Annotated in this window: 104 protein-coding genes, 2 tRNA genes and 1 pseudogene (2 of these 107 running past the window's edge); 69 read left to right on the plus strand and 38 right to left on the minus strand. The window is 72.6% G+C overall.

Translation table 11 applies throughout. The annotated features are described in order from the left end of the window. Window positions 1-284 carry the 5' portion of an Hsp20/alpha crystallin family protein gene (locus EV372_RS12745; protein WP_013155877.1) on the minus strand. 145 nt of this gene lie to the left of the window's left edge, so only the first 284 of its 429 coding nucleotides appear in the window; it begins with the start codon at window positions 282-284; its stop codon lies beyond the left edge, outside the window. A gap of 145 nt (window positions 285-429) precedes the next feature. Here EV372_RS12745 and EV372_RS12750 point away from each other — a divergent pair, with 145 nt between their 5' ends. Further along, window positions 430-714 (plus strand): MerR family transcriptional regulator, encoded by a 285-nt coding sequence (locus tag EV372_RS12750; RefSeq protein ID WP_130396177.1) that lies wholly within the window; start codon window positions 430-432, stop codon window positions 712-714. A 107-nt stretch (window positions 715-821) separates the two neighbouring features. Here EV372_RS12750 and mnhG read toward each other — a convergent pair whose 3' ends face one another. The 6 genes from mnhG to EV372_RS12780 are packed head-to-tail and all read right to left on the minus strand — an operon-like array spanning window position 822 to window position 7635. After that, a complete protein-coding gene (gene mnhG / locus EV372_RS12755) occupies window positions 822-1226 on the minus strand; it encodes a monovalent cation/H(+) antiporter subunit G (protein WP_130396178.1) in 405 nt (134 codons plus the stop codon). Further along, window positions 1223-1588 (minus strand): monovalent cation/H+ antiporter complex subunit F, encoded by a 366-nt coding sequence (locus tag EV372_RS12760; protein WP_130396179.1) that lies wholly within the window; start codon window positions 1586-1588, stop codon window positions 1223-1225. Before EV372_RS12760 ends, mnhG begins: the two co-directional genes overlap by 4 nt. Next, window positions 1585-2199 (minus strand): Na+/H+ antiporter subunit E, encoded by a 615-nt coding sequence (locus EV372_RS12765; protein WP_130396180.1) that lies wholly within the window; start codon window positions 2197-2199, stop codon window positions 1585-1587. The genes EV372_RS12760 and EV372_RS12765 overlap by 4 nt, the downstream gene beginning before the upstream one ends. Beyond that, window positions 2196-3854, minus strand: a complete 1659-nt coding sequence (locus tag EV372_RS12770; RefSeq protein ID WP_197044415.1) for a Na+/H+ antiporter subunit D — start codon at window positions 3852-3854, stop codon at window positions 2196-2198. The genes EV372_RS12765 and EV372_RS12770 overlap by 4 nt, the downstream gene beginning before the upstream one ends. Before the next feature lie 2 nt (window positions 3855-3856). Then, a complete protein-coding gene (locus EV372_RS12775) occupies window positions 3857-4687 on the minus strand; it encodes a Na(+)/H(+) antiporter subunit C (protein WP_130396182.1) in 831 nt (276 codons plus the stop codon). Beyond that, on the minus strand, window positions 4684-7635 hold the full coding sequence (locus EV372_RS12780) for a Na+/H+ antiporter subunit A (protein ID WP_130396183.1): 2952 nt from the start codon (window positions 7633-7635) through the stop codon (window positions 4684-4686). The genes EV372_RS12775 and EV372_RS12780 overlap by 4 nt, the downstream gene beginning before the upstream one ends. A 239-nt stretch (window positions 7636-7874) precedes the next feature. Between EV372_RS12780 and EV372_RS12785 the strand changes: the two genes are divergently transcribed. The 3 genes from EV372_RS12785 to EV372_RS12795 all read left to right on the plus strand — a co-directional run bounded on the left by EV372_RS12785 (window position 7875) and on the right by EV372_RS12795 (window position 9793). After that, window positions 7875-8351, plus strand: a complete 477-nt coding sequence (locus EV372_RS12785; protein ID WP_130396184.1) for a MarR family winged helix-turn-helix transcriptional regulator — start codon at window positions 7875-7877, stop codon at window positions 8349-8351. A gap of 162 nt (window positions 8352-8513) precedes the next feature. Then, complete coding sequence (locus tag EV372_RS12790) at window positions 8514-9173, plus strand: ClpP family protease (RefSeq protein ID WP_013155886.1); 660 nt, start codon at window positions 8514-8516, stop codon at window positions 9171-9173. Next, window positions 9170-9793: an ATP-dependent Clp protease proteolytic subunit gene (locus EV372_RS12795; RefSeq protein ID WP_130396185.1), complete on the plus strand. Its 624-nt coding sequence runs from the start codon at window positions 9170-9172 to the stop codon at window positions 9791-9793. Before EV372_RS12790 ends, EV372_RS12795 begins: the two co-directional genes overlap by 4 nt. Window positions 9794-9851: 58 nt before the next feature. Here the strand turns inward: EV372_RS12795 and EV372_RS12800 are convergent, their stop codons facing one another. Next, window positions 9852-10235, minus strand: coding sequence for a helix-turn-helix domain-containing protein (locus tag EV372_RS12800; RefSeq protein WP_013155888.1), 384 nt, complete (start codon window positions 10233-10235; stop codon window positions 9852-9854). Between the two features lie 291 nt (window positions 10236-10526). Between EV372_RS12800 and EV372_RS12805 the strand changes: the two genes are divergently transcribed. Then, window positions 10527-10796 (plus strand): GlsB/YeaQ/YmgE family stress response membrane protein, encoded by a 270-nt coding sequence (locus EV372_RS12805; protein WP_130396186.1) that lies wholly within the window; start codon window positions 10527-10529, stop codon window positions 10794-10796. Window positions 10797-10877: 81 nt separating this feature from the next. Here EV372_RS12805 and EV372_RS12810 read toward each other — a convergent pair whose 3' ends face one another. The 5 genes from EV372_RS12810 to EV372_RS12830 form a co-directional block, all read right to left on the minus strand. After that, window positions 10878-11792, minus strand: a complete 915-nt coding sequence (locus tag EV372_RS12810) for a Gfo/Idh/MocA family protein (protein WP_130396187.1) — start codon at window positions 11790-11792, stop codon at window positions 10878-10880. Window positions 11793-11895: 103 nt separating this feature from the next. Continuing rightward, window positions 11896-13035, minus strand: a complete 1140-nt coding sequence (galK, locus tag EV372_RS12815) for a galactokinase (protein WP_130396188.1) — start codon at window positions 13033-13035, stop codon at window positions 11896-11898. Between the two features lie 31 nt (window positions 13036-13066). Beyond that, entirely contained in the window at window positions 13067-14029 is a 963-nt protein-coding gene (gene galE, locus EV372_RS12820; RefSeq protein ID WP_130396189.1) for a UDP-glucose 4-epimerase GalE, read from the minus strand. After that, window positions 14026-15108 (minus strand): galactose-1-phosphate uridylyltransferase, encoded by a 1083-nt coding sequence (galT, locus tag EV372_RS12825; protein WP_130396190.1) that lies wholly within the window; start codon window positions 15106-15108, stop codon window positions 14026-14028. Before galT ends, galE begins: the two co-directional genes overlap by 4 nt. Then, complete coding sequence (locus EV372_RS12830; protein ID WP_130396191.1) at window positions 15105-15902, minus strand: DeoR/GlpR family DNA-binding transcription regulator; 798 nt, start codon at window positions 15900-15902, stop codon at window positions 15105-15107. Before EV372_RS12830 ends, galT begins: the two co-directional genes overlap by 4 nt. A gap of 208 nt (window positions 15903-16110) precedes the next feature. Between EV372_RS12830 and EV372_RS12835 the strand changes: the two genes are divergently transcribed. The 5 genes from EV372_RS12835 (at window position 16111) to EV372_RS12855 (ending at window position 24504) form a co-directional block, all read left to right on the plus strand. Continuing rightward, window positions 16111-17418 carry an ABC transporter substrate-binding protein gene (locus tag EV372_RS12835; RefSeq protein WP_130396192.1) on the plus strand — a complete coding sequence of 436 codons (1308 nt, stop codon included), beginning with the start codon at window positions 16111-16113 and terminating at the stop codon, window positions 17416-17418. Window positions 17419-17527: 109 nt separating this feature from the next. Further along, complete coding sequence (locus tag EV372_RS12840; protein ID WP_130396193.1) at window positions 17528-18412, plus strand: carbohydrate ABC transporter permease; 885 nt, start codon at window positions 17528-17530, stop codon at window positions 18410-18412. Next, the gene (locus tag EV372_RS12845; protein ID WP_130396194.1) at window positions 18409-19308 is read left to right on the plus strand and encodes a carbohydrate ABC transporter permease; all 900 of its coding nucleotides are present in this window, start codon (window positions 18409-18411) and stop codon (window positions 19306-19308) included. Before EV372_RS12840 ends, EV372_RS12845 begins: the two co-directional genes overlap by 4 nt. Then, window positions 19305-21452: an alpha-galactosidase gene (locus tag EV372_RS12850; RefSeq protein ID WP_130396195.1), complete on the plus strand. Its 2148-nt coding sequence runs from the start codon at window positions 19305-19307 to the stop codon at window positions 21450-21452. The genes EV372_RS12845 and EV372_RS12850 overlap by 4 nt, the downstream gene beginning before the upstream one ends. 1 nt (window position 21453) lies before the next feature. Then, window positions 21454-24504 (plus strand): glycoside hydrolase family 2 TIM barrel-domain containing protein, encoded by a 3051-nt coding sequence (locus EV372_RS12855; RefSeq protein ID WP_130396196.1) that lies wholly within the window; start codon window positions 21454-21456, stop codon window positions 24502-24504. Between the two features lie 179 nt (window positions 24505-24683). On the opposite strand, the gene EV372_RS12860 is transcribed toward EV372_RS12855, so the two are convergent. After that, window positions 24684-24866 carry a hypothetical protein gene (locus tag EV372_RS12860; RefSeq protein ID WP_130396197.1) on the minus strand — a complete coding sequence of 61 codons (183 nt, stop codon included), beginning with the start codon at window positions 24864-24866 and terminating at the stop codon, window positions 24684-24686. A gap of 220 nt (window positions 24867-25086) precedes the next feature. Here EV372_RS12860 and EV372_RS12865 point away from each other — a divergent pair, with 220 nt between their 5' ends. Next, a complete protein-coding gene (locus EV372_RS12865) occupies window positions 25087-26130 on the plus strand; it encodes a ferric reductase-like transmembrane domain-containing protein (protein WP_130396198.1) in 1044 nt (347 codons plus the stop codon). A 66-nt stretch (window positions 26131-26196) separates the two neighbouring features. On the opposite strand, the gene EV372_RS12870 is transcribed toward EV372_RS12865, so the two are convergent. Together EV372_RS12870 and thiD are read right to left on the minus strand one after the other, a co-directional pair. Then, window positions 26197-26388, minus strand: a complete 192-nt coding sequence (locus tag EV372_RS12870; RefSeq protein WP_013155903.1) for a CsbD family protein — start codon at window positions 26386-26388, stop codon at window positions 26197-26199. A gap of 108 nt (window positions 26389-26496) precedes the next feature. Then, window positions 26497-27297 (minus strand): bifunctional hydroxymethylpyrimidine kinase/phosphomethylpyrimidine kinase, encoded by an 801-nt coding sequence (gene thiD, locus EV372_RS12875; RefSeq protein ID WP_130396199.1) that lies wholly within the window; start codon window positions 27295-27297, stop codon window positions 26497-26499. A gap of 253 nt (window positions 27298-27550) precedes the next feature. On the opposite strand from thiD, the gene EV372_RS12880 reads away from it, so the two are divergent. Next, complete coding sequence (locus EV372_RS12880) at window positions 27551-28171, plus strand: TetR/AcrR family transcriptional regulator (RefSeq protein ID WP_130396200.1); 621 nt, start codon at window positions 27551-27553, stop codon at window positions 28169-28171. 40 nt (window positions 28172-28211) lie between these two features. After that, a complete protein-coding gene (locus EV372_RS12885; protein WP_130396201.1) occupies window positions 28212-29417 on the plus strand; it encodes a DUF418 domain-containing protein in 1206 nt (401 codons plus the stop codon). A 99-nt stretch (window positions 29418-29516) separates the two neighbouring features. Here EV372_RS12885 and EV372_RS12890 read toward each other — a convergent pair whose 3' ends face one another. Both EV372_RS12890 and EV372_RS12895 read right to left on the minus strand, forming a co-directional pair. After that, a complete protein-coding gene (locus tag EV372_RS12890; protein ID WP_130396202.1) occupies window positions 29517-30167 on the minus strand; it encodes a pyridoxamine 5'-phosphate oxidase family protein in 651 nt (216 codons plus the stop codon). A gap of 157 nt (window positions 30168-30324) precedes the next feature. Further along, window positions 30325-30945, minus strand: a complete 621-nt coding sequence (locus EV372_RS12895) for a globin domain-containing protein (protein WP_130396203.1) — start codon at window positions 30943-30945, stop codon at window positions 30325-30327. 1030 nt (window positions 30946-31975) lie between these two features. On the opposite strand from EV372_RS12895, the gene EV372_RS12900 reads away from it, so the two are divergent. Then, complete coding sequence (locus EV372_RS12900; RefSeq protein WP_130396204.1) at window positions 31976-34345, plus strand: polyprenyl synthetase family protein; 2370 nt, start codon at window positions 31976-31978, stop codon at window positions 34343-34345. A 498-nt stretch (window positions 34346-34843) separates the two neighbouring features. Further along, the gene (locus tag EV372_RS12905) at window positions 34844-35341 is read left to right on the plus strand and encodes a phage antirepressor KilAC domain-containing protein (protein ID WP_130396205.1); all 498 of its coding nucleotides are present in this window, start codon (window positions 34844-34846) and stop codon (window positions 35339-35341) included. Between the two features lie 163 nt (window positions 35342-35504). Here the strand turns inward: EV372_RS12905 and yicI are convergent, their stop codons facing one another. The 5 genes from yicI to EV372_RS12930 form a co-directional block, all read right to left on the minus strand. Beyond that, window positions 35505-37838 (minus strand): alpha-xylosidase, encoded by a 2334-nt coding sequence (yicI, locus tag EV372_RS12910; RefSeq protein ID WP_130396206.1) that lies wholly within the window; start codon window positions 37836-37838, stop codon window positions 35505-35507. Between the two features lie 55 nt (window positions 37839-37893). After that, window positions 37894-38802, minus strand: coding sequence for a carbohydrate ABC transporter permease (locus tag EV372_RS12915; RefSeq protein ID WP_130396207.1), 909 nt, complete (start codon window positions 38800-38802; stop codon window positions 37894-37896). Next, entirely contained in the window at window positions 38799-39740 is a 942-nt protein-coding gene (locus EV372_RS12920; RefSeq protein ID WP_130396208.1) for a carbohydrate ABC transporter permease, read from the minus strand. The genes EV372_RS12915 and EV372_RS12920 overlap by 4 nt, the downstream gene beginning before the upstream one ends. Continuing rightward, the gene (locus EV372_RS12925; RefSeq protein WP_130396209.1) at window positions 39737-40996 is read right to left on the minus strand and encodes an extracellular solute-binding protein; all 1260 of its coding nucleotides are present in this window, start codon (window positions 40994-40996) and stop codon (window positions 39737-39739) included. Before EV372_RS12925 ends, EV372_RS12920 begins: the two co-directional genes overlap by 4 nt. A 117-nt stretch (window positions 40997-41113) precedes the next feature. Continuing rightward, a complete protein-coding gene (locus EV372_RS12930) occupies window positions 41114-42136 on the minus strand; it encodes a LacI family DNA-binding transcriptional regulator (RefSeq protein WP_130396210.1) in 1023 nt (340 codons plus the stop codon). A gap of 257 nt (window positions 42137-42393) precedes the next feature. Between EV372_RS12930 and EV372_RS12935 the strand changes: the two genes are divergently transcribed. Further along, window positions 42394-44352, plus strand: coding sequence for an aconitate hydratase (locus EV372_RS12935; RefSeq protein WP_130396211.1), 1959 nt, complete (start codon window positions 42394-42396; stop codon window positions 44350-44352). Window positions 44353-44389: 37 nt separating this feature from the next. Here EV372_RS12935 and EV372_RS12940 read toward each other — a convergent pair whose 3' ends face one another. Then, the gene (locus tag EV372_RS12940; RefSeq protein ID WP_130396212.1) at window positions 44390-45349 is read right to left on the minus strand and encodes a sulfite exporter TauE/SafE family protein; all 960 of its coding nucleotides are present in this window, start codon (window positions 45347-45349) and stop codon (window positions 44390-44392) included. A 403-nt stretch (window positions 45350-45752) separates the two neighbouring features. Here EV372_RS12940 and EV372_RS12945 point away from each other — a divergent pair, with 403 nt between their 5' ends. The 9 genes from EV372_RS12945 to EV372_RS12990 all read left to right on the plus strand — a co-directional run bounded on the left by EV372_RS12945 (window position 45753) and on the right by EV372_RS12990 (window position 54343). Beyond that, complete coding sequence (locus EV372_RS12945) at window positions 45753-46664, plus strand: TauD/TfdA dioxygenase family protein (protein WP_130396213.1); 912 nt, start codon at window positions 45753-45755, stop codon at window positions 46662-46664. 361 nt (window positions 46665-47025) lie between these two features. Continuing rightward, the gene (locus tag EV372_RS12955; protein ID WP_130396214.1) at window positions 47026-47562 is read left to right on the plus strand and encodes a flavin reductase family protein; all 537 of its coding nucleotides are present in this window, start codon (window positions 47026-47028) and stop codon (window positions 47560-47562) included. A gap of 125 nt (window positions 47563-47687) precedes the next feature. Continuing rightward, window positions 47688-48233, plus strand: coding sequence for a histidine kinase (locus EV372_RS12960; protein WP_308210345.1), 546 nt, complete (start codon window positions 47688-47690; stop codon window positions 48231-48233). A gap of 76 nt (window positions 48234-48309) precedes the next feature. Further along, window positions 48310-49107: a DUF4097 family beta strand repeat-containing protein gene (locus EV372_RS12965; protein WP_130396215.1), complete on the plus strand. Its 798-nt coding sequence runs from the start codon at window positions 48310-48312 to the stop codon at window positions 49105-49107. Window positions 49108-49130: 23 nt separating this feature from the next. Beyond that, a complete protein-coding gene (locus EV372_RS12970) occupies window positions 49131-50096 on the plus strand; it encodes an ATP-binding cassette domain-containing protein (RefSeq protein ID WP_130396216.1) in 966 nt (321 codons plus the stop codon). After that, window positions 50093-50896 (plus strand): ABC transporter permease, encoded by an 804-nt coding sequence (locus EV372_RS12975; RefSeq protein ID WP_130396217.1) that lies wholly within the window; start codon window positions 50093-50095, stop codon window positions 50894-50896. Before EV372_RS12970 ends, EV372_RS12975 begins: the two co-directional genes overlap by 4 nt. Before the next feature lie 128 nt (window positions 50897-51024). Next, window positions 51025-52239, plus strand: coding sequence for a cytochrome P450 (locus EV372_RS12980; RefSeq protein WP_130396218.1), 1215 nt, complete (start codon window positions 51025-51027; stop codon window positions 52237-52239). 338 nt (window positions 52240-52577) lie between these two features. Then, window positions 52578-53138: a DUF4365 domain-containing protein gene (locus tag EV372_RS12985; RefSeq protein WP_130396219.1), complete on the plus strand. Its 561-nt coding sequence runs from the start codon at window positions 52578-52580 to the stop codon at window positions 53136-53138. Next, entirely contained in the window at window positions 53138-54343 is a 1206-nt protein-coding gene (locus EV372_RS12990; RefSeq protein ID WP_130396220.1) for a hypothetical protein, read from the plus strand. The genes EV372_RS12985 and EV372_RS12990 overlap by 1 nt, the downstream gene beginning before the upstream one ends. Before the next feature lie 250 nt (window positions 54344-54593). Here the strand turns inward: EV372_RS12990 and EV372_RS12995 are convergent, their stop codons facing one another. Then, window positions 54594-55730: a sensor histidine kinase gene (locus tag EV372_RS12995; RefSeq protein WP_130396221.1), complete on the minus strand. Its 1137-nt coding sequence runs from the start codon at window positions 55728-55730 to the stop codon at window positions 54594-54596. Further along, the gene (locus tag EV372_RS13000; protein ID WP_130396222.1) at window positions 55727-56401 is read right to left on the minus strand and encodes a response regulator transcription factor; all 675 of its coding nucleotides are present in this window, start codon (window positions 56399-56401) and stop codon (window positions 55727-55729) included. Before EV372_RS13000 ends, EV372_RS12995 begins: the two co-directional genes overlap by 4 nt. A gap of 284 nt (window positions 56402-56685) precedes the next feature. Between EV372_RS13000 and EV372_RS13005 the strand changes: the two genes are divergently transcribed. Continuing rightward, complete coding sequence (locus tag EV372_RS13005; protein ID WP_130396223.1) at window positions 56686-58230, plus strand: S1 family serine peptidase; 1545 nt, start codon at window positions 56686-56688, stop codon at window positions 58228-58230. 87 nt (window positions 58231-58317) lie between these two features. Here EV372_RS13005 and EV372_RS13010 read toward each other — a convergent pair whose 3' ends face one another. Next, a complete protein-coding gene (locus EV372_RS13010) occupies window positions 58318-58896 on the minus strand; it encodes a TetR/AcrR family transcriptional regulator (protein WP_130396224.1) in 579 nt (192 codons plus the stop codon). 359 nt (window positions 58897-59255) lie between these two features. Here EV372_RS13010 and EV372_RS13015 point away from each other — a divergent pair, with 359 nt between their 5' ends. Further along, window positions 59256-60125, plus strand: coding sequence for an alpha/beta hydrolase (locus EV372_RS13015; protein WP_130396225.1), 870 nt, complete (start codon window positions 59256-59258; stop codon window positions 60123-60125). Between the two features lie 347 nt (window positions 60126-60472). On the opposite strand, the gene EV372_RS13020 is transcribed toward EV372_RS13015, so the two are convergent. Next, a tRNA-Leu gene (locus tag EV372_RS13020) sits at window positions 60473-60557 on the minus strand. A 144-nt stretch (window positions 60558-60701) separates the two neighbouring features. On the opposite strand from EV372_RS13020, the gene EV372_RS13025 reads away from it, so the two are divergent. The 9 genes from EV372_RS13025 to EV372_RS13065 all read left to right on the plus strand — a co-directional run bounded on the left by EV372_RS13025 (window position 60702) and on the right by EV372_RS13065 (window position 75133). Further along, window positions 60702-62024 carry a M20/M25/M40 family metallo-hydrolase gene (locus EV372_RS13025; RefSeq protein WP_130396226.1) on the plus strand — a complete coding sequence of 441 codons (1323 nt, stop codon included), beginning with the start codon at window positions 60702-60704 and terminating at the stop codon, window positions 62022-62024. Between the two features lie 223 nt (window positions 62025-62247). Then, window positions 62248-63285, plus strand: coding sequence for a hypothetical protein (locus EV372_RS13030; protein ID WP_130396227.1), 1038 nt, complete (start codon window positions 62248-62250; stop codon window positions 63283-63285). Window positions 63286-63449: 164 nt separating this feature from the next. Then, window positions 63450-64217, plus strand: a complete 768-nt coding sequence (locus EV372_RS13035) for a chaplin (RefSeq protein ID WP_130396228.1) — start codon at window positions 63450-63452, stop codon at window positions 64215-64217. 319 nt (window positions 64218-64536) lie between these two features. Then, entirely contained in the window at window positions 64537-65868 is a 1332-nt protein-coding gene (locus EV372_RS13040; protein WP_130396229.1) for a hypothetical protein, read from the plus strand. A gap of 641 nt (window positions 65869-66509) precedes the next feature. Further along, window positions 66510-69350 (plus strand): type I DNA topoisomerase, encoded by a 2841-nt coding sequence (topA, locus tag EV372_RS13045; RefSeq protein WP_130396230.1) that lies wholly within the window; start codon window positions 66510-66512, stop codon window positions 69348-69350. Between the two features lie 288 nt (window positions 69351-69638). Further along, a complete protein-coding gene (gene tmk / locus EV372_RS13050; RefSeq protein WP_130396231.1) occupies window positions 69639-71762 on the plus strand; it encodes a dTMP kinase in 2124 nt (707 codons plus the stop codon). Window positions 71763-71974: 212 nt separating this feature from the next. Then, the gene (locus EV372_RS13055; protein WP_130396232.1) at window positions 71975-73147 is read left to right on the plus strand and encodes a DNA polymerase III subunit delta'; all 1173 of its coding nucleotides are present in this window, start codon (window positions 71975-71977) and stop codon (window positions 73145-73147) included. Between the two features lie 294 nt (window positions 73148-73441). Beyond that, window positions 73442-74965 carry an alpha/beta hydrolase gene (locus tag EV372_RS13060; protein ID WP_130396233.1) on the plus strand — a complete coding sequence of 508 codons (1524 nt, stop codon included), beginning with the start codon at window positions 73442-73444 and terminating at the stop codon, window positions 74963-74965. Window positions 74966-75060: 95 nt separating this feature from the next. Then, window positions 75061-75133: transfer RNA gene (locus tag EV372_RS13065), tRNA-Thr, on the plus strand. A gap of 237 nt (window positions 75134-75370) precedes the next feature. On the opposite strand, the gene EV372_RS29050 is transcribed toward EV372_RS13065, so the two are convergent. Then, complete coding sequence (locus EV372_RS29050) at window positions 75371-75538, minus strand: hypothetical protein (protein WP_156095244.1); 168 nt, start codon at window positions 75536-75538, stop codon at window positions 75371-75373. 170 nt (window positions 75539-75708) lie between these two features. Further along, window positions 75709-76542 (minus strand): exonuclease domain-containing protein, encoded by an 834-nt coding sequence (locus EV372_RS13070; RefSeq protein WP_130396234.1) that lies wholly within the window; start codon window positions 76540-76542, stop codon window positions 75709-75711. 169 nt (window positions 76543-76711) lie between these two features. On the opposite strand from EV372_RS13070, the gene EV372_RS13075 reads away from it, so the two are divergent. Together EV372_RS13075 and EV372_RS13080 are read left to right on the plus strand one after the other, a co-directional pair. Further along, window positions 76712-76930 (plus strand): hypothetical protein, encoded by a 219-nt coding sequence (locus tag EV372_RS13075; protein WP_013155949.1) that lies wholly within the window; start codon window positions 76712-76714, stop codon window positions 76928-76930. 37 nt (window positions 76931-76967) lie between these two features. Next, window positions 76968-77357 (plus strand): hypothetical protein, encoded by a 390-nt coding sequence (locus EV372_RS13080; RefSeq protein WP_013155950.1) that lies wholly within the window; start codon window positions 76968-76970, stop codon window positions 77355-77357. Between the two features lie 22 nt (window positions 77358-77379). On the opposite strand, the gene EV372_RS13085 is transcribed toward EV372_RS13080, so the two are convergent. Next, window positions 77380-77970 carry a cupin domain-containing protein gene (locus tag EV372_RS13085; protein ID WP_130396235.1) on the minus strand — a complete coding sequence of 197 codons (591 nt, stop codon included), beginning with the start codon at window positions 77968-77970 and terminating at the stop codon, window positions 77380-77382. A gap of 546 nt (window positions 77971-78516) precedes the next feature. Here EV372_RS13085 and EV372_RS13090 point away from each other — a divergent pair. Beyond that, window positions 78517-78723 carry a hypothetical protein gene (locus EV372_RS13090; protein WP_019610469.1) on the plus strand — a complete coding sequence of 69 codons (207 nt, stop codon included), beginning with the start codon at window positions 78517-78519 and terminating at the stop codon, window positions 78721-78723. Window positions 78724-78757: 34 nt separating this feature from the next. Next, entirely contained in the window at window positions 78758-79351 is a 594-nt protein-coding gene (locus EV372_RS13095) for an RNA polymerase sigma factor (RefSeq protein WP_130396236.1), read from the plus strand. 88 nt (window positions 79352-79439) lie between these two features. Here the strand turns inward: EV372_RS13095 and EV372_RS13100 are convergent, their stop codons facing one another. After that, on the minus strand, window positions 79440-79967 hold the full coding sequence (locus EV372_RS13100; RefSeq protein ID WP_013155954.1) for an inorganic diphosphatase: 528 nt from the start codon (window positions 79965-79967) through the stop codon (window positions 79440-79442). An 86-nt stretch (window positions 79968-80053) separates the two neighbouring features. Between EV372_RS13100 and dacB the strand changes: the two genes are divergently transcribed. From dacB to folE, 6 genes are all read left to right on the plus strand, one after another. After that, window positions 80054-81421 carry a D-alanyl-D-alanine carboxypeptidase/D-alanyl-D-alanine endopeptidase gene (gene dacB, locus EV372_RS13105; RefSeq protein ID WP_130396237.1) on the plus strand — a complete coding sequence of 456 codons (1368 nt, stop codon included), beginning with the start codon at window positions 80054-80056 and terminating at the stop codon, window positions 81419-81421. Between the two features lie 177 nt (window positions 81422-81598). After that, entirely contained in the window at window positions 81599-82681 is a 1083-nt protein-coding gene (locus tag EV372_RS13110; protein WP_130398904.1) for a zinc-dependent metalloprotease, read from the plus strand. Further along, on the plus strand, window positions 82678-83682 hold the full coding sequence (gene tilS / locus EV372_RS13115) for a tRNA lysidine(34) synthetase TilS (RefSeq protein ID WP_130396238.1): 1005 nt from the start codon (window positions 82678-82680) through the stop codon (window positions 83680-83682). The genes EV372_RS13110 and tilS overlap by 4 nt, the downstream gene beginning before the upstream one ends. 137 nt (window positions 83683-83819) lie before the next feature. Then, window positions 83820-84374, plus strand: a complete 555-nt coding sequence (gene hpt, locus EV372_RS13120; RefSeq protein ID WP_019610465.1) for a hypoxanthine phosphoribosyltransferase — start codon at window positions 83820-83822, stop codon at window positions 84372-84374. A 298-nt stretch (window positions 84375-84672) separates the two neighbouring features. Beyond that, on the plus strand, window positions 84673-86730 hold the full coding sequence (gene ftsH, locus EV372_RS13125) for an ATP-dependent zinc metalloprotease FtsH (RefSeq protein WP_130396239.1): 2058 nt from the start codon (window positions 84673-84675) through the stop codon (window positions 86728-86730). After that, entirely contained in the window at window positions 86727-87326 is a 600-nt protein-coding gene (folE, locus tag EV372_RS13130) for a GTP cyclohydrolase I FolE (protein ID WP_130396240.1), read from the plus strand. Before ftsH ends, folE begins: the two co-directional genes overlap by 4 nt. Before the next feature lie 262 nt (window positions 87327-87588). On the opposite strand, the gene EV372_RS13135 is transcribed toward folE, so the two are convergent. After that, entirely contained in the window at window positions 87589-88479 is an 891-nt protein-coding gene (locus tag EV372_RS13135; RefSeq protein WP_130396241.1) for a transposase, read from the minus strand. Between the two features lie 190 nt (window positions 88480-88669). Between EV372_RS13135 and folP the strand changes: the two genes are divergently transcribed. The 13 genes and pseudogenes from folP (at window position 88670) to EV372_RS13200 (ending at window position 100504) form a co-directional block, all read left to right on the plus strand. After that, window positions 88670-89572 carry a dihydropteroate synthase gene (gene folP, locus EV372_RS13140; RefSeq protein WP_253795995.1) on the plus strand — a complete coding sequence of 301 codons (903 nt, stop codon included), beginning with the start codon at window positions 88670-88672 and terminating at the stop codon, window positions 89570-89572. After that, the gene (locus EV372_RS13145; RefSeq protein WP_013155962.1) at window positions 89569-90018 is read left to right on the plus strand and encodes a nuclear transport factor 2 family protein; all 450 of its coding nucleotides are present in this window, start codon (window positions 89569-89571) and stop codon (window positions 90016-90018) included. Before folP ends, EV372_RS13145 begins: the two co-directional genes overlap by 4 nt. Next, window positions 90018-90374: pseudogene (gene folB / locus EV372_RS29425) on the plus strand (dihydroneopterin aldolase); the annotation flags it as partial. The gene EV372_RS13145 and the pseudogene folB, both read left to right, overlap by 1 nt. 75 nt (window positions 90375-90449) lie before the next feature. Further along, the gene (gene folK / locus EV372_RS29430) at window positions 90450-90950 is read left to right on the plus strand and encodes a 2-amino-4-hydroxy-6-hydroxymethyldihydropteridine diphosphokinase (RefSeq protein ID WP_486484130.1); all 501 of its coding nucleotides are present in this window, start codon (window positions 90450-90452) and stop codon (window positions 90948-90950) included. Continuing rightward, window positions 90950-91432 (plus strand): DUF3180 domain-containing protein, encoded by a 483-nt coding sequence (locus EV372_RS13155; protein ID WP_197044254.1) that lies wholly within the window; start codon window positions 90950-90952, stop codon window positions 91430-91432. Before folK ends, EV372_RS13155 begins: the two co-directional genes overlap by 1 nt. 171 nt (window positions 91433-91603) lie before the next feature. After that, the gene (locus tag EV372_RS13160) at window positions 91604-92050 is read left to right on the plus strand and encodes a PH domain-containing protein (RefSeq protein ID WP_130398906.1); all 447 of its coding nucleotides are present in this window, start codon (window positions 91604-91606) and stop codon (window positions 92048-92050) included. Window positions 92051-92194: 144 nt separating this feature from the next. Beyond that, complete coding sequence (locus tag EV372_RS13170; RefSeq protein ID WP_130396245.1) at window positions 92195-93811, plus strand: PH domain-containing protein; 1617 nt, start codon at window positions 92195-92197, stop codon at window positions 93809-93811. 245 nt (window positions 93812-94056) lie between these two features. Further along, a complete protein-coding gene (locus tag EV372_RS13175; protein WP_019610459.1) occupies window positions 94057-94296 on the plus strand; it encodes a chaplin family protein in 240 nt (79 codons plus the stop codon). Between the two features lie 433 nt (window positions 94297-94729). After that, the gene (locus EV372_RS13180; RefSeq protein ID WP_013155968.1) at window positions 94730-94972 is read left to right on the plus strand and encodes a hypothetical protein; all 243 of its coding nucleotides are present in this window, start codon (window positions 94730-94732) and stop codon (window positions 94970-94972) included. A 185-nt stretch (window positions 94973-95157) separates the two neighbouring features. After that, entirely contained in the window at window positions 95158-96042 is an 885-nt protein-coding gene (locus tag EV372_RS13185; protein ID WP_013155969.1) for a Rossmann-like and DUF2520 domain-containing protein, read from the plus strand. A 65-nt stretch (window positions 96043-96107) separates the two neighbouring features. Further along, window positions 96108-96977, plus strand: coding sequence for a pantoate--beta-alanine ligase (gene panC, locus EV372_RS13190; RefSeq protein WP_130396246.1), 870 nt, complete (start codon window positions 96108-96110; stop codon window positions 96975-96977). 88 nt (window positions 96978-97065) lie between these two features. Next, window positions 97066-99657, plus strand: coding sequence for an L-aspartate oxidase (locus EV372_RS13195; protein WP_130396247.1), 2592 nt, complete (start codon window positions 97066-97068; stop codon window positions 99655-99657). Window positions 99658-99721: 64 nt separating this feature from the next. Further along, entirely contained in the window at window positions 99722-100504 is a 783-nt protein-coding gene (locus EV372_RS13200) for a type III pantothenate kinase (RefSeq protein WP_130396248.1), read from the plus strand. 50 nt (window positions 100505-100554) lie between these two features. Here the strand turns inward: EV372_RS13200 and vapC are convergent, their stop codons facing one another. From vapC to EV372_RS13215, 3 genes are all read right to left on the minus strand, one after another. Continuing rightward, the gene (gene vapC / locus EV372_RS13205; RefSeq protein WP_130396249.1) at window positions 100555-100974 is read right to left on the minus strand and encodes a type II toxin-antitoxin system VapC family toxin; all 420 of its coding nucleotides are present in this window, start codon (window positions 100972-100974) and stop codon (window positions 100555-100557) included. Beyond that, on the minus strand, window positions 100971-101192 hold the full coding sequence (locus EV372_RS13210; protein ID WP_036552950.1) for a type II toxin-antitoxin system VapB family antitoxin: 222 nt from the start codon (window positions 101190-101192) through the stop codon (window positions 100971-100973). The genes vapC and EV372_RS13210 overlap by 4 nt, the downstream gene beginning before the upstream one ends. 104 nt (window positions 101193-101296) lie before the next feature. After that, the gene (locus EV372_RS13215) at window positions 101297-102253 is read right to left on the minus strand and encodes a cation diffusion facilitator family transporter (RefSeq protein WP_130396250.1); all 957 of its coding nucleotides are present in this window, start codon (window positions 102251-102253) and stop codon (window positions 101297-101299) included. A gap of 196 nt (window positions 102254-102449) precedes the next feature. On the opposite strand from EV372_RS13215, the gene lysX reads away from it, so the two are divergent. From lysX to EV372_RS13250, 7 genes are all read left to right on the plus strand, one after another. Then, a complete protein-coding gene (lysX, locus tag EV372_RS13220; protein ID WP_130396251.1) occupies window positions 102450-103952 on the plus strand; it encodes a bifunctional lysylphosphatidylglycerol synthetase/lysine--tRNA ligase LysX in 1503 nt (500 codons plus the stop codon). A 703-nt stretch (window positions 103953-104655) separates the two neighbouring features. Beyond that, a complete protein-coding gene (locus EV372_RS13225; RefSeq protein ID WP_026338554.1) occupies window positions 104656-104979 on the plus strand; it encodes a LuxR C-terminal-related transcriptional regulator in 324 nt (107 codons plus the stop codon). 177 nt (window positions 104980-105156) lie between these two features. Then, entirely contained in the window at window positions 105157-105795 is a 639-nt protein-coding gene (locus tag EV372_RS13230) for an amino-acid N-acetyltransferase (protein ID WP_130396252.1), read from the plus strand. A 449-nt stretch (window positions 105796-106244) separates the two neighbouring features. Continuing rightward, window positions 106245-106526, plus strand: a complete 282-nt coding sequence (locus tag EV372_RS13235) for a hypothetical protein (protein WP_130396253.1) — start codon at window positions 106245-106247, stop codon at window positions 106524-106526. A gap of 217 nt (window positions 106527-106743) precedes the next feature. Then, window positions 106744-107085, plus strand: coding sequence for a histone-like nucleoid-structuring protein Lsr2 (locus EV372_RS13240; RefSeq protein ID WP_013155980.1), 342 nt, complete (start codon window positions 106744-106746; stop codon window positions 107083-107085). Between the two features lie 833 nt (window positions 107086-107918). Further along, entirely contained in the window at window positions 107919-110429 is a 2511-nt protein-coding gene (locus EV372_RS13245; RefSeq protein ID WP_013155981.1) for an ATP-dependent Clp protease ATP-binding subunit, read from the plus strand. A 346-nt stretch (window positions 110430-110775) separates the two neighbouring features. Continuing rightward, complete coding sequence (locus EV372_RS13250) at window positions 110776-111486, plus strand: thioredoxin-like domain-containing protein (RefSeq protein WP_130398907.1); 711 nt, start codon at window positions 110776-110778, stop codon at window positions 111484-111486. A gap of 114 nt (window positions 111487-111600) precedes the next feature. Here the strand turns inward: EV372_RS13250 and EV372_RS13255 are convergent, their stop codons facing one another. Then, the gene (locus EV372_RS13255) at window positions 111601-112476 is read right to left on the minus strand and encodes an HhH-GPD family protein (protein ID WP_130396254.1); all 876 of its coding nucleotides are present in this window, start codon (window positions 112474-112476) and stop codon (window positions 111601-111603) included. 129 nt (window positions 112477-112605) lie between these two features. Here EV372_RS13255 and EV372_RS13260 point away from each other — a divergent pair, with 129 nt between their 5' ends. From EV372_RS13260 to EV372_RS13270, 3 genes are all read left to right on the plus strand, one after another. After that, window positions 112606-113304 carry a hypothetical protein gene (locus EV372_RS13260; protein WP_197044416.1) on the plus strand — a complete coding sequence of 233 codons (699 nt, stop codon included), beginning with the start codon at window positions 112606-112608 and terminating at the stop codon, window positions 113302-113304. 277 nt (window positions 113305-113581) lie between these two features. Continuing rightward, complete coding sequence (locus EV372_RS13265; RefSeq protein ID WP_486483976.1) at window positions 113582-114301, plus strand: histidine phosphatase family protein; 720 nt, start codon at window positions 113582-113584, stop codon at window positions 114299-114301. Between the two features lie 169 nt (window positions 114302-114470). Beyond that, window positions 114471-114848, plus strand: coding sequence for an SSI family serine proteinase inhibitor (locus EV372_RS13270; protein ID WP_130396256.1), 378 nt, complete (start codon window positions 114471-114473; stop codon window positions 114846-114848). Window positions 114849-114874: 26 nt separating this feature from the next. Here EV372_RS13270 and radA read toward each other — a convergent pair whose 3' ends face one another. Then, a protein-coding gene (radA, locus tag EV372_RS13275) for a DNA repair protein RadA (RefSeq protein ID WP_130396257.1) crosses the window boundary here: on the minus strand, window positions 114875-114925 show its final stretch. The gene runs 1332 nt beyond the window's last position; the window shows 51 of its 1383 coding nt (coding positions 1333-1383); its start codon lies off the right edge, out of view; its stop codon occupies window positions 114875-114877.

Genomic DNA, 114925 nt, shown 5'->3' on the forward strand with positions numbered 1-114925 from the left:
AGGAACAGCTGCCGGGAGAAGGTGCCGGTGGGCCGCTCGGCGACCACCACCGACTCGCGGTCGCGCACGGTGTCGGGGCGCTCGGCGGTCACCGTGAGCACGTTGCGCTCGACCTCCAGGTCGATGGAGTCGGCGCGCACGCCCGGCAGGTCGAAGCAGACGACGAAGACATCGCCGTCGCGGTAGGCGTCGATCGGCATCGCGGCCGGTCGGGACGCGTCGCCCAGGATCCGCTGTGTCAGGCGGTCGATGTCCCGGAAGGGGTCGGTACGCATCAGCATCATGGAAACCTCCCTTGGCTCTACTAGAAAACCTGATGCGAGGTGACGCAAGTTTTATACCGCAGACTGGAGAGGTAAACAACTATGTCCGACAAAGATTTTCTCAAGCCGTGGGTAAGACGGCGGTCCCGACGGGAAGGATGCGCTGATGAGGGAACCAGGGCCGGATCCTGTCCGGGGCCTGTACACGATCTCCGTGGCCGCGGAGCTGTCCGGCGTCGCGCCGCGGAGCCTGCGCGCCTACGAGGAGCGGGGCCTGGTCGCCCCGGCGCGGACCGAGGGCGGCACGCGGCTGTACAGCGACGACGACATCACCCGCCTGCGGCGGGTGGCCGAGCTGGCCGCCCAGGGGGTGAACCTCGCGGGGATCGGCCGGATCCTGGAACTGGAGGAGGAGAACACCCGACTGCGCGGCGGCCCCGGGGGCGGGTGAGACGTGCGGGGACCGGCCCGTCCCGGACCCGGCCCGGACACGGCGAGGGCCCCGGGAGCGGGCTCAGCCGCCCTCCCGGGGCCCACGCGCGGACTCTCGCCGGCCGTCTAGCGGGAAGCGCCGTCCGCTTCGGCACCGCCCTTCCCGTGTTTGGCCTCCAGGCGCTCGGCCAGCTCGTCACGGGCGATGAGCTCCTCGTCGATGCGCCCGGTCCGGTAGCCCACGCGGGCGGCGATGTGGCCCGCCACCGGGACGGTCACGACCTGGAACAGCGCCACCAGCAGCAGCGTTCCGGCGCTGAAGACGTTGGTCTCCTCGGGGATCAGCCGGATGCCGATCCCCACCAGCACCAGCAGCAGCCCCAGGATCTGCGGCTTGGCGGCGGTGTGCATGCGCGAGAGCAGGTCGGGGAAGCGCAGCAGGCCCACGCCCGCCACGAGCGAGAGCATGGCCCCGGCCAGGACGCACAGGACCGCCACCCAGTCCAGGACGGTGATCAGCTGGTCGCTCACGAGGTCTCCCCCTTCTCCGGCCGCTCCGAGCCGGGGACCGCGTCGGTGGGCGTCGCGGAGGTCGGATGGGCCTCGGTCGGCGTGGCGATGTGCTCCTGGTCCTCGTGCGCCCGCCGCGCGACGAACTTGGCGATGCTGACCGAGCTGACGAAGCCCAGCAAAGACAGGACCAGCAGCGTCGGCAGGACCGTGGGGTCGCGGGTGAAGGCCGCGTAGGCGCCCACGCCGGTCAGCACCGAGGCGAGCAGCACGTCCACGGAGATGGCCCGGTCCAGGATGCCCGGGCCGATGAGCATCCGGGTCACGCTCAGCAGCGCGGCCAGGCCGAGCATGACGCCGATGGCGATCCACAGGGCGTTCACGGCCTCCCCCTTCCGCTCAGCACGGACTCCCCGGTCCGCAGCGCGGCGATGTCCTCACGGGTGCCCAGCGCCATCACGATCCGCTCCTCCAGGTGCAGGACGTCCTCGCGCCCCTGCTCGATCGAGCTGTCGTCGTCCGCGCCCAGCACGTGCACGTACAGGGTCCGGTCGGGCTGGCCGACCTCGACGATCACCGAACCCGGGATGATCGAGCTGGCGATCGACACGCACACCTGCATCAGGTCGGAGTCGGTGCGCAGCCGCACCTCCACCACCGAGCTGTGCACCCGGCCGGGCGTGAAGGTCTGCACGGTCACCCGGAAGCTGGCCCAGACCATCCGGGCGAGCATGTACACCAGCAGCCGGATCAGGTACAGCGGCCGGAACCGGAACCCCGGGGAGATCGGCGGCAGCGGGAACACCAGCATGATCACCACCGACACCAGGAAGCCCAGGACCAGCAGGCCCAGCGACTCCGGCCGCAGCTGGAAGGCGTCGAAGAGCAGCATCCACACCAGGGTCATGCCGAGCGCCACCGGGATCTGCACCTTGCCCAGGCGCCTGCGCAGCGCGGTCAGGCCGATCCGCTTCTTCTCCTGCAGGCCGTTCACCGGTCGCCTCCCAGAACCGCCTCGATGTAGGGGCCGCGCGCCTGGAGCTCGACCGCCGCGTCCGAGGAGTACTCGATCAGCGGCCCGGCCAGCACCGTCAGGGCGATGCTGAACACCACCAGCGCCACCGTGGCGCCGACCATACTCCTGGGCAGGACGACGGACGTGACCACGGGCGTGGCCGCGGTCGAGGTGTCGCCCAGGCGGGAGGACGGACCGACCGCCTCGCCGGGGCCCAGGGCCGCGGTGGAGGGGTCGTCGGTCTCGCTGTCCTCCAGCACGGTGCCGGGCTCGGCCACCATGCCCTCGGAGGGCGTGCGCCAGAACGCGTAGTTCCACACCCGGGAGATGACGTACAGGGTCAGCAGGCTCGTCAGCACCGACGCGCCCACCAGGGCGTAGGCCAGCGGCGTGCCCGCCTCCACCCCGGCCTGGATCAGGCCGAGCTTGCCGAGGAAGCCCGACAGCGGCGGGATGCCGCCCAGGTTCATCGCCGGGACGAAGAACAGGACCGCGAGTATCGGCGCGATCCGCACCAGCCCGCCCAGCTGGTCCAGCGAGGTGGAGCCGCCCCGGCGTTCGATCAGACCCGTGATGAGGAACAGCGTGGTCTGCACCGTGATGTGGTGCGCGACGTAGAACACCGCGCCCGCCATGCCCTGCTCGCTGCCCAGGGCCACGCCGAACACCATGTACCCGATGTGGCTGATCAGCGTGAACGACAGCAGACGCTTGATGTCGGTCTGCGCGACCGCGCCGAGGATGCCCATGATCATCGTCGCCAGGGCCACGACCATCAGCAGGTCGTTGAGCTGGTCGCCCGGGAACAGCAGGGTCTGGGTGCGGATGATCGCGTACACGCCCACCTTGGTGAGCAGGCCCGCGAACACCGCCGTGACCGGCGCGGGCGCGGTCGGATAGGAGTCGGGCAGCCACGCGGCCAGCGGGAAGACCGCCGCCTTGATGCCGAAGGCGAACAGCAGCACGACCTGGAGGACCGCCCGCAGGTCCGAGGACAGCTCGGGCAGCCGCTCGCCGAGCTGGGCCATGTTCACCGTGCCGGTCGCGCCGAAGACCAGCGCGATGGCGATGAGGAACAGCACCGACGACACCAGGGACACCACGACGTAGATGGCGCCCGCCCGCATCCGGGACTGCGTGCCGCCCAGGGTCAGCAGCACGTAGCTGGCGGTCAGCAGGATCTCGAACCCGACGTACAGGTTGAACAGGTCGCCGGCCAGGAAGGCGTTGGAGACGCCCGCCACCAGGATCAGGTAGGTCGGCTGGTACACCGACAGCGGCGCCACCTCGGCCTTGCCCGCCATGCCCTGGCCGATGGAGTACACCAGCACGGCCAGCGTGATCGCCGCCGACACCGTCACCATCAGCGCGGAGAGCCGGTCGGCGACCAGGGTGATGCCGATCGGCGCCTCCCAGCCGCCCACCTGCACGACCTGCGGGCCGTAGGCGTGGGAGCCGAGCATCAGCACGAGGCCGATGACCAGTACCAGGGCCAGCGAGATGACGCTGAGCGCCTGCTGGAGCCGGGGCCAGCGGATGCCGAGCGCCAGCTTCACCCCGGCCGCGAACAGCGGGAGCACCACCGGCAGCGGGATGAAGTAGTGCAGCAGACCGACGAAGTAGTCCGTCCCCATGGTCACTCGCTCCCTTGCAGGTCGCTGTCCTCGGCGCGGGCCAGGCGCTCGCGTTCGGCCCGCATGGTCTGGCGCGCCTGCCTGCGCTGCGAGCGGATGCGGCGGCGCAGCTCGCGCCACAGCTCGCGCTCGGCGGCGCGGTCGGCCCGCCTGTGCTCGCGCAGGCGCCTGCGCCCCTGGCGGATGCGCCCGCGCAGCTCCTGGACCTGGGCGGTCATCGACTCCGCGCGGTCGCTCAGGCGGCGCATGGTCTCGCGGGACTGCTCGTCCGGATCGTTCTCCTCCGCCTCCAGCTCGTAGCGGGCCAGTTCGGCCTGCGCCCGCGCGATCTCGGCCTTGATGCGGGCCTGCTCGGCCAGCTCGCGGGCGTCGGCGGTGGCGATGGTCGCCTGGAGTTCGGCCCGCTGGCGGCGGATGTCGGCCTGGAGCCTGCGGCGCTCCTTGAGGAAGCGCTGGCGTACGGCGCGGCGGCCCTCGCCCTGGACGATGCGCAGGTCCTCCGCGTCGTCCTGGACCTCGTCGTTGCCCTCCAGCTGCCAGTTCCGGTAGGCCATGGCCAGCAGGAACGCGGTGATGCCGAGGGTGATGACGATCGCCGTCAGGATCATCGCCTGCGGCAGCGGGTCGGTCATCTCCTCCGGTTCGGTGAGCCACAGGACCGGAGGCCCGCCGGGCTCGCCCGCCATGGACAGGATCATCAGGTTGACCCCGTTGCTCATGACGATGAAGCCGAGCAGCACGCGGGTGAGGCTGCGCTCCAGCAGGAGCACGACGCCCACCGCGACCAGGACGCCGACGATGACGACCAGGAGCAGGCTGGGGGACTCGTTCACGAGATGACCTCCTCTGGGCGTTCGGGCCCCCCGGTCCTGGCCTGGGCCTCCGAGTGCGCGGCGTCCCGCTCGATCTGCTCGTCGATGCGGGCGCCGAGGCTGCGCAGGATGTCCAGGATGAGCCCGATCACCAGCAGGTACACGCCGATGTCGAAGATCAGGGACACCGTGACGTGGGCCTCGCCCAGGATCCAGAGGTCGATGTAGGTGTCGCCTCCCGCCAGGACGTCGGTGCCGAAGATGGCCCCGCCCAGCGCGGTGCCGGTGGCCACGGCCAGACCCGCGCCGATCAGCGCGCCCGGCTGCACCCACGCGGTGGCGTACAGCTCGAACCGGCCTCCGGCCAGGTAGCGGACGATGAACGCCAGGCCCGCGACGATGCCGCCCGCGAAGCCTCCGCCGATGGCGGTGTGGCCGGTGAGCAGCAGGTACACCGAGATCACCATGATCACGGGGAACAGGAAGCGCGAGACGACCTCGAAGATGACCGACCGGCGCTCGGTGGGCAGGGCGTCGGCGCCCGGCAGCCAGGTGCGCGCCCACCGGGGCTCGACGTGCATCCTGCGGGGGGCGAACCGCAGGCCGCCGAGGTCGAGTCCGCGCTGGCCGTCCGCTGGCGGCTGCGGTTCGGTGACCGACAGGGCCATCACCCCGCCCGGCGTCTTGCGCGGCTGGGCGCGGCGGCGCACGAACATCAGGCTCGCCACGCCGGCGGCCGCGGCGGCGAGCACCGAGATCTCGCCCATGGTGTCCCAGGCGCGGACGTCGACCAGCAGGACCGAGATGATGTTGTAGCCGCCCGCCTCCTCGGCCGCGGCCGGGTAGCCCGCCGAGACGGAGGGCTCCTGGCGGCCCGCGAGTGCGAACCAGGTCATCGCGGCCACCAGGACTCCGGTGGCCGCGCCCAGGGCCAGGTTCCACACCCGGCGCCCGCGCAGCGCGGGCGCCGAGAAGCGGGCCGGGAAGCGGCGCAGCACCAGCACGAAGACCACCAGGCTGACGGTCTCCACGAGGAACTGGGTGAGCGCGATGTCGGGGGCGCCCATCAGGTAGAACAGGGCGGCGACGCCGTAGCCGCCGGTGCCCACGAGGATCACCGCGAACAGGCGGCGGCGCACGAACAGCGTCAGCAGGGCGGACGCGCCGATGATCAGGACCGGGATGATCTGGACCGGGCTGTCCCACAGGCGCACCGAGGGGTAGTCCCCCTCCCAGATCCGGCCGCTGACCATCCACCACCCGGCGGCGACGACGAGGGTGACCAGGATGGTGCCGAGGTAGACCGGCAGCGAACCGCGCTGGGTACCGCCGGTGACCTGGAGGGCCAGGTTCTCCAGCGCGGCCAGCATCCGGCGGTAGACCCGGTCGGCGTCGGGCAGCGCGGTCCGCGTTCCCGCCCACACGATCTCGTGGCGGAACCGGAACAGCACCAGACCGCCCGCGACGCACACCGCCGACAGCAGCAGGGGCAGCCCCGGGCCGTGCCACAGGGCCAGGTGCTTGGCGTAGTCGCCCTCGGCGACGGGGACGGTGTCGGCGTACACGGCCAGGAAGGGGTCCACGAGGGTGGAGAGCAGGCCGCCGAGCAGGCCGAGCCCGGCCAGGACCGCGGCGGGCGCCTGGAGGAGCGGGCCGGGGGCGTGCAGCGGGGTGGCCGGGACGTTCTCCTTGTCCCAGAAGGCGCCCCACAGGAAGCGCAGGCTGTAGGCGACGGTGAAGGTGGAGCCGATCACGATGCCCGCCAGGACGGCGGTGTCGGCGCCTCCGCCGTGCTCGAAGGCGCCGAAGGCCAGTTCCTTGCCGGCGAACCCGAGGGTGGGCGGCAGACCCGCCATGGAGGCCAGCGCCACGACCGAGGTCCAGAAGGTCACGGGCATGGAGGAGCGCAGGCCGGACAGCTCGCGCAGGTCGCGGGTCCCGGTGCTGTGGTCGATGACGCCGACCACGAGGAACAGCGGCGCCTTGAACAGCGAGTGCGCGATGAGCATCGAGATCCCGGCCAGGGCGCCGGCCTGGGTTCCGGCGCCCAGCAGGGTGATGAGGAAGCCCAGCTGGCTGATGGTGCCGTAGGCCAGGACCAGCTTGAGGTCGTACTGGCGCAGCGCCTTCCAGCCCGCGAGGACCATGGTGAGCGTGCCGAAGAACAGGGCCGTGTACTTCCACACGGCGACGTCGTGGAAGGCGGGGGTGAGCCGGGCCACCAGGTAGACGCCCGCCTTGACCATCGCCGCGGCGTGCAGGTAGCCGGAGACCGGCGTGGGGGCGCGCATGGCGGCGGGCAGCCACAGGCTGAACGGCAGCAGGGCCGACTTGGACATCGCGCCGACCATGATGAGCACGAGCGCGACGTTGACCAGGGCGCCGCCCGGCGGCGAGGCGACGATCTCGGAGATCACGTAGGTCCCGGCGGTCTCGCCGAGCATGATCATGCCCACGAGCATCGCCAGCCCGCCGAAGGTGGTGACGGTCAGGGCCGTCATCGCGGCCCGGCGGCTCTCCTTCAGCTCCGTGCTGTGCCCGATGAGCAGGTAGGAGAAGACCGTGGTCAGCTCCCAGTAGACGAAGAGCTGGATGAGGTCGTCGGCCAGCACCAGGCCCAGCATGGCTCCGGCGAAGGCGACGAACACCCCGGCGAAGCGGGCCAGGCCGGGTTCGGAGTCGTCGAAGTAGCGGGCGCAGTAGACCAGGATCAGCGCGCCCACGCCCGCGGCGATGAGCGTCATCACCAGGCCCAGGGCGTCCATGTACAGGCCGAGTCGGAGGGAGAACTCCGGCGCCCAGGGGATGGAGACGGCGAGGGTCTCGCCGCGCATGATCGCGGGGATCTGGAAGAGGGCCCAGAGGGTGGACACACCCGGGACGACGGCGAGCGCGAGGAAGGCGTTACGGCCCCACTGGCGCACCAGTAACGGCGCGATCGCAGCTGCGATGAAATGCGCGATCAGCACTGTTGTCAATGCGCCCCTCCCGGACCTGTCCGGGCCCGCCCTGGTATCGGACGGACGTCCACTGCCCCGCACCGTGTCCACAACCGGTCAGTGGACGGGAGGTGTCGCTACGGTTTGTGGGGGCATGGATGTATGTGAACTTGCGTGCTTTAGCTATTTAATAGTTAGACTACACAAACGTCAAACCACCGCGCGGATTGTGGACCCGCGGTGCCCGCCCAGCATGCGAGGACCGTTTCGTGCCCGACGAGACCCACGAACCCCGTGCCGAACAGCACGGTTCCGAGCTTGAGGAGTTCCAGCGCGCCTGGACCGAACTCATCAACGCGGCTCTCCACGCCCGCTCGCGCAGCGGCCACGGCCATCGGGGTGCCGAAGATCTCACTCTGACGCAGGCTCTCCTGATGGAGGCGGTGCGCGGCATGGACAGCCCCAGCGTCGGCGCCGTCGCGCACATCGTCGGTGTCTCGTCCCCCTCCGCCACCCGCATGATCCAACAGCTGGAACGCAAGGGCATGATGGCGCGCCGCCGCTCCGAGCGGGACGAGCGCAGCACCGTGGTGACCCTCACCGAGGAGGGCGAGCGGGTGCTCGCGATCCGCCGCAAGGACATGGAGCGCAAGCAGCGCCAGGTGTTCGACGCCATCAGGCCGTCGCTGCGCCCGATGGTGCTCACCCTGCTGCGCGACCTGCGCGAGGCCCTCGACGAGACCTGAGGCGCCCGGGGCCGGTGGGGTCCCCGGTACGGGCCCGGAGCCCCCGTCCGCGGGGCCTCTGCCGTCGGCAGATCTGCCCCGGGCCGAAACGGTGGAAGTCTCCCTCCCCGACGCCGCAGGCTGGGATCACCGGCCCACGGGGGCCGGTGAAGGGAGAGTGCCATGCCGACCCATGTCGCCGCCTCGGACGAGACCTCCGGCGGTGCCTTCGACGACCAGCTGGCCACGCGCCTGCTGCGCAGCCGCATCGTGCTGCTGGGCACGCAGGTCGACGAGGCCAGCGCCAACCGCGTGTGCGCGCAGATCCTGCTGCTCGCCGACGAGGACCCGCGCAGGGACATCACGCTGGCCGTCAACAGCCCCGGGGGCTCGGTGTCGGCCGGACTGGCCATCTACGACGTGATGAACTTCGTGCCCAACGACGTGTCCACCCTGGTCATGGGGTTCGCGGCCAGCATGGGCCAGTTCCTGGCCTGCGTCGGCACGCCGGGCAAGCGCTACAGCCTGCCGCACGCGCGGATCATGATGCACCAGCCCTCCGGTGGCCTGGGCGGGACGGCCGCCGACATCGCCATCCAGGCCGAGAACCTCGCGCACACCAAGCAGACCATGGTGCGGCTCATCGCCAAGCACACCGGCCAGACCGAGGAGACCATCTCCCGGGACCAGCACCGCGACGCCTGGTTCACCGCGCAGGAGGCCAGGGAGTACGGGTTCGTCGACCACGTGGTCGCGTCGGTCGCGGAGATGGACGGCGGCGGTATCCGGCTGGGCGCGGGGGCACCCGGGTTCGCCACCTACGTGAAGGGGGAGGACCGGTGAGCGGTCGTTACACGGTGCCGATGGTGGTGGAGCGCACGCCCCACGGCGAGAGGTCCTTCGACGTGTTCAGCCGACTGCTGTCGGAGCGGATCATCTTCCTGGGCACGCCGATCGACGACGACGTCGCCAACGTGGTGATGGCGCAGATGCTCCACCTCGACTACGAGTCGAGCGAGACCGACATCCAGCTCTACATCAACTCGCCGGGCGGCTCGAACACCGCGCTGACCGCCATCTACGACACCATGCGGTTCGTGCGCGCGGACGTGGCCACGGTGTGCATGGGCCAGGCGGCCTCCGCCGCGGCAGTGCTGCTGGCGGCGGGCACGGCGGGCAAGCGCACGGCCCTGGAGCACGCGCGGGTGCTGCTGCACCAGCCCTCCGGGGAGGGCCAGGGCGTGGCCGCCGACCTGGAGATCCAGGCCGAGGAGATCCTGCGGGTCCGCTCGCAGGTGGAGGAGATCCTGGCCCGGCACACCGGGCAGACGCAGGAGCGGCTGCGCGCCGACACCGACCGGGACAAGATCTTCACCGCGCAGCAGGCGAAGGAGTACGGCCTGGTGGACGGGATCATCACCACCCGCCAGGCGCACCCGGCGGCGGGGAGGCCCGCGGCCTAGGGACCGCCCGGAGCCGGGCGCCCGAACTGGGCCCCGGCTTCGCTTCGGCCTGCCGCCCTCAGGCGGCCAGCGACAGGACCCGGGCCTGGTGGGCGGGCGCGGTGGCGGGCCGGTAGTCGCCCAGACCGGTGCCCGTCCGGGTCAGCCGGGCTGTCACGGTGCGCTCGTACAGCCCGCCCAGCACGTCGGACAGGCTCAGCCCCAGGGAGCGGTAGACGGCGGCGAGCACCTCGGAGGAGGCCTCCTTGCGCCCGCGCTCGATCTCGGACAGGTAGGGCAGCGAGACCTGGGCGTCCTCGGCCACCTCGCGCAGCGTGCGGCCCTGTTCGTTGCGGGTGCGCCGCAGCAGGTCGCCGATGAGGTCGCGCATGAGGGGTTCCGGCGGCTCCTCGGCGCGCCTGCCCGCGCGGGCCTCGTCCAGGGAACTCAGGACGTCGGTCATCGGGCCTCCACGGTTGTCGTGCGCGACGGTCTCACCCGACGAGCCTACGCCGCCGCGGACTCGCGGGGGAGTGCGTCCACAGGCGTTCTGCGAACGGCAGAACCGCCCGGGCCGCGTGCGCCTGGCGTCCGCTGTCGGGCGCCCCGGCCCCAGGCGGCGACGAGCTGGCGGCCGACCAGGCCATGCCCGGGCACGTAACGCGCAAAGCCTTGGTTCCGGGCGCGTGTCCCGCGTGTTTTCGCCCTCACCGAGCGGGCAGGGGGTGGAGGCGTCAACATTCGGGAGGAACAGATGGAGATCACCGGAATCATCAGCGCGATCATCGTCGGCCTGATCGTCGGCGCACTGGGACGCCTCATCGTCCCCGGCAAACAGCACCTGCCGATCTGGCTCACCCTGATCCTGGGCATCGTGGCCGCCTTCATCGGCGGCTGGATCGCCGCGGCGCTCTTCGGTGCCGGATGGATCATCACGCTGATCATCCAGGTGCTGGTGGCCGCAGCGATCGTCTACCTCGCCGACGGCTTCTACTCCAGGGGAGCGAAGGGCCGCACCGCCTGACCCCGCGGCCGACGGACTGAGCGCCGCCGCACCGGAGGCCGACCCGCGGGGTCCGCCTCCGGGCGGCGCCGTTCCGGGCCGCTAGCCGACGGCCTCGTCCACGCCCACGGCCCGGCCCAGGCGCACCGAGGCCTCGGCGGCCTCCAGGACCGCCACCACATCCCGGCCGAAGCGCACGTCGCAGGGGTCGCCGACCTCTCCTCCCACCTGCGCCAGCAGCCGGTCGATCGCCGTGCCGAACGCCTGCACCGGGCTCCGGTCGCCGCCGGGCACCGGCACCCAGCCCCGCTCGCCGTGCAGCACGACCTCGAAGGCCTTGGCCTCGGGCGCGGCGTCCACGGTCACCGCGAACGAGCCGACCGCGCCGCTCTCGTGCCGCGTGAGCATGTGCACGGTGTCGCGCGGCCCCGCCATCGCCGTCACCTGCGTGACCGGGCCGAGCACCGGCAGCACCAGCGACAGCACGTGCGGGCCCACGTCCCACAGGCCGCCCTTCTGCTGACGCCAGCGCGAGCCGCCGTAGGGGTTGCCGGGCTCGAAGATCGAGGCGAACAGCGTCGCCCGCACGCCGTGCCAGCCGCCCTCCGCCGCGGCCGAGTCCACGAACTCCACCACGTTGTCCGAGAAGCGGCTGGTGAAGAAGACCACCGACGCCAGCCCGCGCGCCTCGGTCTCGGCGACCACGGCGTCCGCCGCCAGGGTCGACAGCGCCAGCGGCTTGTCCAGCAGCAGGTGCTTGCCCGCCCGGGCGGCGCGCAGGGCCAGGTCGCCCTGGATGTGGGGCGGAAGCGCGATCGCCACGGCGTCCACGTCGTCCAGCAGCGCCTCGAAGTCCGCGTGGGCCCGGGTCCCGTAGCGTTCGGCGAGCGCCGCCGCCTTGGCCGCGTCGCGTCCCCACACCCCCGCCAGGGTGGCGCCGGGGTGGGCGTCCAGCGCCGCGGCGTGCGTCTCCGCCGCCCAGTAGCCGGTGCCCAGCAGACCGAACCTGAGTCCCATGCGTGCTCCCTCGTCCCTTGTGTCCACCGTCTCACCATTGTCCATGGAAGCGCTCCCACAACCCCGGGCGGGGCCGCCCGCGTGCGGTTCCCCGACCGGCGCCTCAGGGGCGCAGACGGCGCGCCCCCGCGGACGGCAGGGCCCCGAACGCGGACGGTTCCTCGAAGCCCCGTTCCCGGTAGGCCTCCAGCACCGCCTTCGCGCAGGACTCCACGCGCTCGGTCTCCACCAGGGCGACCACGCACCCGCCGAAGCCGCCGCCGGTGATCCTGGCCCCCAGCGCGCCCGCGGCCAGGAGCGCGTCCACCGCGGTGTCCACCTCGGGCACGCTCACCTCGTAGTCGTCGCGCAGCGAGGCGTGGGAGGCGGTGAGCAGCGGCCCCACCTCCCGAGTGCGCCCGGACCGGAGCAGGTCCACGGCCCGCAGCACCCGCTCGTTCTCGGTCACCACGTGGCGCACCCGGCGGCGGGACACGTCGTCGGGCAGCGCGGCCAGGGCGCCCGGCAGGTCGGTGACGTCGCGCAGGGCCGCCACCCCCAGGGCGTGCGCGGCCTCCTCGCACGAGCGGCGGCGCTCGGCGTAGGCGCCGTCCACGTGCCGGTGCGGGGCGCGGGTGTCCACCACCAGCACGGTCAGCCCCTCCACGGAGGGGGCGAAGGGCACCTGCTCGGTCTCCAGGGTGCGCGTGTCCATGAACAGGGCGTGCCCCTCGGTGGAGAGCATGGACGCGGACTGGTCCAGGATCCCGCAGGGCATGCCCACGAAGTCGTTCTCCACCCGCTGGGCCAGCCGGGCCACCTCGCCCGGCGCGGGGTCGGCCCCGTACAGGGCGGCCGCGGCCATGACGGCCGCGCACGACAGCGCGGCCGACGAGGACAGGCCCGCCCCGCTCGGGATCGTGCTGTCCACCAGCAGGTCCAGCCCGTCCACCGGGTGGCCCTCGTCCCGCAGCACCCACAGCGCCCCGGCGGGGTAGGCGGCCCACCCCTCCACCGCGCCGGGGACCAGGTCGCCCACCGGGGCCGCGTACTCCTGCGGCGACTGCCGAGAGAGCAGCCGCACCCGCCCGTCCGTCCGCCGGGCGGCCGAGGCCGTCAGCGCGTGGGGCAGGGCGAAGGGGAGCACGAACCCGTCGTTGTAGTCGGTGTGCTCGCCGATGAGGTTGATCCGCCCCGGCGCGGTCCACACGCCCTCGGGCGCGTACCCGAACGCCGAGCGGAACGCGGTCGTCACGTCGTCCACGAGGTCCTGCCTTCCTGCTGTGCGATGGGGGTCAGGCCGTGCCGCGCCGCGCCAGGACGAACTCCCAGGCGTCGGCGACGGTCTCCTCCAGCGTGCGCCCCGGCGTCCAGCCCAGCTCCTGGCGGGCCCGGTCGTTGGCCGCGACCAGGACGGCCGGGTCGCCCGCGCGGCGCGGGCCGTCCACCACGGGCACCGGGCGGCCGGTCACCCGCCGGACCGCCTCGATCACCTCGCGCACGCTGTGCCCGCCGCCGGTGCCCAGGTTGTGGACGCGGAAGACGCCCGGGCGCACGCTCTCCAGGGCGCGCAGGTGCGCGTCGGCCAGGTCGGCGACGTGCAGGTAGTCGCGCACCGCCGTCCCGTCCCGGGTCGGGTAGTCGGTGCCGAACACGCTGGCGTGCCCGTCCCCTTCGGCGGCCACCCGCAGCAGGTTCGGCACCAGGTGAGTCTCGGTCTCGTGCCGCTCCCCGAAGCCCAGGTGCGCCCCGGCCACGTTGAAGTAGCGCAGGCTCACCGCGCCGACACCGTGCGCCGCGGCCCACGACTCCAGCATGTGGTCGACGGCGAGCTTGCTCGCGCCGTAGGGGCTGGTGGGCGCCGCCGGGTCGGTCTCGCGGATCGGCGCGTCGCCCGCGGGGTCGCCGTAGACGGCGGCGCTGGAGGAGAACACCACGCGCCCCACGCCGTGGCGCCGCACGGCCTCCAGCAGCGCCAGCGTTCCCGACACGTTGGTGTGCCAGTACTTGCCCGGGTCCGCCACCGACTCGCCCACCAGGGACTTGGCGGCGAAGTGCAGCACGGCGTCCACGGACGGGTCCAGCACGTCGGCGGCCTCGCGCACGTCGGCCACCACCAGCCGGGCCCCCTCGGGCACGGCGTCCGCGTGCCCGGTGGACAGGTCGTCCAGGACGGTCACGGAGTGGCCCGCCCGCAGCAGCAGGGCGGTCACCACGCTCCCGACGTACCCGGCGCCCCCGGTGACGAGCAGCTTCACGGCGCGACCTCCCGCAGCCGCTCGGCGACGGTCTCGGGCGCGACGTCGCTGATGAACGCGCCCATGCCGGACTCGGTTCCGGCCAGGTACTTGAGCTTGCCCGGCGCGCGCCGCACCGAGAACAGCTCCAGGTGCAGGTGGGCCAGATCGCGCCGGTCGCGCACGGGCGCCTGGTGCCAGGCGGAGATGTAGGGCAGGGGCGCGTCGTAGAGCGCGTCGAAGCGGCGCAGCACGTCCAGGTAGAGGCGGCCGAAGTCCTCGCGCTCCTCCTCCGACAGCGCGGGCAGGTCGGGCACCTGCCGGTGCGGGTACAGGTGCACCTCCACGGGCCAGCGGGCCGCGGCCGGGACGAAGGCCGTCCAGTGCTCGGTCCTGGCCACCACCCGGATCCCGGCCTCCTGCTCGGCGCGCAGCACGTCGGCGAACAGCGAGCCGCCGGTGCGCTCGCGGTACTCCTCGGCGGAGTCGAGCATCCGCCGGGTGCGGGGGGTGACGAAGGGGAACGCGTAGATCTGCCCGTGCGGGTGGTGCAGGGTCACCCCGATCTCGGGCCCCCGGTTCTCGAAGCAGTACACCTGCTCCACGCCCGGCAGCGCCGACAGCGCCTCGGTCCGGTCGACCCAGGCGGCCATGACCGTGCGGGCCCGCTCGGGGCCCAGGTCGGCGAAGGACGCGTCGTGGTCGGAGCCGAAGACGAGGACCTCGCAGCGGCCCGCGGCCACGCGCCGGGACGGCTCCAGCTCCCCGACCCCCTCCAGGACGCGGCCGTCGTCGCGCACCAGCGAGGGGAAGCGGTTCTCGAAGGCGATCACGTCGTAGGAGGCGGCCGGGACCTCGGTCAGGCGCCCCTCCGCCGAGGGGCACAGCGGGCAGTCGTGGCTGGACGGCAGGTGGGTGCGGCCCTGGCGGTGGGAGGCCACCACGACCCACTCGCGCAGCAGGGGGTCGAAGCGCATCTCCGCGCCCGTCGCGGACGGGGGCAGATCGCGCAGGTCGGGCGCGGGATCGCGGGCGGTGCCGCCCTCGTCGAAGTAGACGATCTCGCGGCCGTCGGCCAGCCGGGCCGAGGTCCTCCTCATCCGTCCTCCTTCTTCCTCGGTCGCACGTCGGCGACCACCAGGCGGCCCACGTGCTCGGTCAGCGCGGCCCGGACGGCCGGGTCGGTTCCGGAGTCGGTGACCAGCACGTCGCAGCGGTCCAGCGGCGCGATGGTGCTGATCCCGACCGTGCCCCACTTGCTGTGGTCGGCGGCGACCACGAGGGAGGCGGCGGCCTCCACCAGGGCGCGGTTGGTCTCGGACTCCATGAGGTTGGGCGTGGTGAACCCGGCGCGCTCCTGCATGCCGTGCACGCCCAGGACGAGGACGTCCAGGTTGAGGCCGCGCACGGAGGCGAGCGCGAGCGGGCCCACGAGAGCGTCGGAGGGCGTGCGGAAGCCGCCGGTGAGCGCCACGGTCTGGTCGGGCCGCGCGGCCCGGTGGAACACCTCGGCCACGCGCAGCGAGTTGGTGACGACCGTCAGCCCCGGCGTGTCGGCGAGGTACTCGGCGACGGTGGCGGTCGTGGTGCCCGCGGACAGGCCCACGGCGCTGTGCGGCTCGACCAGCTCGGCCACGGCCCGCGCGATGGCGTGCTTCTCGTCCTCCTGGCGGGTGGACTTGGCCTCGAAGCCGGGCTCCTCGGTGCGCGCGCCCTCCGGTGCGACGGCCCCGCCGTGCACCTTGCGCACCTCGCCCCGGCTCTCCAGGGCGTCGAGGTCGCGGCGCACGGTCATGTCCGACACCGAGAGGCTCTCGACCAGGTCGGCCACCCGCACCGCCCCGCTGCGCCGCACCTGTTCGAGGATCAGCTCCTGCCGTTGCGCAGCCAGCATCCGCCCCCCAGGCATGATCGAAAATGTGGGAATGTGTTGGATCTAGTGTTCCAGGTTCCCCTCCGGTGTCAATGGTACCCACCCTCCCGCTGGAAAACTGTTGGAAAACGTTGGGACCTGTTGACAGGGCCGGGGGTGCGTGTCGAACATATTAAAACGTTCGTGTGACCGCCTTCACAACATTGCACCCCCTTCGAAGGAGGCCCCCATGCACCACGGACCACCGGGATCACCGGGTCCGCCGGGCCTGAGGCGACGCACCCTGCTGCGCGGCCTGGCCGGCGCCGGAACGCTGCTGGCCCTGCCCGCACTGGCGGGGTGCGGCGCGGGCCGGCGCGGGGACCCGGACCTGGTCACACTCGCCTCCAACCGGGCCAACCCCGCCCAGCGCGAGGCCATCGCCGAGAGCGTCGGGCTCTTCGAGGCGGACTCCGGGCTGACCGTGGAGGTCAACACCTTCCAGTCCACCGCCTTCCAGGAGAGCGTCAACAACTACCTCCAGGGCACCCCGGACGACGTCATCGGCTGGTTCGCGGGCTACCGGACGCGCTTCTTCGCCGAACGCGGCCTCATCAGCGACGTCTCCGAGGTCTGGGACCGCCACCTCGGGGACGCGTTCACCGAGCAGATGCGCGGACTGTGCACGGCCGACGACGGCAAGCAGTACATCGTCCCCGACTCCACCGCGCCCTGGGCGGTCTTCCACCGCAGGAGCGTGTTCGAGGAGCACGGCTACGAGGTCCCCACCACCCGCGCGGAGTTCGAGGAGCTGTGCGTGCGCATGCGCGCGGACGGGCTCGAACCCCTCGCCTCGGGCATCCGCGAGGGCTGGCCCGCGATGGGCATGTTCGACCACCTCAACCTGCGGCTGAACGGACCCGAGTTCCACCTGGAGCTGCTCAACGGCGACCACTCCTGGGACTCCGCCGAGGTCAGGAGCGTCTTCGGCACCTGGGCCGAGCTGCTGCCCCACCACCAGCCCGACCCCCTGGGCCGGGGGATCAACGAGGCGCAGACCGCCCTGGTCCGTCGCGAGGCCGGGATGATGCTCTGCGGCATGTTCATCACCCACGTCTTCCCCGAGGGGGAGGACCTGGACGACCTGGACTGCTTCGCCTTCCCCGAGTTCGACCCCGCGATCGGCGCCGACGCCGTCGAGGCGCCCATCGACGGGTTCATGCTCTCCGGTGACCCGCGCAACCCCGACGGGGCACGCGAACTCGTGGGGCACCTGGGCACCCTCCGGGCCCAGGAGATCTACACAGCCATCGACCCGCAGGCGCTCCCCACCCACCTGGACGCCGACACCAGCGGGTTCAGCGCACTCGACGCCAAGGTCAACGACATGGTCGCCAACGCGGGAGCGCTCACCCAGTACATGGACCGGGACACCCGTCCCGACTTCGCGTCCGTCGTCATGATCCCCGCGCTCCAGCGCTTCCTCCGACAGCCGGACGACATCGCCGACCTGACCGCCAGCATCCAGCGCCAGAAGGTCTCCATCTTCGGCGGCTGAACCAGAAGGGAGAGCAGGTGTGGTGTCGAACGCCCCCTCACCGCCTCGAAACCCGACCCGGGGGTCCGCACAGGCCCCGCCCGGCCGGTCCCCGCGCGCACGCGGGAGCATGCGCCACAGCCGAGGGGACCGGATCGCCCTCGGCCTGATGCTGGGCGTGCCCGCCCTGCTCGTCGTGGGCCTGGTCTGGCTGCCCGCGATGGCCACGGTCGTCCTGTCCTTCACCCGCTGGGACGGCATCGGCGGCCTGGACACCATCGAGTGGATCGGGACGCGCAACTACACGGACGCGTTCACGATCTACCCGCCCTTCGCACCGGCCCTGCGCAACAACCTGGTCTGGCTGGTGGCGCTGTTCGCGGTCCCCACCCTCCTGGGGATGTTCCTGGCGGTGCTGCTCGACCGCGAGCTGCGCGGCGGGTCGGTCTACCAGAGCGTCTTCTACATGCCGGTCGTGCTGTCGCTGGCCCTGGTCGGGTTCATCTGGCAGCTGATCTACTCCCGTGACCAGGGGCTGCTCAACGCCTTCCTCGCCGTGGTCGCCGACGTCCCGCCCGTGGACTGGTTCGGCGACTCCGAGATCAACCTGTACGCGGTCCTGGTCGCGGCCGGGTGGCGGCACACCGGCTACATCATGCTGCTCTACCTGGCCGGGCTGAAGGCGGTCGATCCCTCCCTGCGCGAGGCCGCCGCCATCGACGGCGCCGGGCCGGTGCGCACGTTCACCCGGGTCGTCTTCCCGGCCCTGCTGCCCATCAACCTGGTCGTGCTCGTCGTGACCGTCATCGACGCGCTGCGCGCCTTCGACATCGTGTGGATCATCAACCGCGGCCGCAACGGCCTGGAGCTGATCTCGGCGCTGGTGACCTCCAACGTCATCGGCGAGGCCAGCCGGGTGGGCTTCGGCTCGGCGCTGGCCGTGATCATGCTGGTGATCTCGCTGGTGTTCATCGTCGTCTACGTGTCCACCATGCTGAGAGGGGCCTACCGGTGACCGCCACGACCCTCCCCGACGCGCCTCGACAGCACCGCCGTCGCAGGATCCGCCCGGCCCGGCTGGTGCTGCACGCCTTCCTCTGCGCCACCGCGCTGGCCTGGTTCTTCCCCATCCTGTGGGCGCTGGTCAACTCGCTGCGCGACTACGAGTACACCGCCCTGCACGGCTACCTGTCCCTGGGCGGGTTCACCCTGGACAACTACGCGCGGGCGTGGAACGAGGGCGAGCTGCCCGGCTACTTCTGGAACTCGCTGGTCATCACGGTCCCGGCCGTGCTGCTGACGCTGTTCCTGTCCTCCTGCGCGGCCTTCGTGCTCTCCAGCCACTCGCGCGGGTTCAACCTGACCATGCTCGCCGTGTTCCTGGCCGCGAACCTGCTCCCGGCCCAGGCGCTGCTCGTCCCGCTGTTCCGGCTCTACACCTCCATCCCCCTGCCGTACTGGATCAGCGAGTCCGGCTCCCTCTACGACAGCCACATCGGCGTGGTCCTCATCCACACGGCCTTCCAGATCGGGTTCTGCACGTTCGTGCTGAGCAACTTCATGAAGGCCATGCCCGCCTCCCTGCTGGAGGCGGCCAGGGTGGACGGGGCGTCGGTCTTCCAGCAGTACTGGAGGGTGGTGCTCCCGCTGTGCCGCCCGAGCCTGGCGGCCCTGGCCACCCTCCTGGTCACCTGGATCTACAACGACTTCTTCTGGGCGCTGGCACTGCTGTCCAGCGGGGACAAGCTGCCCATCACCACCGCCCTCCAGAACCTCCAGAGCGCCTTCTTCGTCGACTACAACCTGCTCTCGGCCGGGTCGATCATCGTCGCCCTGCCCACGCTCGTCGTGTTCTTCGCGCTGCAACGCCACTTCGTCGCCGGACTCACCCTGGGAGCGAGCAAGGGATGACCCACCGCACCGTCAGCCTGCGCGCGGCGGGGACCGCCCTGGTCCTCGCCGTGCCCGAGGCCGGACTTCCGCACGTCCTGCACTGGGGCGCCGACCTGCCCGACGGCGAGGGGCTGGCCGAAGCCGCGGCGCCCTCCGCCGCGCACAACGACGTGGACACGCCCCAGCGGCTGTCCCTGGTGCCGGTCCAGGGGGAGGGCTGGCGCGGCCACCCCGGCGTCTCCGGCCACCACGAGGGCCGGGTCACCTTCCCCGAGTGGACCGTGCGCGAGACCTCCGTGCAGCCGCTGGAGGACGCCGCCCCCGGCGTGGGCGGGGCCCTCACGGTCCTGGCCGAGGCCGAGGGGATCGCGCTGCGCTGCGAGCTGCGCATGGAGGCCTCCGGGCTGGTCCGCGCCCGCAACACGGTCACCAACACCGACGCCGCGCCGTGGACCCTGGACGCCCTGCGGGTCACCCTGCCCCTGCCCCGCGAGGCGGGCGAGGTCCTGGACCTGACCGGCCGCTGGTGCCGCGAGCGCTCCCCCCAGCGGCAGGAACTGGCGACGGGCACCCGCCTGCGCGCCTCGCGCCGGGGCCGGACCGGACACGACGCCGCGCTGGTCCTGGCCGCCGGGACCCCCGGGTTCGGGTTCCGCCACGGCGAGGTGTGGGGCGTGCACACCGCCTGGAGCGGCGACCACGTCCACCTGGCCGAACGCCTGCCCGAGGGCGCCGGGCAGGCCGACGCCGTGCTCGCGGGCGGCGAACTGCTCCACCCCGGCGAGGTGCGCCTGGACCGGGGCGCCTCCTACTCCACCCCGTGGGTGTTCCTCTCCTGGTCCGACCGGGGGCTGGACGGGATGTCCGCGCGGATCCACCGCTGGCTGCGCGCCCGGCCCGGCCACCCCTCCACCCCGCGCCCGGTGGTGCTCAACACCTGGGAGGCCGTCTACTTCGACCACGACCCCACCACCCTCAGGCGGCTCGCCGACACCGCCGCGCGGATCGGTGTGGAGCGGTTCGTGCTGGACGACGGCTGGTTCCGGGGCCGCCGCGACGACACCGCCGGACTCGGCGACTGGACCGTGGACACCGGCGTGTGGCCCGAGGGCCTGCACCCGCTCTTCGACCACGTGCGCTCCCTGGGCATGCAGGTCGGGCTGTGGGTGGAGCCGGAGATGGTCAACCCCGACTCCGACCTGGCCCGCGCCCACCCCGAGTGGTTCCTGGCCGCCGAGGGGCGCCCGGCCCCGCCCAGCCGCCACCAGCAGCTCCTGGACCTGTCCCGCCCCGAGGCCTTCCGGTACGTGTTCGAGCACCTGGACGCGCTGGTCGCCGAGTACCGGCCCGACTACCTCAAGTGGGACCACAACCGCGACCTGCTCGAACCCGTGCACGCCCCCACCGGCGTGGCCGGGACGCACCGCCAGACCCTGGCCGTCTACGCGCTGCTGGACCGGCTGCGCGCCGGGCACCCCGGCCTGGAGATCGAGTCGTGCTCCTCCGGCGGGGGCCGGGTGGACCTGGGGATCCTGGAACGCGCCGACCGCGTGTGGGCCTCCGACACCAACGACCCCCTGGAGCGGCTGGCCGTCCAGCGCTGGACCTCCCTGCTGCTGCCGCCCGAACTGGTCGGCAGCCACGTCGGCGGGCGCACCGCGCACACCACCGGCCGCGACGCCGACCTGTCCTTCCGCTGCCTGACCAGCCTCCTGTCCCACGCCGGGATCGAGTGGGACCTCACCCGCCGCACCGACGACGAGCTGGCCGCGCTGACCTCGTGGATCGCGCTGTACAAGGAACTGCGCCCGCTGCTGCACTCGGGCGAGGCCGTGCACGCCGACGCGCCCGACCCCGCCGAACAGCTCGACGGCGTGGTCGCCCCGGACGGGAGCGAGGCGGTGTTCCGCTACGCCCGGCTGGCCACCTCCGTCCGCGCCCTGCCGGGGCGGGTCCGGCTGCCCGGCCTGCGCGAGGACCGCGTCTACCGCCTGACGTGGCGGCCGGAGGCGGGCCAGCCCTCGACCACGCAGCGCGTGCTCCCGGAGTGGTTCGCCAGAGGCGAGGCCACCGTGTCGGGGGCGGTGCTCACCCGCTCGGGCGTGCAGCTGCCCAACCTCAACCCGTCCCAAGCCCTGCTCCTGCACCTGAGGGAGGCCTGACGTGCCCGCCATCCGCAAGCCCGCCTACCTGGAGGACTTCGCGCCCTCCGAGGGGACCCTCGCGCCCCGCGCCCGCTTCTCCTCCGACGCCCCGTCCCTGGACCTCAACGGCACGTGGCGGTTCCGGCTGCTCGACCGCGCGCGGGCCGACACCGACGGGTTCGAGGAGCCCGGCCACGACGACTCCGGCTGGGCCGAACTGCCGGTGCCCGCCCACTGGCAGATGCACGGCCACGGCGCCCCCGCCTACACCAACATCTCCTACCCCTTCCCGATCGACCCCCCGTACGTGCCCGACGACAACCCGACCGGCGACCACCGGCGCGTCTTCGACCTGCCCGGGGAGTGGCCCGAGGGGGCGGCGGTCCTGCGCTTCGACGGGGTCGACTCCTGCTTCCGCGCGTGGCTGAACGGCACCGAGCTGGGCTTCTCCACCGGGAGCCGCCTGGCCGCCGAGTTCGAGGTCGGCCACCTGCTGCGCCCGGGGCGCAACACCCTGGCGGTGCGCGTCCACCAGTGGTCGGCGGCCAGCTACCTGGAGGACCAGGACATGTGGTGGCTGTCGGGGATCTTCCGCGACGTCACCCTCCTGGCCCGGCCCGCCGACGGGGTCGGCGACCTCGCGGTGAGCGCCGCCTACGACCACACCACCGGCACGGGGACCCTGCGCGTGGACGTGGCCGGATCCGCCGACGCCCTGGTCAGCGTCCCCGAACTGGGCCTGGTGGACGCCGCCGCCGGTGTGGACCACGAGGTCGGCGCGGTCGAGCCGTGGACGGCCGAGACGCCCCGCCTGTACGGGCTGGAGGTGCGCACACCGGGGGAGCGGGTCCGGACGCGGACGGGCTTTCGGACCGTGGAGGTCTCCGGCGGGCTCCTGCGGGTCAACGGCCGCCCCCTGCTGCTGCGGGGCGTGAACCGCCACGAGTGGCACCCCGACCACGGCCGCGCCGTGCCCCGGGAGACCATGCGCGAGGACGTGCTGCTGATGAAGCGGCACAACGTCAACGCCGTGCGCACCAGCCACTACCCGCCCCACCCGGACTTCCTCGACCTGTGCGACGAGCTGGGCCTGTGGGTCGTGGACGAGTGCGACCTGGAGACCCACGGGTTCGAGGAGGTCGGCTGGCGCGGCAACCCCTCCGACGACCCGCGCTGGCGCGAGGCCTACCTGGACCGGATGCGCCGCACCGTCGCGCGCGACCGCAACCACCCCAGCGTCGTCCTGTGGTCCCTGGGCAACGAGTCCGGGACCGGGGAGAACCTGCGGGCCATGGCGGAGTGGACCCGCGAACACGACCCCTCCCGGCCGCTCCACTACGAGGGGGACCGCGACAGCTCCTACGTGGACGTGTACTCGCGCATGTACGCGCCGCACGAGGAGGTGGACGCCATCGGCCGTCGGGAGGAGGCGCCGACCGCCGATCCGGCCGCCGACGGGCACCGGCGCGGACTGCCGTTCGTCCTGTGCGAGTACGGGCACGCCATGGGCACCGGCCCCGGCGGGCTGGAGGAGTACCAGCGGCTCTTCGAGGAGCACGAGCGCTGCCAGGGCGGGTTCGTCTGGGAGTGGATCGACCACGGGGTCCGCCGCCGCGAGCCGGACGGCACCGCGTGGTTCGCCTACGGCGGCGACTTCGGCGAGGCGCTGCACGACGGCAACTTCGTCGCGGACGGCCTGCTGCTGCCCGACCGCACGCCCAGCCCCGGGCTGGAGGCCTACGCCAAGACCGTCGAACCGGTCCGCGTGGTCCCCGACCCGGCCGCCGGGACCGTCCGCGTCACCAACACCTGGGACTTCCGGGACACCGCGGGCCTGGCCTTCGTCTGGAGGGTCGAGGGTGAGGGGATCCTCCTCGGGGAGGGCCCCCTGGACGTGCCGGTGCTCGCCGCCGGGGAGAGCGCCGAGGCGGCGCTGCCCGCGCTGCCCGAGCCGTCCGGGGAGACCTGGCTGACCGTGTCCGTCCGACTGGCCGAGGACCAGCCCTGGGCCCCGGCCGGGCACGAGCTGGCCTGGGGGCAGGCCGAGGTGGGCGCTCCCGGTGCGCGGGGCGCGGTAGCACCGGGGTTTCCGGGTGCGCGGGAAGGGACGAGCGCGTCGGAGGAGTCGGACGTGCCGCGAGAGTCGCGGGCATCGGGGGATCCGGGTGCGTGGGCGGGGGCGGAGGGGACTGCCGTGCTTCCGGCGTCCGCCGCGGGGGACGGTTCCGCTCCGCCTCCGCCGTCCGCCGGGCAGGACGGCGCCGTGCGGATCGGCCCCGGCCTGCTGGACGCGGGAACCGGCGCGCTGCTCTCCGTCGGCGGCCTGCCCGTGGACGCGCCGGCCGTGGACCTGTGGCGCGCCCCGACCGACAACGACGTGGCCCGGCACGGGGACTCCGTGGCCGTCCCGTGGCGCGCGGCGGGGCTGCACCGGCTCACCGAGCGCCTGCTGTCCACCGGCTGGGAGGGCGGCGCGTTCGTCGTCCGGACGCGGCTGGCCCCGGCGGCCCAGGAGTTCGGCATGCGCGCCGCCTACCGGTGGGGCACCGACGGGGAGCGCCTGCTCCTGACCGTGGAGGCCGAGGCGGAGGGGGAGTGGCCCTGCCCGCTGCCGCGCTTCGGCGTGCACGTCGGCCTGCCCGCCTCCCTGGGCGAGGCGGAGTGGTTCGGCCGCGGACCCGGGGAGGCCTACCGGGACGTGTCCCAGGCCGCGCGGGTCGGCCGCTTCTCCAGCACGGTCGACGGCCTCCAGACGCCCTACCTGCGGCCCCAGGAGAACGGCAACCGCGTGGACGCCAGGTGGCTCGTCCTGCGGGCGGAGGACGGGACGGGCCTGCGGGTGGAGGGCGACCCGGTGTTCGACTTCACCGCGCGCCGCTGGGACACGGCGGCGCTCGACGCGGCCGACCACCCGCACGAACTGGTCCCCGGTGACCGGATCCACCTGCACCTGGACCAGGCGCACCAGGGCGTGGGCTCGGCCTCGTGCGGCCCCGGGGTGCTCCCCGACCACCGCCTGACGGCCGGGAGCCACCGGCTCCGGCTCGCCCTGGTCCCGCTGGTCCGGTGACCCGGGAGGGTCCCCGGTCCGCGGCGGCGCGGTGACCGGCCCGGGGCCGCGCACCCCTCCGGGGCGCCGCCCCCGGGGCGGCCTCGGCGCGGGGCCCACACGCGGGCGGGGGAGGCGCCGCGACCGGTGCCTCCCCCGCCCCCGCCGGCCCGTGTCGCGACACGGGCCGGGCACGGCCTCTAGCCGCCCTCCCGGCCCCCGTCGCGGCCCTGGTCGCCGCCGGTGAGTCCGCCGAGCTTCTCCTCGGCCTCGCTCTTGTACCCCTCGGCCTTGTCCTTGTACCCCTCGGCCTTCTCCTTGTGCTCGCCGGCCTGGTTCTTCAGGTCCTCGGCCTTGCCCTTGTACTCGTCGAACGCGGACATGCCCACCTCCTGTAGGGGTTCTGCCGTTCTCCTCCCAGGCCTCACCGATCCACCAGTGCAAAGAACCCCATACGGGGCAAAAAGTTGACATTCCGGTCGGGGTGGCGGCGTCGTTCCCCGACCGCGTCCGCAGGCGCAGCCAGCGATCCGCGGAGGAGGGGTGGCCGCGGCCCCGGGGTCCTGCTGCGATGGAACCCCCACCACGAAAGGGGTTCCGCCCATGGCAGAGCCGACCGGACCCGCCGCCTCCCCCGCCCGGGGAGCCCTCCGCCTCGACCGCAGGTCCCTACGCGCCGACCTGCGCCGTCTGGTGCCCGACACCGCCGCCGCCCTCGCCGTCACCTTCGCCCTCTTCGTCCTCCTCTACTCCCGCATCGAGGCGGGCACCTCGCAGACCCTCGTGGTCATGCCCTTCCTCGCCGACGCGGGCGAGTACTGGCTGTACTGGCTCTGCCAGGCCTTCGGCTGGTCCGGCCTGCTGTGGGCCTGGATCACCGTCATGCTCGGCCTGCTCCGCTCGACCGCCCCCCTGCCCGGGGCGCCGGTCTCCCACGCCCGGATCGAACGCTGGCACCGCGTCACGAGCCTGACCACCATCGGGCTCATGTTCGCCCACGCCCTCGCCTTCTTCCTCGAACTCGTCCGGGACAACGAGCACGGACTGGGCTGGGGCGGGCGCCTGTCCTCCGCGTTCGTGGACACCTTCGTGCCCGGCGGTTACTCCTCCGGGACCGGGCAGGTGGCCATCCTCATCGGCCTCATCGCCCTCTACCTGGCGATCCCGCTCGGCCTCGCCTACTACGTGCGCTCATGGACCGGGACGCGCCTGTGGCGGGCCCTGCACCGGTTCGTCATCGTCGTCTACGCGCTCAGCGTGTGGCACACCCTGCTCTACGGAACGAACGTGTGGTTCGACGGCTGGTTCCGCACCGCGGTGTGGGCGCTCCAGCTCCCCGTGGCCCTTCTGCTCCTGGCCCGGCTCCTGGCGCCGCTGCGCGCGGACGAGCGCTTCACCCCGGGCGACCTCGCGGGAGGGCGCAGGCTCAGGGGGCTCGCACGCGCGGGGGCGCGCCTGGGCGTCGCGGCCGCCGTCGTCGTTCTGCTCGCCGTGACCGTCACCGGTCGCGACGGGGGCAGGACGCCGGGGGCCGAGAGCGGGGAGATGCTGGTGACCCAGAGCATGGTCTGGGGCGGGCTCGCCCTCCTGCTCACGGTGGTCGGGGCGGTCGTCCTCGCGCTGCGCGGGCGCCCCGCGCGGGAGTGAGGCGGACTCTCACGCGGGCGGGGAGGCACCCGTCGGTGCCTCCCCGCCCGCGATCGCCCGGACCCCCTACCTTCCGGGCTTGTCGTCCCGGGTCAGGGCGTCCTTGGCCTTCTCGCCCGCCTGCTTGAACTTCGAGGTGTTCTTCTCGGCCTTGCCCTCGGCCTGCCACTGCTGGTTGTCCGTGGCCTCGCCGAGCTTCTCCTTGGCCTTGCCCTTCAACTCGTCGGCCTTGTTCCTGGCCTGGTCGCCTGCGGACATGTGCGCCTCCCACTCGGTGTTCGCTCCTGTGGGCAGACCTGACCGCCGGACGGGGGCACGAACCGTGGGCCCGGTAAAAAATCCGACAAAAACGGCAGAGGGTGCCGCCTAGGCTCCGGGGGCGACGGTGGCCACCGAGTCGAACGGGGCGTGCGTGCCCACCCGGTTGCTGATGCCCTCGCGCACCATCTCCTTGGCCACGTCGGCGGCCGGTCCCACGTCGCCGCCCTTGGCCAGCTCGGCGGTGATCGCGGCGGCGAAGGTGCAGCCCGCGCCGCTCACCCTGGCGTTCCCGATCTTGGGGGCGCTGAGGACGACCGTCTCCTCGCCGTCGAAGTACACGTCCACGGCGTCCGGGCCCGGCAGCTCCACGCCGCCCTTGACGATGACGTGCCGCGGCCCCAGCTCGTGGATGCGGCGGGCGGCCTCGACCAGGTCGTCCACCGTCTCCAGCGCCTCCATCCCCGCGAGGGTGCGCGCCTCGAAGAGGTTGGGCGTGATCACGGTGGCCAGCGGCAGGATCTGCGCGGTGAGCGCCTTGTCGGTGTCCAGGGCCGCGCCCGGCTCCTGGCCCTTGCAGATCAGCACGGGGTCCAGGACCACGTGCCGCCACGGCTGGCGCTGGAGCCCCTCGGCGACCACGTCGATGGTGTCCGGGGTGCCCAGCATCCCGATCTTGACCACGTCCAGGTCGTGGCAGGAGGTGGCCGCCTCGATCTGGTCGGCGATGACCTCGGGGGCCACGGGGACGAAGCGGTGGCCCCAGCCGTTCTCCGGGTCGAAGGACACGATGCAGGTGATCGTCCCCATGCCGTAGACGCCCAGCTCCTGGAAGGCCTTGAGGTCGGCCTGGATACCGGCGCCGCCTGTGGCCTCCGACCCTGCGATCACGTACGCGCGGTTGGTCATCGGGGAACCCCCTCGTCTCGGTGTGCTGTTGCGGAGTCCGCGGTCCCCACCTGCCCGCGAACCCCCGAACAATTGCACCACAGCGGACAGACCCGACGTTCCCCCAGGTCGGGGTGGCCGATCCGCGACACCCCGGCCACGGTCCGCGACCGGGGCGGGTGCGCCGGGGTGTGGCGCGGCGGGACGCCGCCGCGCCCCGGCCGGATCCTTCCGGGACCTGGACGGCAGAAAAATATTACCGTATTATTTTTTCATGGCACGAACAGCGGACCACGAGGAGCGCAGGCGGCAGGTCGCCCGCGCGCTCCTGAGCACGGTGGGGGAGCGGGGGCTGGCGCGGACCACCCTCGCCGACGTCGCCGACCGGGCCGGCGTCTCGGTCGGCCTGGTGCAGCGCTACTTCCGCACCAAGTCGCAACTGCTGCGCTTCGGCGTGGAGTACCTCTACAAGCAGGGCGCCGACCGGCTGACGGCGGTGAACACCGACGGGCCGCCGATCGCCTCGGCCCGCGACTGGGTCTCCCGCGCGGCGCGGACCCTGCTGCCGCTCGACGACGAGCGCCGCGCCGAGCTGACCGTGTGGCTGGAGTTCCTGCCGACCACGATGACCGACCCGGAGATGTCGCGCCTGCACAAGGACACCACCGCCGACCTGGTGGGCGTGTTCACGCAGGTGATGGACGAGGCGGTGCGCCGGGGCGAACTCCCGCCCGGCACGGACACGGCGGCCGAGGCCGCCGGGCTCGTCGCCCTCGTGGACGGCCTGACCGTGCACCACCTCATCACCGGCGATGACGCCTTCTCCGAGAGCGCGGTCCGCGCCGCGCTCGACACCCACCTGGAACGGCTCTTCCCCGCCCCCGAGAGTCCGTGAACCCGTGAACCCGTACGAGCCAGAGCCCGAGGGGGCCGCTATGACCAGCACGACACCGCGGAGCACGGCCACGGCCCGCCCGACCACCCGGCTGCCCCTGCTCGACGTCCTGCGCGGCGTCGCCATCATGGGCACCCTGGGCACCAACGTGTGGCTGTTCGCCGCACCGGGCGCCGAGGCGGGCATCATCTTCGTCCCGGACTCGCTCGGCCCGATGGCGGCCTTCCTGGAGGCCCCGTCGGCGGCGACCCTGGCGCAGGGCCTGTTCGCCTTCGCCGCCAACGGCAAGTTCCTGGCCCTGCTCACCCTGCTCTTCGGCGTGGGCCTGGCCATCCAGTTCCGCTCCGCGGCCAGGCGCGGCGGGCGCTGGCCCGGCCCCTACAAGTGGCGGGCGCTGTTCCTGTTCGCCGAGGGGCTCGTGCACTTCACGCTGGTCTTCGCCGCGGACGTGCTCATGGGCTACGCGGCGGCCTCGATCGTGGTGGCCTGGCTGCTCACCCGGTCGGAACGGGCGCAGAACGCCGTCATGTGGACGTGCGCCGCCCTCCACCTGGCCTTCGTCGGCCTGGTCACGGCCGCGCTCCTGTCCGAACCGGACCCGGAGGGCGCCGAGGTCCCGTCCGAGGCCGTGGAGCTGTACGCCGAGGGCGGTTACCTGGAGCAGGTCGCCTTCCGGCTCGACAACGCGCTGCTGTTCCGGGCCGAACCGGTCATCACCTTCGCCCTGATGGTGTTCATGTTCCTGCTGGGCGTGCGGCTCCTCCGCGCCGGGGCCTTCGGCGGCGACGACACCGGCCGCCGGATCCGGGGCCGCCTGCTCGTCTGGGGGCTGGGGATCGGGCTGCCGGTCAACCTGGCCACGTCCCTGGCCGGATCCGACCTGTTCATGCTGGACCGCTACGTCGCCGCGCCCGTCGTGGCGCTCGGCCTGGTCGGCGCGGTCGGCTGGGTCGTGGACCGGGCGAACCCCGCCGGACGGGGGGTCACCGCCGTGTCCTCCCTGGGGCGGATGGCGATGAGCGGCTACGTCGCGCAGAACGTCGTCTGCATGCTGGTCTGCTACGGCTTCGGCCTGGGGCTTGCCGCCCGCCTGGCCGACACCGGCCCGTGGTGGGTGATGGGCCTGTGGGCGTCGGTGTGCGCCCTGCTCCTGACCGTCTCGACGCTCTGGCTGCGCCGCTTCCGGGCGGGGCCGCTGGAGGCGCTGCAGAAGGCGGTGCTGGCGCGGGTGCCCGAACGCCGCTGACCACCCCGCCGGTGGACTCTCCGGCGGACCTCGACCCCGCACGCCGCGTCCGCCGCGGGCGGACCGGCACCGGGCGGCGTGCGGGGACGGCGGCCCCCGTCAGATCTGGTAGACGGGGGTCTGGGGCGTGTTCCACCGCGTGGGAGTGCCCTTGGACCCGAAGAAGTCGCCGCCCTTGCGCAGGGCGTCGTCGGTGCCCCAGGCCTCGTCGCGGCCGACCTTGCGCAGGTGCGGGATGTGCTTGCGGCAGTGGATGTAGGCCTCCTCCACGTGCACCACCGTCCACAGCACCGCCTTCTGACCCGGGACCTCGGGCTCGGGCAGGCCGTGGACGTGGCGCCGCAGCTCCACGTCCTCCAGCAGGGACGCGCGGCCGTTGACGTGCAGTCCGATGCGCTCGTGCGTGAAGTCCAGGAACATCAGGCCCACGTGCGGGTTCTCCAGGATGTTGCCCGCGCTGGCGAAGACTCCGTTGCCCCGGAACTCGGGGTAGGTCAGGGTGTGCTCGTCGATCACGTGGACGAAGCCGGGCGGGCCCGCGCGGAAGCTGGAGTCGCACTCGCCGTGCCGGTCGGAGGTGGCGATGAACATCATCTCCTGCCGGGCGACGAACTCGCGCATGAGCGGGTTCAGGTGGTCGAGCATCTGGTCTCGGTAGAAGCGTTCGGCGCGTTCGCTCGTGCCGTTCAGCGCCTGGACGCGGTGCTCACCCTCGCTGCCGGGAACGTGCCGTGGGGAGGTCTCGCGCATCACTGCCTCTCGGTGGGGCTGGTGGGGCTGGTGTGACTGTTCAGGGACTCAGGGGCCGCTGCTGTCGGGGAGGAGGGGGGTGTCGGGGAAGGGGGTGCGGACGCGCCGGGGCGTCACCCGGTGCCCTCGGGGTGAGGCCACCGCGCCGCGGCGCGGGTCAGCGTGTGGGGGCGTCGGCCCGCCGGTAGGGGGAGGACCCCTCGGCGGAGGGGCCGGGCTGGGCCGGCGCGGGCGGTGCGGGGCGCTCCTCGGCCGGGGACGCGGCGGTTTTGCCGTGCCTGGCCGTCTCGGACCCGGCGTGCCTGGCCGTCCGGGACTCACCGGACCCGGCCGACTCGGCCTCGCGCGCCCCCGCGAGCATGTTGGCGGTGATCCACTCGTAGACCACGATCCAGGCGGAGCTCATGGAGGAGGACCAGGTCGGCGAGACCTCGCTGACCGCGCGCACCAGGGCGCGGCCCACGTAGGGGTAGTGCTCGGGCTTGATGTCCATGTCCCGCTTGTGCTGGGCGCCCAGCCGCCTCAGGTACCCGGCGACCTCCTCGGGCTCGTCGAGGTAGCGGACGACCTCCAGCAGGGCGAAGGCCATGCGCTCCTTCTGCGTCTGCATGTTCGCGGGGAACATGTCGCGGACGGCGGGCGCCATCTCGAACAGGTTCTGGTAGAAGCGGTCGGCCAGACGGGTGGAGCCGGGCGGTAACGCGGAGCACGACTGCCGGACCGCCTCGATGACGGCGGGGGCGGGAAGCGGTACCTCTTCGATGGAGCGGGGAGACAAGGAAGCCTCCAATCAGGTCGCGGAAAGGGCTGTGCCACGGGGGTGCACGTACCACCGTGGTGACGGAGCGTAGTCAGACCGGAGGTGCGGACACGCGTTCCCCGCTGGTTCGCCGACCGGGGGGACACGTGCGGGCTCCGTGCGCGCGGAGCCGGACGACCGGACGCGCGCGGGAGGGCCTCAGCTCACCGCCGGCCCGGCGGAGTCCCGGGGAACGGAGGGGCCGCCCCGGCGGCCGGTCCCGCCCTTCGGGTACTCCCAGCCTCCGGCGCTCCTGACGGGGCCGTGTGCGCGGGCTGGGACGAAGGGGACGGACGTAGCGCTCCTTCGGCAGTAGCGGGGGTGTCGGGAACCCTCATCGCTGCCTCGTCTTCTTCCGGATTCAGTACGCATCCGAGGCTCGGATAGCACTGAATGCCACGTGAGGGGTGAGCGACGACCGTTTCAATGTTCGCTACCCCCTTTACTGTGCCTGTTGTGGCAATGTAACAGAAATGTCGACGTTTGAGGATATTACCCTCTGGTAGCGCATGAGGCCACAGTGCTACCTGAGTTATCTGCGGTGACTTTCGTCCTTCGTGTGACAGCCGACCTCCGTGCACCGCCCGGAGGGGGCGCGTCAACCGATCGGTTGACGCCGCGATCCACCGATCCCTTGGGCGGGCGGGACGACGTGCTCCGCTCCGTGGCCCCCGGAGCATGGGCGCGACGGCGGAAGGGAGCCCCCGTGTCCACCCTGCTGCGCGTCACCGTGACCGAGGCCCGGCCGCCGACGCTGTTCTTCCGCGCCATGCCGCCGCCCCGGCGGCTGTCCATCGAGGCGCCGGGGCCACCGGCTGCCTGCTCAGGGACGCCCCCGACGGACTCCTGCGCGGGGTGCGCGCGGTGCGCCGGTCTCCCGGGTCGCGGCTTCGCGGTCCGCGTGCTCCGCCGCCCCCGCCTCTGGTTACCCCGTTGGGTGATTGGTTAGATACTCTCCGTTCGCGTCCGGGGTGGTGACCCCGGTCCGTACGAGTGGGAAGTGGGCGCGATGGACGCGTGGGCACATGACGGGGACCCGGGGGCGCGGGACGGTTCCGAGGGGTGGCGGGGGAGGGCGACGCGTCCCGGCGCGGAGCCGGACGCGCCGGACCCGCGGGGCGGGCCCGAACGGCTGCGGTTCGCGTTCCGCCTGGTCGACGGCGCGGACGAGTACGGCCTGGTCTTCTCCTTCGCCCGCCTCGGCGGAGCGGCGGCCGGGAGTCCGGAAGCCCACCAGGCGGTCTGGTACGTGGCCGACCGGCGCGCACGCGAGCACGGCGGCGAGTCGTGGGTGGACCAGGGGTGCGTCGACACGGTCCGCGCCCTCGTCGGGGCCGACCGGGTCACCGACCCGCGGGTGCGCCGGGCGCTCCTGGACACCCTCTCCCAGGGGCGCCTGCCCGAACCCGACCGCCTGCTCCCCCACGCGGTGCGGTGGCGGGAGGCGCCACTGGAGCTGGAAGCCGGGGGAGCGGCGTGTGTGCGCGGGGACGGGCGCGGCGGTTTCCTCGTCGAGGCGCGGGGGGAGGAGTCCGGTTTCCGGCTGCGGCTGTCCCCGCCCGGGGACGGCGGTCACCCGCGCGAGCACACCGACACGGCCCACGCCTCCACGGCCACGGACCCGGAGGCTCCCGGTCCGGAGACCGTGAGTCTGGAGGCTTCTGAGCCGGAGGGCCCCGCCCCGGAGGCCACGGGTCCGGGGGTTTCCGGCCCGGAGGCCACGGGCCTGGAGGCCTCCGCCCTGGAGGCCACGGGGGTCCTCCACCTGCGGGGCCGCTCCGCGCGGGTCACGGGCCGGGGCTGGTACGAGCGCGCGTCCGGCGAGGACCTCCTCCCCGCGCGGGACGGCCGCGACGCCTCCTGGTCCCGTGCCCGCGTCCGCCTGGACAACGGGTGGGAGCTGGCCGTCCACCGCGCCGGCGGGGCCGACGCCCCGGACGGGAACCCGGCCGCGTGCGAGGCGACGGCCGTGCTGTCCTCCCCGGGCGGGGAGCGCGTCGAGGCGCCCGCGACCCTGCGCGTCCTGCGCCCCTGGACGTCCCTGGCCACCCTCAACACCTATCCCACGGCCTGCGACGTGGAGGTCCCGCTCCTGGACCTGCGGCTCCGGGCCGCGGCGTGGTTCCCGCGCCAGGAGGCGGCCTCGGTCACCGCCCCCTCCGGGAGGCTGGAGGCCCACGCCGACGCCGAGGGCACGATGGGCGGCCGCCCGGTCCGCGGCCACGGACTGTGGGAGGTCTTCCCCGACACCCGGATCGAGGACTTCGAGCGGCACGTCACCCGCGTCCGCGCGATCACCCGCCAGGAGATCGACCGCCTCTACCCGGCGGAGCCGGACGCGCGCTCCCTGGCGGAGCTGGCCGGGACCGAGCACCGGCCCGAACGGCTCGACGGCGCGGTGCTGGAGGACCTGCACGCGTCGCTCGTGGGCCCCGTGCGGCACGCCACCGCGGGCCTGGGCAAGAGCTGGCGCTCCTACGTCTCGATGGCGGCCATCGAGCTGTTCGGCGTCGACAGCGAGCCCTACCGGCCCCTGGTGGCCGCCGCCGAGCTCCTGCACACCGGCTGCCTCATGATCGACGACGTCGAGGACCGCTCACCGCTGCGGCGGGGCCGACCGGCGGCCCACGTCGTCTTCGGCGAGGCGGTCGTCGTCAACGCGGGGACGGCGGCCTACTTCGCGCTGGACCGCGTCCTGAACCGGATCCTGCCCGACGACGCGGCCCTGAGGCTGCGCGTCTACCAGGTCTACCTCCGGGCGCTGCGGGCCGGACACGGCGGCCAGGCGATCGACATCGCGGGTCACCGGGCCGCGATGGACGAGGCCGTGGAGACGGGCGACGCCGAGGCGCTCCTGCGGCGGGTGCGCTCGGGCCACTGGCTCAAGACCGCGGCGCCCGTGCGGGGGCTGGCCGAGATCGGCGCGCTCGTCGCCGGTGCCCGCGAGGAGCAGTTCCGGGCGCTGGGCGAGTACTTCGACGCCGTGGGGCTGGCCTACCAGATCTCCGACGACGTCATGGACCTGCGCGGCCTCACCGCGCCCGCCGAGGGCGGCGGGCGCTCGGCCACCAAGCACACCGCCGAGGACCTGCGCGCGGGCAAGGTCACGATGCCGCTGGCCCACGCCGTGGCCCTGCTGCCGCCCCGCCGGGCCCGCGAGCTCTGGTACTCGGTGCGCGACGGCGACGCCGACGAGGCGACCGTGGCCGCCGCCGCGGCGTCCCTGGAGGAGTGCGGCGCGGTCGCCGCCTGCACCGGGGAGGCCCAGGACCTGGTCGAGCGGACGTGGAAGCCCCTGCGGGACCTGGTGCCCTGCACGTGGACCTCCGTCATGATGGGCGCCCTCGGCGCCTACGCCGCCCGCCGGGAGCGCGAGTAGCAGTCGCCCCGCCCCTTCCCCGCGAGTGAGCAGGCCGGTACGCGGTGGCGGGGGCGGCGTTCCGCCCGCGCCGCCGGGACCGCCGCCGGGCCTTCGTGCACCCGCGTGCTCCCGGGCCCCGGCGTGCGCCGGGGGCGTTCCCGTGCCTCGGGGGACTCCCCTTCCAGGAAATGGGAAAACGGTTGTGCGCCCTTCACGGAAACGGCCGGAAGGGTTTTCTCCGGAGGGCGGTTCCTCCGTTCTCCGGAGCGGGCGCCATCCCGTTTCCGCGTGCTTTCCATGGAAGTGCGCACAGTCCTCGTGCGCAGGCGTTTCTCCCTGTTCCGGCGGGCCGGAGGCGACCCTTCGGAAACGGGTCGGAGGTACGATTTCGGGGAATGCCGAGCGGCGTATCCGCGTTGAATCGGGTACAGGAGCGCGAGCCCCCACGGGGCTCCGCCGCAGTTCCCGTTCCGTGCCCCTGCCAGCGGGCGGGAGCGGAGGCCGTGGGGAGGAGCGGTGCAGCACATCGAACACACGCCGTCCGACGAGGTCCTGGCCGACGCCGACCTCGGCGCGATGACCCCGGAGGCGCTGGCCGCCCTCGAACGCTTCGGGCGCGAGGTCTCCGCGGCCGCGCGCCGGGCCCTGCGGGCGCACGCCGAGGCGGGGGAGACCGCCTCCGCCGCCCGCGCGTGGAACGTCCTGGCCTCGGCCGACGGGGACTACTCCGTACGCGAGGCGGCGCACGTCCTCAACCGGGACCCCGCCATCTCCACCGGGCAGCGCCGACTGTTCTCCTTCATCCGCGCCAGCGGAATGGTCTCCCCGGACAACGACGTGCCCAGGGCCCGGCACGAACGCCACCTGCGCCTGCGGCCCACGTCCTACGACCACCCCCGCACGGGCAGGCGCGTGCCGGGGAGGCCGCAGCTGCGGGTCACCGCCGAGGGGCTGCGGTACCTGCACCGGAGGCTGGCCGGACACACCGCCCCGGCCCTGGACGAGGCGGCGTAGGGCCCGCGGGGCGCACGCCGCGTCCGCCACCGCCCGCCCGCGAGCACGGTGCGGACCGGGAACGGCCCCGGCCCGCACCGCAACGCGCGTCAGGGTTCTTCCATGTGCTCCCGGGCCCCCGACGCGCGCCGAGGGCCCCGACGCGCGCCGGGGCCCTCGTACGTCAGGACAGGCGCAGGCCCACGCGGGCGGTCCCGGCCGGGACCGACACCAGGGCGCCGTCGTCGGTCACGGTGACCTCCGCCCCGGTGCCGTCGGCCTCGGCCCCGCCAGCGCCGACCAGCAGCACCCGCCACCCGTGGGCCGGAGCGGCCTCGGCCGCCACGGTGACCCCGTCCCCCGAGCGCTCGGTCCGGAAGACCGCGGCGGCCGAGCCGTCGGCGGACGGCACGACCGTGGTGGTCGCCGGAGCCGCCTCCCCGGCCCCGTACACGCGCAGGGTCAGTCCGTCCGTGTAGTCGTAGTCGGGCCGGTCGTCCACCGCGCCGACCGGCAGGACCGCGTTCGGCCGCACCAGCAGGGGCAGGGAGTCGAACCCGTGGGTCTCACGGCGCCAGACCGGGCCCCGCACCGTCTCGCCCGTGACCAGGTGGGTCCACACGCCCTCGGGGACGTAGTACTCCACGGAGCCGTCCGCGCTCAGCACCGGGGCGACCAGCAGGTCCTCACCCAGCATGTACTGCGTGTCCAGGTGGTGGCAGGTCGGGTCGTCGGGGAACTCCAGCAGCATCGCGCGCATCATGGGCGTCCCCTCCCGGTGGGCCTGCACGGCCGCGCCGAACAGGTAGGGCATGAGCGCGCACTTGAGCCGGGTGAACACGCGGGCCACCTCGGTGGACTCCTCGTCGAAGTCCCACGGCACCCGGTAGGAGCGGCTGCCGTGCAGCCTGCTGTGCGAGGAGAGCAGGCCGAACGCGAGCCAGCGCTTGAACACCGCGGCGTCGGGGGTGCCCTCGAAGCCGCCGATGTCGTGGCTCCAGAAGCCGAACCCCGACAGCCCCAGGGACAGGCCGCCGCGCAGGCTCTCCGCCATCGCCTCGAACGTCGAGGCGCAGTCGCCGCCCCAGTGCACCGGGAAGCTCTGCCCGCCCGCCGTGGCCGAGCGCGCGAACAGGACGGCCTCGCCCTCACCGCGCTCGCGCTTCAGCAGGTCGAACACCGTCTCGTTGTACAGGTGCGTGTAGTAGTTGTGCATGGCCTGCGGGTCGGAGCCGTCCGACCACACCACGTCGGTCGGCACCCGCTCGCCGAAGTCGGTCTTGAAGCAGTCCACGCCCATGTCGAGCAGGGCCTTGAGCTTTCCGGCGTACCACGCTCGGGCGTCGGCGGACGTGAAGTCCACCAGCGCCATCCCCGCCTGCCACATGTCCCACTGCCACACGGTCCCGTCCGGCCGCCGGACCAGGTGCCCCAGCCGGGAGCCCTCCTCGAACAGCGCCGACCGCTGGGCGATGTAGGGGTTGATCCACACGCAGGTCCGCAGTCCGCGCCCCTTGAGCCGGGAGAGCATGCCCACGGGATCGGGGAACAGCTCCGGGTCCCACTCGAAGTCGCACCAGTGGAACTCGCGCATCCAGAAGCAGTCGAAGTGGAACACGCTGAGCGGCACGCCCCGCTCCGCCATGCCGTCGATGAAGCGGTTGACCGTGTCCTCGTCGTAGGAGGTGGTGAACGACGTGGACAGCCACAGCCCGAACGACCACCGCGGCGGCAGCGCGGGGCGGCCGGTGAGCGCGGTGTACCGGGCCAGGATCTCCTTGGGGCTCTCCCCGTGGATCACGTAGTAGGTCAGGGCGTGGTCCTCCACGCTGAACTGCACGCGGCCCACCGACTCCGAGCCGACCTCGAACGACACCGGTCCCGAGTGCGCCACGAACACCCCGTAGCCCCGGTTGGTCAGGTAGAACGGCACGTTCTTGTAGGCCTGCTCGCTGCTCGTGCCGCCGTCGGCCTGCCAGATGTCCACGGTCTGGCCGTTGCGCGTGAACGGCGTGAACCGCTCGCCCATGCCGTACACCAGCTCGCGGATCCCCAGCGACAGCTGCCCGAGCATGTGGTGGGAGCCGTCCGCATCCTCCATGAAGGCGGTGCCCTTGGCGTCGGAGCCGGTCAGCACGGTGCCGCCCGCGCGGAACTCCATCCGCCAGGGGCCCTCGGTGGCCACGCGCAGCGACAGGTCCCCGCTGGTCAGCTCCACCGAGGAGCCGTCCCGCGCCACCGAGGGGGCGGCGCCGGGGTCGCTGCGCACGTCGAACTCCGGCGCGCGCCGGACCGAGCCCGCCAGGTGCGTGCTCCGCACCCCGATCACGCCGGGCGCGGGCGACCAGCAGTCCACCGTGATCAGCGGTGTGTTGAGCGTGTCCCCCCGGTGCCCGATCGGGCGCACCGGGGCGTAGAGGGTGAACCGGTCGTCGTGCACCCGCACGTCACGGGCCTCGCGCGCGCGGTTGGCGCGCACGCCCTCCCTCATCTGCCAGAAACCGTCGGTGAACTTCATGGGCGTCCCTTCCCTGTCGTCGTGGTCTCGGTTCGCCGGTGGCGCGGGCGGCGGGTCACTTGATCGACCCCCCGGAGATCCCGGCCGCCACGTATTTCTGCGCGACGACCAGGAGCACCGCCGCGGGGATGGAGGAGAGGACGGCCACGGCCATGACGGCGCCCCAGTCGCCGACGTGCGCGCCGATGTACTCGTAGATGCCGAGCGTCACGGGCTTGACCGCGTCGGTCGTGTTCAGCGTCAGCGCGAACAGGAAGTCCGACCACGCGAACAGGAAGGTGAACAGGCTGCCCGTGATCAGCGCGTTGCGGCTCATCGGCAGCACGATCGAGACCAGCACGCGCAGGCGTCCGCCGCCGTCGAGCATCCCGGCCTCCAGCACCTCCTCGGGGATGGACACCATGAACGCGCGCAGCAGGACGATCGTGAAGGGGATGCCCAGGGACGCGTCGGCCAGGATCAGCCCGAGGTAGGAGTTGACCAGGTCCAACTCGACGTAGGCGTTGTACAGCGCGTTGGCCACGACGATGCCCGGGACCATCTGGGTGATCAGGGTGGCGAACACGACCGTCTCCGCGCCGCGCAGCCGGAACCGGGCCAGGGCGTAGGCCGCCGGGGTGGCCACCGCCAGGCAGACCGCGACCGCGCCGAGCGCCACCAGGATCGAGGTGAGCAGGTTGCCCGCCTGCGACTCCCAGGCCCGCTGGAAGTTGCCGAGGTCGAGCGTGCGCGGGAACCACCGCAGCTCCACCATCGCGGCGCCCGGTTGCAGCGCCGTGTTGACCATCCAGTACAGGGGGAACAGCAGCACGGCCAGGACCAGGACGCCGAACACCACGCTCACGGCGTCGCCCCGCGCCCTGCGCGTCACGCGCGGGCGCCGGGGCCGCGCGGCGGCCGGTGCCCCGCCGCTCCGGGGCGGGCCCGCCGGGGCGGGGGCGGTGCTCTCGGGTGCGGCGCTCATCGGGTGACACCTCCACGGTTGGCGCGCAGGTAGATGACCGCGAACACCATGCTGACGAGGATCAGGACGTTGCCGACCACGGCCCCCTGGCCGAAGTCGAGCTGGAGGAAGGACAGCTGGTAGGTGAGGGTGCCCAGGGTCTCCGTGGAGTGCGCCGGACCGCCGTTGGTCAGCGCCAGGATCAGGTCCAGGATCTTCACGGTCGACATGAAGCCCAGCACCAGCACCACGGTCACGACGGGCCGCAGCAGGGGCAGGGTCACCCCGAAGAAGGTGCGCAGCGGGCCCGCGCCGTCGAGCACGGCCGCCTCGCGCAGCTCCGCGGGGATCTCCTGGAGCCCGCCGTAGAGGATCACCATGTTGAAGGGGATGCCGATCCAGATGTTGACCAGCACCACCGACAGCAGCGCGAAGTCGGGGCTGCTCAGCCAGGGCACGGCCGACGACGTGATCTGGAGCGCCTGGAGCGACTCGTTCAGCACGCCGGTCTCCTGGTCCAGGACCCGGCGCCAGACGGTGCCGGCCACCACCATCGGGATCAGCCACGGCAGCAGGAGCAGGGACCGCATGATCCCCGACAGCGGGAAGCGGCGGCTGAAGAAGACCGCCAGCGCCATGCCGATGCAGAACTGCCCCGCCAGCGATCCCAGCGTGAACAGCAGGGTGTGCCACAGGGACGCGCCGAACAGCTCGTTGGCGAAGACCGCCCGCCAGTTCTCCAGCCCGTTGAACGGCGCCTCCCCCGTGAAGTACGTGGAGAAGGTGTAGTCCTGGAAGCTCATCGCCACGTTGCGGACCAGCGGGTACCCGAAGAACAGCAGCATGTACAGCAGCGCCGGGGCGACGAACAGCCACTTGGTGAGGTTCTGGCGCCCGCGCGCCGCGGTCGCCGTCCTCGCGGTCGCCGCCGCCGCGGGTCTCGTCCTCGTCGCCGTCACGACCGGGCCTCCAGTTCCGCCTCGACCCGCGCCTGGGCGCGTTCCATGGCCTCCTGCGGGCTCGCCTCGCCGGTGAGCGCCGCCTGGAGCGCGGTGCCGATGGCCTGGGAGTAGGCGTTCCACTCGGTGCCGGCGTACTCGGTCCGGCTGCGCGCCGTGCGCACCTGTTCCACGAACGGGGACAGCTCGGGGACCAGGTCGCGGTACTGCTCGGCCGCCCCGGTGTCCACGGGCACGTTGCTGCCCTTGGTGGACCAGTCCAGCTGCGCCTCGGCCGTGGTCAGGCAGGCCACGAGTTCGGCGGCCACGCGCTCGCGGTCGGGGTCCTCGGCGTTGACCGGCACGGTGAAGGTGGTTCCGCCGATCGGCGCCACCGAGGTGTCCCCGGCCCCGGGCACGGGGATCTCCGCCACGGCCCACTCCAGGTCGGGGTGCTCCTGGAGGACCGGCAGCTGCCAGGGGCCGTTCACCATCATGGCCGCGTTGCCCGCGATGAACTGGTCGTTGACGTCGGCCTGGGTCCAGTTGACCACCGAGGGGGAGACCGATCCCGCCTCGACCAGCGAGGTGACGTACTCCAGCGCCTCCACCGACTCCGGTGAGGCCAGCTCCCTCTCGTCGCCGCCGTTGGACCACAGCCACGGCAGGAACTGGTAGACGCCGTCCTCGGTGGCCAGGGCGCTGATCGCCAGGCCGTAGCGCTCGCCCCCGGTCAGCTCGGCGGCGGCCTCCTCCAGCTCCGCCCAGGTCCGGGGCGGGTCGATGCCCGCCTCCTCCAGGGCGGCCGCGTCGTAGAAGAGGCCGAGGGAGTTCACCGACCGGGCGGCGCCGTAGTACACGCCCTCGTAGCTGCCGATGGACAGCGCGCCCTCGGACAGGCCCTCCGTGGGTATGCCGAGTTCCTCCAGCGGTACCAGGCCCCCGGCCGCCGCGAACTGCGGCAGGTCCGAGCCGTCGAGGTTGAGCACGTCGGGGAGCGAGTCGGAGGAGGCCATCCGCAGGGCCTTGGGCACGAGCTGGTCGGCGGGCACGCTGACGTGGCGCACCTCCACGCCCACCCGGTCCCCGCAGGCGTCCATCGCCTCCTGGTCCCAGGTGTGGTAGGGCTCGTCGGTGCTGGAGTCCATGATGGTGTACACGCTCGGGTCGCGTTCGGCCGCGCAGCCGACTCCGGTCAGGGCGAGCGCCGCGGCGCAGGCGGCCGCCGACGCCGTTCGTAGTGGGCGGTGCGGGGGTCGGTACAGGTGTTCGTGCATGTCGGGGGCCTTCTCGGCGGGGGCGGGTGTCCACGCGCCGGTCGCCTCGGGGCTGGCGCCGCCGGGGTCGCGACCGGCCGTCGGGTCCGGCGAGCGGGTCGCCGGGGCCGGTGGGGGTCAGGGCGGGGGAGCGGCGACCGTCCCTCCGGGGGTGATCTCGGGCGGGATGAGTTCGCGCCGTCCTCCCGGGAGCGGCGGGCTGCCGCGCGCGGCCTCGGCGGCCAGCCGGGTCACGGCGGCCGACATCCGCTCGACGGGCAGTTCGACCCGGGTCACGTCCAGTCCCGCGAGGTCCTCGGGGAAGCTGCCGATGGCCACCAGGGAGACGTCCCCGGGCACGTCGGCGCCGCGCGCGGCGAGGTGGCGCAGCACGCCGGGCACGGCGGCGGGGTGCTGGAGGGCGAGCGCGGTGGGCGGGCGCTCCCCGTCGAGGAGCGCGTCCAGCCGCCGGTACAGCTCGGCGGGGTCCTTCGCCGAGGGCAGGACGCGTACGGGGACGCCGAGTTCGGCGGCGGCGCGCTCGGCCCCGCGCAGACCGCGCACGGAGTAGCTGCGGCCCGAGGCGATGTCCTCCTCCACCGTCGACACGAAGCACAGGTCGCGGTGCCCGGCCCCGTGCAGCAGGCGCAGCGAGGCGACCGCGGCCTCCTCCCAGTCGAGGTCGGCCCAGGGCGCGGCGTCCTCGTCGGAGGGGCGGCCGAGGACCACCACGGGGAACCCCAGCGCGTCCATCGCGCCGATGCGGGGGTCCTCCATCTCCACGCCCATGATCACCGCGACGTCGGCGAGCCTGCTGCGCGCGGCGCGCTCCAGCCCGTACGCCCCGGCGTCGTCGTCGCGCACGGTCAGGAGCAGCAGGTCGTAGCCCAGCTCCCCGGCGGCGCGGCTCAGCCCGTACATGAACCGCCCGCCGACCGGCAGGTAGCCGGGCGAGGCCAGCGGCAGGGCCAGCGCGATCACGCGGGTGCGGGCGCTGCGCAGGGAGCGCGCGCCCGCGTTGGGGTGGTAGCCCAGTTCGTCGATGGCCGTCCGCACCGCGGACCGGGTCCGTTCGGAGACGCGGCGGGAGCCGCTGAGCACGTAGGACACCGTGCTCGGGGCCACACCCGCCGCCGCGGCGACGTCCTTGATGGTCACCATCGCGGCCTCCCTTCCCCCGCACACCACTGTCGAAGCGCTTCGACAGCCTGCCGCGCGGATCCGTCGAATCGATTCGATGAACGGGCACCATGGTAGGAACCACACCCCCGTGTGACAACCCCCTCATCGGAGGATCCCTCACAGGGCCCCGGGGCCGGGCCGCCTCCACCCGGCCCGCCGCGCGCCGAACCGGCGCCCCCGTTTGGCGTGCGCCCGCGCGGTCAGGAGCGGGGAGAGGCGGACGAGGGGAGAACGCCATGGGACGCGGAGTCGCGCGCAAGCTGATCGACGCGCACCTGGTCGAGGGGGAGATGGCGCCCGGAGAGGTCATCGGGCTCTCCGTCGACCAGACCCTCACCCAGGACGCCACCGGCACCCTGGTCATGCAGGAGCTGGAGGCCCTCGGCCTGGACCGCACCCGGGCCGGGGTCAGCGTGCAGTACGTGGACCACAACCTGCTCCAGACCGACGAGAAGAACGCGGAGGACCACGCGTTCCTGCACTCGGCGGCGCGCCGGTACGGCCTGTGGTACTCCAAGCCCGGCAACGGCGTCTCCCACCCCACGCACATGCAGCGCTTCGGGGTGCCCGGCGCGACGATGGTCGGCTCGGACTCACACACCTGCGCCGCCGGATCGCTGGGCATGCTGGCGGTCGGCGTCGGCGGCCTGGAGGTCGCCATGGCCGTCGCCGGGCGTCCACTGCGCGTCCGGGCGCCGCTGATCTGGGGCGTGCGCCTGACCGGTGAGCTGCCCCCGTGGACCTCGGCCAAGGACGTCATCCTGGAGATGCTGCGGCGGCACGGGGTCAAGGGCGGTCTCAACCGGATCATCGAGTACCACGGTCCCGGGGTCGCCACGCTCACCGCCATGGACCGCCACGTCATCGCGAACATGGGGGCCGAGCTGGGCGCCACCACCACGGTCTTCCCCTCCGACGGCGCGGTGCGCGACTTCCTGCGCGCCGAGGGCCGTGAGGACGACTTCACCGAGCTGCTGCCCGACGACGACGCCGACTACGACGTGACCGACGAGATCGACCTGTCCGGGGTGGAGCCGCTCATCGCCCGGCCCTCCTCGCCCGGCGACGTCGTCCCGGTCCGCGAGGTGGCGGGCACCGACGTCAGCCAGGTCGTCATCGGCTCCTCCGCCAACCCGGGACTGCGCGACTACGCGGTCGCCGCCGCCATGGTCAGGGGCCGCCAGACCGACAGCGCGGTCAGCTTCGACGTCAACCCGTCCTCACGCCAGATCCTCTCCGACCTGACCCGCACGGGAGCGACCCTCGACCTCATCCAGGCCGGGGCCCGCATCCACCAGGCCGGATGCCTGGGCTGCATCGGCATGGGCCAGGCGCCCGCCGTCGGACGCAACTCGCTGCGCACCTTCCCGCGCAACTTCCCCGGCCGCTCGGGCACCGAGGAGGACGCGGTGTGGCTGTGCTCCCCGGAGACGGCCGCCGCCTCCGCGCTCACCGGCGTCATCACCGACCCGCGCGACCTGGCGAGGGAGCTGGACATGGCCTACCCCGACCTGCGTCCGCCGGAGCGGGCGGCGGTCAACACCGCGATGCTCGTCCCGCCGCTGCCGCCGGAGGAGGCCGCGCGGGTCGAACTCGTCAAGGGCCCCAACATCTCCGCGCTGCCGGACTTCCCGCCCCTGCCCGACCGGATCGAGGCGCCGGTGCTGCTCAAGGTCGGCGACGACCTCTCCACCGACGAGATCTCCCCGGCGGGCGCCCGCGCGCTGCCCTTCCGCTCCAATGTGCCCCGGCTCGCCGAGTTCACCTTCACCCGCATCGACGAGGACTACCCCCGCCGGGCGAGGGAGGCGGGCCGCGAGACCGGCCACATCGTGGTCGGCGGGGAGAACTACGGGCAGGGCTCCTCCCGCGAGCACGCGGCGATCACCCCCCGCTACCTGGGTCTGCGGGCGGTGATCGCCAAGTCCTTCGCCCGCATCCACTGGCAGAACCTCGCCAACTTCGGGGTGCTGGCCCTGCGGTTCACCGACCCCGGCGACTACGACCGCGTCGGCTCCGGCGACGTCCTCGTCCTGGACGGCCTGGAGGAGGCCCTGACCTCCGGTTCGGAGCTGACCGCGCGCAACACGACGAGGGACGAGGAGTACCGGCTGGACCACCAGCTCTCCCCGGCGCAGGCCGAGGCGGTGCTGGCGGGCGGCCAGATCCCGCTGCTGGCCCGGGAGCTGGACTGACCCGCCCACCGCCCGGGCCGGACGCCGGTGCGCCCCCTCAGGAGGCGGTGTCGGAGGAGCGCTCCCTCTCCTGCTCGGCGCCGCTCCGCGCGGTCGGCTCCGCGCCCTCCTCCGGTGCGGCGGGGGCGGTGCGGCGCTCGACCAGGTGGGCGCGCAGCGACCAGACCACGGAGCCGATCCACGCCGCCCACACGAGCACGTAGACGGCCGTCTGGGCCGCCGGGGGAAGGGCCAGCAACTCGGTGCCGAGCAGCGTCCGGGTGTTGGTCAGCACGATCAGCCCGCCGACCAGCGAACCGAGGATGCGGGGCGGGATGTAGCGCACGATCCAGGCGGCGATCGGTGCCGCGACGATGCCGCTGATCAGCAGCGCGAGCACCCAGCCGACGTTGATCCCGGCCGCGCCCAGACCGACGAGGAAGCCGAGGCTGGCGGCGAGGGCGACGATGAACTCGCTGGTGTCGATGGTGCCGACGACCTTGCGCGGCTCCATGCGCCCGCTGGCCAGCAGGGCGGGGGTGCCGACCGGGCCCCAGCCGCCGCCTCCGGTGGCGTCGACGAACCCGCCCACCAGGCCGAGCGGGGTCAGGAAGCGCCTGCGCAGGGGCTTGTCCAGGTTCCGGGTCGGCGTTCCCCACGCGGTGAAGCGGATGAGGATGTAGAGGCCGAGCGCGAGCAGGATGCCGGACATGATCGGCGCGGCGGCCTCGGTGGACAGCCAGCTCAGGAAGGTCGCCCCGGCGAACGAGCCGATCGCGCCGGGCAGGGCGATGCGCCGGACGACCTTCCAGTCGACGTTGCCCAGCTTCCAGTGCGAGACGCCCGAGGCCAGCGTGGTGCCGATCTCGGCGAGGTGGACCGTGGCCGAGGCCGCGGCCGGGTTGGTGCCGAAGAGCAGGAGCAGGGTGGTGGAGGTGACGCCGTAGGCCATGCCGAGACTGCCGTCGACGAGCTGGGCGAAGAATCCCGCGACGGCGAGGAGGACGAGAGTGCGCATGTGGGCCTTCCGGTGGGGAGGGATACGCGGGGCGGTGGAGGTCGGCTCGGTGTCCGGCTCCGGACGGAGGGCCCGGGTCGGTCCGCCGCGGGCGCCGGACCGGGCGCCGTGCTGGCGATGGAGGTAAAGCTACCATGTTGGTAGGAATAGTGGCCAAGTAGATCGCCGGGTGTTTCCGAGGATTCTTCGGCGGCCGTCCGGGGCGGGCTCCGGATCCCGCGCGGCTCCAGGGGGGTCGCAGAGGGTGTCCGGTGGCGTGCGCCACGAAAACATATTATTCCTACCAATTTTGTTGACTTTAGGGTTCGGTCGGTCCTACCTTCGTGTCACTCGCCGCGAACGGCCCGCGACCGGACGCGTGAGGTGACCGCCGCGCCTTCCCGCCCTCGTGAGGAGCCCCGCCGTGACCACCACCACGGATCTGTCCCTTCGCCCCGTCGCCGGACGCATCGGCGCCGAGATCTCCGGCGTGCGCCTGGGGCCCGACCTGGACGGGGCCGCCGTCGCCTCGATCCGGGCGGCCCTGCTCGCCCACAAGGTGGTCTTCTTCCGCGACCAGCGGCACCTGACCGACGAGACCCAGGCGGGCTTCGCCGCCCTGCTCGGCCCGCTCACCACCCCGCACCCCACCACGGGCGCGGCCTTCGGCGGCGACCACCACGTCCTGCCGATCGACTCCGAGCGCGGCAAGGCCAACAGCTGGCACACCGACGTCACCTTCGTCGACCGCCCGCCGCAGGCCAGCGTCCTGCGCGCCGTCCACCTGCCCCCGCGCGGCGGCGACACCGTCTGGGCCAACACGGCCACGGCCTACCAGGACCTGCCCCAGCCGCTCAAGGACCTCGCCGACGGCCTGCGCGCGGTCCACACCAACGACTACGACTACGCGGCGGTCGCCCCCGAACGCGAGCCCACCGGCGACCTCAGGAAGTACCGGGAGGCCTTCGTCTCCACCCTCTTCAAGACCGAGCACCCCGTGGTGCGCGTCCACCCCGAGACGGGTGAGCGGGTCCTGTTCCTCGGCCACTTCGCCCAGCACTTCACCGGCCTGAGCAGCAAGGACTTCCACCACCTGTTCGACCTGCTCCAACAGCGCGTCACCCGGGCCGAGAACACCGTCCGGTGGAGCTGGCGGGAGGGGGACGTGGCCGTGTGGGACAACCGCGCCACCCAGCACTACGCCGTGGCCGACTACGGGGACGAGCCCCGGCGCCTGCACCGCATCACCGTCGGCGGCGACCTCCCCAGGGGCGTGGACGGCCACCCCAGCCGCTCCCTGACCGGCGACTCCAGCGGCTACACCCCCGCGGTCTGACCCGCGGCCCCGAACCTCCTTCTGCCCGCGGCGGGGTCGCCCGCGCGCTCCGGTGGACGCAGACCACCCCGCGCGAGGAGGTGGTGGACCGCTACACCGACATCATCGGGCGGCGCGGCCGCAACGAGAGCGCCGAGGCCCCGCCCCGGATCCGCTTCCCCGGCCCCGTTCTCCGCCCCGGATGTGTCGTCCCGCCCCGGGGGCCGTTCGCCTCCCCAGACCCGTTCGCCTCCCGGACCTGTGCGCCTCCACGGGTCCCGACCACTGTCCGGCCACCGCCCGGCCGCTGGCCGTGCGGTGGCCCCCATCCGTGGCGCACGCCGCCCGGACGCCGCCTTCCCCGGTACCGAGGGAGAGTCCGATGAGCACCGCGCAGAGCGCTTCCCCGCCCCACCCCGCCTCCGAGGTCGCCCGGTTCCGCGCGACGCTGCGGCACCACCCGGCGGGGGTCGTCGTCATCACGGCCGGTGTCGACGGCCGTCCCGCCGGACTGACGGCCACCTCCTTCACCAGCGTGAGCCTCGACCCGCCGCTGGTGGCCTTCTACGTCGCCGAGACCTCCTCGACGTGGACGACGCTGCGCCTGGCCGGGGTGTTCGCCGTACACCTCCTGTCGGAGGACCAGACGGACCTGGCGGCGAGGTTCGCCCGCGGCGGCGCGGACCGCTTCGCCCCGCCGACGTCGTGGCGTCCGGGTCCCGAGGAGGTCCCCCTGCTCGACGGGGTGTCCGCCAGCCTGGTGTGCAGGAGGTTCGACACCCGGCTGATCGGCGACCACTGGCTGGTCGTCGGCGAGGTGACGCACACCCTGGTCCTGGACGACCTCCGTCCGCCGCTGCTGTACCACCGCGGCGCCTTCGGCGGGTTCGCCCCGCTGCACGGCCCGAGCCCCGCCTGACCAGGGCGGCTCCGACGGCCGCCCGGGACCCGGCGGCGACGCGCCGTACCCCCGCGGGGGTACGGTGCTCAGTCGTGCGCGACGGACGCTTGACATGACGTCATGTTTGACGCCATTATGACGTCATGGATTTGATGCCGTATGTCGACGAACTCCGCCGCCAGCTCCAGGTGGCCGCCGAAGCCGGGAACGAGGACGCCCGGGTCATCGCCGAACGCCTCAGTGCAGCTCTGGAGCCCGCCGCGCGGCTGACTCTGCTGGACGCGCTCTCCGCGGCCGCGGACGAGATCACACGCGAACTCGCGCCCGGTTCGGTCGAGGTCCGGCTGCGCGGACGGCGGGCTGACTTCATCGTGACGTCACCCGATTTCGAGGACGTCGAAGACGACGGCCTCATGACGTCACAGGCGCACCAGGATGACGTCATGCAGGCTGACCGGGCCCTCACGGAGCAGCTCCGGGCCGACGCCGAGGACGGGGGCACGTCGCGGATCACCCTGCGCCTGCCCGACCGCCTCAAACCGCACGTCGAGGAGGCGGCCCGCGGGGAGGGGCTGTCGGTCAACGCCTGGCTGGTGCGCGCGGTGACCGCGTCCCTCGACAGCGGCAGGCGCCGACCCGACACCCGGGCACGCCAGATCGGCCGCGGCTACACCGGCTGGGTCCGCTGACCGGACCCGGCCGCCCGACTCCACCACGTCTCCCACCAGCGGAGACGACCACCAACGCCACGTCAGGGAGACAGCCATGCCAACTTTCGACACCCCCGAACCCGTCACCGCCGACATCACCCTGGTCGCCGGAAACCTCCAGATCAGCGCCGGAGGCCGCACCGAGACCACCGTCGAGGTCCACCCGCGCGACGCCGCCAAGGAGAGCGACGTGCGGGCCGCCGAACAGGTCGAGGTCGAGTACGCCGGAGGCCGCCTCCAGGTGAGGGACCCCCAGCCCTCGGGCCTGGGCCGCGTGATCGGGCGCAAGGGCATGGTCGACATCACCGTCGAACTGCCCGCGGGCTCGCGCCTCCACGTCAGCGGCGGCTTCGGCGGCGCCCGCTGCGAGGGCGTCCTGGGCGCCTCCGAGATCACCTTCTCCCACGGCAACATCGCCGTGGACCGCGTCACCGGCAACGCCGAGCTCACCACGGGGTACGGCTGGGTCCGCGCGGGGGAGATCGACGGCTCCGCCGTGGTCAAGTCCACGGGCGGGGCCCTCACCCTCGGCACGGTGACCGGCGACCTGCGGGCCAACTCCGCGCACGGTGACATCACCGCCGACCGCGCCCTGGCCTCCGTCACCGCGCGCACCCACCACGGCAGCATCCGGCTCGGCCAGGTGGTCCGGGGCGGCATCGACATCGGGACCGCCTTCGGGGAACTGGAGATCGGCGTCCGCGAGGGCACCGCCGCCTGGTTGGACGCGGTGTCCAAGAAGGGCGTCGTGCGCAGCTCCCTGGAGGCCGCCGACGGCCCCGGCCCCGCCGAGGAGACCGTCGAGATCCGCGCCCGCAGCGTCCACGGCGACGTCATCGTCCACCGGTCCTGAACAGACGGAAGAAGAGACCGAACATGAACCGGCACACCCCCCGCCCGGCCGTCGCGGTCACCGGACTGCGCAAGTCCTACGGCGACCACACCGTGTTGGACGGCGTCGACCTGGAGATCCCCGAGGGAACCGTGTTCTCGCTGCTGGGACCCAACGGCGCGGGCAAGACCACCATCGTCAGGATCCTGTCCACGCTGATCGGCGCCGACGGCGGCCGGGCCCGGGTCATGGGGCACGACGTGGCGGCGGAGCCCGACGCGGTGCGCGCCGCGATCGGCGTCACCGGACAGTACTCGGCGGTGGACGGCCTGCTCACCGGACGCGAGAACCTGATGCTCATGGCGGGGCTGCACCGCCTGGGGCGTGCCCGCGCCCACCGCCGCACGACCGAGCTGCTGGAGCACTTCGACCTCGTGGACGCGGCGGGCAGACCCGCCTCCACCTACTCCGGGGGCATGCGCCGCCGCCTCGACCTGGCGATGACCCTGGTGGGAGAACCGCGGCTGATCTTCCTCGACGAGCCGACCACCGGCCTGGACCCGCGCAGCCGCCGGGACATGTGGCAGATCATCCGCGACCTCGTGGCCGACGGCGTCACCGTCTTCCTCACCACGCAGTACCTGGAGGAGGCCGACCGGCTCGCCGACCGCATCGCGGTCCTGGACCACGGCACGATCGTGGCCGAGGGCACCGCGGCCGAACTCAAGCGCCGCGTCCCCGGCGGCCACGTCCGCCTGCGCTTCACCGGGACCGAGGCGCTGGAGTCGGCGGCCCGGGCCCTGGGCGGCGAGGCCGACACCGACGCGCTCGCGCTCAGGGTGCCCGGCGGAGGAGGGGTCGCCTCCCTGCGCGACCTCCTCGACCGCCTCGACGCGGCGTCGGTCACCCCAGAGGAGCTGTCGGTGCGGACCCCGGCCCTCGACGACGTCTTCCTCGCGCTCACGGGTCACCGGAGCGCCGACGACAACACCCGGAAGGCCCACCGATGACCACCCTCACCCACGCCGTCGGCGACTCGGCCACGATGGTGGCCCGCCAGCTCCGGCACATGCTGCGCTACCCGTCCATGACGCTGCTGCTGGCCGCCACGCCGGTCCTGCTCCTCCTGCTGTTCGTGTACGTCTTCGGGGGCGCGATGGGCCCCGGCGCGGGCGGGGGCGGGGGCGCGGCCAGCCGCGCCGACTACCTCGACTACATCGCCCCCGGGATCATGCTGATCGCGGTGGCGAGCACGGCCCAGGGGACGGCCATCTCGGTGGCCATGGACATGACCGGCGGCATCGTCGCCCGGTTCCGCACCATGGACATCGCCCGGGTGTCGGTCCTGACCGGCCACGTCGTCGGCAGCCTGGTCCAGTCGATGCTGGGCGTGGCCCTGGTCTCGGCGGTGGCGCTGCTGCTCGGGTTCCGGCCCACGGCGGGCCCGGCGGAGTGGCTGGCGGCCGTCGGCCTGCTGGCGATGGTCTCCTTCGCCCTGACCTGGCTGTCCGTGGCGCTGGGCCTGGTCTCCCAGACCGTCGAGGCCGCGAGCAACCTCCCCATGCCGCTGCTCTTCCTGCCCTTCCTGAGCAGCGGGTTCGTCCCCACGGAGACCCTGCCGACCGGCCTGCGCTGGTTCGCCGAGTACCAGCCGTTCACGCCCGTCATCGACACCCTGCGCGGACTGCTGATGGGCACCGGCACCGGGATCGGTGACAGCGGGGTCGCCGCGGTCGCCTGGTGCGCGGGCATCGCCCTGGTCTCCTACCTGTGGGCTCGGAAGCTGTACGACCGCGACCCCGCGGCCTAACCCGGCCGCGGAGACGGACGGCGACCGGTCCGGTCGGCCCGGGTGCCGACCGGCACCCGGCGAGGACGACGACGCGACGCGGTCCCCCCGGCCGTGTCGGACCCACCACCACCAGACGAGGAACGGCCATGAGCGAACCCCTCCACACCGTCACGGCGCTGCCCACGGCGCGCCGGCCCGGCTGCCCCTTCGACCCGCCCGGGGAACTGCTCCGGGCACGCGAGCACGGCCCCATCAGCCGCTACGCCTTCCCCGACGGCCACCAGGGCTGGCTGGTCACCGGATACGACCTGGTCCGGTCGGTCCTGGCCGACCCGCGCTTCAGCTCCCGCAAGGAGCTCATGCGCCACCACCCGCTGATCGACTACGGCGACGTCGAGGTCCCTCCGGCGCCGCCCGGAGAGTTCCTCCTCATGGACGAGCCGCAGCACGGGCGCTACAGGAGACCGCTGGTGGGCAGGTTCACCGCGCGGCGGATGCGGCTGCTCACCGAGCGCGTCGAGGAGATCACCGCCGAGCACCTGGACGCCATGGAGGCGGCCGGGCCGACGGCGGACCTGGTGACCGCGTTCGCCAAGCCCGTCCCCACCATGGTGATCTGCGAGCTGCTGGGGGTGCCGTACGAGGACCGGCGCTCCTTCCAGGAGAACATCGACAAGTTCATGAGCGGGGAGACGAGCGACGAGGAGCTGACCGCGGCCTACACCGCGACCCAGCGCTACCTCGCGGAGCTGGTGGCCGCCAAGCGCGCGAACCCCACCGACGACGTGCTCAGCGACCTCACCGACAGCGACCTGACCGACGAGGAGCTGAAGGGTATGAGCCTGGTCCTGCTGGCGGCCGGGTTCGACACCACCGCGAACACCCTGGCGCTGGGCGCCTTCGCGCTGCTGCGCGACCCGGCGCAGCTGGCCGCGCTGCGGGCCGATCCCGCGCTCGCCGACCGTGCCGTGGAGGAACTGCTGCGGTACCTGAGCGTGGCCAAGATGTTCACGAGGACGGCGCTGGAGGACGTCGAACTGGACGGCCGGACCGTCGAGGCCGGTACGGCGGTCCTCCTGTCGCTCAACACCGCCAACCGCGACCCCGAGCGCTTCACCGACCCCCACGTCCTCGACCTCGGCAGGCGCGAGGGCGGGCACCTGGCCTTCGGCCACGGTGTCCACCAGTGCCTGGGCCAGCAGCTGGCCCGCGTCGAGATGCGGGTCGCGCTGCCCGCGCTGTTCGACCGCTTCCCCGCGCTGCGCCTGGCCGTGCCGGCCGAGGAGGTCGAGGCCGGGCTGCGTCCGGAGACCGCGGACCTGCACGGGCTGAAGAGCCTCCCGGTCACCTGGGACGTGTGACCGCGAGCCGGTGACGCGCGGGGTCGCGGCCCGGACACGGACGAAGGTCCAGCGGACAGGGTCTTCGTCCGTGCCGTAGGGGGTGTTCCGATCGTTCCCCCGAGGGCCCGAACCTGCTGGCCCTGAACCCTGGTCTGTCGCTCGGCAGGCGGCCAGCTGGAACGGGCCCTTTCCGCTGAGCTGCCATCGCCGCCGTTCTGGGGCTGGTCGTGATCGCGGCTGTGGTGTCCTGCTCCCCCTGTGCGCAAGCTCCTCCAGCTTCACCGCGGACCGGAGTGGCGGGTGTGGCGAAGTGGCTACAGTGGTGTCGCACATCTCAAGGCTTCAACGGGAGACAGATGGCCACGGTCGACGACGAAGGTCCCATGGGGAAGGAAGACCTCGTTGACGGCCAACTGCCCATGAACGCCCGCCAGGAGCACTTCAGCCTGGCCTTCACTCGTCTGGTGGCGTACACAGCAGGCTGCACCATCAAGACGCACGAGACCGACTACGACGGTGTCGACATCACGTTGGCCTCGGCCGCCGAGTACCAGCGCTTCTACGCTCCCCAGTTCGAGCTTCAGCTCAAGTGCACGACCCAGGCCCGTTACCTTGCTGACGACCACATGGCGTGGCCGATGAAGGGGAAGCCCTTCCGGAAGCTCACCAGAGGGAAACGGTACGTTCCGGCCTATCTCGGAGTCCTTCTCGTTCCGGAGAACCCCGACCGCTGGCTCTCGGTCGATGAGCGTGGGCTGGTCACCGAGAGCAGGATGTACTGGCAGGCCGCGACCGAGCTCGTGTCGACGGGTGAGGTCGGCCAGACCCGGACCGTTCACCTGCCGCGCAGTAACCTGTTTACCCCGGAGCAGCTTCTGGGCATCATGAAGAAGCTCGGCGAGGAGGGAGGCTTCTGATGACCCCCACCACGCTTGATTCCCTCAGCGAAGCGGCTTCTCAGCTCACACCTCAGTCGGTATCCCGGTTCCTGGCGACACACGGATGGGAACTGGAGGGCAGACAACCGGGTATTCGAGAGATCTGGCGGTTGGACCACTCTCCTGAATTCGGTTCTGCTCGTGTCATGCTGCCTCTCGCCACAGATTTCGTGGACTTCCGAGCCAGGTTCAAGGACGCCATCGAATCTCTCTGCCATGTGTACATGACAGATGCTGTTGATTTGCGGGAACGCGTCACCGCGACACATTCAGACATATTCTTCGTGCGTCTTAACCAACCGATGTCGGATGGATCGATACCCTTCCGTCAGGCCGGAAGTACAGTCGATTCCCTGTTCAGGATGCTGAAGGCGGCGGCCACGACAGCCGCCGATCCTTTCCATTCTCACAGAGGTCGAAGGCCTGCTGTCGTGGCCGACTTCCTGGATGAGAGCATCCGACTGGGGCAGACGAAGCAGGGAAGTTTCGTCTTCACCGTCTCGGCGTTCCTCGGAGATGATCCGCCGAAGGACGGGGAAAGCGATGTATCCGCTGATCCTCCGGCGTTCGCGCGGCTCGTGATGGCCACACTCGCCCGCGGACTGGAGTCCGCTCGCCGCCTGGCCCTGCACTGGGACGAACGTGTACTCGACTCACCATCGGATCTCGGACTGAGCGCGGCCCTGGTGGAGTCCATGGAGGAGATGACACGCCCGGACAAACTCCGCTCCGTGGACCTCTCCTTCCAGTGGGCGGCAGCGAAAGCGCCTCCTGACGTGGCCGAGTCCACCATAGTCCTCGACCGTGATGTCATCGTGGAACTGCCGCGCCTTCGTGAGCGCCTTGTGCGAAGGGAGGAGCCGTCGCGCAGGATGACGCTTATCGGAATCGTGAAGGGTCTGGCGCGCGAGGAAACCCCACCGGGCGAGGAGGAGGCGGCAGACGTCACACTCCTGACCGAGGTGAGCGGAAAAACGAGAAACGTCCACGTGTCACTCGAAGGAGAGGACCATCGATGGGCGATCATCGCCTATCAGAGGAATCTCCCACTTGTTGTGACAGGCGACCTCTCCTTCGAGCGCCGCACTTGGCGGCTTTCCGGAGACGTCGATGTGGACGCCAGTTTCCTCAGGCACTTCTCACGGACGCATCCGTCTCCCGGTGAGGACGAGCGGAACACCTAGGAGTGTTCCCTGCCGTGGTCGGTGGTCGCCGTCCCCAACTGCCGTGGGTGAAGAGGGCCTGCGGGCCGATGAGCCCGTCCGTTCGGAGGCCTCCGAGCCCCGGCCGAGCTGTCCCGTCCTGTCAGTTCCCGGCGGCGAAGGCCTCGTCGTCCGGGACGGCGGGCATGCGCAACCTCGTCCTCGGCCTGACTGCCGGGGCGGGCGTGAACGCCAGCAGGGCCGAATACCGCGCCGCTTGGCTGGGGAGCCTCTACGGTGACGGCGTGAGGTGACCGTGCGGGCGGGGGAGCGTGACCGTCACGGTCAGCCCCCCGCCCGCGCGCGGTCGCAGGTCCAGCGCGCCGCCGTGGACCTCGACCACCCGCGCGACCAGGGCCAGGCCCAGCCCGTGACCCGGGTCGGCCCCGAATCTGCCCTGCCCGCGCAGGAAGGGTTCGTGCAGCCGGGCCACCGCCTCGGGCGTGTGGTGCGGACCGGTGTTGTCGACCCGCAGGACGGTCCCGGCGCCGGGGGCGTGACCGGTGCTGACCGAAGCCGTCCCGCCCCGCCCCACGTTGTGGCGCAACGCGTTCTGCACCAGGTTCTGCGTGAGCTGGGTGAGCAGCGCGGGGTCGCCGAGCGTCGGCGCCGGAGCCGACGCGAGGTACAGCCGCACCCCGCGGCGCTCGGCCTCCGCCGAGCCCTCGGCCACGACACCGCGGACGATGTCGGCCAGGTCGACCGGCACGGAGACGGCGGTCACGGCATTCGCGTCGGCCAGCCGCAGGAGGGCCTCGGTGAGCTCGACCGCCCGGGCGTTGGTGGCGCTGAGCCGTTCGACCAGGCGCGGGACGTCCTGCCCCTCCGGGTCGCGGCGGGCCACGTCCAGGAGGGTGGCCGTCACGGCCAGCGGGGTCCGCAGCTCGTGGGAGGCGTTGGCGGCGAAGCGCTCCTGGGTCTCGAACGCGTTCTCCAGGCGGTCGAGCATGTGGTCGAAGGCGTCGGCGAGCTGTCGGAACTCGTCGTTGCGCTCGTGCAGCCGGATGCGGTGCTCCAGCCGCCCCGAGGCGGCGACGCGCACCGCCTCGTTGATCCGGTGCAGGGGGCGCAGCACCCATCCGGCGAGGAACCACCCCCCGACGAGTCCGATCACGGCCAACACCACCAGGACGACCCCGGAGACCATGATGACGGCGTCGAGGATCTGCCCGCGGGTGGGGACGACAGGGCCGCCGGAGTCGCGCGGGTTGGCCGCGGTGAGCGGGTAGTCGGGGACGTAGCGCAGGACCACGTAGACCCCGGCCAGCACCGCCAGGCCCGCCGCCACGAGGAAACCGGCGTAACTCAGGGTCAGGCGCAGGCGTGCGCTGCCCCTCCTCCCGGGCGGAGCGGGGACGCGGGCGTTCACCGCTCCTCCCCGGGGGCCGCGAGGCGGTACCCGGCCCCGGGGACGGTGACGATGGGGTCCGGCCTGCCCAGGGTCCTGCGCAGCTGCGACATCGTCACCCGGGGCGCGCTGGTGAACGGGTCGGCGTTCTCGTCCCAGACCTTCTCCAGCAGCGTCTCGGCGCTGACCACGCCCCCTTCCGCCCTGATGAGCAGCTCCAGGACGGCGAACTGCTTGCGGGGCAGCCTCAGACGGCGCCCGTCCCGGTCGGCCTCCCTGCGGTACGGGTCCAGACGCAGGCCGCCCCATTCCAGGACCGGCGGAACGGACGACGAGGGCCTCCGGGCGAGTGCGCGCAGGCGCACGACCAGTTCCTCCAGCGCGAAGGGCTTGGTGAGGTAGTCGTCGGCGCCCAGGGCGAATCCGCCCACCTTGTCCCGTAGCCGGGTCGCGGCGGTGAGCATCAGAACCCTGGTCCCGGGATGGTCGCGCACCACCGCCGCGCACACGTCGTCACCGTGGACCCCCGGGATGTCCCGGTCGAGGACGATCGCGTCGTAGTCGTTGACCGCGGCGCGCTCCAGCGCCTGGCCGCCGTCGAGGGCGATGTCGGCGGCGATGGCCTCCTGGCGCAGCCCCGCCTGGAGCGCCTCGGCCATGAAGACCTCGTCCTCGACGATCAGCACACGCACGGTGTCCCCTTCCGCTCCGATCGCTGCCGCGTCCCGGCACGCCCCGCCGACGGCGCCGGCGTCCGCGCGGCCCGGCTCCGTGGCCGTTCAGCATAGGCGGGGGCCTGTTGCGAAAACGTTGGGCGCCGCGCACGCGCCCGTGCGTCAGCCCTTCCGGCCGCCGGGCCGCCCCGCGCCCGGGCTGCGGGCCCGGTCCGGCGGGGGAGGCCGGGGCCCGCGCGGGAGCGGTTCCGGACGCGAGGACCAAACATCCGCGCAACAACCGCCCTCCTACGGTCGGGCGCATGCGAAGTCGTACTCTCCTGTCCGGTCTCGTCCTCGCGGTGACCGCGACCGCGGTCACCGCGGTCCCGGCGCACGCCATCGTGGGCGGGACCCCGTCAACACGGCCCTATGAGTTCATGGGCTCGTTCCAGCCCGACTACCCCGCACCGCCGCGCCCGGACGGACACGGGTGCGGGGTCGTCGTCCTGGCTCCCGAGTGGGTGCTGACCGCCAGCCACTGCGCGGGCAAGAACCCGACCAACGCGCGGACGGGCGTTCCGCGGGGCTGGAGCGTCCGCGTCGGGTCGCCGGACTCCGACTCCGGAGGCGAGGTGGCCGAGGTCGACCACTACTACCGGCTGGCCACGAGCGGGGACGAGGGGGGTTTCTGGGGCAGGGACCTCGCCCTGATGCACCTGGAGCACCCCGTCGAGGCCCGACCGCTGCCCATCGCCTCGGCCCCGCCACCGCCCGGGACACCGGTGCGGATCATGGGCTGGGGCATGACGTGCGACGACACCGGGAACCCGGACTGCTTCCCGACACGGTTGCGGGAGGCCGACACCGTGGTGCAGCCGCCCTCGGCGTGCCTCGGCCAGGCGGTCGAGGGCGAGTTGTGCGTCGGCAGCCGGGACGGGAGCGTGGCCGCGGCCAACATGGACTCGGGCGGTCCCGCGCTGGTCCGCGAGGACGGCGCGTGGGCGCTGGCCGGGGTGGTCAGCGGTCCCAGCGGGGAGGGGGCGCCCACGCTGTTCACCGACGCCACCCGGCACACCGGGTGGATCGACGGCGTCGTCTCCGGTACCGACGTGCCCCCGGACGACGAGATCCCGGACGTGGAGGGCATGGTGGACCTCCAGGGCTGCGTGGGCTCGGTGGTGCGCACCCCGGCCTCGGAGCCGGACGCGCCCGCGCTGATGCTGACCAACGGCCACTGCGTACGGGAGGGCCGGCCGGCGCCGGGGGAGGCCCTCGTGGACCGGCCCGCCGACCTGGAGGTGCCCGTGGCCGACCCCCGGGGCTACCCCCGGGTCACCGCCCGGGCCGAGCGCCTGGTGTACGCGACGATGACCGGAACCGACGTCGCGCTCTACCGCCTGGACCGGACCTACGAGCAGCTGGCCTCCCAGGGGGCGAAGACCTTCGAACTCGGTACCACCCCCGTGCGCCCCGGCGACGAGGTGACCATGGTCTCTCCCGGTACCCGCTCGGACTGCTCCGTCGAGGCCGTGCCCGCGCACCTGCGCGAGGGCGGCTACCGGCAGGACGACCCGATCCGCTACGCCTCCGGCGAGGGATGCCTCCCCTACCCGGGCCTGTCCGGCTCGGTGCTGTTGGCCCCCGACGGTTCCACCGTCGTGGGCGTCCACAACACCCACAACAGGGACGGCGGGGAGTGCACCGACGACAACCCCTGCGAGGTGGACGCGGACGGGAACGTGACCTTCGAGCGGGGACGCGGTTACGGCCAGCAGGTCCACACGGTCCCGGCCTGCCTGACCGGCCGTTCGGAGCTGGACCTGTCACGCCGGGGCTGTTCCCTCACCGGCGCCGCGTCGGCCTGACCGTTCCGGTCGGCCCGCCCGACGCCCGCGGGGCCGCGACGGGGAGCCCGTGCGCGGCCCCGGCGCCGCCCACCGCGTCCTCGTGGTTCACGGCGCCGGGCTGCCGCCCCCGGACGCCGCCCACGACGTGATGAAGCGCTCGGCCGCGGCGTCGACCTCGGCGGAGGGGGCCAGCAGCCTCTGCAGCAACAGCCCCCGCAGGCACGAGGTCGCGATGATGCTCCGCTGCCTCGCGTCCGCCGCGGTGTGTCCGTCGCGAAGAGCGGCCGCTTCGAGGAGGGAGGCCAGGTCGTCGATGTCGGCGACGAACTCCTGGAAGACGTCGTGCTCGTACACCGCGAGCCCGACCAGGTGGAAGAAGGCGCGGATCCGGTCCTCGTGCGCGTCGTTCGCGTAGAAGCTCCACACGGCCCTGCACAGGGCGGCGAATCCGAGTTCGCCGCCGGTCGCGGCGATGACGAGGTTGTCGCGGCGGCGCGCCTCCAGCAGCACGGCGCGCAGGAGTCCCGGCCGCGACCCGAAGTGGTAGGTCAGCAGCGTGTGGTGTACGCCGAGCCGCTCCGCCACCTGGCGCATCGACAGGTTCGGGCTGGGGCCGCTCTCGCCGTACTCCTCGAACAGCGCCTGGAGGAGGCGCTCCCTGCCTTCCCCGACCGGTGACCTCACACTGCCTCCCTTGACGGGTTCACCACTGTTGAGTACGTTACCGTACGGCGAATTCACCACTGTTGAGTACGGTGGGGCGCAGTCCCGGGGAACGAGGTCCCCCGGCCGATGTCCGGTTCGCCGGGGGAGCCGCGCCTGCGCGTCGAGCCGGAGCCGCCCGTGCGAGCGCCCGTGTCGGCCACCAGCGTCAACGCCGGCATCCTCGGCCTGGGCGGGACGGTCGGGACGGTCCGGGTGGGGATGCGGGCCCACATGGTCGCCTGGCGGCGGGACCCGCTCCAGGACGCGGCGGCGTTCGCCGATCCGGACACGGCCGTCCTCCTCGTGAAGGACGGCCGCATCACGAAGGGAGAAGCCCGATGGGCGAGATACTGCACGGCTGCCTGCCGGACACGGAGTACCTGGAGGTCACCGCGCGGTCGGGGCACCGCTACGGCGTCTGGGTGACCACACCCCCCGGTTACGCGGACTCCACGGACCACCTACCGCTGATCTACGTGTTGGACGGCAACTGGACGGTCGGCCTCACCGCGCCCCTCATCGTCACCCAGGCGGACCCGTACCTGACGATCGCCCCCTACATCCAGGTCAGCGTCGGGTACGCCGGTGAGGAGGCCGCGGACTGGGCGCACATCCGCAACCGCGACCTCGTGCCGCCGGGGGAACCCGTCGGTGACGACATGCTGTCCACCCTCGCGGCAGCCCGCGAGTCGGGTGCGATGACCCAGGAGCAGGTCGACGCCTACCTCGCGGAGCTGCGGGAAACCCGGGCCGACGTCTTCCTCGACTTCCTGACCGGCGAACTCCACCCTCACCTGCGGTCGAGACTGCGTGTCAGCGAGTCCGGCCACGGCCTCTTCGGCTACTCCTACGGAGGCCTCTTCGCCCTCTACGCGTGGCTGCGCGGGACAGGACCCTTCGCGAGCGTCGGTGCGGGCAGCCCCGGTGTGGCCAGCGCGGACAGCCGGATCTTCGCCCTCGTCGAAGCCCTGCCGGAACCCGGTGAGGACGAGGCCGCTCCACGGCTGCACATCACGCTGAACGAGGCCGAGCTGCTGGGAGACATCCCGTTCTATCGCGGGATGGCCCGCCACGTCCTGACGACGGTGGAACAGTTGCACGCCAAGGGGCGGTCGGAGCGGATTTCGCACGCGTTGTTGCGGGAGACGCACGTCACCGGGCTACAGGCGTCGTTCCTGAGCTACCTGAAGGCGTGCCACGTGCGCTAGCTGACGCTGTTCCCCGCCGACCGGGAGCGCGTCACCGGCCCCTCGCCCCCCGTCCGTCCTGGGAGACGGCACAGGACCCGCGTCCGCCTCCGCCGCGAACGGCCCGTGGCGGGCGGGACGCGGGGCGGGCGACCCAACCATCGTTCGGGCCGTCCCGCGCACGAGGGCCCACCGCGCCCGGCGGCGGTGTTGTGCGCGGGTCGGGTGACGACCGCGCCACGCGCTCCCGGGCACGCGGGCCCGCGCCGCTGAGTTAGGCGGCGTCCCTCTTCGGGCGATCCACTCCGGTCGCACCCCCGCCGCGACCCGGGCATGAAAAAAGGCCCTGCGAGCAGGGCCTTCGTTTGTGTCCGAGGGGGGACTTGAACCCCCACAGCCTTAACGGCCACTAGCACCTCAAGCTAGCGCGTCTACCTATTCCGCCACCCGGACCGGGTGTGCTCGGCGCTCCCGCGCCGAACACGTCAACCATAGCAAAGGTCGAACACCGCGCGAACCATGTTTTCCGCCGGTGGAAGACATGGCAGGGTCGGTGGAACAGTAGGGCGACAAGGTGCGGCTGGACGGGAGCGTCAGATGGCGGAGCCAGGCAGGGAACTGAGCGCGGCCGAGGTCGAGGTGGTCGACCTGTGCCGGGAGCTCATCGAGTTCGACACCTCCAACTACGGCGACCACTCGGGACCCGGGGAGCGCAAGGCGGCCGAGTACGTGGCGGCCAAGCTCGACGAGGTCGGCGTCGAGTCGAGGATCTACGAGAAGCACCCGGGACGCAGCAACGTCGTGGCCCGGATCACGGGGGAGGACTCCAGTCGCCCCCCGCTGCTCATCCACGGCCACCTCGACGTCGTTCCGGCGGCCCCGGAGGACTGGACCCACCACCCCTTCGCGGGCGAGGTCGCCGACGACTGCGTGTGGGGCCGCGGCGCGGTCGACATGAAGGACATGAACGCGATGGTCCTGGCGATGCTGCGCCAGCGCCTGCGCGAGGGCCGCCGTCCCCCGCGCGACATCGTGCTGGCCTTCCTCGCCGACGAGGAGGCCGGGGGCACGTGGGGCGCCCAGTACCTGGTCGACGAGCACCCCGACCTGTTCGCCGACTGCGACTCGGCGATCAGCGAGGTCGGCGGCTTCTCGTTCACGGTCAAGGAGAACCGGCGCCTCTACCTCATCGAGACCGCCGAGAAGGGCATCGCCTGGATGAAGCTGACCGCGCGCGGCACCGCCGGGCACGGTTCGATGGTCAACACCGACAACGCCGTCACCGAACTGGCGGCGGCCGTCGCCCGCCTGGGCGAGCACCGGTTCCCCGTCCAGCTCACACCGACCGTGCGGACCTTCCTGGAGGAGATCTGCGAGGAGTTCGGCATCCCCTTCGACGAGCGGGACGCGGACGCCACGGTCGCCCGCCTGGGCCCCATCGCGCGCATGATCGGCGCCACCCTGCGCAACACCCTCAACCCCACGGTCCTGGGCGGCGGCTACAAGGCCAACGTCATCCCGGGCGAGGCCACCGCCCAGGTGGACGGCCGCTTCCTGCCGGGCACCGAGGACGCGTACTTCGCCGAGATCGACCGGCTGCTGGGCCCCAAGGTCAGCCGCGAGTTCATCCACCACCTGCCCGCGGTGGAGACCTCCTTCGACGGCGGCCTGGTCAGCGCCATGTCGGAGTCGCTGCTGGCCGAGGACCCCGGCGCCAAGGCCGTCCCCTACTGCCTCTCCGGGGGGACGGACGCCAAGAGCTTCTCGCGGCTCGGGGTGCGCAACTACGGTTTCGCCCCCCTCCAGCTGCCCCCGGAGCTGGACTTCGCGGGCATGTTCCACGGGGTGGACGAGCGCGTCCCGATCGAGGGCCTCCGGTTCGGGGTCCGCGTCCTGGACCGTTTCGTCGGGTTGAGCTGACCCCGGGCGCTTTGCGCCGTCCCCTCAGCCGAACCGCGCCGAGAACTTTTTCGGCGCGGTTCGCAATCCGGCTTCCCGTCACCGAACGTGATGTTAGTGTTGCTGTGAGTTCGACGGTGCTCGGCTCCCCGCCCGCCTTCGCGGGCGCGGAACGGCACCGCCGTGTGACCGTGGCGGGACCACCGCACGGGACCGTCCAGTAGCAGCGAAACGGGGGGCATCCATGGTGCTCGCGGGCAAGGAGTGGCTGGTCTCCAGTCGCGCTGCCCGCATGGCCCTGAGCCCCGCCCGGCTGCTGCTCCTGTCCGGCATCGTCGCCGTCGCATGGCTGGCCGGGGGGATCGGTGTCGCCCACGGCGAGACCGCCCCCGAGTCCGGTGGCCTGGTCGACCGCGTGCTGGAGGTCGGCGACGGGACCGGACGCACCGGACAGGCCGCCGCCGAGGAGATCCGCGGCGCCCGCCTCTCCGACGCCACGGCCCGCGCCGCGTCGGCCACGGAGTCGCTCACCGACACCGTGGTGCCCCAGACGGCCGCTCTTCCCGCCGAGACCCTGGACGGGACCGGCGTGACCGCGGCCCTGGAGCGGACCAGGACCGGATCCGCCGCCAACAGGGCGGTCGATGACACCACGCGGGCCGTCGACGAGACCGCGCGCGGCGCGGGCGACCTCGTCGAGGGCATCGCCCTCAGGGGCCACGACGTGGTGGAGTCCACCGACCGCTCGCTGCGTGACAGCAGCCTGGTGGGCACGGTCTCCGAGGGGCTCGCCGAGTCCACCCGGGCCGTGCAGGACCGGATCGGCGGCTCCGCGGGCACCGCGACGCCGCTCGGACTGCCCGTCCTCGGCGGCGCCGACGAACTCTCCCCGACCGCACCCGCGCCCAAGCGCTCCGCGTCCGACGAGGACGAGGGCTCCGGCGAGGAAGGCGACGGGGACCGCACCGGCGGGGTGACGGCCGTCCACGCTCCCGTGGACCCGTCCGTCTGGCACCGGGTCGCCGACGAGGGCGCCGACCGGGCGCCGAGCGGCGACGACCCCGGTGAGCGCATCCGCCTCATCGCGGGCGGCGGGTACCACCAGGCCGGAGCGGACGCCACCGGCGCCGCGGCTCCGTCCTTCCCCGCGCCCGGCGCCGCCGGGTTCCTGACGGCCCGGGCCGACCACCTGGCTCCCCGGGCCCAGCGGGTCGCCCTTCCCGGTGACCCCACCCTGGTTGTCCGCGACGCCGCGGACGACCCCTCCTTCGCTCCCGACTAGCCGCGTCCTCCACGACCGCGGCCGGTCCGTGCGCTCCTCTGCGCGCAGCCGCCTCGCCGAATCCGGCGGGCGTGCCTTCTCCCCGGCTTCCCCGGAGCACGAAGCTCTCCGTCCGCGGTCCACGAGCAGCTGGCCGATCTTTCTCGTTGACCAAAGGACACGCGATGACCTACCACACGCACGCCCGTATCGCCGCACTGGTGGCCGCGGGATTCTTCACCGCCGCCGGCGCCGGAGTGGCCTACGCCGACACCACGGCCACGACCAGTGGAAACGGTTCCATCCTCGGCGGCAACCAGCTCGTGGCCGACCTGGACGTCCCCGTCAACGCCTGCGGTAACGCGATCGCCGTCCTCGGCGTCGCGGGTGCCCAGTGCACCGACAGCGGGGCCGTGGTGGAGGACGACAGCTCCACCTGGACGCCCGAGAAGCCCGAGGAGCCCGAGACCCCGGACGAGTCCGAGAAGCCGGAGACCCCGGAGAAGCCCGAGAACCCCGAGGAGCCGGAGAAGCCCGGCTACGGGGGGAAGCCCGATGACGGCGGTCACGACGGCGGCGGTCACGACGGTGGCGGCCACGACGGCGGCGGCCACGACGGCGGTCACGACGACGGCTACGGCGGCGGCGACCACGGCGGTGGCGGCGGCGACCACGGCGGTGGCGGCGGCGACCACGGCGGTGGCGGCGGTGGCCACCACGGTGGCGGCGGCGGTGGCGGTGGCCACGACGGCGGCAACGGCGGCGGTGGCGGCACGCCCGAGGAGCCCGTCTCCCCGCCCGCCACGGACGAGGAGCCCCCGGCACCCGCCCCGGAGCTGGCCCGGACCGGCACCGACGGCAGCGCCCTGAGCGGGCTGTTCGCCAGCGCCGCCGCCGCGATCGCCGCGGGCGCCGGACTGCTCCTGTTCGGCAGGCGCCGCGCCCGCGCCTGACCCCGGCCTCCCGGGCCGTTCGCGGCCCGGGGGCTGACGCGAGTCCCGTAGCACCGGCCAAGGCCATGTGCGCGGGGTTCACGTCAGCCGCCGCCCTCCGGGGCGGGGCTGATGGACGGGGTGCGCGCGTCCCGCCGCAACCAGCGGAGCGGGACCGCGGCGCACTCTCCCAGTACCGGTAGCACGCACCTTCCAGGTGTGAGGCGGACCGGAGGAAACCCCGGCCTTGGCCGAAGGCCCGCACCCCACCCAGGGGCGTGGAACGGCCTGTGGCCCGAGCACACACCTTCTCATCGACATGTTTGAAAGGACCTCCCACATGCGTAAGTGGGTCAGCACATCCGCGAAGTCGGTGCTCCTGACAGCCGGTTTCGTCGCTCTGGGCAGCGGCGTGGCCTTCGCGGACAGCCAGGCCGTCACGAGCGGCAACGGTTCCCTGCTGGGCGGCAACCAGGCGGTCGTGAACGGGGACGTCCCCGTGAACGTCTCCGGCAACGCGATCGGCGCCGTCCTGGGCACGGCCGGCGCCAGCAGCACCGACACCGGCGCGGCCGTGGTCGACCACCAGCACGGCCCCGACGCGGCCACGTCGGGCAACGGCTCCGCGATCGGCGGCAACCAGCTGGTCGTGGACGGCGAGATCCCCGTGAACGTCTCGGGCAACGCGATCGCCGCCGTGGCCGGGATCGCGGGCGCCAGCACGACCGACACCGGCGCCGCGGTGGTCGAGCACCAGCACGGCCACCGTCACCACCACCACAGCCCCGACGCCGCCACCTCCGGCAACGGCTCGCTGCTCGGCGGCAACCAGGCCGTGGTCGACCTGGACGTGCCGGTCAACGTCGCGGGCAACGCGATCAGCGCGGTCGGCGGCGTGGCCGGCGCCGCGGCCACCGACACCGGCGCCCTGGTGCACGACGGCCACGGCCACGGGCACCGCGAGCACCACTCCGCGCCCGCCGAGTACACGGCCATGGACCTGGTGCACGAGGCCGCGGAGAACGCCACCATCCTGCCGCTGCCGGACACCTCCGGTGTGAACGCGGGCGTGCTGCGCCAGTCGGCGCCCCGTGAGCACCAGTCGGCCCCGCGCGAGCACCAGTCCATCGCGACCTCGGGCAACGGCTCGCTGGTGGGCGGCAACCAGGCCGTGGTCGACCTGGACGTGCCGGTCAACGTCGCGGGCAACGCCATCGGCGCGGTCGGCGGCGTGGCGGGTGCGGCCTCCACCGACACCGGCGCCCTGGTGCTGGAGGGGGAGGAGCACGTCGTCACCTCGGGCAACGGCTCCGCGGTCGGCGGCAACCAGCTGGTCGCGGACGGCGAGGTCCCGGTCAACGTCTCCGGCAACGCCATCGCGGCGGTCGCGAGCCTGGCCGGCGCCAGCAGCACCGGCGACGGGGCCGCGGTCGTGCACCAGAGCGCGCCCGAGGCCCAGTCCAGCGCCCTGGACGCCCTGCCCCTGGTGCAGGAGCTGCCCGAGATCCCGGTCTCGGACATGCTGCCCGTCGAGTACGAGGTGAGCGAGACCACCCGTCAGGCCGTGGAGCAGCACGCTCCCGAGCACGCCGACCAGCTGCCCGAGTCCGCCCCCGTGGGTGTGGCCGACCCGGTCAACGAGCTGCTCGGCGCCGCGGGCGTGGGCCTGTAACGACAGAACAGGGGATCGCGCCCGCGTCCGTGCGGGCCTGAGGGAGTACGGCGTCCCGTTCCGTGAGGAACGCGGTGGACTGCGGGGTGCCGTATCCCACAGGGCGGCGTCGGACACGGAGCGCGATCCCGGACCGGCACAACGCGTGCCGTACGCGTCGACGGGCCACGACGACCCGCCTCCGCACTCCCGTTCCGTGAGGAACGCGGTGGACTGCGGGAGCGCGGAGGAGCTGGCCGTCAGCCCGTGACGTGAGCCGAGTCCTCCCGGGAATATCCGGGAGGACTCGCCGCATTCTGGGGAAAGCAGACACTCGGTCACCGTCAAGTGTGACCGAAGTCACTCGCGGGGGCCGTTAGGGGTGCTCGTCAGAGGCGGTGCTGGCCAACCGGCCCACGTTGCCGGGGCGGCTCACGTACGCTACGGACCGGTACCGGTTCGGGAAGCGCTTATTCTGCGGGTGCCGGTGGGCGTGGGCCGGGTGTCCACCCAGAGCGACGGAGCCCTCACCCGCGGAGGGGGCAGTCCCTCCCGCCCACCGACGGGGGGAGCGCCTGGAGTTTCGGTTACTGTCGGTTCCCAGGAGCTTCCGACAGACCGCGGCCGGAAAGATCACGTAGGGCTAGACGTAGGGGAAGAGCGTGCCACCCACGAAGGGCAGCGCCGGCAAGAACGGCTCGAAGGACAGCGGACGACAGGGGGCGGGCACCGCCCTCGTCATCGTCGAGTCACCGGCCAAGGCGAAGACCATCGCCGGTTATCTGGGGCGCGGCTACGTCGTGGAGTCCAGCATCGGCCACATCCGCGACATGCCCAACAAGGCCGCCGAGATCCCCGCCAAGTACAAGGGGCAGGCGTGGGCCCGGCTCGGGGTGGACGTCGACGGCGACTTCGAGCCGCTCTACGTGGTCAACACCGACAAGAAGGCGCACGTCAAGAAGCTCAAGGAGCTCATGGCCGACGCCGACGAACTCCTCCTCGCGACAGATGAGGACCGCGAGGGCGAGGCGATCGCCTGGCACCTGCTGGAGGAGCTCAAGCCCCGCATCCCCGTCCGCCGCATGGTCTTCAACGAGATCACCAAGGACGCCATCCAGCGCGCGGCCCACAACACCCGCGACCTGAACACCCGCCTGGTCAACGCACAGGAGACCCGGCGCATCCTGGACCGCCTCTACGGCTACGAGGTCTCCCCCGTGCTGTGGAAGAAGGTCATGCCCAAGCTCTCGGCGGGCCGCGTGCAGTCCGTGGCCACCCGCCTGGTGGTCGAGCGCGAACGCGAGCGCATGGCGTTCACCTCCGCCGAGTACTGGGACCTCAAGGCCCTCTTCGACGCCACCGAGGCCGGTGTCGCCGAAGGCCCCGCCACCTTCCCCGCCGCCCTCGTCTCCGTGGACGGCACCCGCGTCGCCGCGGGCCGCGACTTCACCCCGCAGGGCACGCTGCGCTCGGACCGCCCCGTCCGCCAGCTGGACGAGGCCGCGGCGCGCGGCCTCGCCGAGCGGCTGTCCGGCGCCGGGTTCTCGGTCTCCTCGGTGGAGCGCAAGCCCTACCGCCGCTCGCCCTACGCGCCGTTCCGCACCACCACCCTCCAGCAGGAGGCGTCCCGCAAGCTCGGCCTGTCGGCCAAGCAGACCATGCAGGTCGCCCAGCGGCTGTACGAGAACGGCTACATCACCTACATGCGCACCGACAGCACCACGCTGTCGGACAGCGCGGTCAAGGCCGCCCGCTCCCAGGTGCGCAGCCTCTACGGCGGCGACTACCTGCCCGACAAGCCGCGCGTGTACGCCAAGAAGGTCAAGAACGCCCAGGAGGCCCACGAGGCGATCCGCCCGTCCGGCGACACCTTCCGCACGCCCGCCCAGACCGGCCTGTCCGGCCCCGAGTTCCGGCTCTACGAGCTGGTCTGGAAGCGCACCGTCGCCTCCCAGATGAAGGACGCGGTCGGCGAGTCCGTCACCGTGCGCATCGAGGGCACCTCCTCCGGCGGCGAGGTCGCCGAGTTCAGCGCGACCGGCAAGGTCATCACCTTCCACGGGTTCCTCAAGGCCTACGTGGAGGGCTCCGACGACCCGGCCGCCGACCTGGACGACCGCGAGCGCCGCCTGCCCGCGATGTCGGAGGGCGACCCGCTCAAGGCCCAGAACCTGGAGGCCGAGGGGCACAGCACCCGGCCGCCCGCGCGCTACACCGAGGCCACCCTGGTCAAGGAGCTGGAGGAGCGCGAGATCGGCCGCCCCTCCACCTACGCCTCGATCATCGGCACCATCCTGGACCGCGGCTACGTGTTCAAGAAGGGCACGGCGCTGGTGCCGTCCTTCCTGGCCTTCGCCGTGGTGCAGCTGCTGGAGCGCCACTTCGGCAACCTGGTGGACTACGAGTTCACCGCGCGCCTGGAGGACGTGCTCGACGACATCGCCCGGGGGGAGGCCGAGAGCCTGCCGTGGCTGCGCCGCTTCTACTTCGGCGGCGAGGACACCGAGGGCCAGCGGGAGACCGGGCTCAAGGAGCTGGTCAACGACAACCTCTCCGACATCGATCCCAAGGAGATCAGCTCCCTGCCGCTTCCCGGCACCGACATCGTGCTGCGGGTGGGGCGCTACGGCCCCTACCTGGACCGGGACGGCGTGCGGGTGAACGTGCCCGAGGACCTGGCCCCGGACGAGTTGACCGTGGACAAGGCCGAGGAGCTGTTCGCCCAGCCCAGCGGCGACCGGGAGCTGGGCACCGACCCCGAGACCGGCCGCGTCATCGTGGCCAAGACCGGGCGGTTCGGCCCCTACGTCACCGAGGTGATCGAGGAGCCGCGGGAGGCCGAGGAGGGCAAGGCCAAGACCAGGGCCAAGGCCAAGGTCAAGCCGCGCACCAGCTCGCTGCTCAAGTCGATGAGCCTGGACACCGTCACCCTGGAGGACGCGCTGCGCCTGCTGTCGCTGCCGCGCGTGGTCGGCCAGATCGACGGCGAGGACGTCACCGCGCAGAACGGCCGGTTCGGCCCCTACATCAAGAAGGGCACCGACAGCCGCTCCCTGGAGACCGAGGAGCAGATGTTCACGGTCACCCTGGAGCAGGCCGCGGCGCTGTTCGCCCAGCCCAAGCAGCGCGGCCGTCGCGCCGCAACCCCGCCGCTGCGCGAGCTGGGGGAGGACCCGGCCTCGGGCGCCAAGATGGTGATCAAGGACGGCCGGTTCGGCCCCTACGTCACCGACGGGGAGGTCAACGCCTCCCTGCGCAAGGGCGACGAGGTGGAGTCGATCACCGACCAGCGGGCCGCCGAGCTGCTGGCCGAGCGCCGCGCCAAGGCGCCCGCCAAGAAGCCCGCGACCAAGAAGCCCGCCGCGAAGAAGGCGCCCGCCAAGAAGACCTCCACGACGGCCAAGAAGACGGGCACGGCGGCCAAGAAGGCGTCCGCCTCCACGACGGCCAGGAAGTCACCGGCCAAGGGGGCCGGCGCCTCCGACCCCGCCCCGGAGGAGTAGGCGCGGGGCGGGGCGGCGGGGAGCGGCCGGGATTCGTCTCCCGGGCCCCGGCACGCGTAGGCTCACCCGGACACCTCCCGACGGGGGGTGTCCGGGTGGGCGGTCTCCCGCGTGTTCGCCCCGGGTGGGCGCACCCTCAACCCCTGTGCGGGAGCAGCCTTCCGTACTACGCTTGGCAGGACTCACGGGAACGCGGAAACGTGCGCGGTCCCCGGAGCCATCCAACGATTCTGAGGCGGGTCCGCGATCCGTCCTTCCCTCTCCCCCTCACCGATAATCTTGAGCGCTATGAGCAGATCTGCACCCCTGGGAGCGCCGGCCGAGGCGCGCAACGTTCTTGCGATCACACCCTTCCGAAGGCTGTGGATCTCTCTCTCCCTCTCCAGCCTGGGCGACTGGCTCAGCCTGCTGGCACTGGTGTCCCTGGCGACCGTCTTCACCGCCGACGGATCCCAGCTCGTCCAGTACCTGGCCGTCAGCGGCGTCGTGGCGATCAAGCTCGCCCCGTCGATCCTGCTCAGCCCCCTGGTCGGATCGGTCGCCGACCGCCTCGACCGCAGGTGGACGATGGTGGTCGGCGACGTCCTGCGCGCCGTGCTGTACGTCTCCATCCCGGTCGTGGGCCTCCTCTTCCCCGGCTTCGCCCTGGAGTGGCTGCTCATCGCCACCCTCCTGGCCGAGGTCGTCGCCCTGTTCTGGACCCCGGCCAAGGACGCCACGGTCCCCAACCTGGTGCCCCGCAAGCTGCTGGGGCAGGCCAACCGGCTGAGCCTGCTCACCGCCTACGGCACCGCGCCCGTCGCGGCGCTGCTGTTCGCCGCGCTCGCCTCGGTCAGCAACGTGCTCGGCGCGTTCCTGCCCTCCATGGCCAGCCCCGAGGCCGACGTCGCCCTCTACCTCAACGGCCTCACCTTCGTCGTCGCGGCGGTCGTCGTCGCCGGGCTGCCGATCCCCAAGCACAAGCCCTCCAAGGACGCGGAGAGCGACACCCGCGACAGCGGCATCCTGCGCGCGCTGGGGACCGGTCGGCGCCACGCGGGCGGCACGCCCCGCGTGCGCGGCCTGGTTCCGGGCATGCTCTGCGTCCTGGCCGCCGGGGGCGTGGTCATCGGTGTCGGCCGCGTGCACGTCGAGGGCCTGGGCGCGGGCAACGCCGGTTTCGGCGTGGTCTTCGCCGCGGTCTTCGCGGGCCTGGCCCTGGGCATGCTGGCCGGGCCGCGCGTCCTCAAGCAGTTCAGCCGCAGCCGGCTGTTCGGTCTGAGCATCGCCCTCGCCGGGCTGGCCCTGCTGTTCGCCGGGGCCGTCGCCGACATGGTGCTCACCGCCGTGCTCACCGCGCTGCTCGGCGTGGGCGCGGGTATCGCCTGCGTGATCGGCCTGGCGGTGTTCGACCGCGAGGTGGAGGACGAGCACCGGAGTTCCGCCTTCGCCTTCCTGCACGGCGCCGCCCGCGTCACCCTGGTCGGCGCCGCCGTGCTCGCCCCGCTGGCCGCCGGGCTCATCGGCAGTTACCGGATCCCGGTCGGCCCCCTGAGCTACGACCTGCGCGGCAGCGGCCTCGTCCTCATGCTCTCCGGCCTGGCCGTCCTGGTCGTGGCGCTGGTCTGCTACCGGCGGATGAACCGCCGGGACGACCCCGAGGCCGGTCCCGGTCTGCTCCCGGAGCTGTTCGCGGCGCTGCGCGGCGTCGCGATCGCGCCGGAGGAGGACGAGGAGTCCAGGCCCGCGGGCGCGTTCATCGTCGTCGAGGGCGGCGAGGGCGCGGGCAAGTCCACCCAGGTGCGCGAGCTGACGGTGTGGCTGCGCGACCAGGGGTTCGAGGTGGTCGGCACCCGCCAGCCGGGAGCGACCAAGCTCGGCATGCGCCTGCGCGGCCTGCTCCTGGACCGGGAGAACTCGCACATCACCCCGCGCGCCGAGGTGCTGCTCTACGCGGCCGACAAGGCCGACCACGTCCAGCAGGAGATCCTGCCCGCCCTGCGGCGCGGCGCGGTCGTCATCAGCGACCGCTACGTGGACTCCCTGCTGGCCTACCAGGGCTCGGGGCGCGACCTGTCCTCGGACGAGGTCCGCCGGATCAGCGACTGGGCCACGCAGGGCCTGGTCCCGGACCTGACGGTGCTGCTCGACGTGCGGCCCGAGGACGGCCTGTCCCGCCTGGGCGGCCCGGCCGACCGCATCGAGGGCGAGCCGGCGGAGTTCCACGACCGGGTCCGCCGGGGCTTCCTGGAGCTGGCCAGGGCCGCGCCGGAGCGCTACCTGGTGCTCGACGCCCGCGAGCCGCAGGACAGGATCACCCGCGAGATCCAGCGCCGGGTGCGCTCCCTGCTGCCCGACCCGGTCCCGAGCAGCGCCGAGGCCGTCACCGGCATGATCCCGGTGATCGGGAACGACGAGGTCGGACAGGGCTGAGGCCGAGGCGGCCGGGCCGTCCGACACATCGAGGGCTCCCTGCCCCGCTCGGGGGAGGGGGCCCTCGCCCGTGTCCGGGCGGGGCCCGCTCCGGAGCGGGGGCGGAGCGCCCCCGGCGCAGCGCCGGGGGGAGAGCGGCCTGTGGACAACGGTCCGGGCGTCGGCGCCGACTCCTATCCTGAAGACCGAAGCACCAGCGGTGGGAGGGAAGCATGACGGTCTTCGACGACCTCATCGGCCAGCGGTCCACGGTGGGCCAGCTCCAGCGGGCCGTCGCCGGGGCCGCCGACCTCGTCTCCGGCGGACGGGGCACGGGGATGACCCACGCCTGGCTGTTCACCGGGCCGCCCGGTTCGGGCCGCTCGGAGGCCGCCCGGGCCTTCGCGGCCGCCCTCCAGTGCCGGGACGGCGGCTGCGGACACTGCGCCTCCTGCCACCAGACCCTCGCCGGCACCCACCCCGACGTGCTGTACGTGCGGCCCAGCGGACTGAGCTTCGGTGTGGCCGCCACCCGCGACCTCGTGCTGCGCGCGGGCTCCAAACCCTCCGGCGGGCGGTTCCGGATCGTGCTGTTCGAGGACGCCGACCGCGCCACCGAGGCCGCCTCCAACGCCCTGCTCAAGGCGGTGGAGGAGCCCTCGCCGCGCACCGTGTGGCTGCTGTGCACCCCCACCCCCGACGACCTGCTCGTCACCATCCGCTCGCGCTGCCGCATGGTCACCCTGGCCACGCCCGGCACCCGGGAGCTGGTGGACGCCCTCGTCCAGCGCGACGGGATCGACGCCGAGACCGCCCGCGCCGCGGCGGTCGCCGCCTCCGGGCGGATCGACCGGGCCCGGCAGCTGGCCACCGACCCCGAGGCGCGCAGACGCCGGGAGGAGGTGCTGTCCATCCCCGCCCGGCTCGACGGGCTCGGGGCGTGCGTCACCTCCGCCGCCCGGCTCTACGAGATCGCCGAGGAGGAGTCCAAGGCCCTCACCACGGCGCTCGACGAGAAGGAGAGGGAGGAGCTGCGGGCCGCGTTCGGGGAGGGCTCCACGGGCAAGGGCGTGGCCAAGGCGATGCGCGGCTCCGCGGGCGCGATGAAGGACCTGGAGGAGCGGCAGAAGCGCCGTGCCACCCGCATCAAGCGCGACTCCTACGACCGCGCCCTGCTCGACCTGGTCGCGTTCTACCGGGACGCGCTCACCCTCCAGCTGGGCGCCAGGGTGGAGATGTCCACGGCCGAGCGCTCCGGCGACCTGGAACGCGTCGCCCGCTCCAGCACACCGGAGTCCACGCTGCGCAGGATCGACGCCATCATGGAGTGCCGGGAGCGCATCGCCGCGAACGTGCACCCCCAGATCGCCATGGAGGCCATGACCTCCGCCCTCCTGGCCGGATAGGCGGCCGCCCCGCGGGCGCGGGACGCGGTCGCGGCCTCCCCCGCGGGCGGAACCGCCGTCCCGGGCACCGTTCCGGCGTTCTCGTGGCGGGCGCGGCCCTCCGCGCGGGCCCGTCGCGGGGCGGGCGGGGGGACGCGACACCGCCCCGGCGGGGGAGACAAACGCGAGTTGGACCGGTGCGGGCCGCGCCGGTCGTGGAGAATGGGGCGGCGCCGACGACAGGTCGGTCGCGGTCGGACGTGACGAGAGGGCGGGACACCGTTGGCGACGAGGGTTCGGGGACCGTGGGCGGCCGTGCTCGCCGGGTCCGTGCTGCTGGCGACGGCGTGCACGGCGCAGGGCGACCAGCAGAGGGAGGGAAGCGTCGCGCCCGGGCTCTTCGAGGACCTGGCGGCCTTCGCCGACCAGGAGCTGGCCTGGGGCGAGTGCGAGAGCGGAGTGTCCGGCACCGAGTGCGCCACCTACGAGGTGCCCCTCGACTACGGGGATCCGGACGGCGAGCGCATCGAGATCGCGGTCAAGCGCTTCCCCTCCGAGGGCGGTGACGTCCTCGGCTCCCTGCTCGTCAACCCCGGAGGGCCCGGCGGCTCCGGGTACGACTTCGTGGACCACGCCCCCTATACCGTCAGCGACGCGGTGCGCGAGAGGTTCGACGTGGTCGGGTTCGACCCGCGCGGTGTCGGCCGCAGCTCACCGCTGACCTGTCTGGACGCCGAGGGCATCGACGAGTTCCTCGGCGGGGTGGACAGCGTCGAGGGAGACGGCGACATGTCCGAGGTCTCCGCGGCCGAGCTGGCCGAGCTGGAGGAGGACAGCCGCGGCTTCGTCGAGGCCTGCCAGGCCAACCACCCCGAGCTGATGCGGCACGTGGGCACCGCCGACGTCGCCCGCGACATGGACCTGCTGCGCGCCCTGCTCGGCGACGAGAAGCTCACCTACCTGGGCGCCTCCTACGGCACCAGCATCGGCGCCCACTACGCCGAGCAGTTCCCCGAGCGCGTCCGCGCCCTGGTGCTCGACGGCGCCGTGGACCCCAGCCAGGGGCAGCTCGACCTCAGCGTGCAGCAGGCGACCGGGTTCGAGACCGCCCTGCGGGCCTTCGTGGAGGACTGCCTGAGCCGGTCGGACTGCCCGCTCAGCGCCCCCGGCGACAGCGTGGACGACGGGATCGGGGCGCTGACCGCCTTCCTGGCCGACACCGCCGAGAACCCCCTGTCCAACAGCATGGACGACCGGGAGGTCAACCGCGCCCGCGCCGAACTGGGCGTGCTCGCCGCGCTCTACACCGAGGACTGGTGGCCGCGCGTGCGCGAGGCCCTCACCGCCGGTGCGGAGGGCGACGGCACCCTCCTGCTCCAGCTCGCCGACGACCTCTACAGCCGCAGTGACACGGACGCCTACGTCAACTCCACGGCCGCGCTCATCGCGGTGAACTGCTCCGACTCGCCCAGCCCGCGCGACGTGGAGGCCTACACCGAGGCCGCGGCCCAGGCCGGTGAGGAGTCGCCGATCTTCGGCCCCGGCCTGGCGTGGGGCGCCCTGCCCTGCGCGTACTGGCCGGAGGAGGCGGTCGACCCGCCGGTGGAGCTGGACGGGGACGGCGCCGCGCCCGTCATGGTGCTGGGCACCACCCGGGACTCGGCCACCCCGTACGCGTGGTCCGAGGCGCTCGCCGAGCAGCTCGTCTCGGGTTTCCTGGTGACCCGCGACGGCGACGGACACACCGGTTACCGGATGGGCGACCAGTGCGTCGACGCGATCGTGGACGCCTACCTGGTCGACCTCACCGTGCCCGAGGACGGCATGGCCTGCGCCTGAGGCCGGCGGCCGGGTGGGCAGGCCGCCGTGTCCCCGGCACTCCGCCGAGGGGCTAGAATGGTGACCGCATCGCCGCGTGGGACACGCGGCGGCGCGCCGCCTTAGCTCAGTCGGCAGAGCGATTCACTCGTAATGAATAGGTCGTCGGTTCGATTCCGACAGGCGGCTCAGCCGAAACGCCACCCCGGACCGGGGTGGCGTTTTTTTGGCCGGGCACAGGTGGTGTCGGGCACCGGTTGCGGTGTCCACCGGTTCTGGTGAGCACTCGCTCCGTTGGCCGCGGGAGGGGGTCGGTCGCCTCCACGGTGAACGGCTCCCCGTGACGTCGGCCCCTCCACGACCGCCCGTACGGGCCCGAGGCGCCTCGCGGGCCGTGGCGCCGTCCGGTCCGGGCCCGCGCGGCCCTCAGGCGCGCTGCCGGTTCTGGAACCAGCCCCACACGGCGGTGGCCACGAACAGGACGGCGCCGATAACGGCGAGCCAGAGCAGGCCCTTGATGACCATGCCCAGGATGGCGAGGATGAGCCATATCGCCAGCAGCACCAGGATGAAGTAGACCATGTCGTCCCCCAAGATCGCGTCTCTTCGGGGCCTACCCGCTTCCGCGCCCGACCGCACACGCGGGGAGGCCCGACACGGTGTGTTCTCCCGGTGCCGGACCCCGGGCGCGTGCGTCCGGGCTCGACGGCCCCGGGAGCGCACGGGCCCCGCGCGGCGCACCGGCACCGCCGTGGACCGGCCCGTCAGGGCCAGGTGCCGTCCACCACGGTTCCGTGGCCGGGTTTGCTGCGGTCCAGCCACTCCTGGCGGTTGCGGGCGAAGGCCAGGGACCAGTCGACCTGGCGCTGGTGCAGCTCGGCCAGGCTGACGGCGGCGAGTTCGGGGTGCCTGGCGCCGATCTCCTCGGCCAGGGCCAGCGCGGCCGAGGCGTCGGCGGCCGCGGTGTGTGCGTCGGTCAGCTCCACGCCGTAGTACTCGCACATGGCGCCCAGGTTGCGCTTGCCCCTGCGGTAGGGCTCCACGCCCCGGTCGATCACCAGCGGGTCCACCACGGGTGCCAGCGGGCCGCTCAGGCGTTCGGCGAGGGGGGTCAGCCCGTGCCGCCGCATCTCCCCGGAGAGCACCCGGAGGTCGTAGGGGGCGTTGAAGACCACCAGCCCCTGCCCCGAGGAGAGCTGGTCGGCCAGCGCCTGTCCGATCTCCTCCAGGCACTCCCCTGCGGGGCGGCCCTCGGCCCGGGCCCGCTCCGTGCTGATGCCGTGGACGGCGACGGCGTCCGCGGGGATCTCGCGGGGGCCCGGGTCCACCAGCCAGGTGCGGGCCTTGCCCTCGCGGTCCACCAGCGCGGCCGAGACGAGGAAGGCGGTGTCGGGGTCGCGGGAGGAGGTCTCGGTGTCGAACCCCAGCAGGGGAGTGGTGTGCCAGCCGGGGTGGGCGCCCCGGACGGGAGGGGTGGGGCGCGGCTCGTGCTCCGCGCAGTAGGTGCGCCACCGGCCGCCCTCCTTGACGACGACACCCTCACCGGCGCCGACGGAGGACTGGCAGTCGGTGCATGTCCCGGGATAGCGGTTGCGCATGGGATCCTCTCGGCCGGACGGTCGACACCGCCGTGAACAGCGGCGATTCGTGGACATCGTAGAACGGCGCGGGGACAGTCCGCCGGGAGAGCGTGCCGCGCGCACCGCGGCGGGAGACGCCTGGGGCCCTTGATGTGCAAGTGCCGACTTCTGGGGAAGGAAGAGGGACATGAGTCTGGAAGAGGCATCACGTCAACTCGAAGCAGCCATCCACGACGCCCGCGTCTCCTTCGACTGCATCCTCCTGGAGGAGCTGGACCGGGCGCACACGAACGCCATCACCGCGCGTGCCGCCGTGGACGCCGCGGAGCAGGCCATCCGCGTGGAGATGGAGAGACGCGAGTCCGCCGAGGGCGGGACGCCCGGATCCTCCGGGACCGTGGACTGACCCCCGGCGGCATCGAACAGGTTTTCGAACAGTGGGTATGATCGGAGGCATGCCCGATCAGTCGCTGACGCCGGACTGGCCCGCGAGCGTCCACCCGCCCGGGGCGGACTCCTTCGAGCAGACGGCCCTGGTGTGGCTGTTCGACCACGTGCCCGCCGACTACCGGCTGCACGGTGTCCTGCGGCGCCATCCGGTCGCCCTGTCCCGGCTGGCCCACCAGTACGTCTCCTCGGCGCTGGAGGCCGCCCGGGAGGGCTACCGGACCGCCCGGGTCGACCTGCGCGACCACATGCCGCCGCACGCCCTCGACCAGGTCATGAACGCCTACCTCGCGGAGGGACAGCGCATGGCCGCCGTCCTCAGGTCGGTCGAGGCGGTCGACGCCGCCCTGCGCGCGGCCGCGACCGAACGGGGCGGCGATGAGTGAGTTCGCGTGCCCGTGTGCCCGTTCAGGCGGTCACCCGGACCACCACGGCCACCTCGTCGCCGGTGTTGACGAGGTGGTGGCGGCCACCGCTGCCCTCGGCGGAGCCCACCACCCGGGCCCGGCCGGCGGACAGCTCCGACGCCGAGCGCATCTGCCCGTCCGGGGCGGAGGCGATCAGGTGCGCGCGCCCGCTGACCAGGTACAGCACCTCCATGCCGTGCTGTCGGGACGGGTGCGGGGCGGGTCCGGACACGAAACTGTTGGGTTCGAGGGCCACCGCGGTCACGCGGAGCCTGCCGCCCGCCTGGCGCCGGGCCGCGCGGGGGACGAGCTGCCAGCGCCCCCGCCGGGACGGCCGCAGCGCGGGCCCGCCCAGGGAGGCGGCGGCGCCCCGGGCGGCGGTCACCAGGCGGCCGAGGGTCGGCATGCGGCGCTCGCCCAGGTGGGCGTAGCCGGAGCGGCGTCCGGCGTCCACCACGTCGCCGATCCCCTCCAGGGAGACGGGCGCGCTCCTCGGGGCCGGCGCGGACGACGGGGCCGCTGCGGCGGCCGGTGCGGTGGCGTTGTGGGGAGCGGGGAGTACGGCAGTGCCGGAGAGAGTGCGCTGGGGCATCGTGAGAGGATCCTTCACGTGTGCGCGCCCCGGGAACGGGAGCGCGCGGATGTCGTCTGGAGGCCCCGGTGCGCCGGGGCGGCAGGGGGAGCGGCCCCGCGGATTCACGCGGAGACGGAGATCACCCTGCGGGGAGGTGCCCAGCGCCCGGCGTCCACGATGGACTTGGGGGCGCGGAGGGGCACGCGGTCGGTCGACGGCGTACGAGGACGCCTCGGCTGCGACTCAGCGACGACAACACGGACACGCCGCACGGGCCAGGCGGCAGGAGGCCCCGGGGGCCGTACGAGCCATGGCGTCGGTGCGCGTGCGCGGATACATGGGTGTAAGGAGACCAGCAAAGGCCGGGAGGAGTCAAGCGACGGTGCGGTGGCCCCGCGTGTCGCCCCCCTCGCCCCGGCGTTCGCGGGGCGTGTTGCGGGCGGCGCTCCGTGGTGGTGACATGTGGAACCCGAGTACGGTGTGCGGCCACCGCCGGAAAGGGCTCCATCCCCCAGCCGTAGTGACAGGAGCGGCCGTTATGGCATCCGTCCCCGGAAGGCGCAGTTGAGCACCGAGGCGCCGGGACTGTGGGCGCGCGTCCTGGTGCGCGCGCTCGTCGTCGCGGCGGCCTGGGTGATGGCGCTCGGCTTCCTCGGACCGGGGGAGGCCCTGCTCGTCGCCGTCCTGACCGCGCTCACCTTCGTGCTGCTGTGGCTGCGCGCCCGCGCCGGAGGGCCCGCCCCGCCGCCACCGGATTCGACAAAGCGGTGAGCACCGTGCCGCGCGCGGCGTAGATTCTTGGTCTATGACGGACCGGGATCTTCTCCACGCCCTGCGCTCCGGCCGTACTCCGCCGGAGGACGCCTACGCCAGGCTTCTCGACGCGTACGGAGCGGAGCTGTACCGGCGCTGCATCCTGGTCCTGCGCGACCGCGACGCCGCGCACGTGGTGCTCAGGGACACGTTGATCGTCGCCCGCGCGCACATCGGGCGCCTCGCCGACGCCGACCGGCTGGGGGAGTGGCTGCACGCGCTCGCCGAGGCCGAGTGCGCCCGCCACCGGGCCAACGGCCTGCGGGCCGACGCCCCGACCGAGCTGGGGCTGCCGGAGAACACCGCGCTGGTCCCGACGCGCGTGCTCAACGGCATGGTCGGTCCCGAACTCGACGGCTACCGCACGCACGTGGCCGTGCGCGCCGACCGCTTCGACCGCGAGGGCTTCCCCAAACCGCCGAGCGCCCCGCTCATGACCCGCGGCCTGGCCTCCCTGCTGCCCGTCGCCCTGGCGCTGCTGTGCGCCCTGCTGCTGATCGCGCTGGCGGGGTACGTGCTCACCACGGACTCCGCGCACGAACCCCGGCCCGGCCCCGGGGCGGTCGCCTCGCAGGGTCAGCGCTGAGGCCGCCGCCCGGACACGGCGCGGCCCGGCGGGGAGTCCTCCGCCGGGCCGTCGCGGCGACGCCGTGACACGTGTGTTCGGGAGCCGACTAGCTCTCCTTGACCTCGGAGATGTGCGAGGCGTCGCCGTGCACGCCGGCCTCCTCGGCGCGCTTGACCGAGGCCACGATCTCCTGCTCGGCCTCGTGGCGGCCGACCCAGGTGGCGCCCTCCACGGACTTGCCGGGCTCCAGGTCCTTGTAGACCGTGAAGAAGTGCTCGATCTCCAGGCGCTCGAACTCGTTCACGTGGTGAATGTCACGCAGGTGCTCCTGGCGCGGGTCCGTCGCGGGGACGCAGAGCAGCTTGTCGTCGCCCCCCGCCTCGTCGCGCATGCGGAACATGCCGATGGCGCGGGCCCGGATCAGGCAGCCCGGGAACGTCGGGGCCTTGAGCAGGACGAGGGCGTCCAGGGGGTCGCCGTCCTCGCCGAGGGTCCCCTCGACGAACCCGTAGTCGGCGGGGTAGGTCGTGGAGGTGAACAGCATGCGGTCGAGACGGATACGACCGGTCTCGTGGTCCACCTCGTACTTGTTGCGCTCCCCCTTGGGGATCTCGATCGTAACGTCGAATTCCATGCTGATCTCGGCTCCCAATGCGACTAATGTCGCCGTATAACTACAACGTCAGGCCGCTACACCGAAGGAAGGGCAGGTGCCCCCGAGTGCGACGGGTACGAGGCGAGGCGCTCCTCGCGCTGGCCCTGCTCAACATATTCGTGCTGATTGCCGGGTTTGTCGCCCTCGACGTGATCGGAGCGCGGCCCCTTCCCGCGGCGCCCAACCCGGTCACGGACGCCGAGGGCGTGGCGGCGGCGCAACCCGCGGCCTCGACTCCGGCGGACCCGGAACGGATCGCGGACATCCTCGATGATCCCATGTCGGATTCCGGGATCGAGGAGGGCCTCTCCGGTTTCGTCGTGGACGCCGCCACCGGTGAGACGCTCTTCGAGCTGGACCCGGACGCCCCCGTGACCCCGGCCTCGACCACGAAGATCGCCACGGCCGTCGCCGTGCTGGACGCCGTCGGACCCGACCACGTGCTGAGCACCGAGGCCTACCTGGTTCCCGGACAGGACCGCGTGGTGCTGCGCGGAGAGGGCGACGTCACCCTGACCACGACCGCCGACTCCGCAGCTTACCCGCAGGTAGCGACCCTGGAGGAGCTGGCCGAGCGCACGGCGCGGGCCCTGGGCGCGGAGGGTGTCGGCACGGTCTCCCTCGGCTACGACGACTCGCTGTTCACCGGTCCTGACACCGGCCCCGGCTGGAAGCCCAACTACGTCACCGAGGGCAGCACCGCCACGGTGCACGCGCTGATGATCGACTCCGGGAGGTTCTCCCCCGAGGCCAGCGGCTACGGGTCGCGCGTACCGGACCCGCCCCTGTTCGCCGCCGAGGCCTTCGCCGAACAGCTGGAGGAGGCGGGGATCACGGTCGAGGGCCCTCCCACCGAGGAGCGGGCCTCCGGGGAGCCCGTCGCCAGCGTCGACTCGCCCCCGATGACGGCGCTGGTCGAGCACATGATGCTGGCCAGCGACAACAACATGGCCGAGGCGCTGGGGCGGGTCACCGCGACCGCCCTGGGCGGGGAGCCCTCCTTCGACGGCGCCGCGGCGGCCACCCACCAGGTGATGGAGAGCCTGGGAGTGCGGGGCGTGCGGCTGTCGGACAACAGCGGCCTGAGCACCGAGAACAGGATCACGCCGCGGGCCCTGGTGGAGCTGCTGCGCTTGGCCGCGAGCGACGACCGCCCCGACCTCAACGCCGCGATCACCGGGCTGCCCACGGCCAACTCCACGGGCACCCTGGCCAGCGGGGGCCGCTACTCGGCCTACTCCACGGCGCACGAGGGCGCGGGGCTGGTGCGCGGCAAGACCGGCACCCTGAACGGGGTGAGCACCCTGGCCGGGACCGTCCACGACCAGGAGGGCAACCTGTTCCTGTTCGCCTTCATGGCCAACCACCCCCAGGCCGTGGGCTCCCGCCTGGACCCCCTGGCCTCCGCGCTCAGCCAGTGCGGCTGCTCCTGACCGGTCACCACGCGCACGCCCCCGGCCGCGCGACCCGGCGGCGGCGCGCAACCCCCCGGTGACACCGGAGGAACCGGGGAAATCGGTCGTCCTCAGGGTCATCCCGGGCGGTACCCGGAATTCCCACCCTGATCCCCGTGCCGTCCCGCGCCTCGTGGGTAGGCTGGCGGTGTGACTGTGATCGACTGGGACGTAGCCGTGAACACCGGTGTCCGCCTCGTGCGCCCGGGCCCGCAGGTGGACCTGTCCGACGCGCGGCAGGCCGTCGCGCAGTTGCGGGAGCTCTCCACCGTGGCGGCCGGGCACGTGCGCGAATTCACCGGAATGAACCCCCTCGAACCAGCGGGCCCCGCGGTCATCGTGGACCGCCCCGGCTGGATCAGAGCCAACGTCGACGGGTTCCGAGTGGTCATCGAACCCGTACTCGAACAGATGGGCGCCGACCGGCTCAACAACAGCCCGGCCGGGAGCCTGACCAGCGCGGTCGGCTCCCGGATCACCGGGGTGCAGCTCGGAGCGGTGCTCTCCTACCTGGCGGGGAAGGTCCTCGGCCAGTACGAACTCTTCCTGCCGCCGGACCCCGACGGCACCCTGCCGACCGGCCGTCTGACGCTGGTGGCGCCCAACATCGTCAACGCCGAACGCGAGATGGACGTCGACCCCCGGGACTTCCGCCTGTGGGTGTGCCTGCACGAGGAGACCCACCGCATGCAGTTCACGGCCACGCCGTGGCTGCGCGGCCACGTCCAGGGGCTCATGCAGGAGCTGCTCCTGTCGTCGGAGATGGACGCGGGCGACCTCATCAGCAGGCTGCGCGCCGCGGGCGAGGCCGTCGCCGACGCCGTCCGGGGCGGGGGCGAGAGCAACCTCATCACCGCCATCCAGAGCCCCGAGCAGAGCGAGATCATGGACCGGGTCACCGCGGTCATGAGCCTCGCCGAGGGCCACGGAGACTTCGTCATGGACGCCGTCGGCCCCGAGGTGGTGCCCAGCGTCGCCACCATCCGCGCCCGCTTCCAGAAGCGCCGCGAGTCCGCCAACCCGATCGACCGGATCATGCGCCAGCTGCTGGGCATGGACATGAAGATGCGCCAGTACGAGGAGGGCGCCGCCTTCGTCCGCGCCGTGGTGGCCGAGGTCGGGATGACCGAGTTCAACCGGGTGTGGACCTCGCCCGAGACCCTGCCCACCCTGGCGGAGATCCGCAACCCCACCGCCTGGGTCGACCGGGTCGTGCGCCCGGCCGCCATCAACGAGTGAGCGGTCCGCACCCCGCCGTCGCCGCCGTGCGCTCGGCGGTCCGGCGGGTGCTGCGCGACCTGCCCGCCGACACCACGGCGCTCGTGGCGTGCAGCGGCGGCGCCGACTCCCTGGCGCTGGCGGGCGCGGTGGCCTTCGAGGCCCCCCGCGCCGGCCGGGCCGCGGGGGCGGTCACCGTCGACCACGGGCTCCAGGAGGGCTCGGACCGGCGCGCCGAAGACGTGGCCAAGGTCCTGGCCGGGCTCGGACTCGACCCCGTCCTGGTCCGTACGGTGCGGGTGACCGGACCGGGCGGGCCCGAGGCGTCCGCCCGGCGCGCCCGCTACGAGGCGCTGGACGGGGCGGTCGCCGAGCGCGCCCCCGCCGTGGTGCTGCTCGGCCACACGCTCGACGACCAGGCCGAGACGGTCCTGCTCGGCCTGGCCCGCGGCTCCGGGGCCCGCTCGCTGGCGGGCATGGCGCCGCGCGTCGGCCGCCGCCTGCGCCCCCTGCTGGACCTGGACCGGGCCACCGTGCGCGAGGCCTGCGCCCGGATGGGTCTGGACGCGTGGGAGGACCCGCACAACCTCGACCCCCGCTTCGCCCGGTCGCGGGTGCGCCACGAGGCGCTGCCCGCCCTGGAGCGCGCGCTGGGCCCGGGGATCGCCGCCGCGCTCGCCCGCACCGCGGGCATGCTGCGCGCGGACGCCGACACCCTGGACCTGCTCTCCGACGGACTGTTCGAGGAGGCGTCCGGCCCGGGGGAGGGGGACGGGCGGGACACGCGCCCGGTCGGACCCGTGCTGGCGGTGGCACCGCTGGAGCGGGCCCCCGAGTCCCTGCGCACCCGGGTGCTGCGCCGCGCCGCGCTCGCCGCGGGCTGTCCGGCCAGCGCGCTGACCGCCCGGCACGTGCGCGAACTGGACCGTCTGGTCACCGAGTGGCGTGGTCAGGCCCACATCGACCTGCCCGGGGGCGTCCGGGGCCGCCGTGTCGCGGGCCGTGTCCGTTTCGAGCGCTGAGGCCCTGCCGCGCCCGGCGTGTCCGCCCCCGGGACGCGCCGCCGCGGGGGAGGGCGGGCCGGTCCGGCTCCGCCGCCGCGTTCGGCACGTTTATCCTGGTTGCCGCAAACGGGGAACCCAGCAGCGAGGACATCAGCGTGGACGCCAAAGACATGGGTCGGGACCTGGAGAAGGTCCTGGTCACCGAGGAAGAGATCAAGGCCCGCCTGGAGGAGATCGGCGCGCGCATCGACGCCGACTACGCGGGCAAGGACCTGCTCATCGTCGGTGTGCTCAAGGGCGCGGTGATGGTGATGGCCGACCTCGCCCGGGTACTGCACACCCCGGTCTCCATGGACTGGATGGCGGTCTCCTCCTACGGGGCCGGGACCACCTCCTCCGGTGTGGTCCGCATCCTCAAGGACCTGGAGACCGACATCAAGGACCGCGACGTGCTCATCGTCGAGGACGTCATCGACTCCGGTCTGACCCTGTCGTGGCTGATCGGCAACCTGAAGTCGCGCGGGCCCCGCTCGGTGGAGGTCTGCACGATGATCCGCAAGCCGCTGGCCTTCGACGTGGACCTGCACGTGGAGTACGTCGGCTTCGACCTGCCCAACGAGTTCATCGTCGGCTACGGCCTCGACTACGCCGAGAAGTACCGCAACCTGCCCTTCATCGGCACCCTCGCCCCGCACGTCTACGAGAGCTAGGACGGCGGGCCCGACCCGCCGCGGAGGCGCCGTCCGGACTCCGTACGGGCTCGCACCGACCCGTACGGAGGCTGTGGGGAGCGCCGCGGGAACAACGCGGTGGGGTGTCGTCGTTGCTTTCATGACGGTTCCCGTCCGGTCGTCCGTGCGGGCGTGCCCGCCCTCGGGGGCGAGGTGTACCGTCGAATATCCCGGCGATGTTCCGGGGAACCACGTGTCCGATAGGTCCTGCTTCGGAAACTCCTCTGGGGCGGGGCGGCCTGGTCAGGAGGGACGGACCCGACAGGGTTCCGCTCACATGAATCTGAAGCGTTTTTTCCGCGGTCCGTGGATCTGGATCCTGGCCGTCGGCCTCATGCTCATCATCGGCTTCCGCGTGTTCGACGTCGGTGGCGGTCCCCAACCCACGGAGACCGACATCTCGACCGTCCACCAGCTCATCGAGCGGGACGAGGTGGACAACGCCGAGATCGTCGACCGCGACCAGCGCATCGTGCTGACCACCGTGGACGACAAGATCTACGAGGCGTACTGGGTCGAGGGGCAGGGCCTCCAGCTCGCGGAGATGCTCCAGACCTCCCTGGACAGCGAGGGCTCCAACCTGGAGTCCTACGAGGTCTCGGTCGCCACCACGCCGGTGTGGACCACCGCCCTGTTCAGCCTGCTGCCGCTGGTCATCATCATCGTCATCTTCTGGTTCATCTTCAGCCAGATGCAGGGCGGCGGCTCGCGCGTGATGAACTTCGGCAAGTCCAAGGCCAAGCTGATCACCAAGGACACGCCCAAGAACACCTTCGCCGACGTCGCCGGGGCCGACGAGGCCATCGAGGAGCTCCACGAGATCAAGGAGTTCCTCCAGAACCCGGCCAAGTTCCAGGCGATGGGCGCCAAGATCCCCAAGGGCGTGCTCCTGATGGGCCCGCCCGGAACCGGTAAGACCCTCCTGGCCCGCGCCGTCGCCGGCGAGGCCGGGGTCCCGTTCTACTCCATCTCCGGCTCGGACTTCGTCGAGATGTTCGTCGGTGTGGGCGCCTCCCGCGTGCGCGACCTGTTCGAGCAGGCCAAGGCCAACGCCCCCGCGATCATCTTCATCGACGAGATCGACGCCGTCGGCCGCCACCGCGGCGCCGGCATGGGCGGCGGGCACGACGAGCGCGAGCAGACCCTCAACCAGATGCTGGTCGAGATGGACGGCTTCGACGTCAAGGGCGGCGTCATCCTCATCGCCGCCACCAACCGGCCCGACATCCTCGACCCGGCGCTGCTGCGCCCCGGCCGCTTCGACCGGCAGGTCGTCGTGGACCGTCCGGACATGGACGGCCGCCGCGACATCCTCAAGGTCCACGCCAAGGGCAAGCCCATGGCGGACGACGTCGACTTCAACGTCATCGCCCGCCAGACCGCCGGGATGACCGGCGCCGACCTGGCCAACGTCATCAACGAGGGCGCCCTGCTGTCCGCGCGCGCCGACCGGAACGTCATCACCCACGCCGTCCTGGAGGAGGCGATCGAGCGGGTCATGGCCGGTCCCGAGCGCAAGACCCGGGTGATGTCCGACCGGGAGAAGAAGGTCATCGCCTACCACGAGGGCGGCCACGCCCTGGTGGGCCACGCGCTGCCCAACTCCGACCCGGTGCACAAGATCACGATCCTGCCGCGCGGCCGGGCCCTGGGCTACACGATGTCGGTGCCGACGGAGGACAAGTTCCTCACCTCGCGCTCGCAGATGATGGACCAGCTCGCGATGATGCTCGGCGGCCGTGCCGCGGAGGAGCTCGTCTTCCACGAGCCCACCACCGGTGCGGGCAACGACATCGACAAGGCCACCAGCCTGGCCCGCAACATGGTCACCGAGTACGGCATGAGCGAGCGCCTGGGCGCCCGCAAGTTCGGCTCCGGCAACACCGAGCCCTTCCTGGGCCGGGAGATGTCGCACGCCCGCGAGTACTCCGAGGAGATCGCCTCCATCATCGACGAGGAGGTGCGCCGCCTCATCGAGTCCGCGCACGACGAGGCCTACGAGGTCCTCGTCGAGTACCGGGACGTCCTGGACGACCTGGTCGTGGCGCTGCTGGAGAAGGAGACCCTGTCCAAGGCCCAGGTGCTGGAGATCTTCGCGCCGGTGGTCAAGCGCCCCTCCCGCGGCTCCTACACCGGGTACGGCAAGCGCCAGCCCTCCGAGCGGCCCCCGGTGCGCTCCAAGAAGGAGCTGGCCGTGCTCAACGGCGCCGAGGTCCCGGGCGCCGACGCGGTGCAGGGCTCCACGGACGTCCAGGACCCCCAGGCGGTCCGGGGCTCCTCGACCAACGGACAGCTCCCGGGGCCGTCCGACAGAGGCGGGGAGGAGAGCTCGTGAGCCCGATCGAGGACCTGCCGCCCAGGTCCGTGGACCGTCCGCGCATCGAGCGCGCCGTCCGCGAGATCCTGCTCGCCATCGGCGAGGACCCGGACCGCGACGGCCTGGTCAAGACGCCCGAACGGGTGGCCAGGGCCTACGAGGAGCAGTTCGCGGGGCTGGGGCAAAAGCCCGGGGACGTGCTCACCACCGTGTTCGAGGCCGACCACGAGGAGATGGTCCTGGTCAAGGACATCGAGCTCTACTCCACCTGCGAGCACCACCTGGTGCCGTTCTACGGGGTGGCGCACGTGGGCTACATCCCCGGCGCGGACGGCCGCATCACCGGCCTGAGCAAGCTCGCCCGCCTGGTGGACGTGTACGCGCGCCGCCCGCAGGTGCAGGAGCGGCTCACCGGTCAGGTGTCGGACGCGATCATGGAGTTCCTCCAGCCCCGCGGGGTGATCGTCGTGGTCGAGGCCGAGCACCTGTGCATGACCATGCGCGGGGTGCGCAAGCCCGGGGCCAAGACCGTCACCTCGGCGGTGCGGGGGATCTTCCGCAGCAGCGACCGGACCCGCTCCGAGGCGATGAGCCTGATCCTGAGCCAGCGCTAGGCGGTGTTCTTCAGGCCTCCGCTTCGCTTCGTCCCACCCGTCGCCCGCCACCACCCTCAACGGACGCCTACGGCGCGGTCCTGCTGGTGTTCGGGCGCCCGGAGCACGAGGACCTTCGGTGCCTACGACGGGTGCGTGAGGAACGAGCGAACCCGCCTCCGCCACCTCCAGAACCCCGTGGGCGCCCGAACCGACCCCCCACAAGCTGAGACCGGTTCGAAGGAACAGGCTCTAGATCGTTGATGGGAAATGTGTGTCCTGGTCAGTGGTCGTAGGCCACCATCGACCGCTTGACCGGGGCACCAATTTCCCAGTTGTGCCAGATCACCGCGTTCAACGCGCAGATGCGCTGACACACACGAGCCCAGAGCCCCTCAACCGTGCGCGCAGCGTGTCGTTCCAACCCGAGCTGGTTCTTCAACGCCCAGATGATCGCTTCGATCCTTTGCCGCAACCACCCCGGAAACACCCGCTCGGGCTCGTCCTTGCGCCGCGGGCGCACCAGAACATGCCCCAGACCCGCGGCGGCTTGCTCGATCCCGGCCCCAGCGAAGCCCTTGTCACACACAATCGGGCACGGCCCCGCCGCGGGCGGTTGCGCATGCAGCAGATGCAGCGCCTGCTTGCGCTCGTCCAGCTCCTTGGGATGGGCCAGGGAGAACGAGCACACCGACCCTTCAGCGGTGGTGATCAGCACGAGCTTGGCGCCCCAGTAGAACGCGTGGTGGGACTTATCCATCCCGTAACCGGCGATCTCGCCCAGGCCGGAGCGGTTGACGGTGACCCGCGAGGCCCCGCACCGCACCGGGGTGCCGTCCATCAACCTCAAGTTCTCGTGCCAGGTGGGGGTCGCCCGGTTGAGCCAGTGGGTGGCCAGGAGCAAGGTCGGGGCCAGGGCACGCAGGTGGCGGTTGTACTCGGACTGGGTGGGCAGGCGAGGGAAGAGATGGCCGATACGTGCCGGTGCGGCCCGTATCCAGTGTCGTTCGGAGTCATGGCGCAGCAGGACTTGGGCGATGGCGACACAGACCAGTTCGGCGTCGGTGAGCAGACGGGGCCGCCCTGCCCGGCGGGGTTGATCCGTTGAAGGGAGCACATGGTCGTCCAGATGGACGTAGAGTGCTGTCAGAAGGGCGTCAAGGTTGGTCGTCACACACCGATCCTCGACGCCCTTCGTCATGGGCGCAGCAGGTTCAGAGATTTCCCATCAACGATCTAGGGGTCCCTGACGCGAAACCCTCCCCCGCGACTCGGTCGCGGGGGAGGGTTTCGCGCCTCCGCGGGCGGGCACAAGCCCCGGGCGCGCGCCTCCGGTTTTCCGGCGTACGCGTAGGGTGATCCTTATGGGGCCGAAACACACACTTCCGGGCCTGCCCGACCGCGGGCGGTGCCTGGTCATGGGGGTCGTGAACGTCACCCCCGACTCCTTCTCCGACGGCGGCGCGTGGTTCGATCCCGACCGGGCGATCGAACACGGGATGCGCTTGGCCGAGGAGGGCGCGGACCTGGTCGACGTGGGCGGTGAGTCCACCCGTCCCGGCGCGCAGCGCGTCTCCGCCGCCGAGGAGCTGCGCAGGGTCGAACCGGTCGTGCGGGAGCTCTCCGCGCGGGGCGTCGCCGTCAGCGTCGACACCATGCGCGCCGAGATCGCCGAGAAGGCCGTGGAGGCCGGGGCAGTGCTGGTCAACGACGTCAGCGGAGGGCTCGCCGACCCGGCCATGGCCCGACTCGTGGCTTCTTCCGGCGTTGCCTACGTGTTGATGCACTGGCGTGGGCATAGTCATGACATGCAGAGCCGTGCCGTGTACACGGATGTCGTCCAGGAGGTCCTCGATGAGCTCCGCGACCGTATGGAGGCCATGATCAGTGCAGGTGTCGACCCCGGACAGATCGTTCTGGACCCCGGGTTGGGATTCTCCAAACGCCCCGAGCCGGCGCACAACTGGGCGCTGCTGCACCAGCTGGAGCGCTTCCACGAGCTGGGGCGCCCCGTACTGGTGGCCGGATCGCGCAAGCGCTTCCTGAGCCGCCTGCTCGGCGACGCCAAGGGCGAGGACCGCCCCTTCACCGAGTGCGACGCCGCCACCGCGGCCGTCACCACCCTGTCCGCGGACCGGGGGGCGTGGGCCGTGCGGGTGCACGACGTCCGTCCCAGCGCCGACGCCGTCCGCGTGGCGGCGGCCTGGTCCGACGGCGGCGCCCGTCTGGACGAGGGACGCGCCGAGCCGGTGGAGGGCCGCCTGTGAAGTCGCGGCAGGAGGTCATGGAGAGCGTGGCCGAGGCCAACGCGCAGTTCTACAGCGCCATCGAGAACGGCGACATCGACCTGATGCGCAGCGTCTGGGCGGAGGAGCACGAGGCGCCCGACCTGGTGTGCGTGAACCCCGGCTGGCCGCTGCTGCGCGGGCGCACCGAGATCATGCGCGCCTGGTCGCTGATCATGGCCAACGTCACCTACATCCAGTACGTGCTCACCGAGACCCACATCGGGGTCGGCGGCGACATCGCCATGGTCACGTGCGAGGAGAACGTGCTGACCGCCGAGGAGGACAGTCCCGGCTTCGTCGCGGGCGGCCAGGTGGTGACCACCAACCTGTTCGTGGACACCGACCAGGGGTGGCGGCTGTGGTCGCACCACGCCTCGCCCGTGCTCATGGAGGATGACGAGGACGAGGGAGAGGTCGAGGCCTGATGCCCGATCGCGTCGCGCTCCGCGGACTGCGGGCCCGCGGCCACCACGGCGTGTTCGACTTCGAGCGCCGGGAGGGCCAGGACTTCGTGGTCGACGCGGTGCTGTACCTGGACACCGCCCCGGCGGCGGCCTCCGACGACGTGGGCGACACCGTCCACTACGGCCTGCTCGCCGACCGCCTGGTCGCGATCGTGACCGGGGAGCCGGTCAACCTGATCGAGACCCTCGCCGAGCGGCTGGTCCGGGAGTGCCTGGCCGAACCGCTGGTCGAGCGGGCGGAGGTGACGGTGCACAAGCCGTCGGCGCCCATCGAGCACGAGTTCGCCGACGTGGCCGTCACCGTGGTCCGGGAGCGGACGCGGCGCGAACCCGGCGACCTCGGGGACGCCCGGGACCCGGCGGGCGCGCAGGACCCCGCCAGGCGGCGCGCCGTGCTCTCCCTGGGCTCCAACCTCGGGGACCGGATGGCCGCCCTCCAGGGGGCCGTGGACACGCTGCTGGACGGCGCGGACGCGCCGGTTCCGGTGGCGGTGTCCCCCGTCTACGAGACCGCGCCGGTGGGCGGCCCCGAACAGGGCGCCTTCCTCAACGCGGTCCTGGTCGTGGACACCGACGGCCCGCCCCGCGCCCTGCTGGAGCGCGCCCGCGCGGCCGAGCGGGCCTTCGACCGCGTCCGCGAGGTCCGGTGGGGGCCGCGCACGCTGGACGTGGACGTCATCGCGTTCGGGGACGTGCGCGACGACGACCCGGAGCTGACCCTGCCGCACCCGCGCGCCCACGAACGGGGGTTCGTGCTCCGGCCCTGGCTGGACGCCGACCCCGGGGCGCGCCTGCCCGGGAGGGGGCCGGTCGCCGACCTGCTGGAGGCCTGCGGTGAGCAGGGGCTGCACCGGCGCGACGACCTGCGACTGCGTCTGCCGGGGCGGGGCTGATGCCCCGGGACGAGGAGGGGCGGATGCGCCCCACCGGGTGGCGGGTGCCGTCCCTGCTCGCGGTGGTCGGCGCCCTCGCGGGGGTGCTGGTCACCAACTCCCTGCCGGGGCTGCCGCTGCTGCCGTGGTCGGCGATCCCGACCCTGCTGCTGCTCGCGGTCGCCGAGGGCTACACGGCGGGGCGGACCCGCAGGCGCATCCGTCGGGAGTCGGGGACCGAGCCGATGCAGCCGCTCAGCGCGGCCCGCCTGGTCGCCCTGGCCAAGGCCAGCGCGCTGTTCGCGTCCCTGGCTCTGGGCTTCTTCGCGGGGATGGCGCTCTCGGTGTCGGACACGCTGGTGCTGCCCGTGCACCGGGAGGTCTTCCTCACCGCGCTGGGCACGGCCCTGTCGTCGGGGCTGCTGCTGGCCGCAGCCCTGTACCTGGAGCACGCCTGCCGGGTCCCCGAGGACGACGATCCGCAGGACGGCGCCCGGTTCTGACGCCTCGGGGTCTTTCGCCCGGATTCGCCTGCGCGCCGCGTCGGTCCGCCGGTGCTTGCCCCCGGATGGTTGACTGGCTCCGTGGAGACCAGTGACACGACACCGCCGCCCGGGCCCTCCAGGCCGCTCGACGCGGCGTTCGCACCGCCCGGGGAAGCCTCCTGGAGCCGTGTGTCGCCCGCCCTGGCCTGGTACCGCCGGATCGTGGTGGGCACGCTGTGCCTGATCGCCGGGGGCGGGGGCGCCGTGCTGCTGCTCGTGCGGGCCTCCTGGCCCTGGGCCGCCGTCTGGGCGGTTCTGGCCGCGGCGGTCCTGGCCGCGGGCTGGGTCCTGGCCGGGCTCTTCCGCCGGTCGTGGGGCTACGCGGAGGCCGACGAGGAGCTCTACCTCACCTACGGGGTGTTCGTGAGGCAGCTGGTGGTCATCCCCTACGGCCGGATGCAGGTCGTGGACGTCACCGCCGACCTCCTCGAACAGGCCCTGGGGATCGCCACCGTGCAGGTGCGCACCGCCGCCAGCACCGCGGACACCCGGGTGGTCGGGCTGCCGCTGGCCGAGGCCGTCCGGATGCGCGACCGGCTCGCGGCGCGCAGTGAGAGCTTCTCGACGGGGTTGTAAGTGCACGGACCAGCTCAGCCGCCGCAGGGCCCCCCGGGCCCGCACGTCCGACCGGGGCCCGGAGGGCCCCAGTGGTACCAGGGCCCTCCGGGACCGCCGTTCGGGCCGCCCGGTCCGCCGTTCGGTCCGCCGCGGCCCTCCGCCGTGCCGCCCCCGTCCGGGTGGCGGCCCCAGCCGGTCCGGCCCCCGCGGCCGGAGGACGACGTCACCACGGGCGTGTTCCGCGCGCACTGGATGAGCGTCCCGCTCCAGGTCGTCGCGGTGACCCTGGTGTTCGTGGCGCTGGTCGGCCCCATCCTCAACACCTTCGGCTTCGCCTGGGTCGTGATGATGGCCGTGGCCGTCGTCTTCGGCACGCTCGCCTACGCCCTGCCCGCGTGGTGGTACGCCACCTTCGGACTGCGCGAGGACCACCTGGTCGTCCACAGCGGCCTGGTCAGGCGCAGCTCGCGCGAGGTGCCGCTCAGCCGCCTCCAGGCGGTGGACGTGGTCCGGCCCCTGTTCCTCCAGGTGTTCGGCATGGCCGAGCTGCGCATCGAGCTGGCGGGCGGCGACGGGAGCGACATCCGGCTGCGCTGCCTGCCCCGCGTCCTGGCCGAGCGCCTGCGCGTGGCGGTCCTCGCGCACGCCGCCGGACTCCCCGGGCGCTCGCCCGAGGCGCCGGAGTGGCCGTTCTACCGGCTGCCCTTCCTGCTGCTGCTCGGCGCGCTGACCTTCCGCGTGCCGGTCCTGCTGTCCTTCATCGCGCTGCTCATGCTCGCCACGGCGGGCGCGGTCTTCGCGGAACCGGGTGTGGTGGGCGCGCTCCTCCCGCTCACCCTGGGGCTGCTGCGCTACTTCTGGGGGCCCCTGGCCCGCTACACCGACTACTACGCCTCCCTGTCCTCCGACGGCCTGCGCCTGCGCTACGGCATGTTCCAGCGGCGCATGCAGACGGTCCCGCCGGGGCGCGTGCAGGCCGTGCGCGTGGTCGAGCCCCTGCTCTGGCGGGCCCTGGGCGTGGCCCGGGTCGAGGCCAACGTGGCCGGTTACGCGGGCGCGCGCCAGGCCGACTCGTCCACCCTGCTGCCCGTGGCGCCGCGCCGCACGGCCTTCGCCCTGGTCAACGAGCTGTTCCCGGAGAGCGAGGCGGCCCACGTGCCGCTCGTGCCCAACGACAGGCCGGTGCCGAACCTGATGGGCGTGGACGAGCACCTCTTCGTCAGCACGCGCGGCCTGTTCTGCCTGGTGACCGAGATCGTCCCGGTGGAACGCGTCCAGACGGCGCGCCTGGTCGCCGGGCCGCTGGCCCGTCTGACGGGACGTGTCGCGGTGGACGTGGACACGCCCCCGGGGCCGGTCCGCGCCAGGGCCCACGGGCGCCAGGCCCGGGAGGCGCGCCGCTTCCTGGACGCGCTGGCCGAGTACGGGCGCCGGGCCCGGGTGCCCGCGGCGGGCACGGAGCGCTGGGCGACCCGCGCCACCCTCACCCGCCGGACCGGGGCCGCGGGGCGGCCCTCCTTCGAGGAGGCCGGACCCGCGGAACCCGCGTCCGCCGGGGCGTCGGCGCGCACCGAGGACACGCGGGGCCCGACGCGCGTCGAGGCCCCGGCTCCGGCCGCGCCGCCGCCGGGCGGCCGTCCGCGTTTCCTGGAGCCGGGGGCCGAAGGTCCCGAATCCGAGGATCCGGGGCCAGGGGTCACGGAAACCGGGAAAAACGGCACCGCCGACACCTCCGCCGAGGACGGTACGGAGGGGATCCGGGACACCCCCGAACACTGATGTGGCGTGCATCACATTAAGGGGTTCTCGGACTCCCTTTTGCGGCTCACATGTCGGACATGGGTGCGCACGGAAGGTGATAATTCCAGCTCGCGGTCGCGAAATGCTTTCGCGTTATGGCCACGCGGAGCGAGGGAGTATGGCTAAATGGTGACCGAACACGGGGAGTGTTCATTGTCATACGCATAGTCAATGGTATCGACCGGTTGGCGCCCCCCGCCAACCGGTCCGACGGGAGAAACCACATGCTGAAGAAGGCTTTCGCCGCCAGTGCCATCGCCGCCGCCGCCGCGGGCGTCCTGTTCACCGGCGCTCCGGCCATGGCCGTCGACGACGTCTCGACCTCCGGCAACGGAAGCATCCTGGGGGGCAACCAGCTCGTGGCCGACCTGGACGTGCCGATCAACGTCTGCGGCAACGCCATCGCGGTCCTCGGTGTGGCCGGCGCCAACTGCGTCGACTCCGGCGCCACGGTGAAGAACTAGCAGCAGCTCCGGGCGGCCCGCTCCGGCCCCGCCGGGCGACGGGCTCCCGGACGAGGCGCCATCCCGTGACGACGGGGTGGCGCCTTCGCCGTGTCCGGGCCCCGCACCCGATCCTCCCGGATCCGACCCGCGAACCCCGTCGCGACCCGCCACTTCCGCTCGGCCGCAATCGCAATTGTCGTCCGACTGGAAACCGTTCGGCCGGTGACGCTGCGCGCACACGCCTGCCGCCGATGTCTGGGTCTTTGTCCCGAACACACCCGAGAGGTGCGCGCACGCAGTGTGAACATAAGGATGCTTCTCGTTATAAGGCCAGTTCAAAGCGGGGAAACGAGGGCTTCCCGGGGGTAATTTCTTGAGCGGCTCCCCCCGGGGCCGCCACACAACCAGCCGTCCGGCGGTCCCCCCGACCGGACACAGAAGGAGACGCGCAGTGCTCAAGAAGACGCTCGCCACCAGTGCCGTGATCCTCGCCTCGGCCGGAGTCCTCCTCACCGCGGCACCGGCGGCCGCGAACGTCGGCACCTGGACCTCCAACCACGATTCCGAATTCAGCGGCAACCTCTCCTACATCAACGGCCTGACGAACGGGAACGTGGGTTGCGGCAACTCCAACGCCGCCTTCGGCCAGTCCCTGGGCTCGTGCTTCAACACCGGGGTGATCATCCAGGACTGATCCTGTCGGCCCCGCGGAGGGGTCGGCGTGCCGGGTGGTGGGGGCGGACGCGGTGTCCGCCCCCACACGCGTGCGCGGGGGCGGGTCGGCAGGTCACCGGCCGGGGAGGACTATCGTGTGCTCAGGCGCCCCGGCACGACAGGAACCGGAAGCGCCCCACGCGTTCGGACCACGAGGGGGCACACATGGAGACGACGCAGGGACGCCCCGCCCGCCTGCGGATCGGCGTCATCGGATCCGGCCGGGTCGGCTCCGTCCTCGGACAGGCCCTCGGCCGGGCCGGGCACAAGGTCGTCGCCGCCTCCGCGGTCTCCGACGCCTCCCGTGCCCGCGTCGCCGACCGCCTGCCCACCGCGCGCGTGCTCGAACCGGCGCAGGTCGCCGAGGCCAGCGACCTCGTCCTGCTCACCGTCCCCGACGACGCCCTCCCCGAACTCGTCGAGGGGCTCGCCTCCACCGGCACCGACCTGCGCGGCAAGATCCTCGTCCACGCCAGCGGCGCCCACGGCTACGGCGTCCTGGCCCCCGCCACCCTCGTCGGCGCGCTGCCCCTCGCGCTCCACCCCGCCATGACCTTCACCGGGCGCGACGAGGACGTCGACCGCCTCGCCAACTGCGCGTTCGGCGTCACCGCGCCCGAGCAGCTGCGCCCCATCGCCGAGGCCCTCGTCGTCGAGATGGGCGCCGAACCCGTGTGGATCACCGAGGACAAGCGCACCCTCTACCACGCGGCCCTCGCCGGAGGCGCCAACCACCTGGTCACCCTGGTCTCCGACAGTGCCGCCCTGCTCGCCTCCGCCGGGGTCCCCGAACCCGGCCGCATGCTGGCCCCCATGCTCAGCGCGGCCCTGGACAACGCCCTGCGGCTGGGCATCCACGGGCTCAGCGGCCCCGTCCTGCGCGGCGACGCCGGAACCGTCGCCGGGCACATCGAGCAGCTGCGGGAGAACGCCCCCGAGAGCGTGGCCAGCTACGTCGAACTCGCCCGGCTCACCGCCGACCGCGCCATCAACGCCGGAATGCTCAAGCCCGAGGACGCCGCGCGCCTGCTCGACGTCCTCCGCCGCTGAGACGCCGCCGGGTCCGGCGCGCGCACGGCCGCCGCGACGCAGAACACCACCACGGGAAACCACCGATGACCGCACCGCACTCCTCCGCCCCCGCCCCCCTCGTCGCGCACACGCCCGACGAGCTGCGCCGCGCCCTCACGGGCGCCGGGCGCGTCGCCCTCGTCCCCACCATGGGCGCCCTGCACGAGGGCCACCGCAGCCTCATGCGCCTGGCCCGCGAACGCGCCGACACCGTGGTCGTCAGCGTCTTCGTCAACCCGCTCCAGTTCGGGCCCAACGAGGACTTCGACCGCTACCCGCGCACCCTGGACACCGACACCGCCGTGTGCGCGGAGGAGGGCGTCGACGTGGTCTTCGCCCCCGGAGTCGACACCATGTACCCCGCCGAGCAGACGGTCACCGTCCACGCGGGCGCGATGGGCGACCGGCTGGAGGGCGCCTCCCGCCCCGGGTTCTTCACCGGCGTGCTCACCGTGGTCAGCAAGCTCCTGCACCTGGTCGGCCCGGACCTCGCGGTCTTCGGGAGCAAGGACGCCCAGCAGCTCGCCGTGGTCCGCCGCATGGCCGCCGACCTCAACATGCCGGTGGAGATCGTCGGCGCGCCCACCCTGCGCGACCCCGACGGCCTGGCCACCTCCAGCCGCAACGTCTACCTCTCCGGGGCCGAGCGCGCCAGCGCCCTGTCCCTGTCCCGCGCCCTGGAGGCGGGCCGCGCCGCCGTCCCCGGGGGCCCCGACGCCGTCCGCGCCGCGGCCCGGGCCGTCCTGGACGACGCGGCCGGGGCCCAACCCCCCGTCGAACTCGACTACCTCGCGTTGGTGGACCCCGCCACCTTCGCCGACGTCCCCGCCGACCACGCGGGCGAGGCCGTCCTGGCCGTCGCCGCCCGCGTGGGCGCGACCCGGCTCATCGACAACGTGTCCCTGACCCTCTAGGCCGACCCCGCCCCGCGTCCCAGGGGTGGGCCGGATCCCCCGCACACCAGCGCCGCGTACCGGCGGCACCCCGGAAGAGAGAACACGGATGAGCACACCCCTCCAGACGCGGCTCGACGCCCCCGAGCCGGGGTGGACGATCGAGGCCGACGTGGCGGTCGTCGGCTCGGGCATCGCCGGTCTGAGCACCGCGCTGCGCTACGTCCAGCGCACCGAACGCGGCCGGGTCGTGCTCGTCACCAAGGATCGCCTGTCCACCGGCTCCACCGCCTACGCCCAGGGCGGGATCGCCGCCGCCATGGCGCCCGAGGACGGGCCCGTCGCCCACATGGTCGACACCCACCTGGCGGGGGCGGGCCTGTCCGACCCCCACGCCGTCAACGTCCTGGCCGCCGAGGGCCCCGACGCCCTGCGCTGGCTCATCGGGCTGGGCGCCGAGTTCGACCTCGCCGAGGACGGCGCCCTGGCCCTCACCCGCGAAGGCGGCCACCGCGCCGACCGCGTCGCGCACGCGGGCGGTGACGCCACCGGCGCCGAGATCCAGCGCGCCCTGGTGGCCGCCGTCCTGGCCGAGGAGCGCATCGAGGCCGTCGAGCACGCCGTGGCCCTGGACGCCCTGCGCGACCCCGGCACGGGAGCGGTGTGCGGCGCCACCCTGCACGTCATGGGCGAGGGCGCCCGCGACGGCGTCGGCGCTGTCCTGGCCCCCGCCGTGGTGCTGGCCACCGGCGGCATGGGGCAGGTCTTCGCCGCCACCACCAATCCGCCCGTGTCCACCGGCGACGGCCTCGCCCTGGCCGCCCGCGCCGGGGCGCGCCTGCGCGACCTGGAGTTCATCCAGTTCCACCCCACGGTGCTCTGGCTCGGCCCCGAGGCGCGCGGGCGCCAGCCCCTGGTCTCCGAGGCCCTGCGCGGGGAGGGCGCCTACCTGGTGGACGCCGAAGGCAGGCGCATCATGGAGGGCGTCCACGAGCTGGCCGACCTCGCCCCCCGCGACGTGGTGGCGCGCACCATCGCCCGCACGATGGCCGAACAGGGCGTGGACCACGTCTACCTGGAGACCCGCCACTTCGGCCGGGCCACCTGGGAGCGGCGCTTCCCGACCATCCTCGCCTCCTGCCGCGAGCACGGCATCGACCCGCTCGCCCAGCCGGTCCCCGTCGCCCCCGCCGCCCACTACGCCTCCGGGGGCGCCGAGGTCGACATCGACGGCCGCACCTCGGTCCCCGGCCTGTGGGCCGTGGGCGAGGTCGCCCGCACGGGGGTGCACGGCGCCAACCGGCTCGCCTCCAACTCCCTGCTGGAGGGCCTGGTCTACGCCGACCGGATCGCCGCCCGCCTGGCGGGCGACCCCGCCCCCCGGCCCGCGCGGGCCGAGGCCCTCGGCACCGTCACCCCGCTTCCCGACCCCGCCACCGCGGCCCGCGTGCGCACCCTCATGTCGCGCCACGCCGGGGTGCTGCGCACCGGCGAGGGGCTCGCCGAGCTGACCGCCGAACTCGACGCCCTCGCCCGTCCCGGCTCCCCGGCCACCCCCGACGTGGCCGCCTGGGAGACCGCCAACCTGCTCACCGCGGCCCGGCTCGTGGCCGCCGCCGCGCTGCACAGGACCGAGAGCAGGGGCGCGCACCAGCGCGCCGACCACCCCGAGCCCGTACCCGGGCTCCGGATCCGCCCCGTCGTCGTCCGACTGGAAGGGAACACCATCGTGACCACGGATGAGGACTGGACGCCCTCCCTGCCACCCGCGCTCACCGCGGAACTGGACTCCATCGGCCTCCCCCTCGCCGGTCCGGGCGCCCACCCGGACGCGCGCGCCGAGTTCGCCCTCCCGTACACCGCCCCCTCGCGGTCCCACGTGGACCTGGTCCGCCGCGCCCTGTCCGAGGACCTCACCGCGGGGCCGGGCATCGACGTCACCACCGTCGCGACCATCCCCGGCGACCAGGTGCGCACCGCGCACGTGGTCGCCCGCGCCGACGGCACCGTCAGCGGCCTCCCGCTCGCCGAACTCGTCTTCTGGCTGGTCGCCGACGGGGCCCTGGAGGCGCACCGGACCGTGGCCGACGGAGACGCGGTCAAGCGCGGCGACGTCCTGATGGCGGTCACCGCGCGCACCCGCGACCTGCTCACCGCGGAGCGGACCGCGCTCAACTTCCTCACCCACATGTCCGGAATCGCCACCGCCACCCGCGCCTGGGTGGACGCCGTGGCCGGGACCGGCGCCCGGATCCGGGACAGCCGCAAGACCCGCCCGGGGCTGCGCGCGCTGGAGAAGTACGCCGTGCGCTGCGGCGGCGGGGTCAACCACCGCTACGGCCTCAGCGACGCCGGACTGGTCAAGGACAACCACGTCGTCGCCGCGGGCGGCGTCGGCGAGGCGGTCCGCGCCATCCGCGCGCGCTTCCCCGACCTCCCCCTGGAGGTGGAGGTGGACCGGGTCGACCAGATCGAGGACGCCATCGCCGCGGGCGCCGAGGAGATCCTGCTCGACAACTTCACCGTCGAACGGCTCCGGGAGGCGGTCGCGCTGGTCGCGGGCCGCGCGCGGCTGGAGTCCTCCGGCGGCCTGACCCTGGACGTGGCGGGTGACGTGGCCCGCACCGGGGTGGACTACCTGGCGGTCGGGGCGCTCACCCACTCCAGTCCGGCTCTGGATATCGCGCTTGACCTGTTGTGAGCGGCCCGGTTGGTGGAAGATTCCTTGAGAACACACCACTTCGACCACGGATGAGGCCCCCAGCATGCTGCTCGCGATCGACGTCGGCAACTCCGAGACGGTCTTCGGTCTCTTCGCATCCGACGACCTTCTCGAACACTGGAGGGTGGGAACCGACACCAGGCGTACGGCCGACGAGTGGGCCGTGGTCCTGCGCGGGCTCGTCGACGGCAGCAGCCTGGGCCGCTCCGAGGACATCGACGGCATCGCCCTGTGCTGCTCGGTCCCGTCGGTGCAGCACGAGATGCGGGACATGTTCCGCCGCCACTTCGGAGACGTCCCCGCCGTGATCGTCGAACCCGGCGTCAAGACCGGGGTGCCGATCCGGATGGACAACCCCAAGGAGGTGGGCAGCGACCGGATCATCAACGCGCTGGCCGCCAACCACCTCTACGGCGGTCCCGCGGTGGTGGTGGACTTCGGGACCGCGACCACCTTCGACGCGGTCAGCGCCCGCGGGGAGTACGTGGGCGGGGCCATCGCCCCGGGCATCGACATCTCCGTGGACGCCCTGTCCCGGCGCGGCGCCCAGCTGCACATGGTGGAGATCGTCAAGCCGCGCTCGGCCATCGCCAAGAACACCACCGAGGCGCTGCGCTCGGGGATCGTGTTCGGGTTCGCGGGCCAGGTGGACGGGATCGTGGACCGCATGGTCGCCGAGCTCACCGACGCGCCCGACGACGTGACCGTGGTGGCCACCGGGGGGCTCGCCTCCATCGTGGTGGCCGAGTGCGAGACGGTCGACCTGCACGAGCCGTGGCTGACCCTCATCGGCCTGCGCCTGGTCTACGAGCGCAACGTCGGCTGATCCGGGTCCGGGGCGGGGGAGCGGGAGGAGGCCCTTCCGCCCCGGCGGGCTCAGCCCTGGTCGTGCCGCTGTACGCGCAGCCGGGGGAACACCTCGGCGAGGTGGTCGAAGTCGCGGTCGCAGTGCACGAGGACCGCGTCGGTGCGCAGGGCGACGGCCGCGATGAGGCAGTCGTAGAGCTTGCGGATCGTCTTACCCCTGGAGCGGGCCTCACGGTAGATGCCCGCCGAATGGTGGAAGTCGAGCCTGTTGTCCAGGGACAGCTGGATCAGGCCGTCGGTGAGGCGTTCCAGCTGCTGGAGCTCGGTGGAGCTCTTCGCCCCGCTCAGGATCTCGGCGGCGACGGGTTCGGTCGTGGCCAGGTGGACGCCGCGCTCGATGAGCTCCCTGACGAAGACGTGGGTCTCGGAACCGGTCCTGCGCAGGTACTCCACCCAGGCGGAGCTGTCCACCAGATAGACGGTGTTCACGAGGCGGGCGCCCCGCCCTCGAAGCCGGAGCGGCGCATCTCGTCCAGGTCGCCCTCCCAGCCTATGCCCTCCAGGCTGAGGAGGAACTCCTTGGTGAGAGGTGTGCCCACGGCCCGGCGAAGGGCGATGTCCACGGCTTCGCGCTTGGTGCTCACCTGGAAGCGTTCCATGGCGGTAGTGACCAGTTCGTCGTCGATGTCAATGTTTGTGCGGCTCATACACCCAGATTACACCTGTTACCTTGTGTAAATAAACGGTTTCGGTGAGTTCGTGGCCGCGGTGGTGCGGCGACCGGTCCCGGACGCCGCACCACCGCCCCGGCTCAGCCCGAGGAGACGGAGCCGGGGGACGCCTCCGGCGAGGTCCCGCCGCGGAACAGGTCCGGCTCGATGTAGACCAGCGTGGCGATGGGCACCGCCGTCCGGATGCGCTCCTCGGCCTCGTTGATCGCCCGCGTGATCCGGCCCGCGTCGTCGTGCGCGTCCACGGCCACCTTGGCGGCCACCAGCAGCTCCTCGGGGCCCACGTGCTGGGTGCGCATGTGGATCAGGCGGTCGATGTCCTCGACCGACTCGATGGCCCGGCGGATGGCCCGCACGTTCTCGCTCGTGGCGGACTCGCCGATGAGCAGGCTCTTGACCTCGACGGCCAGCACGATCGCGATGGCCACCAGCAGGACGCCGATGGCGGCGGTGCCCAGGCCGTCCCACAGGCCGTTGCCCGTGATCAGGGTCAGGCCGACACCGGCCAGGGCGAACACCAGGCCCAGCAGGGCGCCCGCGTCCTCCAGCAGGATCACCGGCAGCTCGGGGGCCTTGGAGCGGCGGACGAACTGCACCCAGCTCGCCTTGCCCCGGACCGCGTTGGACTCCTTGATCGCCGTGCGCATGGCGAACGACTCCAGCACGAGCGCCACCAGCAGCACGGCCACGGGGACCCACTGCCAGGACGTGATCGGCTCGGGGTGGGAGATCTTGTGCCAGGCCTCGTAGAGCGCGAACAGGCCGCCCAGGCTGAACAGCACGATCGCCACCATGAACGCGTACACGTAGCGCTCGCGGCCGTAGCCGAAGGGATGCTCCTCCGTGGCGCCCCGGCGCGCCCGTCTGCCGCCGATGAGCAGCAGCGCCTGGTTGCTGGAGTCGGCGACCGAGTGGATGGACTCGGCCATCATCGACGACGATCCGGTCAGGAGGTAGGCCACGAACTTCGTCGCGGCGATTCCCAGGTTCGCGCACAGCGCCGTGACGACGGCTCTCGTGCTTCCCTCAACACTCACCAGTGGGGTCCATCTCTCGGTAGGTACTGCTCTCGGCTGCGGGGGCGCGGGTCAGGGCAGCGCAATACTAGTGATCCGCGTCACTGATATCCCACCGTGCCCCTCCCGGGGCGGGCCGCGGACCGCCGGCGCGGGCCCTCCGCCCGCGGACTCCGACCGGTCGGGCCGGACCGCGGCCGCCGGTAGGATCGTGCGCGTGAATGACGCGCACGACGACACCTACGACGACCTGCCCGAACAGATGCGGGTCCGGCGCCAGAAGCTGGACCGGCTGCGGGAGGAGGGCACCGACCCCTTCCCCGTGACCTTCCCGCGGTCCACGTCGATCGGGGCCGTGCGCGACAAACACCAGGGACTGGAGCCGGACACCCGCACGGGCGTGGAGGTCTCCGTCGCCGGACGGGTCATGCTCTACCGCACCGGCGGCAAGCTGTGCTTCGCCACCCTGCGCGACGAGACCGGCGACATCCAGATCATGCTGTCCCTGGACCAGGTGGGCCGGGAGCGCCTGGACGCCTGGAAGGCCGACGTCGACCTCGGCGACCACGTGGGCGTGGAGGGCGAGGTCATCACCTCCCGCCGCGGCGAGTTGTCGATCCTGGTGACCTCCTGGACGCTGACCGCCAAGTGCCTGCGCCCCCTCCCGGAGAAGCACAAGGGCCTGACCGACCCCGAGGCCCGGGTCCGCCAGCGCTACGTCGACCTCATCGTCAACCCCGAGTCCCAGCAGATGGTGCGCCGCCGCTCGGCCGCCATCCGCGCGATCCGGGAGGGGCTCGCCTCCCGGGACTTCGTCGAGGTCGAGACGCCCATGCTGATGCGGGTGCACGGCGGCGCCACGGCGCGCCCGTTCACCACCCACATCAACGCCTACGACATGGACCTGTACCTGCGCATCGCCCCCGAGCTGTCCCTCAAGCGGCTGGTCGTGGGCGGTCTGGAGAAGGTCTTCGAGGTCAACCGCAACTTCCGCAACGAGGGCGCGGACTCCACGCACAACCCCGAGTTCACGATGCTGGAGTTCTACCAGGCCTACGCCGACTACAACGTCATGGCCGACCTGACCCGCGAACTCATCCAGGAGGCGGCGCGCGCCGTGTTCGGCTCGACGGTGGTCGAGCGGGACGGGCGCACCTACGACCTGGGCGGGGAGTGGCCGCAGGTCACCCTGTACGGGGCGGTGTCCGAGGCGCTGGGGGCCGAGGTCGACCCGCGCACGCCCATCGACGAGGTCCGCCGCCTGGCCGACTCCCGGGGAGTGGAGTACGACCCCTCCTGGGGGCAGGGCAAGCTCGTGGAGCACCTCTTCGAGGAGCTGGTGGAGCACACGCTCGTCCAGCCCACCTTCGTGCGCGACTTCCCGGTGGAGACCAGCCCGCTCACCCGGCAGCACCGCGAGGACCCGCTGCTCACCGAGAAGTGGGACCTCATCGGGTTCGGCATGGAGATGGGCACGGGCTACTCGGAGCTGGTCGACCCGGTCGAGCAGCGCGAGCGCCTCACCCGGCAGTCGCTGATGGCCGCGGAGGGCGACCCCGAGGCGATGCAGCTGGACGAGGACTTCCTGCGGGCCCTGGAGTACGGAATGCCGCCGACCGGTGGTGTGGGCGTCGGTATCGACCGCCTGCTCATGGCCTTCACCGGAAAGAACATCCGGGAAACTGTCCTTTTCCCGCTCGTGAAGCCTTCCGGGGATTGAGCCGGAGCACCATGGTTCCGGATTTACCGGGGATATAACGGCGTCGGTCGGATGACCGAAAGGCGGATCGGGGCCGTCGCACACACGGTGCGGCGGCCCCGTCCCCTCCACCGGGACAGGGCCCGTACCACGGGTTCCGCCATCCCGGCCGGACAGGCCGCGCGAACCGGGGGCCACGGCCGCGTGACCCGCCGGACAGTTCCGAAGTTTTTGCCGACCAGGGCTGGGCGAACTCGGCCACTCTCCGCTGAACGTTGTTTACGCAGGTCAATGTAGTCAGCGTATTTTCCCTTCCATTACTTTGTCACGGAAAGGGCTGCCATAACTACACATGGTGATTTATGGGGCCTTGACGGTATCATCTCTGCGGCCTAGCGTGCTGTGAGCGGGTCGAGACCCGTGGAGTTCGCCGAAGTGGATCGAGAACGACGGTGAGCGGGGAGAGGGACCGCCGGACGCGGTCCGCGTTCCCGCGCGCATGCGCGCCCTCGGTGGAGTCTGTCCGTCCCAGCCTCCAGCGAACCGGCCCCTGCGACGTCCGTGCGCCCGCCCCCGGTCCCTGTGCCAGAGGGATACGCGGGGGACAGCGGTGCGCCCGGGAGTCTTCCGTCGCGCCGGACCAGGGGGAGACCCGTGTCCGGCGCGCTCGCGTCCACCAGGTGACGAGTCGATGTTCCGCACTCACATGATGAGGGAGGACGGAGTGGAACAGGCCACACTCGTACGACGTACCGCTGATGACCAGGGCACCCTTCAGACCAGGGAGCACCGGGAGAACGTGGTCCCCCTGCAGGCCCGCCCGCACGAGACGGCTGTGAGCAGCCCCTACGCGCCGGTGGAACTGAACCACGAGGAACTCGAACTGCTCGCCGAGATCGCCACCGGTGTCACCACGGAGGTGGCGGCCCGGCACCTCGAACTCAGCGCGCGCACCCTGCGCCGCCGCATCCGCAACATCTGCGACGTGCTCGGTGTGAACACGCCCATCGAGGCGGTCGTCTGGGCCGCGCGGCGCCAGCTCATCTGAGCCGTCCGCGGCACGGCGCCGCGGTCGTGCGACGGCGCCGGGCGCCCTCCGGAGGAAGAGTGGTCCGGTGGGCGCGGCACCCACCACGGCACCCACCGGCGAACCGGTGGGTGCCGACGCGTTTTCGGACCGCGCGCGTCCGCCGGGCGCGGGGCCCGGGCGTAGTCTGGTCCGGCTATGCCCGTTCGCCATGTTCACGTGCGCCGCGCCAGGACGCGCGACGTCGCCGCCGTCCGCCGCCTCGTCGACGCCTACACCGTCGACCGGCGCGTGCTCTCCAAGAGCACCGTCAACCTCTACGAGGACGTCCAGGAGTTCTGGGTGGCCGAGGCCGAGGTGGTCCCCGACGGCTCCGACCCCGTCTCCCCGCACGCCGCGCCCCCTCCCGACGCCCCCGCGCCCGGAGCGGAGCGCGCCGATCCCCCCGAGGCCGGGGCCGAGTACCGCGTGGTGGGCTGCGGAGCGCTGCACGTGCTCTGGGAGGACCTGGCGGAGGTGCGCACCGTCGCCGTGGACCCCTCCCTGCGCGGGTTCGGCGTCGGACACCGGATCGTGTCCGCGCTGCTGGACACCGCACGGGAGTTGGGCGTGCGCCGTGTGTTCTGCCTGACATTCGAGACCGGTTTCTTCGCCAAACACGGCTTTGCCCGGATCCAGGGCACGCCGGTCTCCCCCCGTGTGTACGAGGAACTCCTGCGTTCCTATGACGAGGGCGTCGCCGAATTTCTCGACTTGGAGCGGGTTAAGCCCAACACCCTCGGGAACACCCGCATGCTTGTGCACCTCGACGCGGCAACGCGAACCACCCGGACCTAAAGGTTTTCGCGCTCACTCGGGACCAAGTTCCCCATACGGGCCGCAGCCGGGCCAACACCGCGTCCGACCCGCGTCCGCGCAGCTTATGCACAACCGGATGGCGGGGCCGGGGAAGGGGGCGGGTAATGTGTACCCCAGGGGTGGAGTCCCGCCCACACGTTGAAGGAAGTTCCGCGAAGCGGCGACGAAGGGTCGGGATTTGACACCGGTGGACACGGTGTTCCCCCGCGGACACACCAGGGCGCCGAACGCACGGCCGGACATTGGCCCCCTTCGGGTTTGCCGGAGGTGTCTCGGGTACGTCCGGTGTCAAACCGGGGGCAAACGATGTCTATGATGTCCGGTATGCGTTTGCCCGGGTGCCCGGCGAGCCATCCCCCAGGAGCAGCCCGACACGGAGTCGGGTATTTGCTGCAATAAGTAACAACCAGGAAGGGTGGACGGCTTCGATGGGGAACTTTTTGTCGTCGGTGCTTCCCCCCGGACTGATCGACGTATTGTCGGCGCTCATCCCACCGGTGGTTGTCGGTGCCGTCTTCTGCACCTTCGTCATCCAGCTCCTGCGCAAGGAGATGGCGCCCCGCCGGATGGACGGAAGCCTGGTCAGCAAGGACAAGGCGGCCGAAGGCACGGGTGAGGGCAGGGATGGCTCCGGGGCCGCTGAGCCGGGAGCCGCGAACGAGACGCCGATTGTCCGGGGTGGGGAACGCACCGAATCCGACGGTCGTTGATACGGTACCCGACCGATCACGCGCTCCTCGGGGAGCGGCGAACCGGCCACGCGCGTGCGCGGGCCATCTCGCCGATCCCGCGCGCCCGCCGGTGACCCCCGAAACCCGACACGGTGTCCGGGTGATTTCAGGCACGCCGGGAATTGTCTTCCGCGTTCTCGCGAGATAGCTTTACATTCAGGTGTGGAGACACCGCTCTTCTGAAAGGTTTGATTCCATGGCACAGAAGGTCCAGGTTTTCCTGGTCGACGACCTCGACGGCGGCGAGGCCGAGGAGACGGTGACGTTCGGTCTGGACGGCTCCGTGTACGAAATCGACCTCAGCGCGGGTAATGCGGCCAAGCTCCGCGAGGCCCTTACTCCGTTCGTCGACGCCGCCCGCAAGGCTCCGGCCAAGGCGTCCCGCAGCGCGGGCCGCCGCACCGGCAGCCGGAATGCTCCCAGCCGTGAGCGCAGCGCCGAGATTCGCGCCTGGGCGAAGGCCGCGGGCAAGCCCGTCAATGAGCGCGGCCGTATCCCCGCGGCGATCGTCGCCGAATATGAGGCCATCAAGGGCTAGGTTTGCCGCCGACCCCCGGTTCGCCGAAATGTTGTCAGGTCTTGATCGAATTACGGTCGGTACCTGCCGGGGGAAGACACCCGAACCCGACCATCCCCGGGCCGCGGCGCGGCCCAGTGACACGGGATGCCAGGGGATACGCCGGGCCCGACGGGTCCTTCGGGCGGTACGGAGCGCCGGACAGGGCTCCGCGCCGATGGCAGCGCTCCTGCGACCCCGCGACTCCAGACCTCCGCCGCCACACCCACGCGCTGGGCCGGACGGCGAGGCGGAGCGGGGCAGCGCGCCGGAGCGCCGCGACGCCGCCTCCGCGCGCGACCGCCCACGAACGATCGGGACCGCACGCGACCTCCCGGTTGCGGGGAAGGGCACTCGCTTCCGGTCCCGCGGCCCCGGTCGCGGGACCCGAGTCCCACACCATCCCCGCTCCGGTCGACGGCGCGCATTTCCCGCTTTCCCCGCCCGAACGGTCCGGTCGGAAGAACAACACGCGGCTTGTTCGCTCAGAGCCGATAACGCTTACACGTGCGCGGTCCGGGCACTCCTGTGACACAGGGAGAGCCCGGGCCGTTCGCCTTCGGCGTACAGGGAAATCTGGCGCCGCAATTGGTAGTTGGATGTTGGGTGAACGCCCTATCGTCGGGGAAAGTCTCTGGCACGGACGGCTGCGGCCGACCGTACGGAGGCCTACGTCTGGTCGGCAGCCGGTCGACCGTACGGACGGGTGCGACAGCGCTCCCCGGGGCGGTTCATCCCTGTGGGGCCGATATGCGGAAGAGTTGGGTCGGAGTGAACCGTCCCTGCCTGACCGCTCTGTAGAGGAGCGACGAGACATGTTCGAGAGGTTTACCGACCGCGCGCGGCGAGTGGTGGTTCTGGCCCAGGAAGAGGCCAGGATGCTCAACCACAACTACATCGGTACGGAGCACATCCTGCTCGGTCTCATCCACGAGGGTGAGGGCGTCGCCGCCAAGGCTCTGGAGAGCCTTGGTATCAGCCTCGAAGCGGTTCGGCAGCAGGTTGAGGAGATCATCGGCCAGGGGCAGCAGGCCCCGTCGGGGCACATCCCGTTCACCCCGAGAGCCAAGAAGGTCCTGGAGCTGTCGCTGCGCGAGGCGCTTCAGCTGGGCCACAACTACATCGGTACCGAGCACATACTGCTGGGCCTGATCCGCGAGGGCGAGGGCGTCGCCGCCCAGGTCCTGGTCAAGCTGGGCGCGGACCTCAACCGCGTGCGCCAGCAGGTCATCCAGCTGCTGCACGGCTACCAGGGCAAGGAGCCGCAGGCCACCGGCGCCTCGTCGGAGTCCACCCCCTCCACCTCGCTGGTGCTGGACCAGTTCGGCCGCAACCTGACCCAGGCCGCCCGGGAGAGCAAGCTCGACCCGGTCATCGGCAGGGACAAGGAGATCGAGCGGGTCATGCAGGTCCTGTCCCGCAGGACCAAGAACAACCCGGTCCTGATCGGTGAGCCCGGCGTCGGCAAGACGGCCGTGGTCGAGGGTCTGGCCCAGAAGATCGTCAAGGGCGAGATCCCCGAGACGCTCAAGGACAAGCAGCTGTACACGCTGGACCTGGGCGCGCTGGTCGCGGGCAGCCGCTACCGCGGTGACTTCGAGGAGCGCCTCAAGAAGGTGCTCAAGGAGATCCGCACACGCGGCGACATCATCCTGTTCATCGACGAGCTGCACACGCTGGTCGGCGCGGGCGCGGCGGAGGGCGCCATAGACGCCGCCTCCATCCTCAAGCCCATGCTGGCCCGGGGTGAGCTCCAGACCATCGGCGCGACCACGCTGGACGAGTACCGCAAGTACCTGGAGAAGGACGCCGCGCTGGAGCGCCGCTTCCAGCCCATCCAGGTGGACGAGCCGACCATCAAGCACGCCATCGAGATCCTCAAGGGCCTGCGCGACCGCTACGAGGCCCACCACCGGGTCTCCATCACCGACAGCGCGCTGGTGGCCGCCGCGCAGCTGGCCGACCGCTACATCAGCGACCGGTTCCTGCCGGACAAGGCGATCGACCTCATCGACGAGGCGGGCTCGCGGATGCGCATCCGCCGGATGACCGCTCCGCCGGACCTGCGCGAGTTCGACGAGAAGATCGCCGGGGTGCGCCGCGACAAGGAGTCCGCGATCGACGCGCAGGACTTCGAGAAGGCGGCGTCGCTGCGCGACGACGAGAAGCAGCTCCTGGGCAAGAAGGCGCAGCGGGAGAAGGAGTGGAAGGCCGGCGACATGGACGTCGTGGCCGAGGTGGACGAGGAGCTCATCGCCGAGGTCCTGGCCGCCTCCACCGGCATCCCGGTCTTCAAGCTCACCGAGGAGGAGTCCTCCCGGCTGCTGCGCATGGAGGACGAGCTGCACCGGCGCGTCATCGGCCAGGAGGACGCCATCAAGGCGCTCTCCCAGGCGATCCGCCGTACCCGCGCCGGGCTCAAGGACCCCAAGCGCCCGGGCGGTTCGTTCATCTTCGCCGGCCCGTCCGGTGTGGGTAAGACCGAGCTGTCCAAGACGCTGGCCGAGTTCCTGTTCGGGGACGAGGACGCGCTGATCCAGCTGGACATGTCCGAGTTCATGGAGAAGCACACCGTCTCGCGGCTGTTCGGCTCCCCGCCCGGGTACGTGGGCTACGAGGAGGGCGGCCAGCTCACCGAGAAGGTGCGCCGCAAGCCGTTCTCCGTGGTGCTCTTCGACGAGATCGAGAAGGCCCACAACGACATCTTCAACTCGCTGCTCCAGGTGCTGGAGGAGGGACGTCTCACCGACGCCCAGGGTCGCAACGTCGACTTCAAGAACACGGTCATCATCATGACGACCAACCTGGGCACCCGGGACATCTCCAAGGGGCAGGCCATGGGCTTCGCCAAGGAGGACGACGCCCAGACCAACTACGAGCGGATGAAGGCCAAGGTCAGCGAGGAGCTCAAGACCAACTTCCGGCCCGAGTTCCTCAACCGTGTGGACGACATCATCGTCTTCCACCAGCTGACGGAGAAGGAGATCTTCCAGATCGTGGATCTGATGATCACGAGCCTGGACAGCCGTCTCAAGGAGCGGGACATGGGGATCGAGCTGCGGCCCAAGGCCAAGCAGATCCTGTCCGAGCGCGGGTTCGACCCCGTGCTGGGCGCCCGTCCGCTGCGCCGGACGATCCAGCGGGAGATCGAGGACCAGCTGTCCGAGAAGATCCTGTTCGGCGACCTCAAGGCGGGTCAGATCGTGGTGATCGACGCCGAGGGCGAGGGCACGGACGCCAAGTTCACCTTCAAGGGCGTGCCCAAGCCGGCCGCGGTGCCGGACACGCCCGAGGTCGAGGAGTCGGCCGCGGGCAAGCGGGAGTAGCGCCGCCCGACCGCCCGTGACTTCGGGGGCACCCCTTCGGGGGTGCCCCCTTCGTCGTGCGGGGCCGGGGCGTGTCGGGCGGACGCCGCGCGTCCGGCCGCGGGGTGTGCGTCCGCCCGGCATGTTCTAGGGTGCGAACGTGACTCATCCAGATCCCCGACAGCACGATGCGTGGCAGGCGCGGCAGCCGCAGCCCGGACCCGCTCCACACGGTCCCCGGCCGGGTGAGGCTCCCCCGGGGCACCACGGCGCGGTTCCGCCGGGCGGTCCGCCTCCCGGAGGCCAGCCCCCGACCGGCGGTCCGCCTCCCCCGGGGCAGGTCCCCCCGGGCGCGGCGCCGCCGCCCCTGGGGCCGCAGGGTCCCCACGGCGGTCCGCCCGGCCCCCAGGGTCCCTACGGTCCGCCAGGCCCGTACCCGCACCAGCCCCAGCCGGGCGGGAAGGGCGGGACCGGCCTGATCATCGGGGCCGTGGTCCTGGTCGTCGTCCTCATGCTGGGCGGCGGGATCGCCGCGGTGTGGCTGTTCTCCGGCGGTGGCGGCGGAACCTCCGCGGAGGGCATCGGTGAGGTGCGGTACTACGAGGGCCTGTCCAGCGAACACGTGGACGAGGGCGAGACGGTCGACTACGGGATGTTCCCGCCCGCGGGCGGGCCGCACTACCCGATCTGGCAGAACTGCGGCGTCTACGACCAGCCCCTGCGCGCGGAGTACGTCGTGCACGCCCAGGAGCACGGCGCCGTGTGGATCGCCTACGACCCCGGGCTCTCCCAGGCGCAGGTCCAGACCCTGGCCGGGTACTACTCGCCCGGCGACTACCTGGTGGTCAGCCCCGTGGAGGGCCTGCCCGCCCCGGTGGTGGCGTCGGCCTGGGGCTCCCAGATCCTGCTGGAGGACCCCGAGGACCCGCGCCTGGTGGAGTACCTCGTGGAGTTCGTCCAGGGTGAGAACACCCCCGAGCCGGGCGCGCCGTGCAGCGACGGCCACTCCGGCACCGAGACCGGCCCCGCGGGGGAGACCGGGACCGCCGCGGCGCGGTACTCCGGCCCGCGGACCTGAGACGCCCCTCCCGGCCGCGCGGACCGGGGACGGCACCGGGGCCGGGGCGCGCCTGCCTCCCGGCCGCCCCGTGCGGCCGTCGCGCGGCGACCGGCCCCTGGCGACCGGGCGCGCTCAGCCCGGCAGGGCGTACCGGCCGTCGTCCAGGGGGTCCACCAGGCCGTCGGACACCAGCGCGTCCAGGGCCCGCTCGCGCTGGACGTGGTCGTCCCAGACCACGTCCAGCGCGCCCTTGGGCACCGGGTGGGCGGAGTCGCGCAGCACCGCCAGCAGCCGTCCGCGCACCTGCCGGTCGGTGCCCGCGTAGGTCTGGCCGCGCCGGGGAGGACCGTCGTAGGCGGGCTTGCCCGCGAGCCGCCAGGCGCACTGGTGGGCGATCGGGCAGTCCGCGCACGCGGGCGTGCGCGCGGTGCACACCAGCGCCCCCAGCTCCATGACGGCCACGCCCCAGCGGGCGGCCACCGAGGGCGCGGACGGCAGCAGGGACTCGGCGAGGGCGGTCTCGGCCTTCGTCTGGGTTTTCGGCGGGTACTGGACCCCGGTTTCGGCTCTCGCCAGGACACGTCGAACGTTCGTGTCCAGAATGGCGTGCCGCTGACCGAAGGCGAAGCTCGCCACCGCCGCCGCGGTGTAGGAGCCCACGCCCGGCAGGGACAGCAGGGTGGCGTGGTCCTCGGGGACCCGCCCGCCGTGTTCCCCGGTGATCGCCACCGCGCACGCGTGCAGGCGCAGCGCCCTGCGCGGGTAGCCGAGCCGGTTCCACATGCGCACAGCCTCCCCGGAGGGCTCCCGTGCCAGGTCGGCCGGGGTGGGCCAGCGCTCCATCCAGGCGGTCCAGGCGGGCAGGACACGCACCACGGGCGTCTGCTGGAGCATGATCTCGCTGACCAGGATCGACCACGGAGAGGCGTCGGGCCGTCGCCAGGGGAGGTCGCGGGCGTGGCTCTCGTACCACGCCAGAACCGGGGTGCTGTAAGGGTTATCGCTCATCTTTAACTGGGAATCGGCGGGTTGAGTAGGTGAGGTACACGCAAAACCGCAATACTACGGCGCATGGCGTCAAGTACCGGACAACCAGGAGCCGTCAGCCGCGAGACCTACTGGAAGCGGCGAGCCTTCGTGCTGGCCGGGGCCCTGTTGTTGCTCGCGCTCATCGCGTACGCCTGCCGTCCCTCCGGGGAGGAGAGCGGCGAGCCGACCCGCTCGGACGCGGGCATCGAGGCCTCCCCCAGTGTCTCACCCACCGAGCCCTCCGCGGACGCGAGCGAGGAACCCGAGGCCGACCCCTCCGAGGGGGCGGGGGAGAGCGCCGACCCCTCCGATGACGCTGAGGACTCCGGCGGCTCCGCGGCCGGCGACGGCGGCTCCGCCGAGGGCGGAGAGGGTGGCGAGGTGCCCGCTCCGGAGCGCCCCGAGGACGTCTGCCGCCCGCAGGACATCGTGGTGACCTTCGAGTACGCGGAGGAGGACCAGGAGGTCTACGGGTCCGGCGCCAACCCGGGCTTCAAGATCACCGTGGTCAACACCGCCGAGCAGACCTGCACCGTGGACGTGGGCGGCGAGGCCATGGAGATCCGCATCCACTCGGGCGACGACCGGATCTTCTCCACCGCCGACTGCGCGGAGAACAAGAGCGCGGAGAAGCGCCAGATCAGCAGGGGCGTCCCGCACGAGTACACGTTCACCTGGGAGCGGATGCGCTCCTTCGAGGACTGCCGCGGCACCGAGGCCTCGGCCCAGCCCGGCTGGTACCGGGCCAACCTGCACGGGGACTACGCCGGGGACCAGCCCGAGCTCCCCTTCCAGCTCAAGGCCTGAACCGCCGCACACCGCGGGGCCGGGGCGACGCACACCCCCCGGCCCCGCGGTGACGGTTCCGCGGAGCGGTGGACCCCCCTTTACGCCATGGGAGTCGGAGGATACCCTTTCCCCAGTTGGGAGCGCTCCCAAGCGGGCGCTCCTCCGGGGGTGCCCGCTCTCGTCCTCCAAGGAGTCCCCACGTGAAGAACCTCCTCGTACGGACCCCGGCCCCGGTCGCGGCGCCCGCCGTGCCCGCCCGGGCCGGCGGTGGCACGGCGGAGGGAGGCGGGACGCGATGATGCGCTACCGCGGACCGGCGGAACTGACGGTCGTCCGCCACGGGCAGAGCGTGTTCAACGCCGCCCTGGCCGCCGCCGCGCGCGACGGCGGACGCCCGGACGCGGCGGACCTGCCCGCGCGCAACGCCGACGTGGACCTCACCCCGCTGGGCGTGCGCCAGGCCCGCGCCGTGGGCTCGGGCTGGCTGGCGTCCCTGCCCGGCGACCGGCGGCCCGGCGTCGTGTTCTCCTCCACCTACCTGCGCGCCCGCCGCACCGCCGGACTGGCGCTGGAGGCGGCCGGGCTGGTCCTGCCCGTGCACCTGGACGAGCGGCTGCGCGACCACGACGGCGGCCCCTTCACGTTCATGACCCCGGCCATGGTCGCCGAGTACGACCCCGAGGAGGCGTCCCGGCGCCTGGTCGACCGGACGCACCACCGACCCGAGCGCGGCGAGTCCCTGGCCGACGTCCTGCTGCGGCTGCGCTCGTTCCTGCGGGACCTGTGCGCGGAGTACCCGGGCGAGCGGGTGCTGCTGTTCGCCCACGAGCCCGTCGTGGTCCTGCTCCGGGGGATCCTGGAGGGCCTGGAGGAGGACGAGGCGTGGCGGACGAGCCGACGGGAGCCCGCGGCGGCGGCCTCGGTCAGCCGCTGGACGGCCGACGCCGGGGGAGACCTGCGGCCCGACGGCTACGGAGTCGTGGGGCACCTGTCGGGGGTGTCGGCGCGAGAGTGACGGGGATTCCGACATAACCCCGCATTCTCTGCTTTTCGCCCGGCATTCGGGTCGGTCCGCAACCCCGGTGCGGGGAAATTCCGGCGACCTCGCGGAAAAGCGACAGCTTCGCGTAATGGTTCGATTACCATCCGTGCTGTCTGGAATCCGCACGTCCCTGGAGGCTGTCGTGAATCGCATCGTCCCGGCCCTGGCCGCCGCTCCCGTCCTCGCGCTGGCGCTCGCCGCGCCCGCGCACGCCGCCGAGGCGGCGCGGGCCGGTGAGAGCGGCTACATCCTGCGCGTCCACGGCCTCACCACCGGCGAGACGCGTGAGGTCACCCTGGTGTGCTCCCCCGTCGCCGCGGGCACGCACCCCAGAGCAGCCGAGGCCTGCGAGGCCATCGCCGAGGCCGGTTCGCTGGCGGCGGTCGAGGGTGAGGAGCAGGCCTGCCCGTTCGTCTACGACCCGGTGGTCGCCGTGGCCTACGGCACCGAGGACTACCGCGAGGAGTTCTCCAACGAGTGCGTGCTCCTGAGCGAGAAGGGCGTGGTCTTCGACTTCTGACGCGCCGGTTCGCGGGGGATCCGCGCTCAGTCCCCGTCCCGGGGGGCGCGGGCCCGCCGCGACCGCCGGGCCACCCG

The sequence above is a fragment of the Nocardiopsis sp. CNZ308 genome (assembly GCF_004217075.1).

What these genes read in the sequence shown, in the direction of transcription:
- EV372_RS12805 (WP_130396186.1), top strand. Translation starts at nt 10,527, where the DNA reads ATGGAGATCACCGGAATCATCAGCGCGATCATCGTCGGCCTGATCGTC.
- EV372_RS13030 (WP_130396227.1), top strand. Translation starts at nt 62,248, where the DNA reads ATGGTGCTCGCGGGCAAGGAGTGGCTGGTCTCCAGTCGCGCTGCCCGC.
- EV372_RS12975 (WP_130396217.1), top strand. Translation starts at nt 50,093, where the DNA reads ATGACCACCCTCACCCACGCCGTCGGCGACTCGGCCACGATGGTGGCC.
- EV372_RS12980 (WP_130396218.1), top strand. Translation starts at nt 51,025, where the DNA reads ATGAGCGAACCCCTCCACACCGTCACGGCGCTGCCCACGGCGCGCCGG.
- EV372_RS13015 (WP_130396225.1), top strand. Translation starts at nt 59,256, where the DNA reads ATGGGCGAGATACTGCACGGCTGCCTGCCGGACACGGAGTACCTGGAG.
- EV372_RS13245 (WP_013155981.1), top strand. Translation starts at nt 107,919, where the DNA reads ATGTTCGAGAGGTTTACCGACCGCGCGCGGCGAGTGGTGGTTCTGGCC.
- EV372_RS12930 (WP_130396210.1), bottom strand. Translation starts at nt 42,136, where the DNA reads ATGGTGACCATCAAGGACGTCGCCGCGGCGGCGGGTGTGGCCCCGAGC.
- thiD (WP_130396199.1), bottom strand. Translation starts at nt 27,297, where the DNA reads ATGACCAACCGCGCGTACGTGATCGCAGGGTCGGAGGCCACAGGCGGC.
- EV372_RS12835 (WP_130396192.1), top strand. Translation starts at nt 16,111, where the DNA reads ATGCACCACGGACCACCGGGATCACCGGGTCCGCCGGGCCTGAGGCGA.
- yicI (WP_130396206.1), bottom strand. Translation starts at nt 37,838, where the DNA reads ATGAAGTTCACCGACGGTTTCTGGCAGATGAGGGAGGGCGTGCGCGCC.
- EV372_RS13175 (WP_019610459.1), top strand. Translation starts at nt 94,057, where the DNA reads ATGCTGAAGAAGGCTTTCGCCGCCAGTGCCATCGCCGCCGCCGCCGCG.
- EV372_RS13025 (WP_130396226.1), top strand. Translation starts at nt 60,702, where the DNA reads ATGGCGGAGCCAGGCAGGGAACTGAGCGCGGCCGAGGTCGAGGTGGTC.
- EV372_RS13100 (WP_013155954.1), bottom strand. Translation starts at nt 79,967, where the DNA reads ATGGAATTCGACGTTACGATCGAGATCCCCAAGGGGGAGCGCAACAAG.
- EV372_RS13035 (WP_130396228.1), top strand. Translation starts at nt 63,450, where the DNA reads ATGACCTACCACACGCACGCCCGTATCGCCGCACTGGTGGCCGCGGGA.
- EV372_RS13265 (WP_486483976.1), top strand. Translation starts at nt 113,582, where the DNA reads ATGATGCGCTACCGCGGACCGGCGGAACTGACGGTCGTCCGCCACGGG.
- EV372_RS12940 (WP_130396212.1), bottom strand. Translation starts at nt 45,349, where the DNA reads ATGCGCACTCTCGTCCTCCTCGCCGTCGCGGGATTCTTCGCCCAGCTC.
- EV372_RS13005 (WP_130396223.1), top strand. Translation starts at nt 56,686, where the DNA reads ATGCGAAGTCGTACTCTCCTGTCCGGTCTCGTCCTCGCGGTGACCGCG.
- EV372_RS13185 (WP_013155969.1), top strand. Translation starts at nt 95,158, where the DNA reads ATGGAGACGACGCAGGGACGCCCCGCCCGCCTGCGGATCGGCGTCATC.
- EV372_RS12960 (WP_308210345.1), top strand. Translation starts at nt 47,688, where the DNA reads ATGGATTTGATGCCGTATGTCGACGAACTCCGCCGCCAGCTCCAGGTG.
- EV372_RS13085 (WP_130396235.1), bottom strand. Translation starts at nt 77,970, where the DNA reads ATGCCCCAGCGCACTCTCTCCGGCACTGCCGTACTCCCCGCTCCCCAC.
- EV372_RS13070 (WP_130396234.1), bottom strand. Translation starts at nt 76,542, where the DNA reads ATGCGCAACCGCTATCCCGGGACATGCACCGACTGCCAGTCCTCCGTC.
- EV372_RS13080 (WP_013155950.1), top strand. Translation starts at nt 76,968, where the DNA reads ATGATCGGAGGCATGCCCGATCAGTCGCTGACGCCGGACTGGCCCGCG.
- EV372_RS12985 (WP_130396219.1), top strand. Translation starts at nt 52,578, where the DNA reads ATGGCCACGGTCGACGACGAAGGTCCCATGGGGAAGGAAGACCTCGTT.
- EV372_RS13255 (WP_130396254.1), bottom strand. Translation starts at nt 112,476, where the DNA reads ATGAGCGATAACCCTTACAGCACCCCGGTTCTGGCGTGGTACGAGAGC.
- folP (WP_253795995.1), top strand. Translation starts at nt 88,670, where the DNA reads ATGGGGCCGAAACACACACTTCCGGGCCTGCCCGACCGCGGGCGGTGC.
- EV372_RS13040 (WP_130396229.1), top strand. Translation starts at nt 64,537, where the DNA reads ATGCGTAAGTGGGTCAGCACATCCGCGAAGTCGGTGCTCCTGACAGCC.
- EV372_RS12770 (WP_197044415.1), bottom strand. Translation starts at nt 3,854, where the DNA reads ATGGGGACGGACTACTTCGTCGGTCTGCTGCACTACTTCATCCCGCTG.
- EV372_RS12810 (WP_130396187.1), bottom strand. Translation starts at nt 11,792, where the DNA reads ATGGGACTCAGGTTCGGTCTGCTGGGCACCGGCTACTGGGCGGCGGAG.
- galT (WP_130396190.1), bottom strand. Translation starts at nt 15,108, where the DNA reads ATGAGGAGGACCTCGGCCCGGCTGGCCGACGGCCGCGAGATCGTCTAC.
- EV372_RS12965 (WP_130396215.1), top strand. Translation starts at nt 48,310, where the DNA reads ATGCCAACTTTCGACACCCCCGAACCCGTCACCGCCGACATCACCCTG.
- EV372_RS13055 (WP_130396232.1), top strand. Translation starts at nt 71,975, where the DNA reads ATGACGGTCTTCGACGACCTCATCGGCCAGCGGTCCACGGTGGGCCAG.
- EV372_RS12830 (WP_130396191.1), bottom strand. Translation starts at nt 15,902, where the DNA reads ATGCTGGCTGCGCAACGGCAGGAGCTGATCCTCGAACAGGTGCGGCGC.
- EV372_RS12885 (WP_130396201.1), top strand. Translation starts at nt 28,212, where the DNA reads ATGACCAGCACGACACCGCGGAGCACGGCCACGGCCCGCCCGACCACC.
- EV372_RS12865 (WP_130396198.1), top strand. Translation starts at nt 25,087, where the DNA reads ATGGCAGAGCCGACCGGACCCGCCGCCTCCCCCGCCCGGGGAGCCCTC.
- EV372_RS13200 (WP_130396248.1), top strand. Translation starts at nt 99,722, where the DNA reads ATGCTGCTCGCGATCGACGTCGGCAACTCCGAGACGGTCTTCGGTCTC.
- EV372_RS12800 (WP_013155888.1), bottom strand. Translation starts at nt 10,235, where the DNA reads ATGACCGACGTCCTGAGTTCCCTGGACGAGGCCCGCGCGGGCAGGCGC.
- EV372_RS12890 (WP_130396202.1), bottom strand. Translation starts at nt 30,167, where the DNA reads ATGCGCGAGACCTCCCCACGGCACGTTCCCGGCAGCGAGGGTGAGCAC.
- EV372_RS13230 (WP_130396252.1), top strand. Translation starts at nt 105,157, where the DNA reads ATGCCCGTTCGCCATGTTCACGTGCGCCGCGCCAGGACGCGCGACGTC.
- EV372_RS12860 (WP_130396197.1), bottom strand. Translation starts at nt 24,866, where the DNA reads ATGTCCGCGTTCGACGAGTACAAGGGCAAGGCCGAGGACCTGAAGAAC.
- EV372_RS12880 (WP_130396200.1), top strand. Translation starts at nt 27,551, where the DNA reads ATGGCACGAACAGCGGACCACGAGGAGCGCAGGCGGCAGGTCGCCCGC.
- EV372_RS12955 (WP_130396214.1), top strand. Translation starts at nt 47,026, where the DNA reads ATGAGCACCGCGCAGAGCGCTTCCCCGCCCCACCCCGCCTCCGAGGTC.
- EV372_RS13195 (WP_130396247.1), top strand. Translation starts at nt 97,066, where the DNA reads ATGAGCACACCCCTCCAGACGCGGCTCGACGCCCCCGAGCCGGGGTGG.
- EV372_RS12990 (WP_130396220.1), top strand. Translation starts at nt 53,138, where the DNA reads ATGACCCCCACCACGCTTGATTCCCTCAGCGAAGCGGCTTCTCAGCTC.
- EV372_RS12925 (WP_130396209.1), bottom strand. Translation starts at nt 40,996, where the DNA reads ATGCACGAACACCTGTACCGACCCCCGCACCGCCCACTACGAACGGCG.
- EV372_RS13240 (WP_013155980.1), top strand. Translation starts at nt 106,744, where the DNA reads ATGGCACAGAAGGTCCAGGTTTTCCTGGTCGACGACCTCGACGGCGGC.
- EV372_RS13210 (WP_036552950.1), bottom strand. Translation starts at nt 101,192, where the DNA reads ATGAGCCGCACAAACATTGACATCGACGACGAACTGGTCACTACCGCC.
- ftsH (WP_130396239.1), top strand. Translation starts at nt 84,673, where the DNA reads ATGAATCTGAAGCGTTTTTTCCGCGGTCCGTGGATCTGGATCCTGGCC.
- EV372_RS13155 (WP_197044254.1), top strand. Translation starts at nt 90,950, where the DNA reads ATGCCCCGGGACGAGGAGGGGCGGATGCGCCCCACCGGGTGGCGGGTG.
- EV372_RS12840 (WP_130396193.1), top strand. Translation starts at nt 17,528, where the DNA reads ATGCGCCACAGCCGAGGGGACCGGATCGCCCTCGGCCTGATGCTGGGC.
- EV372_RS13095 (WP_130396236.1), top strand. Translation starts at nt 78,758, where the DNA reads ATGACGGACCGGGATCTTCTCCACGCCCTGCGCTCCGGCCGTACTCCG.
- EV372_RS13235 (WP_130396253.1), top strand. Translation starts at nt 106,245, where the DNA reads ATGGGGAACTTTTTGTCGTCGGTGCTTCCCCCCGGACTGATCGACGTA.
- EV372_RS12915 (WP_130396207.1), bottom strand. Translation starts at nt 38,802, where the DNA reads ATGAGCGCCGCACCCGAGAGCACCGCCCCCGCCCCGGCGGGCCCGCCC.
- EV372_RS12790 (WP_013155886.1), top strand. Translation starts at nt 8,514, where the DNA reads ATGCCGACCCATGTCGCCGCCTCGGACGAGACCTCCGGCGGTGCCTTC.
- EV372_RS12870 (WP_013155903.1), bottom strand. Translation starts at nt 26,388, where the DNA reads ATGTCCGCAGGCGACCAGGCCAGGAACAAGGCCGACGAGTTGAAGGGC.
- EV372_RS12935 (WP_130396211.1), top strand. Translation starts at nt 42,394, where the DNA reads ATGGGACGCGGAGTCGCGCGCAAGCTGATCGACGCGCACCTGGTCGAG.
- panC (WP_130396246.1), top strand. Translation starts at nt 96,108, where the DNA reads ATGACCGCACCGCACTCCTCCGCCCCCGCCCCCCTCGTCGCGCACACG.
- EV372_RS12850 (WP_130396195.1), top strand. Translation starts at nt 19,305, where the DNA reads ATGACCCACCGCACCGTCAGCCTGCGCGCGGCGGGGACCGCCCTGGTC.
- EV372_RS12750 (WP_130396177.1), top strand. Translation starts at nt 430, where the DNA reads ATGAGGGAACCAGGGCCGGATCCTGTCCGGGGCCTGTACACGATCTCC.
- EV372_RS12970 (WP_130396216.1), top strand. Translation starts at nt 49,131, where the DNA reads ATGAACCGGCACACCCCCCGCCCGGCCGTCGCGGTCACCGGACTGCGC.
- tmk (WP_130396231.1), top strand. Translation starts at nt 69,639, where the DNA reads ATGAGCAGATCTGCACCCCTGGGAGCGCCGGCCGAGGCGCGCAACGTT.
- EV372_RS12900 (WP_130396204.1), top strand. Translation starts at nt 31,976, where the DNA reads ATGGACGCGTGGGCACATGACGGGGACCCGGGGGCGCGGGACGGTTCC.
- EV372_RS13075 (WP_013155949.1), top strand. Translation starts at nt 76,712, where the DNA reads ATGAGTCTGGAAGAGGCATCACGTCAACTCGAAGCAGCCATCCACGAC.